Here is a 112,607-nt window from a genome sequence, read left to right as displayed (position 1 = left end):
GCTCGTGCACCCGGGCCTCCGGGAACCGCTCCGCGAGCAACGGCCGCGGATCCGGCCTCCCGAGCCCCGCGCCGGAGCTCGGATTCACGACGATGAACGCGCCGGCGCCCCGAGGGAGCACCGGGAGATCGATCGTCTCGGCGGTCGGCGCGGGCGCCGCCGACCGCCGAGCGGATCGCAGCAGTCGCGTGGCTGTCTTGAGAAGCAGCGCGGCGCCTGCGCCGATCGCCGCGCCTCCTGCGACGTCCGAGAACCAGTGCGCGCCGGTGTGGAGGCGCGAGTAGCCGACCCCCGCCGCGAGCGGAGCCAGCGCGGCGCCGGCCGACGGCGACTCCAGTGCGACACCGGCGGCGAACGCCACGGCGCTCGCGGTGTGCCCGGACGGGAACGACGGCGAGGTCGGCGACCGGTCGAGCCGGCGGGAGACGGGGATCGAGGTGAGCGCGGGCCGGTCGCCTCCGACCAGGGTCTTGCCCACGACGTTGGCCACCAGGCTGGCGAGGCCGAGGGACGCGACGCCGCGCAGGGCCGCCTTGGGCTTGCCGAGCGCCACGAGCACGGCCGCGACCGCGAACCACAGCTTGCCGTGGTCGGCGGCGCCGCTGAGGAGCCGCCAGAACCCGTCGGCACGCGGGCCGGTCGTGCGGTGGTTGATGCGGCGCGCGACCGCTTCGTCGGCACGGACCACCGTGCCGGGCAGGGCGAACAGGGACCGGCGGCGACGGGACGCAGACATGCCTTCACCGTACCCGCCCCGTGTGCGGCGCCCGCTGCCGTCGGGCGGTAGGATCTTCGACGTGAGCACGCACACGATCGCCGACCCCCACCACACCGCCTCCGACGATGTCGTCGTCGACGACGAGCACGGCGGTCTCGTCCGCAGCCTGAGCGCGACGCTCCCGCCGATGGTGGGCAACGCGATCGCGACCCTCATCGTGCTGATCAGCCTGGTCATCGGCGTCATCAGCCTCGTCTACACGTGGACCGGCAACGCCGACGAGTTCCTCCCGCTGTTCCAGGTGTCGGTCGCCGCCACGGTCGTGTCGCTCAACGCGCTCTACGCCCGCCGCACCTTCAGCTACGTCATCACCCTGATCGGCGCCATCCTCTGGCTCTGGGTCTCCGTCACGCCGTTCGTGCCGTTCTGGCAGGTCGTGCTGCAGGCGGTCACCGTGACCATCATGGCCTTCGGCGTCGTCTTCTCGCTGGCGGCCGTCTCGCTCAGCAAGAAGCCCCGGTTCTGAGCACCGAGCAGGCCCCGGGCACGAAGGAGCCCGACGATACACGGCTGTCGCATACGCGGCACTTCGTCGACCTCAGCCCGCTGAGGGAGTCGCCGGCATTCGCCCGGCTCTGGGCCGGAGGCGCCATCTCGGGCATCGGCGGCCAGATGACGGTCGTGGCCGTCGGCCTCCACATCTACGACCTCACCCACTCGACCCTCGCGGTCTCGCTGGTCGCGCTCTTCGCGCTCGTCCCGATGATCGTGTTCGGACTCTACGGCGGCGTGCTCGCGGACGCCTTCGACCGGCGCACCGTCGCGCTCGTCACCGCGATCGTTGCCTGGGCCTCCACCGCCGGCATCGCGGTCTTCGCCTGGATGCACATCCAGGTCGTCTGGCCGCTGTACCTGCTCACGACGATCAACGCGGTGGCGACGGTCATGATCGGCGCCACCCGGCAGGCGATCACGCCGCGCCTCCTGCCACCCCGATTGCTTCCGGCGGCGAGCGCGCTCGGCGGTATCAGCATGGGCGTCATGGTCACCGTCGGTCCCGCGATGGCGGGCCTCCTCGTCGCGAGCGTCGGCATCCCGTGGACGTACACCGTCGACGTCATCCTGTTCACAGCGGCGTTCCTCGGCATCTTCACCCTGCCGTCGATCGTGCCGGAGGGCGAGCGGCAGAGCGCCGGATTCTCGTCGGTGCTGCAGGGGCTGCGCTTCCTGAAGTCCGCACCCAACCTCTCCATGACGTTCGTGCTCGACCTCATCGCGATGACGTTCGGCCAGCCCCGCGCCCTGTTCCCCGCGGTCGGCGCGCTGCTGATCGGCGGAGGCCCGGTCACCGTCGGCATCCTGACCGCCGCCGGCGCGGTCGGCACCCTGGTCTCGAGCGTGTTCTCCGGCCGCCTCGGGCACGTGCGCTGGCAGGGCCGTGCGGTCGAGCGGGCGATCCTGGTCTACGGCGCATCCATCCTCGGCTTCGGTATCGTGCTCGCCGTGGTCGCGTTCAGCGGCACGGCAGGAGGCGGCGCCTCGTTCGCCGAGGCGAACCTCCCTGCGCTGATCGCGGCGACGGTGCTGCTCGCGGCGTCCGGTGCGGCGGACAACGTCAGCTCGATCTTCCGGATGACCATCCTCCAGGCCTCCGCGCCCGACGTCATGCGCGGGCGGCTGCAGGGCGTGTTCACCGTCGTCGTGACGGGAGGCCCGCGCCTCGGCGACCTCTACATCGGCGTGCTCGCACTCACCGGCGCGCTGTGGTTCCCGCCGCTGCTCGGCGGCCTCCTGATCGTGGTGCTCGTCGCCACGGTCGTGCGCGTCCAGCGCGGCTTCCGCCAGTACGACGCGCTCGCGCCCACGCCCTGAACCCGGGCACTCCGGGCTCTGCGCTCAGCGGGTGCGGATGCGGCGGGCCAGGCGCGGGTAGTCGATGACGAGTCCGTCCTCGTCGACGCCCAGGTCAGCCGTGAAGCCGCTGCCGACGCTGCGATAGCGCACGATCGCGCGCCCGGCCTCCGGGTCGAACGGGTGTGCCGCGCTGTATGCCTGCCGGCTGGCGACGACCTCCAGCGAGGGCAGGTCCACCCACGCCATCGTCAGTTCGGTCTCCTCCAGACCCTGCAGTGCGCCCAGCCGCAGGATCGGCATCGTGTTGGTCACCGGGCACAGCGCCAGGTCGCAGTCCAGGGCACCACCGAGGCCCGACGGATCCGCGATCCCCGGAGCAGCCATGGGCTCCTCGTGGTAGCGGTCGTCGCCGTGCGTGTACGACTCCGACTCCCACCGGCCGTGCCCGTCGCGGGTGAGGACCAGCCAGCGCGTGAAGCCGCGCCCGTCGACGGCGACCGACAGCCGGGAGGTCACCCAGTCCGGCCCGGTCTCCAATGCCCAGCTCGTGACGTAGTCCGTCGTGCGGGAGGTGCCGAGCGCATCCAATCGGTCGGGCGCGAAGGTGACGACCGCCGCCTCCAAGCGCTCCGGATCCTCGTCGCCGACCCACTCCACGTGCCGCACCGCTCCGCGCATCGTGCTCGCCTCCGCCCGCTCCGCATCGGGGACTCTCCGCCCGTTCAGCACGATACGCTCCACTCCGCGGGCGGCGACAGCGGTTCCGCTGCTCAGGCCGCAGCCGTGGTCACCGGCAACGGCATCGGGGCGGCGGGTCCGTCGTACCGCGACGACGGGCGGAGGATCTTGCCGTCGGCCGCCTGCTCCAGGATGTGCGCCGTCCAGCCGACGACACGCGCGACCGCGAACGTCGGCGTGAACAGCGAGCGCGGGATCCCGCACAGCTCCATCACGACACCGGCGTAGAACTCGACGTTGGTGTGCAGCTCGCGCCCGGGCTTGAGCTCGGCGAGCAACTGCTGCACGCGCTCCTCCACCCGCACCGCGAACGCCACCCGGTCGCCGCCGAACCCCTCCGCCACGTCGCGCAGCAGCCGTGAGCGCGGATCCTCCGTGCGGTACACGGCGTGACCGAAGCCCATCACGCGGCCACCGCCGCGGACGGTCGCCGTGATCCACTCGTCGATGCGGTCGGGGGTGCCGATCGCGTCGAGCGTGTCGAGCGCGCGGCTCGGCGCTCCCCCGTGCAGCGGGCCCGCGAGCGCCCCGAGCGCGCCGTCGACGGCCGCCGCGACATCGGCGCCGGTCGACGCGATGACGCGCGCCGTGAACGTGGAGGCGTTGAAGCCGTGGTCGATGGCCGCGGTCAGGTAGGCGCTCAACGCGTGCTCGTGGGCGGCGTCCGGCACGCGGCCCGTGACCAGTCGGAGGTAGTCGGCCACGTGTCCGAGGTCGTCGCGCGGCTCGGGAGGCGTGCCGCCGGTCTCGTAGGCGTGGAGGGACGCCAGGAGCACCGGGGTGACGGCGGCGACGCGGATCGCGTCCCGGACGCGCCCCTCGGGGTCCTCGTCGTACACCGGCCGCATCCGGTCGTGCGCGGCGACGGCGGCGAGCGCCATCCGCAGGCCGGCGAGGGCGTCGCCATCCGCCGTCAGCCGGGCGATCGACGGCAGCAGCTCGGCGACCTCGGCGGGGACTCGTCGCGCGCCCGCGATGCGCTCCCGGAACGCCGCCAGCTCGCCGGGAGACGGGAGTTCGCCGAACAGCAGCAGGTACCAGGCGTCCTCGAAGCTGCGCTCCCGCGCGAGATCGATCGCGGAGTACTGGCGGTAGTGGTAGAACCCCTCCTGCCCGCGCACGTCGCCCAGGGCGGTGTGCGCGGCGACGACGTTGGTCAGTCCGCGGGGGACGTCGATGAGGGTGTCGTTCATGCGGTCCATGCCAGTAGTGTGGACGTGGATTGTACGAACGTCAACGTTGATCGGATCAATATGGCTGCCTCTGCCAGCGCACCGGACTTCTCGAACGGCTCGAGCCTCCCCCGGCTCAGCGCGGAGCAGACCGCCGAGCGTCTCGGAGTCAAAGTGGAGACGCTGTACGCCTATGTGGCGCGCGGGCTCCTCGGCCGCGCCCGCACCGCGACGGGGTCGTCGTTCGACCCGTTGGAGGTCGAGGCGTTCGCCGCCGCCCGCCGACGCAAGGCGCCGGCCTCCCCCGCGCGATCGGAGGGACGTCCGCTCATGGTCATCGACACCGACTTCGCGCTCATCGACGACGGCGAGCTCTACTACCGGGGTCGACCGGCCGCCGACCTGGCCGGCGAGCCGTTCGAGGTGGTGGCGCGCTGGGCGCTCACCGGCCGCTGGGAGCCGTCGGCGCACTTCGCCGCCGGCCCCGGGCTGGACGCCGCCCGACGTGTGGCGGAGGCCCTCCCGCCGGGCGCCGGCGACCGCGACCGTCAGCTCGTGGCGGTGACGGCGCTGGCCGCCGCCGACCCGCTGCGCACCTCCCTCGACCCGGAGGCCGTGGCGGGGGCGGCCGAACGGCTCATCGCGGGCATGGTCGAGGTGCTGCCGGTGCTCTCGCCTCCGGTGGCGCCGAGTCTGGCGGCGGAGCTCTGGTCGCGCCTGTCGCCTCGGCCCCCGACGGTTCCGTTGCTGCGCACGCTCGATGCGGCGCTCGTGCTTCTTCTCGACCACGACCTCGCCGTGTCGACGCTCGCCGCACGAGCCGCGGCGTCCGCGCGGGCGACGCCGTACGCCGTCGTCGTCGCGGGCCTCGGCGCCCTCGACTCGCCGCTGCACGGCAACGCGAGCCGCGCCGCCCAGCGGATGCTCGCGCGCGTCGCCGCGGGCGAGGAGCCTGCCCGCGTCGTCGCCGACGCCGTGGTGGACGGGCGTGGCCCCGTGCCCGGGTTCGGCCAGCCGCTCTACCCCGCCGGCGACCCGCGCGCGCGGATCCTGTTGGGCATGCTCGCCGACGACCCCGAAGGAGCGATCGTGGTGGAGGCCGTGGAGTCGCTGGCCGCGCTCCTCCACGACCGCACGGGCACCGCCCCGAACTCGGACCTCGCCCTCGCCGCGCTCTCTCTCGCCGGCGGGATGGCCGACGACGCAGGCGAGGTGATCTTCGCCACCGCTCGCACAGCCGGGTGGATCGTGCACGCTCTCGCGGAGTACCGCGAGCGCCCGCTCCGCCTCCGGCCCGTCGGCCGCTACACGCCCTCCCCGCCAGCCCCGCCCGCCGGGTAGCCGCCGCGTAGCCGCCGGTGCGGGCTCAGCGGCGGAGCGCTTTGCGGGCCAGAGCGTTGCCGAGGAACTGCGCGAGCTGCACCAGCACGACGATGGTGAGGACGGCGACCCAGGTCACGACCCAGTTGTAGCGCTGGTAGCCGTACGAGATCGCGAAGTCGCCGAGGCCCCCGCCGCCCAGACTGCCGGCGACGGCCGAGAGGTCCACGATCGCGACGAACACGAAGGTGTAGCCGAGGATCAGCGGCCCGAGCGCCTCCGGGATCAACAGCGTCGAGATGATCCGCCACGGGCTCGACCCCATCGCCCGCGCGGCCTCGATCACTCCGGGGTCGATCGTCACCAGGTTCTGCTCGACGATCCGTGAGATCGCGAACGTCGCCGCGATCGTCATCGGGAAGATCGCCGCCGGAGTGCCGAGGAACGTCCCGAGCACCGCCTGTGTCAGCGGGGCGACCGCCGTCATGAAGATGATGAACGGGATCGGCCGGATGAAGTTGACCAGCACGTTCAGCACCGCCGACAGGGCGCGGTTCTGCAGCAGTCCGCCCGGTCGCGTCGTGTACAGCAGCACGCCGAGCGCCAGCCCGAGCACGCCGCCGAGCACGAGCGTCGCGACGACCATCCACAACGTCTGGCCGATGGAGGTCAGATACACCGGCCACAGGGTCGACCAGTCGGTCATGCCGCCACCTCCTCGACCTCGGTGACCGTGCGGAGGTCGGCGATCAGCGCGTCCACGGCGTCCGGCTCGCCGAGCAGCTCGAGGGTGAGGCTGCCGAACGACTTGCCCTGCAGCGCGGAGATGCCGCCGTAGACGATCTCGAAGCGCACGCCGTGGCGGCCGACGGCGTCGGAGAGCACAGCGCCGAGTCGGCCGTCGTCGTGGATGCGGGCCGAGACGATCCGGCCGGAGTGCTTGCCGCGCAGGCGCTCGACGTCGGCCTCCCCCGGCTGGTTGCGCAGAACCGTGCCGACGAAGCGCTGCGAGGTGGGCGTCTGCGGGTTCGAGAACACCTCGAAGACGCTCCCGGTCTCGATCACCCGGCCTGCATCGAGGACCGCGACGCGGTCGGCGATCGAACGCACGACCTCCATCTCGTGCGTGATGACGACGATGGTGACGCCGAGCTCGTCGTTGACCCGCTTCAGCAGGGCCAGCACGTCGGAGGTGGTCTCCGGGTCGAGGGCGCTGGTGGCTTCGTCGGCGAGGAGGATGGCGGGGTTCGTCGCGAGAGCCCGGGCGATCCCCACGCGCTGCTTCTGGCCTCCCGAGAGCTGGTCGGGGTACGCCCACGCCTTCTCCGTCAGCCCGACGAACGCGAGGAGCTCGGCGACGCGCTGCTTGCGCCTGTCGGCCGGCCAGCCCGCGACCTTGAGCGGATAGGCGATGTTCGCGAAGACCGTGCGCGACCGGAACAGGTTGAACTGCTGGAAGATCATTCCGATGCCTGCGCGCACGCCGCGCAGCTCGCGCTCGCGCAGCGTGGTCAGGTCGCGGCCGTCCACGATCACCGAGCCGGAGGTCGGGTGCTCGAGCGCGTTGATGAGCCGCAGCAGCGTGCTCTTGCCCGCGCCCGAGTAGCCGATGATGCCGAAGATCTCGCCGCGTTCGATCGTCAGGTCGATGTTCTCGACAGCGGCGACCGCGGCGTCACCCGAGCGGAAGCTCTTGGTGACGCCGCGGAACTCGATGAGGGAGCTCACGTTCCTACTTCGCCGCCTCGATCGTCTTCTCGAGCGAGTGCAGGATCCCGATGAGGTCGGCCTGGGGCTTCTGGACGATCACGGCGGTGTTCTTCGAGTCCGCCAGCACCGCGTCCTGCACGGCCTTGGTGTGGTACAGCTCGGCGACCTTCAGGTAGGTCGTGTTGGCCTTGTCCTTGTCGCGGGCGACGAAGGCGTTGATGTACGGCTCGGCCGTCGCGCTCTTCGGGTCGTCCTGGAAGAGGGCGGACTTGGGGTCGAGGCCGGCCGTGAGCGCGAAGTTGTTGTTCACGATCGCGGCGGCCGCCGAGTCCAGCGCGGGCGCGGTCTGCGCGGCGTCGACCGGGATGACGGAGACCTTCGACTCGGAGGCGACGATGTCGGCCGGGGTCGCGAGCGTGTTCCCGCCGTCCTTCAGCTTCAGGAGGCCGGCCTTCTGGAGGACGAGCAGCGCGCGCGCCTGGTTGGTCGGGTCGTTGGGGATCGCGATCTGCGAGCCCTGCGGGATGGCGCCGACCGAGGTGTACTTCTTCGAGTACAGCGGCAGCGGAACGACCAGCGTCGAGGCGATCGGGACCAGGTTCTGCTTGGACTGCACGTTGTAGTTCGCGAGGAACTGCAGGTGCTGGAACAGGTTGAGGTCGAGCTGTCCGTCGGCGAGCGCCGGATTGGCCTGCGTGTAGTCGCGGAAGCCGACGACCTGGATGTCGATGCCCTCCTCGGCCGCCTTCTTCTTCAGGATCGGCCAGTACGGCGCGGCCTGCTCTGTCGTCCCGATCCGGACCGTGACGGTCTTTCCGGCCGCGCCGGCAGACCCCGCGTTGCCGGCGTTCACGGCCGCGAACACGACACCGATGACGGCCACGATCGCGACGATCGCGATGCCGACGATCCACGGCGTCTTGGAGCGCTTCGGGTTCTCGGGAAGGGCGGGAACGGTCCCGGGCGGGGTGGCGTCGGACATGGCTGTGCCTCTCTTGTGAAGGGGTGGGATGTGCCGGCGGACGGTTGGCGGCACATCGAGCCTCCCAAGAGCGCACGTGACGGTCAAAACCCGTTCCGAAATGTGACGGGGACTTCGCGCGGATCGGGTTTCCCTCCGGGGACGAACTCCAGCTGCTCAGCCCACCCGTCGACCCCGGAACAGAGCGTTACGCGTTCTGCGGCTGCGCCGTCGACTGCAGGATGCGCACCATGTTGCCCGACGGGTCACGGAAGGCGCAGTCGCGCGGACCCCAGGGCTGGTCCTTGGGCTCCTGCAGGACCTCCGCGCCGCTCGCGCGGACGCGCTCGAAGACCGCGTCGAGGTCGTCCTCGGTGCGGAACACGACGTTGGTGAGCACGCCCTTCGCGACGAGCTCCTGGATGGCGTCGCCGTCCGACTGCGAACGGCCGGCGTACGGGTCGGACAGCACGATCTCGGTGCCCTCCCGCCCGGCGACACCGAGGGTGATCCAGTGGTGGCCGCCCGACGCGACGTCGTTGAGCACGTCGAGGCCCAGCGCGTCACGATAGAACGCGAGGGACTCCTCGGGGTCGGTGACGGTGATGTGCGAGTACTGAAGCGAAATGGTCATGCGACCACTCTAGGAACCGCGTCCCCGCGGCGCTTCTCCATTCCTGCTCGGTGTCGGCCTGTTCGATCTCGGGGCGCCGCTCAGCCCGCGATCGGCCTCGATCGCACCGGCCGGGTGCGCTGCTTGGCGATGCAGTTCGGCATCGCCATCACCGCCGGGTGCTCGCGCGTGCGGTAGCTCGTCGGAGACTCGCCCACGATCTCGGCGAACTTGGAGCTGAACGACCCGAGGGAGGTACAGCCGACGGCCATGCACGCCTCGGTGACGGTCATCCCCTCGCGCAGCAACGACATGGCCCGCTCGATGCGCCGGGTCATCAGGTAGCTGTAGGGCGTCTCGCCGTATACCGCGCGGAACCGCCGGGAGAAATGCGAGGGCGACATGAACGCGGAGGCCGCCATCGTCGGCACGTCGAGCGGCTCGGCGTACTGGCGATCGATCAGATCGCGCGCTCGTCGCAGGATGACGAGCTCCTCCAGTTCTTCCGGTGACACGCCTCCACGGTAACGCGCGGCCAGGCCGCTCACCAGTCGCCGGCTCACCCGGCGCCGCTCGCGTTCAGTCGCGCCATCCCGTTCCGTCCTGTTCCACGAGCCGGATGAACGCGCTCAGCTCGCTCACCCCGGCCGGCGTGGTCGGCAGGAACTCGGTCAGCTCCGGCGAGTGGACGAGGTACGCGGCCCACTTCGCTCGGGAGATCGCGACGTTGAGCCGGTTCTTCGACAGCAGGAACGACATGCCCCGCGGAACGTCGGCCGCGGACGACGCGGCGAGGCTGACGATCGCGATCGCGGCCTCCTGCCCTTGGAACTTGTCGACCGTGCCGACGCGCACGTCGGGGTACCCTGCCGCGTCGAGCGCCTCGCGAACCTCGGCCAGCTGCGCGTTGTACGGGGTTACGACGATCACGTCGTCCTGCGCGAGCGGCGAGTCGTCGCGGTCAGCCGCCGGGTCCGTCCACGAGCGCTCGATCAGGTCGCGCACGAGGGCGACGACGGCCTCGGCCTCCTGCGGCGACGCCGTGGCGTTGCCGATGTGCGCGACAGGCACCGCGTGGAGGCCGGGGACGACCCCGGTCAGCTCGCGGTCCGCCGCGCCCGGGTGCGCGTGCAGCCGCCCCTCGTACGACAGCGCGGACACGGCCCGGGCGAGAGCGGGGTGGAGGCGCCGGCTCTCGGCGAGGAAGTACCCGAACTCCGCCGGGAGCACGTCGTGCCCGTCGCTCACCCAGCCGAGGGCGGAGCCGTCGACCGGCTCGGGATGGCTCCCCTGGCTCACCTGCGGCAGCTGCTGCGGGTCGCCGAGCAGCAGCAGGTTGCGGGCCGCCACGCCGACGGCGATGGTCGAGGCCAGCGAGAACTGGCCGGCCTCGTCGACGACGAGCAGGTCGAGGCTCTCGCGCGGGAAGCGCGCCGGGTTGGCGAAGTCCCACGCTGTGCCGCCGAGGACGAAGCCGCTCGCCTCGCGCTCCGCGGCGAATTCGAGCTGGCCGTTCCTGCGCAGCGGCGTGAACCGGGGCGACTCGGCGGAGCTGCTCGGCACCTTGCCGACGAGCGCGGCGTCGAGTCCGGTCGCGACGACGCGGTCGAGGAGGTTCTCGACGACGGCGTGCGATTGTGCGACGACGCCGATGCGCCAGCCGTGGTCGGCGACCAGGCGCGCGATCACGTGCGCGCCGAGATACGACTTGCCGGTTCCGGGAGGTCCCTGGACAGCCAGGTACGACGCGTCGAGGTCGAGGAGGCTGGCGGTGACGGCCGCGATCCGGCCGCTGCCGTCCTCCGGTCCCTCCGGGGCGAGGAGGCCGGAGCGGGTGCGCGGTGGAGTCCGCCGCAGCAGATCGACCGTCGCGTTCGTCGGCCAGCGCCCGGCCTGCAGTGCGGTGACCAGGGTCGTCCCCCATTCCCGGATGGCCTCCGCGAGCGGACGCGTGTTGGGAGGGGCGGCCGGGGTCAGCGCGGTCGGGAGGTGGTGGTACGCGGCGACGTCCTCCGGGAGCGTCTCGCGCACGAGCACCGAGCCGTCGTCGGCGACGTCGATGACGGCGACGGTTCGTACCGTGCGCGCGCCCGGCTGAGCCCGTAGGAGCCGGAACGGGCCCGGGTACTCGTAGAGCAGGTACGGTCCGGAGTTCTCGCTGACGCGCACCGCGCTGCCCGCACCCCACTGGCCCGAGAGCAGGAGCTCGCGTCGCTCGACGCGCTGACCTTCGTCGAGGTACCAGTCACGCACCACCCGGGCGGACTCGACGACCAGCACGTCACGGGTGTCCGCCCACTCCTCCACCGGCTGTATCAGCCGTGAGAAGTGGCTCTGCCAGAAGCTCTTCTGCTCGCGCCGGTGGAAGTCGATCGCGGCGGCCGCGAGCGCGACGGCCTCTCGGTCGGGGGTGCGGTGCGGGTCGAGCGGGTCGCCCGCATAAGCCAGGAGGCCTGCGCGGAGCGGGGAGGCCTCGGGAGCGACTTCGGGCTCCTCGAGCGGAGCCGCGCCGATCGGGACCCCGTTCTCTTCCGCCCGGGCGAGCAGCCAGTCTCGCAGACGCAGCGTCGAGACGCAGTCGTACCGGTTGTAGTCGCCGAGCGCATCGAGCAGCGGCTGCGCTTCGTCCATTCGGCCCAGCGCGATGAGGTCGCGGGCGTTGGCGTACTCGGTGATCGAGTCGGCGCCGTTCGTCACCTCGCTCTGCCGCAGCTCGGAGCCCATGTAGAGCGGCTCGAGCTTCTTGATCGAATACGAGCGCGACCCCACCCGGACGGACTTGCGCACCAGCGGGTACAAATCGACCATCACGGAGTCCCGCAGCAGGGCGTCGACCTCCTCTTCGCCGACCCCGTGCCGGGCCGCGAGCGACAGCAGATGGGTCTGCTCGTAGGCCGCGTAGTGGTAGATGTGCATGCCGGGGAAGGCTGCGCGCCGTTCCCGGACGAACGCGAGGAACCGCTCGAGCGCGACGCGCTCCTCGGCGAAGTCATGGGCCCAGAACGCGGTGAACCGGGCGTCCTGATCGACCAGCCCGAACAGGTAGTCCAGATTCCAGCGCTCGCCCGCGCCCTCCGTGTAGAGCGGGTCGCCCTCGAAGTCGAAGAAGATGTCGCCGGGATCGGGCTCGGGCAGCACCGCGAGCACCGGGGCGTTGAAGACGCGGATCGGCGGCGGCGCGCCCTCGACGGCCTCCAGCTGCAGCCGCGCCTGTTCGCGCAGCCCGGTCAGCGTGCCCTCGGGGATGCCCTCGATCTGGCCGGCGGAGGCGGCCAGCGCGTCGATCGTCGTGATGCCGGCCGCGAACAGTCGCTCCCGCTGCGTCACGCGCATTCCCGCGACGAGCAGTACATCGCGGGCGGCCTGCACCTCCGCGTCGCACGTGTCGCAGCGGCCGCAGACGGTGAAGCGCGGGTCGCCCCACGCCACGGGACCGGGGTCGGCGATGATCTCCAGGAGGCGAGCGCGCCTCTTGCGATAGACCGGCTCGATGTCGGACAGGCGGTGCTCGCTCACCGACCCGTCGCCGAGCAGCAGCTCGACGGCGCCGTCGACCTCCACCCCGGTGCGGCGCAACTGCTCCGCGTAGGCGGCGAGCTGGAGCAGGGCGGTGACGCGGGCGCTGCGTGCCAGCTTGGAGTCTTGCACGCGGTACCGGCCGTCGGGCAGGCGCACCACGAAGTCGGCGAACCCGACGAACGAGCCGTCGAAGAACGTGGCCTGGAAGACCACCTCGCTGGCCCGCTCGAAGGCGCGCGCCGTGTCGGCGACCGCCTCCGCCAGCGAATCGGCCGTGAGCGATTCCGGCCGGGCGATCTCGGCGACCGCCGCCCCGAACCGCTCGCGGTAGCGCTCCAGGATGTGGTGCTCGTGCTCGTCGCCCAGCCGGGACGAGCGCACGTACATGGGATCGTCGACCTCTTCGGTCTTCTCGATCCTCCCCAGCTTGACGTCGAGCGAGCGGAGGAAGGCGAACTCGCACTTCGACGCCTCGGTCAGGTCACTGGCGCTGGTGACGATCACACCGTCGAGTAGGAACACACCGCAACGCTATCGGCGTCCGCCGACATCCGCGGGCGGGCGGCTCAGCCCTTGGCCGCCGCCTTCATCGCCCGCTTGTGTTCGCGGACCCGGGTGAGCGAGTCGGCGTCGACGATGTCGGCCACGGAGCGGTAGCCCTCCAGGCCGTAGTCGCCCGCGGCCTCCCGCCAGCCGGGGACGTCCAGCCCCTTCTGCTTGCCCAGCAGCGCGAGGAAGATCTTCGCCTTCTGCTCGCCGAACCCGGGCAGCGCCTTCAACCGTCGCAGCACCTCGGCGCCGTCCGGGTCGCCCTGCGTCCAGATCGCCGCGGTGTCGCCTCCCCAGTCGCTGACGATCGCGGACGCCAGCGACTGCAGCCGCCCGGCCATCGAACCCGGGAACCGGTGCACGGAGGGCGTCTGCTTCATCACCTCGACGAGCTTGTCCGGGTCCAGCCCGGCGATGCCGGCCGGGTCGAGCGATCCGAGCCGGTTGCGGAGCTTGGCGGGGCCGGCGAACGCGGTCTCCATCGCGATCTGCTGATCGAGCAGCATCCCGACGAGGAGAGCGAACGGGGACTGGTCGAGGAGGGCGTCCGCTTCGGCGTCGCCGGTGATCGAGAGAGGCATGCCCTCATGCTCCCATCCGCGTCACGCGACGAGCAACAGCACTCCCGCGACAGCGGACAGCACCGCGAGCAGCAGAGCGACGCCGAGGAGGACGGCGTGCACCACCAGGAACGGGGTCGCGCGTCCCGCGGCGTCCCTCGCGCGGCTGTCGGTGCGCACCCGGGCGAAGAAGCGCGGCCAGGCGAACACGTTGAACAGCGCGTTGAGGAACAGGACGACGGCGGCGAAAACGGTCATGATGCCTCCAGCGTAGGCGGAACCGCGCGCCCGAACCGTTCGGCGATCAGCCCGACCAGGGCGCGGGCCGCCGCTCCGGGGCGCGGATGCGCGATGACGCTGAGGCGCCACTCGATCGCCGGGTTCAGCGGCCGGGTGACCGCGCCCGGGGTGGGGATGACGGTCAGCGTCGGGAGGGCGGCCACACCCAGACCCGCGGCGACGAACCGCGGGATCTCGCCCAGGTCGGACACCTCCGTCGCGATCTGCCTCGTCAGCCCGGCCGACGTCAGTGCGCGATCGAGGGTGACGCGGTTGCCGAAGCCCTCGCGCGCATCCACCCAGCGCTCGGCGGCGAGGGCCTCCAGCGGCAACGCGCCATCTCCGGCGGCGAGGGGGTGGCCCTCCGGCAGAACCGCGACGAACGGCACCTCGGCGAGCGTCAGCTCGATCACGCCGGGCGCGGAGTCGGGCAGGCCGAGGAACGCCACGTCGATCCGGCCCTGCCGGACGTCGTCGGCGAGTCCCGTCGACCCGCTGGGCGACGGCCCGAGCCGCAGATCGACGCCGGGATGCCGCCTGCGGAACTCGCCCATGATGCCCGGGAGGTCGATCGAGGTCAGGTTCGTGAAGATTCCCACGCGCACGGCACCGCGCAGCGCGCCCTCCCCGACCACGAGGTCGCGCAGCCGCTCGATCGACTGGAGGCCCGTGCGCGCCTCGGCGAGCGCGGCCTCCCCGACGCCGGTGAGGCGGACGCCGTGGGCGTCGCGCTCGAAGAGGCGTCCGCCGAGCTCGCGCTCCAGTGCGGCGACGCCGGCGGAGACGGTGGACTGGGCCGCGAACAGGCGCGCCGCGGCCCGCGTGAAGTTGAGCTCTTCGGCGACCGCGACGAAGTATTCGAGCTGGCGGGTGTCCATCCCGTCATCGTACAGCGACAATCGCTCGCTCCGATTGTCAGCATCATGAACATTCGTTGGACACGATCACACTCGAGTCGGATCATCGAAACATGTCCATCAACGCCCCCGCCTCCACCACCACCACCCGCGAACGCTCGGCCTGGCGCCTGCGCCACGGCGCGGGATTCTGGGTGATCGCTGCAGCCTTCCTCGCGGTCATGGCGTTCTCGACGATCCCGACGCCGCTCTACGCGCTGTACCAGCAGCGCGACGGATTTCCGACCTGGGTGATCACGGTCGTGTTCGCGGCCTACGCGGTCGGGGTCATCGCGAGCCTGTTCCTGATCGGCCACCTCAGCGACTGGGCGGGCCGGCGCCGGATGGTCCTTGTCGCGATCCTCCTGGAGATCGTCGCCGCGGCGCTGTTCCTGGTCTGGAACGACGTCAGCGGTCTTCTGCTCGCCCGCCTGATCTCGGGCGTCGGCGTCGGCGCCCTCACCGCGAGCGCGACCGCGCACCTGAGCGAGCTCCGTTCCGTGGCGAAGCCCGAGGAGGGTCCGCGCCTGGCCGGAACCGTCTCCACGGTGGTCAACACCGGCGGTCTCGCGCTCGGTCCGCTGATCGGCGGACTGTTCGCGCAGTTCCTGCCCGCCCCGCTGCTGCTCCCCTATGCCGTGTTCCTCGTCGTGCTCGCCGTCGCCGCCGTGGCGGTCGCGCTGGTGCCGGAGACCGTCGAGCGCGCCGAGGAGCGGCCTCCGTACCGCCCGCAGCGCATCTCGCTCCCCGCTGCATCGCGCGGTGCGTTCTCGGCCGCGGCGGTCGCCGCGTTCGCGGGGTTCGCGGTGTTCGGGCTCTTCACGTCGCTGGCGCCCAGCGTCCTCGCCGGCACCTTCCACGTCGCCTCGCACCTCGTGGCCGGCGCCGTGCCGTTCTCGGTGTTCGCCGCCTCCGCCGTCTCGCAGATCGTGTTCGCGCGCGTCCGCACCCGGCCGCAGCTGATCCTCGCGATCGTGCTGGTCGCGCTCGGGCTGGCCGGCCTGGCCGTCGGGGTGCTCGGCGGCTCGCTGCCCGCGTTCATCGTCGCCGGCATCGTCGCCGGAGCCGGAGTCGGGCTGCTCTTCCGCGCCGCCATCCTGGTCGCCGGCTCGCTCGCCGCGCCGCAACGCCGGGGCGAGGTGCTGGCGGCGATCTTCCTGGTCGCCTACGTCGGGCTGGCGCTCCCGGTGCTGCTCGTCGGCGTCGCGCTCATCCTCTGGCCGCTGGTGCCCGTGCTCGTCGGCTTCGTCGCGATCGTCGCAGTGCTGTCTGTGCTCGCCGGCCTCCGGATGCTGCGCACCGCGTGAGCCGGCCGTGCCGAGGCGCTCGTCAGGAGGCGGTCGCGAGTTGCACGCGCAGGGAGTCCACGCGCGTGGCGATGGCGTCGTCGGCAGCCCAGCGCTGTGCCAGCCGGGACAGGATGGCGTTCAGCTCCTCGGCGGTCAGCCCGCTCGCCAGCGTCAACCGCACGACGAGCTCTTCCGCGGCCAGACGACAGCCGGGATCGCCCGCCAGCAGCTCGACGTCGAGCACGCCCAGCTCCGAGCCGACCGACGTGCGGAAGGCGTCGGCGACCACCGGGTCGCGGTCGCTGGGCAGCCACGCCTGGCCCTGAGCCAGCGCCCACACCGCGGGGCGCCGGAGGACGAACTCGGTCTCGGAGGTCGGGTCGAGTACGAGCAGTTCGGTCTCCTCCGAGGCGGCGGCCAGCGCCGCTCGCGGCCCCGCGGCCGGAACCGGCCGGGCTGCGGGGTTCCACGCCTGCATCGCCGTCACCGACGAGAACACCGGGAGCACCCGTCGCCCGTCGGGCGCGGCGACCGTGACGATCGAGAGCTCCTGGGTCTTGTCGACGGCGAGCCCGGCATCGGTGGTGCCCTCGTCGCCGAGCTCGGCCACCAACGGGATCAGCAGCCGCACGCCGCGGACGGCCTCCACCACGGCCTCCGCCCCGACCTCGCCCGCCCGGAACGCGGCGAGGGCGCCGAGCAGTTCGGGAGGCGCGGAGCCGTCGTCGTCGCCGAACGGGTTCTCGTCGAATTCGCGGCCTTCCCAGGCCTGACCGGCGGAGTCGCCGTGCGACGGGGTGAAGCCCGCGAGGGCGGCAGCGAACCCGGCCAGCCGGTCGGCGCCGGTCTCGGTCGGCTGCTGCCGGAGGCCGGCTTCACGGTCGGCCTCGCGGTCGTGCGCGCCCTCCGGCGGCTCAGTCGCCGGCGACATCCAGCGCCTCGGGAAGCGTGAATGCGCCGGAGTAGAGCGCCTTTCCGACGATCGCGCCTTCCAGGCCCAGCGGGACGAGCTCGCGCAGCGCCGCGATGTCGTCGAGACTCGAGATGCCTCCGGAGGCCACGACGGGACGCTCGGTGCGCTCCATCACCTCGCGGAGCAGGTCGAGGTTCGGGCCTTTGAGCGTGCCGTCCTTGGTCACGTCGGTCACGACGTAGCGGGCGCAGCCGGCCTCCTCGAGACGGGCCAGCACCTCCCACAGGTCGCCGCCGTCGCGCGTCCAGCCGCGGGCCGCCAGAGTCGTGCCGCGCACGTCCAGGCCGACGGCGATCGCCTCGCCGTAGCGTCCGATGGCGCTCGCCGCCCACTCCGGGTTCTCGAGCGCGGCGGTGCCGAGGTTCACCCGGGTGGCGCCGATCTCCAGCGCCTGCTCCAGCGACTCGTCGTCGCGGATGCCGCCGGAGAGTTCGATGCGCACGCCCTTGGTCTGACGGATCACCTTCTTCAGGAGGTCGCGGTTGCTCCCCCGGCCGAAGGCCGCGTCGAGGTCGACCAGGTGGATCCACTCCGCACCGGCGTCGGCCCACTCGGCCGCCGCGTCGACCGGGTCGCCGTAGCTGGTCTCGCTGCCGGCCTCGCCCTGGGTCAGGCGCACCGCCTTGCCGTCCGCCACGTCGACGGCGGGCAGCAGTTCGAGCTTGGGCGTGTTGGTGAATTCGCTCATGTCGATGTCTTTCTCGAGTGGGGCTTCGATCGGGTCCGCGCGGCGGACCGGGTGGGTTTCGCTAGAGCGAGCCGATCCAGTTGCGGAGGAGCCGGAGGCCGGCGCTGCCGGACTTCTCGGGGTGGAACTGGGTCGCGGTGAGCGGGCCGTTCTCGACGGCGGCGACGAACCGCGAGCCGTGCTCGGCCCAGGTCACGCGGGGCTTCGGGAACGGTCCCGTGGCCTCCAGGGTCCACTCCTGCGCCGCGTACGAGTGCACGAAATAGAAGCGCTCGTCGCGGATGCCGTCGAACAGCACGGAGTCCTCCGGCGCCTCGACCGTGTTCCAGCCCATGTGCGGAACGATGTCGGCACGGATCAGGTCGACCGTGCCCGGCCATTCGCCGAGCCCTTCGCTCTCGATCCCGTGCTCGAGGCCGCGCTCGAACAGCACCTGCATGCCGACGCAGATGCCGAGTACCGGGCGACCGCCCGCGAGCCGGCGGTCGATCACTTCGTCGCCATGCGAGCGGCGCAGCGCGTCGGCCACGGCGGCGAAGGCGCCGACGCCGGGAACGAGCAGGCCGTCGGCCTCCTGCGCCCGGCGGCGGTTGCCGGTGAGCTCCACGTTCGCGCCCGCGGCCTCCAGGGCCTTGACGGCCGAGTGCACGTTGCCCGTGCCGTAGTCGAAGACGACGACGTCCGGTGCGCTCACAGCGCGCCCTTGGTCGACGGGATGCCCGACACCAGCGGGTCCAGCGCCTTCGCCTGGCGGAAGGCCCGGGCGAAGGCCTTGAACTCGGCCTCGGCGATGTGGTGCGGGTCGCGGCCGCCGACCACGGTGACGTGCAGTGTGATGCCCGCGTTGAACGCGATGGCCTCGAAGACGTGGCGCACCATCGACCCGGTGAAGTGGCCGCCGATCAGGTGGAACTCGAAGCCGGCGGGCTCGCCGCCGTGCACCAGGTAGGGGCGGCCGGAGATGTCGACGACGGCCTGCACGAGCGCCTCGTCGAGGGGCACCAGGGCGTCGCCGTACCGCGAGATGCCGGCCTTGTCGCCGAGGGCCTCCCGGATCGCCTGCCCGAGCACGATGCCGACGTCTTCGACCGTGTGGTGCACGTCGATGTCGGTGTCGCCGCTCGCGCGGACCCGGAGGTCGGTGAGCGAGTGCTTGGCGAACGCGGTCAGCAGGTGGTCGTAGAAGGGGACCGACGTCTGGATGTCGGACGCACCGGTGCCGTCGATGTCGAGGCTCAGCTCGATGCTCGACTCGCTGGTGGCACGCTGGAGCTGGGCGGCTCGGTTCGTCATGACTGCGAGTTTACTGGGGAGGCGGCGGTGGCACGGCTCGTGCCGGGACGGCCGAGCGCACGCAGGGCCTCCAGGAACGCCGTCGTCTCGGTCTCGGTGCCGGCCGTCACGCGCAGGTGGTGCGGGATTCCGACGTCTCGGATGAGCACCCCGCGTTCGAGCAGGGCCTCGAAGACGGCGTGCGGGTCGTCGACTCCGCCGAAGAGCACGAAGTTGCTGCCGCTGCGGTGCGGCAGGTACCCGAGCTCGGCGAGCTCGACGACCAGCCGGTCTCGCTGGGTGCGGATCTCGCCGACCATCGCCAGCATCTCGTCCGCGTGCGCGAGCGCGCCGAGGGCGGCCGCCTGCGTGATCGCGGACAGGTGGTACGGCAGGCGCACCAGGCGGAGGGCGTCGACGACGGCGGGGTCGGCGGCGAGGTATCCGACGCGCGCGCCGGCGAACGCGAACGCCTTGCTCATCGTTCGCGAGATGAGCAGGCGCGGGCGGCCGCGGAGCAGGGTGAGCGCCGTCTGCTCCCCGTCGGGGAGGAACTCGGCGTAGGCCTCGTCGACGACCACGATGCCCGAGGCGGCGTCGTAGACCGCCTCGATCGTCGCGAGGTCGAGCGGTGTGCCTGTCGGGTTGTTCGGTGAGCAGAGGATGACGATGTCGGGGTCGTGCTCGCGCACGGCCGCGACAGCCGTCTGCGGCGACAGCTCGAATTCGGCGTCGCGAGTGGCGGCGATCCAGGAGGTACCGGTGCCGGAGGCGAGCAGCGGGTACATCGAGTAGGTGGGGGCGAAACCGAGAAGGCTGCGTCCGGGACCGCCGAAGGCCTGGAGGATGTGCTGCAGCACCTCGTTCGACCCGTTGGCCGCCCAGATCTGCTCGGCGACGAGTCCGTGACCGAGGTACTCGGCGAACGCCTGGCGCAGCTCCGTGAACTCCCGATCGGGATACCGGTTGACGCCTGTGATGGCGACGGCCACGCGCGCGACGATGTCGGCCGCGACGTCCTCCGGGACCGGATGCGTGTTCTCGTTCACGTTCAACGCGACGGGCACGACTTTCTGGGGCGCACCGTACGGGGTGCGACCGCGCAGGTCGTCACGGATCGGAAGATCGGAGAGAGAGGTCACGCCTTCAATGGTAGTCAGGGTCGAAGCGGTGCTTCACCGTATGACGACGCCACCAATGCTCGGGCCGGCGTCACTTGTCGTACTGGGTCGGGACCGCGAGCTGCTGCCCCGGCGTCACGACCGCGGACTCGAGTCCGTTGAGCGAGACGAGGTCGGCGATGACGTCGCGCGGGTCGGCGTTGGGCGCCAGGCGCTCGGCGACCGACCAGAGCGAGTCGCCGGACTGAACGGTGACGTAGTGGAAGGTCACGTGCGCCTGCTCGCCGGTGGCCGCGGCGCCTCCGCCGTTGAGGGCGAAGACGAGAGCGCCGATCACGATCGGGAGGGCGACGAGTGCCATGAGGACGGCACGCCCGCGACGCGTGAGGCGGAGCCGGACGCGCGGTGCGACAGGACCGTCAGTGGCGACGCTCAGGGACGCGCGGTTCAGGGGTGCGCTGTTCAGGGACGCGGTGCTCATGACTGCTGTGCTCATGATCGTGACCTCCTCGGGGCTTCGTCGAAGCTCTGTTCCGAATATATCTTCGAATGTTCGAAACCGCAATCGGCGATCCGGAGGGAATTCCCGCATGAATTTCGAGACACACTCGAACACATGTTTGTCGGGCCGCCGTATCGTGGATACAGTTTCGATTGTCTGGGGGAAAGCCAACCAGGCACCACCGACATTCGGTTCCGACCGGGTGCGTGGACGGTCACGAAGGGACGAGCGTGTCGAACGAGAACCAGGCTCCGCGCACGCGGCGCCGAAAGAACCTCAGCGAGAAGCAGCTCGCCATCCTCGACGTGATCCAGCGGTCGGTGAGCCAGCGCGGCTATCCGCCGAGCATGCGCGAGATCGGCGACGCCGTCGGCCTCTCCTCGCTGTCGTCCGTCACGCACCAGCTGAACCAGCTCGAGCTGAGCGGCTACCTGCGCCGCGACCCGAACCGTCCGCGCGCGCTGGAGATCCTGATCGACCTCCCCTCGGCCCCCACCCCTGACTTCGAGAACCAGACGCCGGTCGGCGACGCCGCCATGGTCCCGCTCGTCGGGCGCATCGCCGCCGGTGTCCCGATCACCGCGGAGCAGCAGGTCGAGGAGGTCTTCCCCCTCCCCCGGCAGCTGGTGGGCAACGGCGAGCTCTTCATGCTGAAGGTCATCGGAGAGTCGATGATCGACGCCGCCATCTGCGACGGCGACTGGGTCGTGATCCGTTCCCAGAACACGGCCGAGAACGGCGACATCGTCGCGGCCATGCTCGACGACGAGGCCACGGTCAAGGTGTTCCGCCAGCGCGACGGCCACACCTGGCTGCTCCCCCGCAACTCCAACTTCGAGCCGATCCTGGGCGACTACTCCCAGATCCTCGGCAAGGTCGTCGCGGTCCTCCGCGCGGTCTAGGGGTCACGACTCGCCGTCTCCGGCACGAGGAGGCGGCGTGTTGCGTCCCCCGGAGGTCGCCGCTCACGCCCAGCCGAGCTCCTGGAGGCGGGCGTCGTCGAGGCCGAAGTAGTGGCCGATCTCGTGCACCAGCGTGATGCGCACGCGTGCGCGGAGCTGCTCGACCGTTTCGCAGCTCGCCTCGAGGTTGTTGCGGAACAGCGTGATGCGGTCGGGCAGCTCTCCGAACCCGTAGACGCCGCGCCGGGTCAGCGGATGCCCGGTATACAGCCCGTACAGCCGTGGACGCGCCCCGGCCGGCTGGTCCGCGATCAGGATCGCGACATTCTCCAGCGGGCGCACCATGTCCTCCGGCAAGCCGTCGAACACCTCGTCGACCAACCGATCGAACTCGTCGTCCGCCATGCGCACCATGCGCCCATCATCTCCGAACGCACGACGTCGCGCCGCCCCGTCCGCCGAGAGCGGAACGGGGCGGCACGACGCGGAGCCGGGGTCAGGCCGTGACGCCCGCACGCTCCCGCACATCGCGGGTGGCCGCGAGGATGTTGCGCAGCGACGCGACCGTCTCGTCGTAGCCACGGGTCTTCAGGCCGCAGTCCGGGTTCACCCAGAGCTGGCGGCCCGGGATCGCGCTGAGCGCCGTCTCCAGCAGCTCCGTCACCTCCGCGACCGACGGCACGCGCGGCGAGTGGATGTCGTAGACACCCGGGCCGATGCCGTGCTCGAAGCCGGAGCGCTGGATGTCGTGCACGACCTCCATGCGGCTGCGCGCCGCCTCGATGCTGGTCACGTCGGCGTCGAGGTTGCGGATCGCGTCGATCACCACGCCGAACTCCGAGTAGCAGAGGTGCGTGTGGATCTGGGTCGCGTCGGCGACGCCGGAGGTCGCGAGCCGGAACGACCCGACCGACCACTCGAGGTAGTCGTGCTGGGCCGCGCGCTTGAGCGGCAGCAGCTCGCGCAGCGCCGGCTCGTCCACCTGCACGACGCGGATGCCAGCGGCCTCCAGGTCGGCGATCTCGTCGCGTAGGGCGAGCGCGACCTGCCGGGCGGTCTCGCCGAGCGGCTGGTCGTCGCGCACGAACGACCAGGCGAGGATCGTGACCGGGCCGGTCAGCATGCCTTTGACGGGCTTGTCGGTCAGCGTCTGCGTGTACGTCGACCAGTCGACCGTGATCGGCTTCGGGCGGGAGACGTCGCCCCAGAGGATAGACGGGCGCGTGCAGCGCGAACCGTACGACTGCACCCAGCCGTTCTGCGTCACGGCGAACCCGTCGAGGTTCTCGGCGAAGTACTGCACCATGTCGTTGCGCTCGGGCTCGCCGTGCACGATGACGTCGAGGCCGATCTCCTCCTGGAGGTCGACGACGCGCTTGATCTCCGCCTGCATGCGGGCCAGGTAGTCGGTCTCGGTGATGACGCCCTTGGCGAACTGGGCGCGCGAGCGCCGGATGTCCGCGGTCTGCGGGAACGATCCGATGGTCGTCGTCGGCAAGAAGGGCAGCTGCAGCGCCTCGTCCTGCGCCGCGAGGCGGCCCGCGTAGTCGCCGCGGCGGAAGTCGGCGCGCGTCAGCGCAGCCTCGCGCGCCCGGACGGCCTCCACGCGTACGCCCGGTGCGGCCGCGCGGTCGGCGAGCGCGGCGGTGGCGGCGCTCAGCTCCTCCTGGATCTCTTCGTGTCCGTCGACGAGTCCGCGCGCCAGCACGGCGACCTGGCCGACCTTCTGGTCGGCGAACGCCAGCCACGACTTCAGCCGGGCGTCGAGCTCGGGCTCGTCGTCGACATCGTGCGGCACATGCAGCAGCGAGGTAGAGGTCGACACGGCCACGTCGGGGCTGAGCGACAGCAACGCCGTCAGCGTGCCGAAGGCGGCCTCCAGGTCGCCTCGCCAGATGTTGTGGCCGTCGATCACGCCGCCGACCAGCGTCTTGCCGGTCAGGGCGGACGCGGTGGCGGCGTCGAGCCCGGACGGGACGGTCCCGCGCACCAGGTCGAGGGAGATCGCCTCGACGGGCGAGACCGCGAGCACCGGGAGGGCGTCGTCGAGGCTGCCGTAGGGCGCCGCGACGAAGATCGCCGGACGCTCGGAAGCCGCGCCCAGCTCCGCGTACGCGGCACGCGTGGCCTCGAGCACTTCGGTGCGCTCCTCGTCGATGCTCTCGGAGACGAGAGCGGGCTCGTCGAGCTGCACCCACGGCGCACCCGCTGCCGCGAGCCGTGCCAGCAGCTCGCGGTAGACCGGGAGGAGGTCGGCCAGCCGCGAGAGCGGACGGAAGCCCTCCGGCGCCTCGTCGCTCGCCTTGCTCAGCAGCAGGAAGGTCACCGGCCCGACGATCACCGGACGGGTGACGAAGCCGGAGGCGCGGGCCTCCTCGAATTCGCGCACGATGCGGTCGGAGGCGAGCCGGAACGCCGTCTCGGGGCCGATCTCGGGAACCAGGTAGTGGTAGTTGGAGTCGAACCACTTGGTCATCTCCAGCGGCGCCTTCTCGCCCTCGCCGCGGGCGATGGTGAAGTAGCCGGCCAGATCGACCGAACCGTCGGCCCCGGCGAGATCCGCGAAGCGCGACGGGATCGCGCCGACGGTCACCGCGGCGTCGAGCACCTGGTCGTAGTAGCTGAAGCTCTCCGGGATCGCGGCGTCGTCGCGGCCGAGGCCCAGCGCGGCGAGGCGTTCGCGGGTCGCCGCGCGCAGCCCGGCCGCGGTCGCCTCCAGCTCGTCGGCGGTCAGGTCGCCGGCCCAGAAGCTCTCCACGGCCTTCTTGAGCTCGCGGCGACGGCCGATCCGCGGGTAGCCGATGATGGTCCCCACCGGGAAGGCGGAGCGTGCGGTGGTGGTGTCGGTCATGCGTGTTCGCTTTCCTTGGAGGTGGATGCGGGGGTGGATGCGGGGGTGGTTGCAGGTGAGGGTGCGGCCGGCAGGAGGCCGATCCTGTCGAGGACCGACAGCACCGCCGCGTGCTGGTTGAAGGTGTAGAGGTGGATTCCGGGTGCGCCGCCGTCGAGGAGGCGCTGCGCCAGCCGCGTCGCCCAGGCGATGCCGATCTCGCGCTGGCCGTCCTCGTCGGGCTCGACCTCGAGCTGGATGGCGAGGTCGCTCGGGAGGTCCTCGCCGCTCAGCTCGAGCATGCGCGCGAGGCGCGCGGGCGAGGTGACGGGCATGATCCCGGGCAGGATCGGGAAGGTCACGCCGGCCTCCTTCGCGCGTTGCGCGAACGAGAGGTAGTCCTCGGCGTGGAAGAACAGCTGGGTGATGCCGAGGTTGGCGCCCGCGGCCTGCTTGGCGAGCAGCGCGTCGATGTCCTGCGACACCGAGTGCGACGACGGGTGCCCGTTCGGGAACGCGGCAACCGCGATCTGCACGTGCTCCCGGTGGTTCAGGACGGTGCGGGCGGGGAGGCCGGGCACCGGCAGCTCGCCGTACGGAACGCGCTCGGCCTGCACGCGGTGGATGAGCTGCACCAGCTCGGCGGAGCTGCGGATGTCGCCCAGGCCGTCCTCGCCGGGTGCGAGGTCGGCGGGAGGGTCGCCGCGCACGGCGAGGAAACGGCGGACGCCCGCGTCGAGGAACTCGCGGATCAGCCGGTTGGCCTCCACGTGCGACGACCCGACGCAGGTGAGGTGCGCCATCGGGCTCACGTCGGTGTTCTCGAGGATGTAGCGCACGACCTCCAGCGAGGACGCACGCGACGATCCCCCCGCGCCGTAGGTCACGGAGATGAAGTCGGGGCGCGCGGCCGCCAGCAGGTCGATCGTCGATGGCAATGCGGCGGCGGCGCGGTCGGAGCGCGGCGGATACAGCTCGAAGGAGAACCGCGCGTCGGTACAGTCCATGGTTCCTCAGGTGTCGATCAGCTTCTCGGACACCCCGCGCCGGCCGGCAGCGGACGCTGCAGGAGGATACGGGGCGGGCGGGTGCCGGGCTCGGCTGTCGCACCACGTCAGCGGTCGCCCGCTTCGGTTGTGCAGTCACGGTAGCAACGCAGAAGGCCGGGCGGAAGCCTCCGCGTCATGCAATGACACAGAGCGTCCGCCCGGCCTTGGTCGCCTCGTGGGAGGGGCTGCCCGGTGCTACACCTCGAACGGCTCGAACACCGCCTGGTACTCCGGCATGATCCGCGCGCGCACGCGGGTCCCGTCCTCCACGTACTCGGTGGCGAGGACGCGCCCGCGCTCGTGGAGCGCCGAGATCAGGTCGCCGCGGTCGTAAGGAACGACCAGCTCGACCTCCACCGACGGGTCCGGCAGCAGGCGCGCGATCGCCGCGAGCACCTCGTCGATGCCCTCGCCGGTGCGCGCCGAGGCGAAGATCGCACCGGGTTCGAGTCCGCGCAGCACCAGCCGGTCGTCGGCCGGGATGAGGTCGGACTTGTTGAAGACGACGATCTCCGGGATCTCCCGGGCGCCGACCTCCCCGATCACGTCGCGGACGGTCGCCAGCTGCGACGCGGGGTCGGGGTGCGAGCCGTCGACCACGTGCAGGATGACGTCGGAGTCCGCGACCTCCTCCAGCGTGGAGCGGAAGGCCTCGACCAGCTGGTGCGGCAGGTTGCGCACGAAGCCGACGGTGTCGGCGAGCGTGTACAACCGGCCGTCGGCCGTGACGCTGCGGCGCACGGTCGCGTCGAGCGTCGCGAAGAGGGCGTTCTCGACGAGCACGCCCGCCTTCGTCACCCGGTTCAGGAGGCTCGACTTGCCGGCGTTGGTGTACCCCGCGATCGCGACCGACGGCACGGAGTTGCGGTTGCGGTTCGCGCGCTTCGCCTCGCGCGCCGGCTTGAACCCGGCGATCTGCTTGCGCAGCTTGGCCATGCGCGAGTGGATGCGACGGCGATCGAGCTCGATCTTCGTCTCACCCGGTCCGCGCGATCCCATGCCGGCCCCGGCGCCTCCTACCTGGCCACCGGCCTGGCGGGACATCGACTCGCCCCAGCCACGGAGGCGCGGGAGCAGGTACTCGAGCTGCGCGAGCTCCACCTGCGCCTTGCCCTCACGGCTCTTCGCGTGCTGGCTGAAGATGTCGAGGATCACGGCCGTGCGGTCGATCACCTTGACCTTCACCACATCCTCCAGCGCACGCCGCTGGCTGGGCGCCAGCTCGGTGTCGGCGATCACGGTGTCGGCGCCGAGCGCGCGGACGACGCCCGCGAGCTCCTCGGCCTTGCCGCGGCCGAGGTAGGTGCTCGGGTCCGGGTGCGGCCTCCGCTGCAGGAGGCCGTCGAGCACGGCGGCGCCCGCCGTCTCGGCCAGGGCCGCGAGCTCGCGCAGCGAGTTCTCGGCGTCTTGCAGGGTGCCCTGCGAGTACACGCCGATCAGCACCACGTTCTCGAGGCGCAGCTGCCGGTACTCGACCTCCGTGACGTCCTCGAGCTCGGTCGAGAGGCCGGAGACGCGTCGCAGCGCCGCCCGTTCCTCGCGGTCGAACTGCTCGCCGTCGTGGTTGCCGCCGTCGGTGTGGTCGTCCTGGAGCGCCTGGGCGCCCCGGCCGAAGAGCGTCACCGACGCCTTGTCCTGCTCGGTCGCGAGCACCCGCGCGACGACATCGTCAGTGGTCTGCTCGTCGAATTCTGTTCGTTCAGTCATACATGTCCCCTGATCCGGGTCGGGTCAACCCTAGCTCGTCGTGCTGCTGTGTTTGTCTGTCGGTCCGCGTCCTGTACGGTCCTCTTATGGCCAGCGGAGATCACTATTTTTCCCCGGCGCCCGAAAGTGAACTGAACCTGCGGCCGTTCACCGCGCGCCTGGTGGGGCAGACGTACGAACTGGTGACGGCGAACGGGATCTTCAGCCCCGAGCGCATCGACATGGGTACGCGAGTGCTCCTCGACCATGTCCCCTCTGCGCCGCCCGGAGGTCAGCTTCTCGACCTCGGTTGCGGCTGGGGGCCCCTGGCTCTCACACTTGCTCTCGAATCCCCTCATGCGACCGTCTGGGCGGTCGACGTCAATACCCGAGCCCTCGACGTGGTGCGCAGGAACGCGCAGAAACTCGGTCTCACCAATGTAAACCCTGTGACCCCGGATGATGTTCCCGAGTCCGTGGAATTCACCACGATCTGGTCCAATCCACCGATCCGTGTAGGCAAGAACGAGCTCCACGACATCCTGCAGCGCTGGTTGCCGCGCCTGGAGCCGGGCTCGGACGCCTGGCTCGTCGTGCAGCGCAACCTCGGCAGCGACTCGCTGCAGCGGTGGATCCAGGCGACGATGCCCGAGCTGACGACGACCCGCCAGGCGATCTCGAAGGGGTACCGCGTGCTGCGGAGCCGCCGGCCGGCCGAAAAGGCCCGCGCCGAGTAGACCGGCTCCGAGTAGACCGGCTCAGGCGAGGTCGAGCGTGCCCGTGTAGACGAGTTCGGCCGGCCCCGAGAGGGCGACGTGCTCGCCGTCCTCGGTCGGGAACATGCGCACGCCGACCGTGCCGCCCGGCACCTCCACCCGCCACTGGTCGGGTGCGCCCTCGCCCGCCCAGTACCGCACCGCCAGGGCGGCCGCCGCTGCGCCCGTGCCGCAGGACAGCGTCTCGCCGCTCCCCCGCTCGTGCACGCGCATGCGGATGCGTCCGATGCCGTCGCTGACCAGCGGCTCGCGCGGCACCACGAACTCGACGTTCGCGCCGTGCTCGGGCTCCGGCTCGATGTGCGGGATGTAGGTCAGGTCGGCGGCCTCCAGCTCGGACTCGTCGGCGACCGCGACGACCACGTGCGGGTTGCCGAGGTCGAGCCCGAGTCCGGGGCGGGCGACCGGGAGCTCCTTGGCACGCACCAGCGGCTCGCCGCCGTCGAGAGACCAGCGCCCGAGGTCGACCTGGAAGCCCGTGAGGTTGCGCTGCACATCGCGCACGCCGGAGCGCGTGCCGATCGGGAGCGTGTCGCCGTCGGCGAGCTCGGCGAGCCCGGACTCGAGGAGGTAGCGGACATACACGCGGATGCCGTTGCCGCACATCTCGGCGATGGAGCCGTCGGCGTTGTAGTAGTCCATGAACCACTCGGCGCCGTCGTCTTCGGCGAGGGCCTCCGCCCCCTCGGGGAGGTGCGTGGAGCGCACGGCCCGGATGACGCCGTCGGCGCCGATGCCGAAGTGGCGGTCGCAGATCGCGGCGATCTGCGATGCCGAGAGGGGCAGGCGGCCGTCCGGGTCGGAGTAGAGCACGAAGTCGTTGCCGGTCCCCTGACCCTTGGTGAAATGGAGCGTCGCCATCCTCACAGCTTATCGAGTGCGGCGCGGGTGAGCTGCGGGTCGTCGTAGTCCAGCCAGTGGAGGTCGTCGTAGCGCTTGAACCAGCTCACCTGCCGCCGGGCGTACCGTCGGGTGAGCTGCTGCGTCGCCGCGATCGCCTCCGGCCGGTTCATCTCGCCCTTCACCTCGGCGAGGGCCTGCGCGTAGCCGATCGCGCGGCGCGCGGTCACCCCGCGCTCGAGCCCGAGGGGGATCAGCGCGCGCACCTCGTCGATCAGCCCGTCGCGCCACATCCGTTCGACGCGCTCGTCCAGGCGTCGCACCAGCTCGTCGCGTCGCGCCGCGAGTCCGAGCAGGACCGTCGGCCGCCAGAACCGCGGGGTCTCCGGCAGTGAGCCGCTGACGGGCCTGCCGGTGAGCTCGGCGACCTCGAGGGCGCGCACGATGCGCCGACCGTTCGCCGACCCGATGCGCTGCGCCGCCTCCGGGTCGAGCTCGGCCAGACGCCGGAAGAGCATGCCAGGACCCTGTGCGGCGAGCTCGGCCTCCAGCCGCGCCCGCAGTTCGGGGTCGGTCGCGGGAAACCGGAAGTCGAAGAGCACGCTCGACACGTAGAGCCCGGACCCGCCGACCAGGATGGGTGTGGCCCCGCGCGCCAGGATGTCGGCGATGGTCCTCCGCGCCTCCGGCTGATAGCGGGCGACGGTGGCCTCGTCGGTGACGTCGAGCACGTCGAAGAGGTGGTGCGGCACACCGCGCCACTCGGAGGGCGGGAGCTTCGCGGTGCCGATGTCCATCCCGCGGTAGAGCTGCATGGCGTCGGCGTTGACCACCTCGGCCGCGATCCCGCGCTCCCCCAGAGCCTGGGCGAGGGACAGCGAGAGTTCGGTCTTGCCCGTTCCGGTCGCGCCGACGATCGCGACGATGGCGGGCGACGAGCCCTCTGGATCGGCGGCGGGCGCTCCTCCTGGGTCGGCGGCGCTCAGCGCTGGCCGTCCGACGGGTCGTAGATCGGCATGGTGCCGACGCCCGGCGACGTGAGCGGCTCGCGGACGCGCAGCGTCGGCAGCCCGAGGGAGACCGGGCCGGCGCCCGCGCCCGCGGATGCAGTTCCGTCGTGGGCGGGCACCGCGCACGACTCCGCCTCGGCGCGGTCCCAGGCGTCGCCGGCGCGTGTGCGGCGGATCGACAGGGGGGCACCGTCGGCGCTGTCGGCGATCAGATAGTGCGGAGCCGCCTGCGTGACCCGGACCATGACGACGTCGCCGGGTCGAGGGGTCTCCGAGCCGGCGGGAAGTTCGAAGTGCACGAGCCGGCTGTCGCGCGCACGCCCGCTCAGTCGATGCGTGTCGGCGTCCTTGCGGCCTTCGCCGTTGGCCACGAGCAGCTCGACCTCGCGGCCGACGAGACGCTCGTTCTCCTCGAGCGAGATGCGCTCCTGGAGGGCGATGAGACGGTCGTAGCGATCCTGCACGACCTCCTTCGGCACCTGGTCCTCCATCGTGGCGGCCGGCGTGCCCGGGCGGATCGAGTACTGGAACGTGAAGGCCGACGCGAAGCGCGCCTTCTCGACGACGCGCATCGTCTCCTGGAAGTCCTCCTCGGTCTCGCCGGGGAAGCCCACGATGATGTCCGTGCTGATCGCGGCGTCCGGCAGCTTGGCTCGCACCCGGTCGAGGATGCCGAGGAACTTCTCGGAGCGGTACGAGCGGCGCATCGACCGCAGGATCCGGTCGGAGCCGGACTGCAGCGGCATGTGGAGCTGGGGCATGACGTTCGGTGTCTCGGCCATCGCGTCGATGACGTCGTCGGTGAACGCCGCCGGGTGCGGGCTCGTGAACCGGATGCGCTCCAGCCCCTCGATCTCGCCGGCCGCGCGCAGCAGCTTGCTGAACGCCTGGCGGTCGCCGAACTCGACACCGTAGGAGTTGACGTTCTGGCCGAGGAGCGTCACCTCGATGGCGCCGTCGTCGACGAGGGCGCCGATCTCGCCCAGGATGTCGCCGGGGCGGCGGTCTTTCTCCTTACCGCGAAGCGAGGGGACGATGCAGAACGTGCAGGTGTTGTTACAGCCCACCGAGATGGAGACCCAGCCGGAGTACGACGAATCGCGCTTGGTGGGCAGCGTCGAGGGGAAGGTCTCGAGCGCCTCGAGGATCTCGATCTCTGCCGCGTCGTTGTGACGCGCGCGTTCGAGGAGGCCGGGCAGCGAACCCATGTTGTGCGTTCCGAAGACCACGTCGACCCAGGGCGCCTTCTCGAGGATGACGTTCTTGTCCTTCTGGGCGAGGCAGCCGCCGACGGCGATCTGCATTCCGGCGTGCCGGCGCTTGACGCCGGCGAGGTGGCCGAGGTTGCCGTAGAGCTTGTTGTCCGCGTTCTCGCGCACGGCGCAGGTGTTGATGACGACGACGTCCGCCTCCGCCCCGTCGGCGGGGACGTAGCCCGCGGCCTCCAATGAACCGCTGAGGCGTTCGGAGTCGTGCACGTTCATCTGGCAGCCGAAGGTGCGCACCTCGTACGTGCGGGCGCGCCCGTCCTCGGTCAGCGCTGCCGGGGACGGCGAGAAGGTGCGGGGGTGCTCGACAGTGCTCATAATGCGTACGATTCTACGTTCGACCGGGACCGGGACCGGAATCGAACGGCCGGCACGGGGAGGTCGTCTACTGGAATCGGACGCCGCCGCGTCGCCCGCGTGTCGCGAATGCGGCGTCCATCGCCTGCCGGACGACCGAGGAGTCGTACCCCTTGCGCGCGAGGAAGCCGTGCAAACGCCTGCGCGTCGTCTCGTCGTCGTAGGAGGACAGCTGACCGATCCGCTTGACGGCCAGCTCGGTGGCGCGTTCCAGCTCGTCTTCGTCCGCGATGTCGGCCAGCGCCTCCTCGATCAGCTCCGGCGCGATGTGCCGTCGCTTCAGGTCGAGCTCGATCGCCGAGCGCCCGAGACCCTTGCGGCTGTGCTGCGTGAACGCCAGGGTCGCCGCGAGCGCCGCGTCGTCGATCACGCCCATCGCCTCGAGCCGGTCGAGCTCTGGCGCGAACACCTCGGGCTCGATCTCGCGTTTGGTCAGCAGCTGCTCGAGCTCCCACCGCGACATGCCGCGACGTGCGAGCTGACGGATGGTGAGCGCCGACGTCTTGCGGGTCAGCCGCTCGGCCTCTTCGTCCTCGACCTCGCTCGGCGCCTCCGGCGCACGCGCCGGTTCGGCCGCCCAGGTGTTGTTCCACTGCTCGGAGGTCTCGGCCCCCGGCAGCTCGGCCAGAGGCCTCGTGACGGGCGGCGCCGAGGTCTCTCGCCGCCGCTCCGGTGACCCCGCTGCGCGGCGCAGCGGGGTCACCGGGGCGAGGTGCTCACTCGCGAGCTGTTCACTCGCTCCCGAATCACCACCCGGGTGCGGTTCGGAGGGGAACCTCACGACCATGACGTCGGCCTCCTCGGCAGTGTCGGACGTTCAGCGTCGATGACGACTCACGCGCCCTTGCGGGCCTGCAGCTTCTCCTCCAGGGAGTCGACGGTCGCTGCGGGGGTCTCCACGGCGTTCGGGTCGGCGATGACGCCCAGCTTGATCAGGATCTTGTTCTCGATCTCGGCTGCGATGTCGGGGTTCGCGATGAGGAAGTTACGCGAGTTCTCCTTGCCCTGACCGAGCTGGTCGCCCTCGTACGTGTACCAGGCGCCCGACTTCTTGACGAGGCCGTGCTCCACTCCGAAGTCGAGCAGGCTGCCCTCGCGAGAGATGCCCACGCCGTAGAGGATGTCGAACTCGGCCTGCTTGAAGGGCGGCGCCATCTTGTTCTTGACGACCTTGACGCGCGTACGGTTTCCGACCGCGTCGGTGCCGTCTTTCAGCGTCTCGATGCGACGGATGTCGAGGCGGACCGAGGCGTAGAACTTGAGCGCCTTTCCACCGGCGGTGGTCTCGGGGCTTCCGAAGAAGACGCCGACCTTCTCGCGCAGCTGGTTGATGAAGATCATCGTGGTGTTCGTGGTGCTCAGGGCACCGGTCAGCTTGCGGAGGGCCTGCGACATGAGTCGGGCCTGGAGACCGACGTGCGCGTCGCCCATCTCGCCCTCGATCTCGGCGCGGGGCACGAGTGCGGCGACCGAGTCGATCACGATCAGGTCGATCGAGCCGGAGCGGACCAGCATGTCGGCGATCTCGAGCGCCTGCTCACCGGTGTCGGGCTGCGACACGAGGAGCGCGTCGATGTCGACGCCGAGCTTGCGCGCGTACTCCGGGTCGAGCGCGTGCTCGGCGTCGATGAACGCGGCGATGCCGCCGGCCCGCTGGGCGTTCGCGATGGCGTGGAGCGTCAGCGTGGTCTTACCGGAGGACTCCGGACCATAGATCTCGACGATGCGGCCACGCGGGAGCCCGCCGATGCCCAGAGCGACATCGAGTGCGATCGACCCGGTGGGGACGACCTCGACAGGGGCGCGTTCGTCGCTGCCCAGTCGCATGACCGAGCCCTTGCCGAACTGACGATCGATCTGGGCGAGTGCGGTTTCGAGAGCCTTCTCGCGGTCGGCGGGTGATGGCATTTCGGTTCTCCTTCGTGGGCTTCGCTACGAGTTCGACTGTAAGGTCGACCGCCGACACTCCAGGCGCCGACCGTGGGATTCGTGGACAACTCGTTTTCGATTGCCGCTGTGAAGGAGTTTACTCAGATCCGAACATATCTTCGAGCGATTCGAACCGGCGTGTCGCTAGCGTTTCGGCGCCGGCTTGCCCGCGCCGTACCAGTGCGACTGCGGCACTCCGGTCTCCCGGCACAGCGCGAGCCACACCTCGCGGGGCGGGATGCCGGCGTTCAGAGCCTCCTGCGCCGTGCGCCCGCCGAGCTCGGCGAGGACGAGATCGGTCAGCAGCGCCTGCCCATAGCCGGAGCCGAACTCGTCGACGACGGCACGCTGGAACTCGCTCAGCTTCATGGATTCACCTTAAACGAGTGACGCCCCGCATCGTGCGGGGCGCCCTCGGGACTGTCGATTGGTTGTTTCAGCGGGCGACGAGGTTCGCGTCGAGCGCGGAGACGAAGTCGTCCGGGATGGTGTCGGGGATGACGGGCTCGAGCCCCTCGAGAACCGCGATGCGGTCTCCGACCTCACGCATGATGACCGAGACCGGCGTCTCGAGAGCGTCGGCCACCGACGCGAGGATCTCGCTCGAAGCCTCTTTCTGGCCCCGCTCGACCTCGCTCAGATAACCGAGGGCGACACTCGCCTTGCTCGCGACCTGTCGCAGTGTGCGGCCCTTCTGCAGGCGGAAGTCCCTGAGCACGTCGCCGATTTCCTGACGTACAAGAATCATTTCGGAGCCTCCTTCTTCTACCCTGCCGACGAATCGAATGGATGCCAACTGTACCGCATCCATGTCGGTCACGATATCCACGACGACTGGGCTTTTGTTGTGAATGCAATCACCTGTAACGAGACTGCAACATGGCGTATTCCCGGGCGTCGAGCGGGCGGAATCAGCCGCCTCCGGAGGGGGCCGAGCGCTCCACGATCCCGAGTTCGGCGGCGAGTTCGATGACCGCTCGCGCGACCGTCTGCGCTCGGATCGACTGCCGGTCGCCGGTGAGCAGCAGCTCGACGGCGCGCACTCCCGACGCCGACGCGATCCCGACATAGACCGTGCCGACTGTGCGGCCGCCCTGCGGGTCGGGCCCGGCGACACCCGTCGTCGACACGCCGAGGTCGGCCGCACGCCCGCCGACGGTCAGCTGCCTCCGCGCGCCTTCGGCCAGCTGGCGGGCGACCTCCGGGTGCACGGGGCCCTCCCGCTCGAGGAGGTCGGCCTCCACCCCGAGCAGGGTGTGCTTGAGCTCGGTGGCATAGACGATCGCGCCGCCGAGGACGACGGCGGAGGCGCCGGGAACGCGCGTGAGCTCGGCCGTGAGGGCGCCTCCCGTGAGCGACTCGGCCGTGGCCAGCGTCAGGCCGTGTTCGGCCAGCGTGCGCACGACGCGGAAGGTCAGGTCGGCCGCCGCGACGTCGTCAGGCCCCGGCACGGTTGGCCCGCCTCCCCCGGTAGGCCTGCCAGAGGTAGTCGATGCCGGTGACCACGGTGAGGATGACGGCGGCGGTCATCAGGATGCCGTTGACCCAGAAGATCCAGTCGCCGAAGATCGTCCACAGCGGGAAGAGCGCGAAGGAGATCGCCACGGACTGGACGATCGTCTTGATCTTGCCGCCCCGCGATGCGGCGATCACGCCCTGCCGGATGACGACGAAGCGGTAGACGGTGATCCCGATCTCGCGCACCAGGATGACGATGGTGACCCACCACGGCAGCTCGCCCAGGATCGACAGCGACACCAGGGCTCCCCCGGTCAGTACCTTGTCGGCGATCGGGTCGAGCAGCTTGCCGAGGTCGGTGACGAGGTTGTTGCGGCGGGCGATGGCGCCGTCCACGCCGTCGGTCGCGATCGCGATCACGAACAGCACGGCGGCCGTCCAGCGCAGCGGGCCGTCGGCGCCGCCGTCTGCGAGCAGCATCCAGATGAACAGCGGCGCCAGGAGGATGCGCACCACCGTGATGAGGTTCGGCACGTTCCAATTGCTCGCGCGGTTGGCGCTGCCGCCCGCCGCGGCAGGCGGGGGCGCGTCGGGTACCGACATCGCGGTCACTCCCTGCCGGTCAGCTTCCAGGCGTCCTCGTCCGAGTCGCCGTCCACCTCAGGATAGCCCTCGGTCATCTCCGCGACAGGGTCGGCCCCGTAGCGGTCGCCGTGGTCGTCGGCGCCCATCGCGACCGCAGGGGCGCCGGCAGGGGCGGCGGCGGGCCGCGACGGCGGCTCCTCTCCGCGCAGCCGGGCGAGGACCTGCGGCAGCTGCTCGGCCGTGGCGAGCACGTCGCGCGCCTTGGAGCCCTCGGACGGGCCGACGATCTCGCGCGACTCCAGCAGGTCCATGAGCCGGCCGGCCTTGGCGAAGCCGACGCGGAGCTTGCGCTGCAGCATCGAGGTCGAGCCGAACTGCGAGGACACCACCAGTTCGGCCGCCGCGAGCAGCAGCTCGAGGTCGTCGCCGATGTCGGAGTCGATCTGCTTCTTCTCCGCGCTCGCGGTGACGTCTTGGCGGTATTCCGGCCGGGCCTGCCGCGTCACATGCTCGACGACCTTCTGGATCTCCTCTTCGTTGACCCAGGCGCCCTGCACGCGCAGGGCCTTGGAGGCGCCCATCGGCAGGAAGAGCCCGTCGCCCTGGCCGATCAGCTTGTCGGCGCCCGGCTGGTCGAGGATGACGCGGGAGTCGGTGACGCTCGTGACGGCGAACGCCAGCCGCGACGGCACGTTGGCCTTGATGAGGCCGGTGACCACGTCGACCGAGGGTCGCTGCGTGGCCAGCACGAGGTGGATTCCGGAGGCGCGGGCCAGCTGGGTGATGCGCACGATGGAGTCTTCGACGTCGCGCGGGGCGACCATCATCAGGTCGGCCAGCTCGTCGACGACGACGAGGAGGTACGGGTAGGGCTTCAGCTTGCGCTCGCTGCCCTCCGGAAGCACGATCTCGTTGTTGACGACGGCCTTGTTGAAGTCGTCGATGTGACGGAAGCCGAAGCTCGCGAGGTCGTCGTAGCGCATGTCCATCTCTTTGACGACCCACTGGAGGGCCTCGGCGGCCTTCTTGGGGCTCGTGATGATGGGCGTGATGAGGTGCGGGACTCCGCCGTAGATCGTGAGTTCGACGCGCTTCGGGTCGATGAGCACCATGCGCACGTCGGAGGGCTTCGCCCGCATCAGCAGGCTCGTGATCATCGAGTTGACGAAGCTGGACTTGCCCGAGCCGGTCGAGCCCGCCACCAGGAGGTGGGGCATCTTGGCCAGGTTGGCGACGACGAAGCCGCCGCCAACGTCTTTGCCGACGCCGATGGTCATGGGGTGGGTGCTCTTGGCCGCCGCGGGCGAGCGGAGGATGTCGCCGAGTGAGACGATCTCGCGGTCGCTGTTGGGGATCTCGACGCCGATCGCGCTCTTGCCCGGGATGGGCGAGAGGATGCGGACCTCGTTGCTCGCCACCGCGTACGAGAGGTTCTTGCTCAGCGCCGTGACGCGCTCCACCTTGACGCCGGGGCCGAGCTCGATCTCGTACTGCGTCACCGTCGGGCCGCGCGAGTAGCCGGTCACCTTGGCGTCGACTCCGAACTGGGTGAGCACCTCGGTGATGGCGGCGACGATCTCCTCATTCGCGCTGGAGCGGATCTTGGCCGGCGTACCCGCCGCGAGCATCGAGGCGGACGGGAGGTTGTACGGCGCGGTCGGCTGCGGGGTGTCGTCTGCCGACACGGTGTCGTCGAAGTCGTCCGCTCCGGCCTGGAAGCCCGGGAGGACGGCGGGAGCCGTGGGCACGGCCGCGGCGGTCGGCGGCGCTTCGCCGGTGAACGCCTGCAGGGCGGTCTCGGCGTTCGCGAGCTCTCCCAGCACCTCGGTGTTGTAGTGATCGCTCGCCGGGTCGGGCTCCAGCGGGGTAGCGAACTCGCCCTTGCCGCGCGCCGGTGCACCGAAGACCTCGGTGAGGTCGGCGGGTGCCTCGTAGTCGGGGTCCTCTTCGCGCTGCGACTTGTTGCGTCGCCACCAGGGCAGGTTGGTCTCGTGCGTGTCGTCGTCGTCGTCGATGCCGTCGATGCCGTCGAGCTCGACCTGCTTGGTCTTCGCCTCTTTGGCGGCCTCCCTGGCCTCCTGGCGCTCCTCGTCGGTGGCCAGCTGGGCGCCGAACAGGTACGCGTAGAGCTCACGGATGCGCGACGGCAGCTTGTTGGGCGGCGTCTTGGTGATGATGAAGAGGCTGAGGATGAGCAGCACGATGATCACCGCACCCGCGCCGACGGGCGTGATCAGCCACGACAGCGGGGCCGCGATCAGCCACCCCAGCACGCCGCCGGCCTGGGCGAGGGAGGCCATGCCGTCGCTCGGCGACGGGTGGTGGCTGAACAGGTGGCAGAGGCCGGACACCATCAGGAGCAGCAGCCCCAGGCCGATGCCGATGCGCGTGTTGTCGTGGACCGACGAGGGATGCCGGAACAGCCAGGCGGCGAAGACCACCATCACGACGGGGAGCGCGAAGGCGACGCGGCCGAACAGGCCGCCGAAAGTCCAGGCGTCGAGAGTGCGGGCGACCTGGTCGTTGATCAGGAACCACTCGACCACGGCCCCGGCGATCGCCAGGAGCACGAGGAAGAACGGGAAGCCGTCGCGGCGCTCCTCTTTGGCGAGCTTCTCGGGCCCGAGAGCCCGGAACAGGCCGCCGGTGAGGTGGGCGAGCCCCATCCAGGCGCGCACGAGAGGGCTCTGCGCGTCTGCAGCGGCCGGGTAGGCGACCGTCTTCTGGGCAGCGGTCTTGGCGGCCGGCTTGCGCGCGCTCGAGCCGTCGCGCCCGGAGTTCCGGGACCGCGACGTCGACTTGGTGCTCGTAGCCATAGGCTCAACGGTACTTCGCACTCCCGTCACGGGGCCGTCGCACGCGCCTGCAACGGGGAAAATCGCGCCACGGCGCAGACTGTGCAGGAGCCGTGCTCAGCGGACCGCGCGCACCATCGTGTCGGCGGTGAGCCGCGACTCGACCGTCACGTAGCCCTCGCTCACGTACAGGCGCTGGGCGAAGTTCCGGCGGTCGACGCTCAGGCTCAGGCGCGCGGCGCCGGATGCGGCAGCCGCGCGGCCGATCTCCTGGAGCAGAGCACGGCCGACCCCCCTGGCACGCCACTGCGTGTTCACGCCGAGCGTGAGCTCGGGGACACCGACCGCGACGAACCCGCTGCCCGGCGCGTCGGCCGGGAACAGGCGCGCCCAGCAGGCGCCGACCGCCGAGCCGTGCGCGTCCTCCGCCACGCACCCGAAGTCCCCCGGCCGCTTCCAGCCGGCGATGTAGCGCATCACGTGAGGATCTTCCAGTACGGCGACGCGCGTCCGCACCCGCGGCGAGTTGCCGTTGGCGGCCTCCACGAGCATGGCGGCGAGGATGCGCGCGTCATCGCCGTTCGCCGGGCGGATGCGGAACGCGCTCATGGGTGCACGTTACTCGCCGGGGTGTTTCGCGCGGGTTACGTCCGGCCGCGACCGACGCGCGATCAGGCTTCGATGACCAACGGGACGATCATCGGGCGGCGACGGTAGCTCGTGTTGACCCAGCGGCCGACGGTGCGTCGGACGATCTGCGACAGTGCGTGCGAGTCGCGGACGCCGTTGTGCGCGGCATCCGTGAGCGCCGCAGCGATCTTGGGCTTGACGTCGTCGAACACCGCGTCGTCCTCCGCGAAACCGCGGGCATGGATCTCGGGACCGGTGACGATCTTGCCGCTCGCGGCCTCCACCACGACGATGATCGAGATGAAGCCCTCCTCGCCGAGGATCCGGCGATCCTTGAGGTCGGCATCCGTGATCTCGCCCACGCTCGAGCCGTCGACGTAGACGAAGCCGAGATCAAGCTGGCCGACGATGCGGGCGACGCCGTCACGGAGATCGATGACCGAGCCGTCTTCGGCGACGATCGTGTTCTCCTCCGGCACGCCGGTGTCCATCGCGAGCCGCGCGTTGGCGACGAGGTGGCGGTACTCCCCGTGCACCGGCATCACGTTCCTGGGCTTCAGGATGTTGTAGCAGTAGAGCAGTTCGCCCGCGGCGGCGTGGCCAGAGACGTGCACCTTGGCATTGCCCTTGTGCACGACGTTGGCGCCGAGCTTGGTGAGCCCGTCGATGACGCGGTACACCGCGTTCTCGTTGCCCGGGATGAGGCTGGAGGCGAGGATGACGGTGTCGCCGGGCCCCACCTCGATCTGGTGGTCGAGGTTCGCCATGCGGGCCAGGACGGCCATCGGCTCGCCCTGCGAACCGGTCGACATGTAGACGATCTCGTCGTCGGGCAGGTCGGCGGCCTTCTTGTAGTCGATGAGCACGCCTTCCGGCACCTTGAGGTAGCCGAGCTCGGCGGCGATGGTCATGTTGCGCACCATCGACCGGCCGAGCAGCGCGACGCGGCGGCCGTTGGCGGCCGCGGCGTCGAGGACCTGCTGCACGCGGTGCACGTGGCTCGAGAAGCTGGCGACGATGACGCGGCGCGGCGCTCGCGCGATCACGGCGTCGAGCACCGGGCCGATCGACCGCTCCAGCGGCGTGAACCCGGGAACGTCGGCGTTGGTGGAGTCGGCCATGAAGAGGTCGACGCCCTTCTCGCCCAGCCGCGCGAACGCGCGCAGATCGGTGATCCGGTCGTCGAGCGGAAGCTGGTCCATCTTGAAGTCGCCGGTGTGCAGCACGGTGCCGGCCGGCGTGGTGATGGCGACGGCGAGCGCGTCGGGGATGGAGTGGTTGACCGCGACGAACTCCAGATCGAACGGGCCGAGCTGCTCCGTGCGGCCCTCCTTCACCGTGAGCGTGTACGGCTGGATGCGGTGCTCCTTGAGCTTGGCCTCCACCAGCGCCAGCGTCAGGCCCGAGCCGATCAGCGGGATGTCGGAACGCAGCTTGAGCAGGTAGGGCACGGCGCCGATGTGGTCTTCGTGGCCGTGGGTCAGCACGACGCCGAGGATGTCGTCGAGGCGGTCGCGGACCGGTGCGAAGTCGGGCAGGATCAGGTCGACTCCCGGCTGGTCCTGCTCGGGGAAGAGCACGCCGCAGTCGACGATCAGGAGCTTGCCTTCGTATTCGAAGACGGTCATGTTCCGGCCGATCTCGCCGAGACCGCCGGTCGGGATGATCCGGAGCGTTCCGGGTTCGAGTGCGGGCGGTTCGGACACGAGGTTGGGCATCTGCCCTCCAATTTCAGTTTTCGACGTGCGTCCGGGCTCGTGCCCGGGGTGGATCCGGCCGCTGTGCGGCCCTAGCGTGTGGTCCCGGCGATCTTGGGCAGCGCGCCGCCCGCGGCGGCGTTGCGATCGGGCCGGAAGTTGGAGAAGTCGACACCGGGAATGTCGCGGACGAGGTCGAGCTCGTCTTCGATCTGGGCCGCCTCCCACTCCTCCGGACCGACCAGCGGGAGTCGGACCCGCGGGCTCGAGATGCGGCCGAGGCCGTGGAGGATGTATTTGGCCGCGACGGTGCCGGGGACGTGCGTCATCACGGCGCGGACCAGCGGCTCGAGCTTCTGGTGCGCGGCGGTGGCGGTGGCCAAGTCGCCCGCGTTCACCGCGTCGACGATCTGACGGTAAGGCGTGGCGGCGATGTTGGCGGTGACGCCGATGAGGCCCGTCGCGCCGATGGCGAGGTGCGGCAGCACGTTGGCGTCGTCGCCCGAGAAGTACATCAGGTCGGTCTGGTTGAGCACCCGGCTGACCTCGCTGAAGTCGCCCTTGGCGTCTTTGATCGCGAGCACGTTCGGGTGCTTGGCGATGCGCAGGATGGTCTCGTACTTGATCGGGATGCCCGTGCGGCCCGGGATGTCGTAGAGGATGACCGGGAGGTCGGTGGAGTCCGCGATCATGCGGAAGTGCGTCAGGACGCCCGCCTGGGTGGGCTTGTTGTAGTACGGGGTGACGATCATCACGCCGTCGGCGCCGGCCTTCTCGCTCTGCTTGTAGAGCTGGATGGCGTGGGCGGTCTCGTTCGAGCCGCCGCCGGTGATGATCTTGGCCCGGCCTCCCGAGACCTCTTTGCCGACCTCGACGAGGCGCAGCTTCTCGGGATCGGTGAGGGTCGAGGTCTCCCCCGTCGTGCCCGTGACGACGATGCCGTCGGCTCCCGCCACGATGACGTCGTCGATGTGCTTCTCCACGCCGGCCCAGTCGACTTCGCCGTCGGCGGTGAAGGGCGTGACCAGGGCGACGAGCACCTGGCCGAACGGGTTCTGGGGAGCAGCCATGGACTCAAGGCTATCGGGTCGAGCCATCCGATCGCCTCCCCCTGCGGCCGCCTTCCCTCCTCCTCGTACCGCGGTGTCGTCATCTTCGGTCACATTGACTGCGCCGCCGTCGGGTGCGCGCGTAACGTCGCCCGCACTATGACCGCTCCGGCTGCAGCCCTCACCGTCCTCGCGCTGGTCGCGCTCGCGACGGCGCTCGGGCTGGTGTGGAGGACGCGCACCGGCCGGGTCCGCGCGACCGACGGCGACGCGCACCTCGCCGCCGCCGACGTCGGCGCGACCGAGCTGGGCGCCCGCGCGACGCTCGTCCAGTTCTCCACCGCGTTCTGCGCGCAGTGCCCGGCGACGGCGCGTGTGCTCGACGGGATCGCCGCCGCCCACGACGGGGTCGATCACCTCGACGTCGACCTGACCGTGCGACCGGAGCTCGCCCGCCGGTTCGACGTGCTGCAGACGCCGACCACCCTGCTGCTCGACGGTCACGGACGCGTCCGCGGCCGGATCTCCGGCGCCGCGCGCCCCGCCGATGTCCGCACCGCCCTCGACCGCATACTCACGGAGTGACCATGTCTGAGAACCCGAACCCGAACCCGAACCCTCAGCCGTCCGCCCCGACCGCGCATCCGGGGATCGACCCGCGCTCCCCGCGTTTCGGAGCGGGCATCACCGCCCTCCTTCTGCTGGTGGACATCTTCCTCGCACTCATCGGCGCGACGATCGCAGCGGCCCTCCTGCTGCTCGTGATCGCGCTGCTCTTCGCGTGGGGCGCGTTCGCCGGCGTGCGGCGGCATCCGTGCGGCGTGCTCTACCGCGTCGCCGTGCGGCCGCGACTGCAGGCTCCCACCGAGCTGGAGGACCCGGCCCCGCCCACGTTCGCGCAGGGTGTCGGCCTGGTGGTCACCGGTCTCGGCCTCCTGCTCCTCGCCGTCGGCGTGATGGCGGCCCTGCCGATCGCCGCGGCCCTCGCGTTCGTGGCGGCCTTCCTCAACGCGGTGTTCGGGTACTGCCTCGGCTGCCAGATCTACCTCCTGCTCGTGCGGGCCGGCGTCATCCGGAGGCCCGCAGTCGCGGCCTGAGCGCGCGAAACCGGGAATCCTCCGAAACTCCCCTGGACGTGTCGGAGCCCGACAGTAGTCTGGGCTCACCGCCGCCGTCCCGACCCCGGGAACCCGCGCGCGACGGCAGAAGGAGAATGAGGTCTCATGGCAGTAACCAGCGAATCCACTACCGTCTGGACCGGCGATCTGAAGTCGGGCTCCGGCACGGTCTCCCTCGATTCGTCGGGCGCCGCGACGCTCGCGGTGAACTGGAAGGCCCGCTCGGAGGGCGGCGCGGAGACCTCCACTCCGGAGGAGCAGCTCGGCGCCGCGCACTCGGCCTGCTTCTCGATGGCGTTCTCGAACGTCCTCGCGGCGTTCGGCACCCCGCCCGAGAGCATCCGCACCACCGCCGCGGTCACCTTCGACCCGTCCCAGGGCATCACCGGCAGCCACCTCCTCGTCGAGGCGACCGTGCCCGGGCTCACCGACGGCGACTTCCAGCGCCTGGCCGACGAGGCGAAGCGCACCTGCCCGGTCTCCCGGGCGCTGGTCGGCATCCCGATCACGATCGAAGCAACGCTGGCCTGACCGATGCGGGTGCTCGTCGCGGGCGCGTCCGGCCTGATCGGCACGGAACTGGTCGGCCGGCTCCGGGCGGAGGGCCACGACGTCCTCCGCCTGGTCCGGCGCGAGCCGCAGAGCTCGGACGAGCGCTCGTGGGCGCCGTCGGCACGCACGATCGACATCGGCCTCCTCGACGAGGCCGACGCCGTCGTGAACCTGTCCGGGGCGTCGCTCAACCGTCTGCCGTGGACGAAGGCCCACCGGCGGCGCATCCTCGCGTCCCGGCTGGAGGCGACAGGAACGCTGGCCGATGCGATGCGCCAGTCGGCCTCCCCTCCTGCGGTCTTCGTCAGCGGCTCGGCGGTCGGCTACTACGGCGACCGGCCGGGCCAGACCCTCACCGAGAGCTCGGCGAAGGGCAGCGGCTTCCTGTCGGACGTCGTCGATGCCTGGGAGACGGCGGCCCACCTGGCGCCGCACGAGACGCGCGTCGTCACGGTGCGCACCGGCGTGGTCATCGGGCGCGGGGGCGCGATGGCCCCGCTGATGCCGCTCGCCAAGGCCGGGCTCGTCGGCCCGATCGCGGGAGGGCGCCAGCACTGGCCGTGGGTCAGCCTCCGCGACGAAGCAGCCGCGATCGCTCACCTGCTCACGTCGACGCTGTCGGGCCCGGTGAACGTCGTGGGCCCGGAGCCGGCGACGGCCGGCGAGGTGCTACGCGCACTCGCGACGGCGGTCCACCGGCCGTACGGCCTCCCGTTGCCGCGCCCTGTCGTGTCGCTGGGGCTCGGCGAAGCGGGCCGGGAGCTGCTGCTCGCCGATCAGCGCGTGCTGCCGCAGCGCCTGCTCGACGACGGGTTCGTGTTCCAGGACGCGACCGTGCAGGACGCGATGGCTCAGCTGGTCACCGCCCGGGCCGAGTGACCGCGCACGTCAGCTAGCGCGCGGCGCGGCCCGCCCGCTGCTCGCCCTGGTAGAGCCGGATGGCCTGCCGCAGCGCCTCGCGAGCGCGTCGGCGGTCGCCGCTCGCATCGTAGGCCAGCCCCAGCCGGAACCAGGCGCGCCAGCTCTCGGGTGCAGCCTCCACTTCGGCCTTGTACTGCGGGAAGTCGGCGTCGGCCGCGTCGCGCAGCGGGCGACCACTGGCGCGCTGCGGAAGGCTCTCGACGGGAAGCGTGCCCTCGGCGGCCATGAGCTTGACGAGCTTCTCGGTGCGGGCGCCGAAGAGCAGCTCGCGGCCGATGGCCCATGCCGCGATGAACGGCAGCACGATGAGGGCGACCCCCATCGCGATGCCGACCCCCGAGCCCGAGGCGATCAGCAGCACGGCGCGCTGCACGACCAGCACCAGGTAGACCACGAGGATCAGCGCCATCAGGAGCGCTGCGAGACGGTTGCGCATCGGTGCCGCTACACCTCGCGCACGGTCGGCCGCGGCGGTTCGCCGTCGGGCTCAGCGATACCGAGGTCGATCAGCTTGTCGAGGCCGACGACCACACCCGTCGTCGTCGCGGCCGCGCGCAGTGCGAGCAGGATGCCCGCCTCGTACGCCTCGGAGCCGACCGTGTCGTGCCGGATGGTGAGGGTCTCGCCCGCACCGCCGAAGATCACCTGCTGCTCGGCGACGACGCCGCGCATCCGGAGGCTGTGGATGGGCACGCTCGCCACCTGCTGACCGCGCGCACGCTGGTCGGTGTGCGGCGCGTCCACCGGCCCGCGCTGCAGCCGCGCCGCGCCGATGAGCTCCGCGGTGCGGACGGCCGTGCCGGACGGCGAATCCACCTTGCCCGCACCGTGCGCCTCGATGATCTCGATGGAGTCGTAGAAGCGCGCCGCAACGGTCGCGAAAGCGGTGCCGAGCGCCGAGCCCAGCGAGAAGTTGGGGATGACGACCGCTCCGCTGCCCTCGTGCTCGGCCACCCGGCGCTCCAGCTCGAGGATGCGGTCGGCCGACCAGCCGGAGGTGCCGACGAGGACCTTGAGGCCGTGGTCGACGGCGAACGCGACGATCCCGGGGCTCACCTGCGGGAGCGTCATGTCTACCAGCACGTCCGCGTCGAGCATCGTCTCCAGCGGTGAGCGCGAGTCGAGAGCCGCCACGAGCTCCAGGTCGTCGGCCGCCTCGATCAGGCGCACCGCCACGGATCCCAGCTTGCCGGTCGCTCCGGCGACGGCCACGCGAACAGTCACCCGTCCACCCTACCCGCCGCGCGGATCCGCGCCGAATGGCGCGGAGGCCGGCGCTACGCTGGAGCGATGGTGTCCTTTGCCGATGTCTCCGTCACCGATGCGACCGCTCACCGGATGCTCGCCGACTACTTCGCCGAGAGGGCCGAGACCTTCCCCGCGTCGCAGGGCGCCTACCGCACCACGTTCCCCGACCCTGGGCAGTTCATCCCGCCGACCGGCGTCTTCCTGCTCGCCTACGACGACGGCGAGGCCGGGTGCGGCGGAATCCGCGAGCTGAGCGTCCCGCTCTCCGACCTGGAGGACGGCGCCCAGATCGTGCGTTACGAGATCAAGCACCTCTGGGTGTCCCCTGCGCATCGCGGCCAGGGCATCGGCCGCGCCATCCTCGCGGAGCTGGAGCACCGCGCCCGTGGCTTCGGGGCGACGGAGATCGTGCTCGACACCAACGCGAGCCTGGAGGCGGCGGGCAACCTCTATCGCTCGCACGGCTACGAGAGCATCCAGCCGTACAACGAGAACCCGAACGCGACAGACTGGTTCCGCAAGCGGCTCGGCTGAGCGGCCGACGCCTCCGGACAGGGCGGCGCTCAGACCGGCTGCAGCTCCGGCAGGCCGGTGCGCAGCTCGACCGGCAGGTGACCCAGGTCGTTGTGCACCACGAGAACCGGTGGCTTCGCCGAGCGCACCCGGATGATGGTCAGGCCGCAGTTGGCCTGGTTGAGCCCCAGCCAGCGCCAGGCCGGGGCGTCGAAGACGTGTCGCACGAACCAGCCGATGACGAAGTTGTGCGTGACGAGGAGGTCGTGCCTGTCGCCCATCGCCGGCGTGAGGAACTCGTGGACCGCGTCCTCCATCTGGGCGCGGCCGGCCTCGATCTCGGCCTCCGTTACCGGGCCGAAGAACGACTCGAACGCCTTGGGCATGTCGGGCGTCGGCCCGGAGGGGATGCAGTCGAACAGCAGGCTCGACGGCTCCGGCTCGAGGGAGGGCAGCCGCTCGGCGATGATCGAGGCGGTCTGCTCGGCGCGCACGAGCGGCGAGTGGTACAGCCCCGTGAACGGCACGCCGCTCAGGCGGTCGGCGATGAGCTGCGCCTGCCGCTTGCCGCGGGGCGACAGCGGACCATCGGGGAGGCCGTGCTCGGCATCCTGCTGCTCGCCGTGACGCACGAGGTAGAGGTAATGAGGCACGGGGTAGACCTTTCGATGGAACGGGTGGGAATGGCCGGATCAGGAGACCAGGCCGGCGAAGACGTCATCGTCGACGCCTCCGACCGCAGAGACGGAGACCGGGCGTTGCGCCAGATCGCGGGCGAGCTCCTGCACGCCGTCGGCGGTGACGAGATGCAGCCGACGGAGGCTCTCGTCGAGGTCGGCGAACTCCCCCAGGCTGATCTCGGCGCGACCGAGCCGCGACATACGCGTGTCGGAGTCTTCGAGGGCGAGGGCGGCGCCGCCGGAGAGTTGCCCCACCGCACGTCGGAGCTCCTCCGGGGTGACGCCGCCGTCGGCGAGGCGGTGCAGCTCGGCGAGCATCAGCTCGGCGACCTGGCGGGCTTTCGCCGGGGCGCAGCCCGCGAACAGGCCGTACACGCCGGCGTCGGAGTAGGAGCCGGAGAACGAGTAGACCGCGTAGGCAAGGCCGCGCTTCTCGCGGACCTCCTGGAACAGCCGGCTCGACATCCCGCCGCCGAGGATCGAGTTGAGCACGCTCATCGTCGTGCGGCGTTCGTCGGTCGCCACGATTCCCGGGAGGCCGATGATGAGGTTGGCCTGCTCGATCGGGCGCTGCACCGTCACCACGCCCGCAGAGCGGCGCACCACCGCCGGAGTCGTGGAGCGACGGTCGACGGGAGCGGCCTCCTCGTCCGGGTTCCAGCCGGCTGCGTCGAGCGCGCGCTGTACCCCGGCCACCAGGACATCGTGGTCGACGGCACCGGCCGCCGTGATCACGAGGTCGCGGGGGCGGTAGTTGGCGCGGTAGTGGTTCCAGACGGCGTCGCGGGTGGCGGCGCGGATCGTCTCCGGCCGGCCTCCGATCGGGCGCCCGAGCGGGTGATCGCCGAGCACGGCGGTGAACAGGCGCTCGTTGGCGACGTCGGCGGGGTCGTCCTCCGCCATCGAGAGCTCCTCGAGGATCACTCCGCGCTCGTTCTCGAACTCGGTCGGGTCGAGCACCGACGACGTGAGCATGTCGCCGATGACCTCGACCGCCATCGGGAGGTCGCGATCCTGCACCTTGGCGTAGTAGCAGGTGTACTCCTTGGCCGTCATCGCGTTGTGCTCGCCGCCGACGGAATCGAAGGAGACGGCGATGTCGAGTGCGGTGCGCGTGCGGGTGCCCTTGAACAGCAGGTGCTCGAGGAAGTGCGTGGAGCCCAGGCTGCCGGGCACGGCCTCCGTCTCGTCGCGAGAACCGACGGCCACCCAGTAGCCCAGGGTGGCGCTCCGAGAACCCGGCACGTGCTCGCTGAGGATCCGCACTCCGTTGGTGAGGATGGTGCGGCGGACCAGCGCGTCGCCCGACGCCGCGAATGCGAGATCGGCCAGACCGAGCGGGAGGTCGACTGCGCTGTTCATCCCCTCCACCCTACGCCAGCGTCCTCGCGAAAGCGGAGACTGGGAATATGAGGACAAACAGACTGGTCTGTCTAGGGCTATACTGGTCTCACCACCCTGACCGGTCGTCCCCCCTTGGACCGGTCGGGTGGGTCTCGCACCACCAGAGTGGAGGCCACGCCTCCTTGTTGAGAGGAGACGACCGGATGGTCGTTAGTGCCCGCGCGACCATCCGGCCGCCCGCGCCGTCGAAGATCAAGATCCTCGCCACCGCGGACGAGCTCTTCTATCAGGAGGGCATCCACACGGTCGGCGTCGACAGGATCATCGCGGGCGCCCGCGTGACCAAGGCGACGTTCTACAAACACTTCCGTTCCAAGGACCTGCTGATCATCGCCTACGTCGAAGGCCGCGACCGCCAGGTGCGCGACTGGTTCGCCGAACAGGAGCGCGAGGCCGACGACCCGAAGTCGATCGCGCGAGCCCTGGTCGACTCCATCAACGCTGAGGCTGTCCAGCCGGGGTTCCGCGGCGACCCGTTCATCAACGCCGCCGCCCAGTTCGCCGACGAAACCCACCCGGTGCGGGTCGCCGTGACCGCGCACCGCGACTGGTACGCCAAGCACATCGAGGCGCTGTTCCGCCAGATCGGGCACCCCCGGCCCGGCGATGCGGCGGACGACCTGATCCTCGCGCGCGACGGCGCGCTGGCGGGCGGCTACGTGGGCGACCCGATCGCCGCGGGCGCCGCCCTGCACCGCGCGCTCGACCGCATCCTCGCGGAGGCGTAGCCGCGGTCGCGCGGAGAACGCGACGAACGCGAAGAGCGGAGGCGATCCGGCTGACCCGAGGCCGGATCTCCTCCGTTCTTTGCTTTCCGGGTGCGCTTGCGCCGCAGCTCCTCCGTCAGCCGCACTCGGCACCGACTGACGCAAGCGAAGGAGATCCGGCGCGACACGCCCGGGAATAGCAGTCGACGGAGGAGATGCAGGGGCCTTTCGGCCGGGAAGTCCTCCGCTGGCGACGCCGGAGGCGGGCGCGACTACGGTCTACTACTCGGAGACGCGGTCGAGTTCGAGCATCTGGGCGCGCGTGAGGCGGATGCCGGCGGCGGCCATCAGGCCGTCGACCTGCTCCGGGCGGCTCGCGCTCGCGACCGGGGCGACGATCGTGCGCTTGGCGAGCAGCCAGGCGATGGACACGCTCGCGACCGACACTCTGTGCTCGGCGGCGATGCGGTCGAGCACGGCCAGCACGCGCATGCCCCGGCGGTTGACGTACGCGGAGGCCCGGACACTGCGCGCGTCGGCGCTCAGGTCGGACTTGGAGCGGTACTTGCCCGTCAGGAAGCCGTTGGCCAGCGCGTAGTACGGCATCACGGCGAGCCCCTGGGCCGCCGCGACGATGCGCAGTGCGCTCTCGAACTCGGCCCGGTGCATCAGGTTGTACTGGGTCTGGATCGCGACGAACTTGGGCAGGCCGGAGGAGGCCATGATGCGCGCCTCGATCAGCCGGTCCGCGCTGAAGTTGGAGGCCGCCAGGTAGCGGACCTTGCCCGACTCGATGAGCCACTCGGCGGTCGCCAGGCTGTCCTCCATCGGGACCTCGGGGTCGTCGTCGTGGAAGTAGAGCAGGTCGATGTGGTCGGTCTGCAGGCGCTCGAGGGAGGCCTCCACGGCGCGGACGACGCTGACGGAGCCGAGACCCGGGTTCTCGTGGTGGCGGCCGACCTTGGTCGCGACGACCAGACCGTCGCGGTTGCCGCGCTCGCGCATCCACTTGCCGATCAGGACCTCGCTGCGACCGCCGACGTAGCTGTCGGCGGTGTCGATGAAGTTGCCTCCGAGCGCGGCGAAGCGGTCGAGGATCGCCAGAGAGGTGTCGCCGTCGGCCGTCCAGCCGAACACGCTGGCGCCGAGCGACAGCGGGTAGACCGCGAGATCGCTCTCGCCGATGCGGCGCGGCGCGATGATCGACAGCGGGGCGGTGCGCTCGAGGCGGACGTCGATGTCGAGAGGGCCGCCCGTGTCGGTCGAGGGCTCCGACGACCCACGCTCCGGCTCGGGAGCGGACTGGCGCGGAGCAGTGGTCGCAGGCGCAGCCGTCACCGACGGAATCGCTGCCGACTCAGCGACCTCGTCGGCGTCGGAGGCGGACCGCGCGGCCGAACCCGGCGTGCGAAGGCCGACGGTCTCGAGCAGACGCAGGGGAAGAAGCTGTGGCATCTCATCCCCCTTCCCGTCGTTCGAGCGGACCATCACGCTGGAACCCGATTCGTGGCCTCGAATCGATTCGAGCCTGCTCTGCTCTGGAACGTTAAGGGCAGAGTACGGCATGCCACCGACACCGCACGACCAAACCGGTGAACGGCGCCATAATCGTTCATCACAGTTTCATCACGGCGTTCAGGAGGACCGTCGGAGCACCGCCCTGGCGTGCGCGACGACCGGTCCGTCGACCATCCGGCCGCGGTGCCGGAACACTCCCCCGCCCGCCGTTTCGGCCGCCGCGAGCAGCTCCACAGCCTCCCGGAGCTGCTCGTCGCTCGGCCGGTACGCGCGCCGCACGGTCTCCACCTGCGAGGGGTGGATGCACGCGGTCGCGGCGAATCCCACCGCCACGGCGTCCTCCGCCTCGGAGGCGAGGCCTGCCAGATCGCCGATGTCGAGGTGCACGGTGTCGATCGCCGACCGTCCGGCGGCGCCGGCCGCGAGCAGCACCTCCGACCGCGCGTGCAGCGCGACATCGCGATAGCGGCCATCGGCGTGCCGGCTGGAGGTGCCCCCGAGCGACGCGACGAGGTCCTCCGCGCCCCACATCAGCGCGACGACGCCGTCGGCGACGGCGAGCTCGCCCGCGGCGCGAACGCCGGCAGCGGTCTCGCAGAGCGCGATCACCTCCAGCCCGCCGAGTGCGGCGAGGTCGGCGACGCGCTCGGCCTTCGGCAGCATCACGGCGCTGTAGGGCGTGAGCGCGAGCGCAGCGAGATCGGCCGCCTGGTCGTCCGTTCCCGACGGGTTGACCCGGACGATCACCCGGGCCGGGTCGAGGTCGGAGGCGGCGATCGCCTCCCGTGCGACGCTGCGGCGCGACGGGTCGACGGCATCCTCGAGGTCGAGGATCACCGCGTCGGCGCGCTCCAGGGCCTTGTCGTACCTGTCGGGTCGATCGGCCGGGCAGAACAGCAGGGCCGCGCCCCACGGGAAGACCGCCTGCCCTGTCATACGTCGGCCGTCCCGAGGTGCGCGTCTTCGCACCACACCATCACCTGACGGGTGGCGGTGGCGACGACCACGCCGTCCTGGTTGCGCCCGGTGTGCTCGAGCGTGACGATGCCCTGGCCGGGCCGGGAGGCCGACAGCCGTTTGGCGATGACGGTGGTCTCCGAGTAGAGCGTGTCGCCGTGGTACAGCGGGTGCGGGAACGCGACCTCCGAGAACCCGAGGTTGGCCACGATCGTGCCCTGCGTCAGCTGGGCGACGGAGGCGCCCACGATCGTCGCGAGGGTCCACATCGAGTTCATCAGCCGCTCGCCGAACGGCTGCCGCGCCGACCAGGCAGCGTCGAGATGCAGTGCCTGCGTGTTCATCGTGAGCGTGGTGAAGAGCACGTTGTCGGCCTCGGTCACGGTGCGGCCCGGCCGGTGGAGGTAGCGGGTCTCCAGCTCGAACTCCTCGTAGTAGAGCCCGCGCTGTTCGACCTCCCTCACGACGCCGCCTCCTGTAGCTCGACCGTCAGCGGCGCACCCGTCGCTGCCACGACCTCCTCGACCGTGACACCCGGCGCGGTCTCGCGGAGCACGAGGCCGTCCGCCGCCACATCGATGACGGCGAGGTCGGTGATGATGCGGTCGACGCAGCCGGTTCCGGTCAGCGGCAGCGTGCACTCCGCGAGGATCTTGGGGCGGCCCTCGCGGTCGACGTGCTCCATCATCACGATGAGCCGCTTGGCGCCGAAGACGAGGTCCATCGCCCCGCCCATCCCCTTGACCATCTTTCCCGGGATCATCCAGTTGGCGAGGTCGCCGGAGGCCGAGACCTCCATGGCTCCGAGCACCGCGACGTCCACGTGGCCGCCACGGACCATGCCGAACGACAGCGACGAGTCGAAGTAGGCGGCGCCGCGCTCGACGGTGACGGTCTCCTTGCCCGCGTTGATCAGGTCGGGATCGACATCGGCGTCGGCCGGGTAGGGGCCGACCCCCAGTACCCCGTTCTCGGAGTGCAGGATGACCTCCACGCCCTCCGGGATGTAGTTGGGGATCAGCGTCGGCATGCCGATGCCGAGGTTGACGTACTGCCCGTTCTCGAGCTCGCGCGCGACGCGCGCGGCGAGCTCGGTGCGCGTGAGGCTCATCGGTCGCTCCGTTCGCTCGCGGGGGCCGCGGTCGCCGGCACAGACACCGTGCGGCGCTCGATCCGCTTCTCGACGTCGGGCGCGTGGACGACGCGCTGCACGAAGATCCCGGGGAGGTGCACTTCGCCCGGCGCGAGCTCGCCGGGCTCGACCAGCTCCTCCACCTCGGCGATCGTGATGCCGCCCGCCATCGCGGCGAGCGGGTTGAAGTTCATGGCGGCCGCGTGGAACACCAGGTTGCCGTGCCGGTCGCCCTTGGCAGCGTGCACCAGGGCGAAGTCCGGGCGCAGCGAGCGCTCCAGCACGTAGGACGCGCCGTCGAAGTCGCGCACCTCCTTCGGCTCGCTCGCGACGGCGACGGAGCCGTCGGCGTTGTAGCGCCGAGGGAGGCCGCCGAGCGCGATCTGGGTGCCGACTCCGGCGGGCGTGTAGAACGCCGGGATGCCCGCTCCGCCCGCGCGCAGCTTCTCGGCGAGCGTGCCTTGCGGGGTGAGCTCGACCTCCAGCTCGCCGGAGAGGAACTGCCGGGCGAACTCCTTGTTCTCTCCGACGTACGAGCTGACCATCTTGCGGATCCGGTGTTCGGCGAGCAGCAGGCCGAGGCCCCAGTCGTCGACGCCGCAGTTGTTGCTGACCACCTCGAGGTCGGTCGTGCCGGCCTCCAGCAGGGCTTGGATGAGCGCGCTCGGGATGCCGCACAGCCCGAAGCCGCCCACGGCGAGGCTGCTGCCGCTCGGGATGTCCGCCACCGCCTCCGCCGCACTCGCCACCGTCTTGTCGATCATCCGTCCTCCTCCACGTCGAGTCGCTGCGCGTCCAGGCTAGGCGTCGAAGCCGAGGGCCCGCGAGATGATCATGAGCTGCACCTCGCTCGTGCCCTCGCCGATCTCGAGGATCTTCGAGTCGCGGTAGTGCCGGGCGACCGGGTTCTCGTTGAGGAAGCCGTAGCCGCCGAAGATCTGGGTCGCGTCGCGCGCGTTGTCCATGGCGGCCTCGCTGCCGATCAGCTTGGCGATGGAGGCCTCCATCTTGAACGGCACGCCGGCGATCAGTTTGAACGCGGCGTCGTAGTAGGCCAGTCGGGCCGCGTGCACCCGGGCCTGCATACGCGCGATCTTGAAGGCGATGTGCTGGTTGGATCCGATCGAGCGGCCGAAGACGTTGCGGCTCTTCGCGTAGCGCACCGCCTCCTCGAGGCAGCCCTGGGCGGCGCCGGTGCACAGCGCGGCGAACGCCACCCTGCCCTCGTCCAGCGTCGTGAGGAAGTTCGCGTAGCCGCGGCCGCGCTCGCCCAGGAGGTTGGCCTCCGGGACGCGCACGTCGGTGAGCGTGAGCGGGTGCGTGTCGGAGGTGTGCCAGCCGACCTTGTCGTAGACCGGCTCGGCGACGAAGCCGGGCGTCCCGCTGGGGACGATGATCGCCGACAGCTCCTTCTTGATCGAGCCGTCGGCGCGACGGTCCTCGCCGGTGACGGCGGTGATCGTCACGAGCTTGGTGATATCCGAACCGGAGTTGGTGATGAACTGCTTGGTGCCGTTGATGACCCATTCGCCGTCGCGCAGCACGGCCGTGGTCTTGGTGCCGGAGGCGTCGGAGCCCGCATCGGCCTCCGTCAGGCCGAACCCGGCGAGCGCCTCGCCGCGGGCCAGCATCGGCAGCCACTGCTGCTTCTGCTCCTCGTTGCCGCTGCGGTAGATCGGCATCGCGCCGAGCCCGACGCCGGCCTCCAGCGTCACGCCGATCGACTGGTCGACACGACCGAGCTGCTCAACCGCGAGGCAGAGCGAGAAGTAGTCCTTGCCCTGGCCGCCGTACTCGACGGGGAACGGCAGACCGAACAGGCCCATACGACCCATCTCGGCGATGATGCCGTACGGGAGGCTGCGCTTGGTGTCGTACTCGTATGCGGCCGGCGCGACGACGGTGTCGGCGAAGTCGCGCACCTCGTCGCGGAGGCGGCGCTGCTCGTCGGTGAGCTCGAAGCCGGCGACGTCGAGTTCGGGACGGGACATCTGCATGGTCATGGGAGGTTCCTGTCTGTTGTGGTGACGATCCCTGCCGCGGCGGGTTCGCCGCGGAACGAGGTGGCCGATTCTGTCGGCTCGGTGGTGTCCGCCGGGGTCGGCGGGACGTTCTGCGCTGTCGCGTTGACGCCGTCGTCGACCGCGTCGACGACATCGACGACGGCGACGAGCTGGTCCAGCTTGACGAGGTCGCCCGGCGCGACGGACACCGTCACGGTGCCCGCGATCGGGGCGACGAGCCGGTGCTCCATCTTCATGGCCTCCACGACGGCCACGGTGTCGCCGGCCGCGACCACGGCTCCGGAGGCGACGGGGACGGCGACGACGGTGCCAGGCATCGGCGAGCGGACCTCGGGGTGCGCGGCGGCCTCGCCGCGTTCCCGGGCGGCGAGCGCCGCGGCGACCCGTTCCGCCGGCGTCCGCAGCCGCAGTGCGCGCGAGCGGCCGGCGGTCGCGAGCCAGATGGTGGCGCCGTCGCGCGCGGCATCGAAGCGGGTGACGACGCCGTCGAGGTCGAGGGCGACGCTCTCCGGCTCACCGGCCGCGCCGGGCCGCACGGAGATCCGCGCGACGTGCTCGGTCGCGTCGCCGTCGGCTCCGCGCACGACGACCCGGTCGTCGAGCACCTCGACGGTCGTGCCGTCCACGTCGTGACGCGCGGGCCGTGGCGACCCGAGTCGCCAACCACTCGGCGCTCCCCACAGTGCGCCGACGCCCGACGGCGCGGCGGCCTCCCGGTCGCGGTGAGCCAGCAGTGCGGCCGCCACGAGCTCGGCGGTGGAGGCCGGGGCCGGCTCCAGGGCGGAGAACCGCCGGTCGATCAGCGTGGTGTCCATCGAGCCGGCGCGCACGTCGGTGTCGGCGAGGAGGTCGCGCAGCCAGGCGATGTTGTTCACGACGCCGAGCACGGCGGTGTCGGCGAGAGCCCGGTCGAGTCGTGCGAGGGCGCCCGCGCGGTCGGGCGCCCACGCGATCACCTTGGCGAGCATGGGGTCGTAGTCGGTGACGACGCGCGTCCCGGCGGCCAGGCCGCTGTCGACGCGGATCCCTTCGCCGGTGGGCTCGTGGAGCGCGAGCACGGTGCCGTCGCCGGGCAGGAACTCCCGCTCGGGGTTCTCGGCGTAGACCCGGGCCTCCACGGCGTGGCCGGCGAGGCGCACGTCCTCCTGCGCGAAGCCGAGCGGCTCGCCCGCCGCCACGCGCAGCTGCCACTCGACGAGGTCGACCCCGGTGACCAGCTCGGTGACGGGATGCTCCACCTGCAGCCGGGTGTTCATCTCCATGAAGAAGAACTCGCCGGGGCGCTCCGCCGAGACGAGGAACTCGACGGTCCCGGCGCCGACGTAGCCGACACCCGCGGCGACCCGGCAGGCGGCCTCGCCGATCCGGGCGCGGGTCTCGGCGTCGAGCAGCGGCGAAGGCGCCTCCTCCACCACCTTCTGGTGGCGGCGCTGCAGTGAGCACTCGCGCTCCCCCAGGTGCACGACCGCGCCGTGGCGGTCGGCGATCACCTGCACCTCGATGTGCCGGGGCGAGGAGACGAGACGCTCCAGGAAGAGCGTGTCGTCTCCGAAGGCCGATGCGGCGACCCTGCGGGCGGCGCGCAGGGCCTCCGGCAGCTCCGCGGAGTCGTGGACCGCCCGCATGCCCTTGCCTCCGCCGCCCGCGGACGGCTTCACCAGCACGGGATAGCCCACGCGCTCGGCGGCGGCGATCAGCTCGTCGTCGCTGAGGCCGGGCTCGGCGATGCCGGGAATGGTGGGCACACCGGCGCGCGCGACCTCGTTCTTGGCGGAGATCTTGTCGCCCATGACCTCCAGCGCGTGCACGCCGGGGCCCACGAACACGATGCCGGCCGCTTCGCACGCCTCGGCGAGCGCCGCGTTCTCGGAAAGGAACCCGTAACCGGGGTGCACGGCCGCGGCGCCGGTGCGCCGGGCCGCGTCGACGATCGCGTCGACCGACAGGTAGCTGTCGCGGGCGGGCGCAGGACCGATCCTGACGGCCGAGTCGGCGAGGCGCACGTGCGAGGCGTCGCGGTCGGCGTCGCTGAAGACCGCGATCGAGCGGATGCCGAGGCGGTTCAGCGTGCGGATGACGCGACAGGCGATCTCGCCGCGGTTGGCGACCAGCACGGCCGGGAACGGGACGCTGCTGGTGGTCGTGGTGCGGGTGGTATCGGTCATCGCCATCACATCCGGAAGAGGCCGAAGGCCGTGTCGGGGAGCGGTGCGCGCGAGCACACGTCCAGTGCGAGGCCGAGCACCGTGCGGGTCTCGGCGGGGTCGATGACGCCGTCGTCCCACAGCCGGGCGGTGGAGTAGTACGGGTTGCCCTGGTCTTCGTACTGCGCGGCGATCGGCGCCTTGAAGGCGGCTTCGTCCTCCGTGCTCCACTCCTCGCCGCGGCCCTCGAGCTGGTCGCGCTTGACCGTCGCGAGCACGCTCGCGGCCTGCGCTCCGCCCATGACGGAGATCCGGGAGGCCGGCCACATCCAGAGGAAGCGCGGCGAGTAGGCGCGGCCGCACATCGAGTAGTTCCCCGCGCCGAACGAGCCACCGATCACGACCGTCAGCTTCGGCACCCGGGTGGTGGCGACGGCGGTCACCATCTTCGCGCCGTTCTTGGCGATGCCGCCCGCCTCGTAGTCGCGTCCGACCATGAACCCGGAGATGTTCTGCAGGAACACCAGCGGGATTCCTCGCTGGTCGCACAGCTCGATGAAGTGCGCCCCCTTGAGCGCGGACTCGCTGAACAGCACACCGTTGTTGGCGACGATGCCGACCGGATGGCCGTGGAGGTGCGCGAAGCCGGTGACCAGCGTCGTGCCGTACTCGGGCTTGAACTCGCTGAACTCGCCGGCGTCCACCAGGCGCTCGATGACTTCGTGCACGTCGTACGGCGCCTGCACGTCGACGGGGACGACATTGTAGAGCTCTTCGGCATCGCCGAGCGGGGCGCGCGCTGGGAGGACCTCCCAGGCGGGAGCCGCAGGCTGCGGCAGGGTGGCGACGATCTCGCGCACGATGGCGAGCGCGTGCGCGTCGTCTTCGGCCAGGTGGTCCACGACTCCGGAGGTGCGCGCATGTAGGTCTCCTCCGCCGAGCTCCTCCGCGGTCACGACCTCCCCGATCGCGGCCTTCACGAGCGGCGGCCCGCCGAGGAAGATCGTGCCCTGGTTGCGCACGATCACGGTCTCGTCGCTCATGGCGGGGACGTACGCGCCTCCCGCGGTGCACGAGCCCAGCACAGCGGCGATCTGAGGGACCTTCGCGGCCGACAGCCGCGACTGGTTGTAGAAGATCCGGCCGAAGTGGTCGCGGTCGGGGAACACCTCGTCCTGCATCGGCAGGAAAGCGCCTCCGGAGTCGACGAGGTAGATGCACGGGAGGCGGTTCTCGAGTGCGATCTCCTGCGCGCGCAGGTGCTTCTTCACCGTCATCGGGTAATAGGTGCCGCCCTTCACCGTGGCGTCGTTGCACACGATCATCACGTGACGGCCCTCGACGAGGCCGATCCCGGCGATGACGCCGGCGGCGGGGCTCTCGTCGTCGTACATCCCGGTCGCGGCGAGCGGGGCGATCTCGAGGAACGGGCTGCCTTCGTCGAGCAGGGTGTCGATCCGGTCGCGCGGGAGGAGCTTGCCTCGGGCCACATGGCGCTCGCGTGCGCGCTCGGGGCCGCCGGCCGCGGCGACACGCAGGCGCTCGCGGAGGTCGGCCACCAGGGCTCGCTGAGCGGCGTCGCCGGCTCCGGAGGCCGAGCCGGCAGTCGGGGCCTCGGTGGGTGCCGTGCTCAGCGTCATGGTTCTCCCGCGTCTTCGTCGACATGAGTTAGTGGTTACTAACTCGAATTTAGGTTAGTGTTCATTAACCCGAATGTCCAGCCCCGCCTCCCGGGGGAACCCTGCGAAAGCGACCGACATGACCGAGACCGCTCCGGCAGACGCGCTCGCGCGCCCCACGCAGCGCAGCCAGGCCAAGGCCGATCGACGGGCCGCACTGCTCGCCGCCGCGGCCGGGATGTTCGCGGAGCGCGGCTTCAACGGCGTCTCGATCGAAGACCTCGGGTCGGCGGCCGGGGTCAGCGGCCCCGCGGTCTACCGGCATTTCGCGTCCAAGCAGGCCGTGCTCGCGGCCCTCCTCGTCGGCGTCAGCGAGAACCTCCTCGACGGTGGCGCCGCGGTCGAGCAGCAGGCGCCGGACGCAGCGGGCGCCCTCCGCGGGCTGATCGCCTTCCACGTCGACTTCGCGCTCGCCGAGGCCGACACGATCCGCGTCCAGGACCGCGACCTCGACGCCCTCACCGCCGAGGACCGCCGCGCCGTGCGCACCCTGCAGCGCCGCTACATCGAGCTCTGGATGCGCGTGCTCGGCGACCTCCACCCGTCGCTCGGCGCCGATGAACTGCGGGTCAGGGTGCAGGCCACCTTCGGGCTCATCAACTCCACGCCGCACTCCGCGCGCGCCGCCGCGTCGCACAGCACGGACGCCTCCGTCCGCCCGGTGCTGGAGCGGATGGCCTGGGCCGCGCTCACGTCGCGCTGACGCGGGACGCCCAGCACCCACTCGGCTGCGTCATCCGCGTGGGTTAGAGTCCGAGGAAGCGCGACGGACTCGACGTGAGGAGCTTTGGTGGGCGACGACACTCCCCGGCTGAGGCTGCATCATCGTGTGCTGCGGACGCTGGGCATCACGCTCGCCGTGCTGCTGGTGCTCGGGGTGCTCGCCGGAGGCCTCGGCGTCTGGACGGTCATGCGCTCGTTCCCGCAGACCTCCGGCGCGCTGAAGGTGCCGGGGCTCGATTCCGCGGTCACGGTCGTGCGCGACTCCGCGGGAGTGCCGCAGATCACCGCGCGCACGGCCGACGACCTCTTCCGGGCACAGGGCTACGTGCACGCGCAGGACCGGTTCTGGGAGATGGACTTCCGCCGCCACGTCACCGCGGGGAGGCTGTCCGAGCTGTTCGGGGCGAGCCAGGTGCCCACCGACACCTTCATCCGCACGCTCGGCTGGCGCCGGGTCGCCGAACAGGAGGTCAAGCTGCTCGACCCGACCTCCCTGCGGTACTACCAGGACTACGCCGACGGCGTGAACGCGTACCTCGCCGCCCACTCCGGTGCCGAGCTCTCGCTCGAGTACGCCGTCCTCGGCATCCAGAACCCCGGCTACCACCCCGAGAAGTGGACGCCGGCGGACTCGGTCGCGTGGCTGAAGGCGATGGCCTGGGACCTCCGCTCCAACCTGGAGGACGAGATCGACCGCGCGCTGCTGGCGACGAAGCTGAAGCCCGAGCAGGTCGCCGAGCTTCACCCCGGCTACGCGTACGACCAGCACCCCGCCATCACGGCGCTCGGCGGAGGCTCACCGGGAACCGTGACGCCGGACGCCGCGCCGGCCGGGTCCACGGCGTCGGCCTCGGGGTCGGCGACCGCCGACGACGACGCGACGGCCGCGCTCGCCGCCGCGGTGCCGGCCGACGCCTACCGCGACCGTCTGCAACAGGTGGCCGCGAGCCTGGATGCGCTCCCCCAGCTGATGGGACCCGCAGGCGACGACATCGGCTCCAACTCGTGGGTCGTCTCCGGTGCCCACACGGCCACGGGCAAGCCGCTGCTCGCCAACGACCCACACCTCGGGTCGGTGATGCCGTCGGTCTGGTACCAGGTCGGCCTGCACTGCGCGACGGTCGGCCCGAAGTGCCCGTTCGACGTCGCCGGTTTCAGCTTCTCCGGGCTCCCCGGCGTCATCATCGGCCACAACTCCCGCATCGCCTGGGGATTCACGAACCTCGGGCCCGACGTCGCCGACCTCTTTGTCGAGAAGGTCACCGGCGACAGCTACGAGTACGACGGCAAGCAGGAGCCGCTGACCATCCGGCACGAGACGATCACGGTCGCGGGAGGCCCGAATGTGCGCATCACCGTGCGCTCGACGCGCCACGGGCCGCTCGTCACCGACCTCAGCGACGGCTACGCCGCCATCGCGAAAGACCAGGCGGGCAGGCTCGGGGTGCCCGCCCAGCAGTTCCAGCTGTCGCTGGAGTGGACGGCGCTCACACCCGGGCCGACGGCGAACGCCATCTTCGAGTTCGACACCGCGCACGACTGGGCGAGCTTCCGCGCGGCGGCCGCCTCGTTCCAGGTGCCGTCGCAGAATCTGCTCTACGCCGACGTCGACGGCAACATCGGCTACCAGGCGCCCGGGCTGATCCCCGTTCGCGCGAGCGGCGACGGCACCGTGCCGGTGCCGGGCTGGACCAGCCAGTACGGCTGGGTCGGCACCATCCCCTACGACGAGCTGCCGAACGTGCTCAACCCTCCGAGCGGCTACATCGTGACCGCGAACAACGCCGCGGTCGGACCCGCCTTCCCTGCGATGATCACCAAGGACTGGGACCACGGCTACCGCGCCAACCAGATCGAGGTGCGGCTGAAGAAGCTGCTCGACACGGGCACGAAGCTGACGTCGAAGGACATGTCGGCCATCCAGGCGGACACGTACGACGCGAACGCGGCGGCGCTTGTCCCCATCCTCCGTGCGGTCGGCGCGAACGCCGACCCGACCTCCGGGGCCGCCCGCGCCGCCGCGCTGCTGCGCGGCTGGGACTACCACGACGACGCCGACAGCGCAGCGGCGGCGTACTTCGCGGTGTTCTGGAAGAACCTCCTCGCCGATGCTTTCGCGCGCAAGCTGCCGGACTCCGCTCCACCGACGGGAGGCGACCGTTGGTTCGCGGTCGTCGATGCCCTGGCGAAGCAGCCCGACTCGGCCTGGTGGGCCGACAGCAAGCTCGGCACGTCCGATCGCGACGAAATGTTCGCGTACGCCGCCGATCAGGCCTGGAAGGAGGCGCAGAGCCGGCTCGGCGGGGACGCGAAGACCTGGCGGTGGGACAGCCTCCACACCCTGGAGCTGACCAACGCCTCGTTCGGGTCGTCGGGCGTCGCGCCGATCGAATGGCTGTTCAACCGCGGGCCGTATCCGGTCGGAGGAGGGTCGAGCATCGTGGACGCGACCGGCTGGGACGCCTCCGTCGGCTACCAGGTCGACCGGGTGCCGTCGATGCGGATGGTCGTCGATCTCGCCGACTTCGACCGCAGCACTTGGATCAACCTGACCGGAGCCTCCGGGCACGCGTTCGACCCGCACTACGCCGACCAGGCGCCGCTCTGGGCGACCGGCAAGACGCGGCCCTGGCCGTTCTCACCGAAAGCGGTGAAGGCCGCAGCCGATCAGACGCTCACCCTGACTCCGTGAGCCGGGGCGACGGGGTCAGCGGCCGGCAGGCCAGCTGCGCTCGGCGTCGCCGACGTACAGCTGCTGCGGGCGCCCGATCTTGGTGCTCGGGTCCTGCGTCATCTCGCGCCAGTGGGCGATCCAGCCCGGGACGCGGCCGATCGCGAACAGCACGGTGAACATGCGCGTCGGGAAGCCCATCGCCTTGTAGATCACGCCGGTGTAGAAGTCGACGTTCGGGTAGAGGCGGCGGTCGACGAAGTACTGGTCGGCGAGCGCGACCTCCTCGAGCTCCTTCGCGATGTCGAGCAGCGGGTCGTGCACACCGAGCGCGGCGAGCACTTCGTCGGCCGACTGCTTCACCAGCTTGGCGCGCGGGTCGAAGTTCTTGTAGACGCGGTGCCCGAAGCCCATCAGCTTGACGCCGGACTCCTTGTTCTTCACGCGCTCGACGAACTTCTGCACACTCTCGCCGGAGTCGCGGATGCCCGCGAGCATCTGCAGGACGGCCTCGTTCGCACCGCCGTGGAGCGGGCCGTAGAGGGCGTTGATGCCGGCGGAGACCGACGCGAAGAGGTTCGCCTGGGTGGAGCCGACGAGCCGCACGGTCGAGGTGGAGGCGTTCTGCTCGTGGTCCTCGTGCAGGATGAGCAGACGCTCCAGCGCGCGCGAGAGCACCGGGTTCACCTCGTACGGCTCGGCCATGGTGCCGAAGTTGAGCCGCAGGAAGTTGTCCACGAAGCTCAGCGAGTTGTCGGGGTAGAGGAACGCCTGGCCGATGCTCTTCTTGTGCGCGTACGCCGCGATCACGGGGAGCTTGGCGAGAAGGCGGACGGTCGAGAGCTCGACCTGCTCCGGGTCGTGCACGCTGAGCGAGTCCTGGTAGAAGGTCGACAGGGCCGAGACGGCGCTGGAGAGCACCGACATCGGGTGCGCGTCATGCGGCAGGGCGTCGAAGAAGCGACGAAGGTCTTCGTGCAGGAGGGTGTGACGGCGGATGCGCTCGTCGAAGTCGGCGAGCTCGGCCGGCGTGGGCAGCTCCCCGTGGATGAGCAGCCAGGCCACCTCGAGGAAGGTCGAGTGCTCCGCTACCTGCTCGATCGGGTAGCCACGGTAGCGCAGGATGCCCGCGTCGCCGTCGATGTACGTGATGGCCGAGCGGGTCGCAGCCGTGTTGACGAATCCGTAGTCGAGGCTGGTCAGCCCGGTCTGCTTGGTCAGGCTCGAGAGGTCGATGCTCGACGCGCCCTGCGTGCTCGGCAGGATCGGGAACTCGGCGACTCCACCCGGGTAGCGCAGCTGCGCGACGGCGGCCTCGCCGGCGGGGCCGCGCTGCTCCGCCTGCGGCTGGTCCGTTCCAGCCTGCTCGGTGCCGGCCTGATCGGTTCCGGCCTGATCGGTGCCGAGTCCGCTCACAACGCCTCCTGGTGGGGTCTTCGGGATGCTTCGCGCGCCGTTCGTGTCAGCGTCACTGAGAAGCCGTGCTGGTACAGCCTAGCCAACCCGCGCGACAACTGTCGCATCGCGCAAAGGAGGCGATCGATGGTTAGAGGGTCTCTCCAAACGCCCGCAGTCGGGAGGCCGCGGTCGCGATCCGCTCGTCGGTCGCGGTCAGCGAGAGGCGCACGTGCTCGGGGTAGTAGTCGCCGTAGAAGACGCCGGGGCCGGCGATGATGCCGAGGTCGGCGAGCCGGCCGATGCTCTCCCAGGCGTCGCGCCCCTCGGTCGCCCACAGGTAGAGCCCGGCCTCGCTGCGGTCGATCCGGAAGCCGGCGGCCTCCAGCGCGGGCTTCAGGAGCTCGCGGCGGGCTCGGTAGCGCTCGCGCTGCTGCGCGACGTGTGCGTCGTCGCCCAGGGCGACGACCATGGCGGCCTGCAACGGGGAGGGCAGCATAAGTCCCGCGTGCTTGCGCACGGTGGTGAGACGGGCGATCAGGCGCGGGTCGCCGGCGACGAACGCGGCGCGGTACCCGGCGAGATTGGACTGCTTGCTCAGCGAGTAGACAGCGAGCACGTCGGAGCGGTCGTCGCCGATCACGCGGGGGTCGAGGACGCTCGGGATGGGCTCGTCGTCCCACGGGCGGTCCCAGCCGAGCTCCGCGTAGCACTCGTCGCTCGCGACCACCGCGCCGAGCTCGCGGGCGTGGGCGACCGCGGAGGCCAGCTCGTCTACCGACAGCACCCGTCCGTCCGGGTTGCCCGGGCTGTTCAGCCAGACCAGGCGCGTGTTCGCCGGCCAGTCGGCCGGGTCGTCGCTCGCGACGGCCTCCGCGCCGGCGAAAGCGGCGCCGATCGCGTAGGTGGGGTAGGCCGCTCGCGGATGCACGACGGCGTCCCCCTCCCCCAGACCGAGGAAGAACGGGAGGAAGGCGACGAGCTCCTTGGAGCCGATCGTGGGAAGCACGTCCTCGCGGGTGAGCCCCGGAACGCCGCGGCGACGGTCGAACCAGGAGGCGATGGCCTCCCGCAGCGCAGGCGTGCCGACGGTCTGCGGGTAGGCGTGGGCGTCGGTCGCGTCGGCCAGAGCACGGCGGATCAGGTCGGGGGTCGGGTCGACGGGCGACCCGATCGACAGGTCGACGACTCCGGAGGCGTCACCGGACGAACCGTCGCCCGGCACGGCCTCCCTGGCGCGCGCCGCGAAGGGCGCCATCAGGTCCCAGGGGTACTCGGGAAGCTCTCCGAGCGCCACGTCAGTGCGCCTGCGGCGGCAGCGCAGCGATGACCGGGTGATCCTTGGCGATCACGCCGACCTTGGCCGCGCCGCCGGGCGAGCCGATGTCGTCGAAGAACTCCACGTTGGCCTTGTAGTAGTCGGCCCACTCCTCGGGGAGGTCGTCTTCGTAGTAGATCGCCTCCACCGGGCAGACCGGCTCGCAGGCCCCGCAGTCGACGCATTCGTCCGGGTGGATGTACAGCGAGCGTTCGCCCTCGTAGATGCAGTCGACGGGGCATTCGTCGATGCAGGCGCGGTCTTTCACATCGACACACGGGAGGGCGATGACGTAGGTCACTGTGCTTCGGATTCCCTTCGCGAAACGGGAGGCTGTCTCTCTAGCTTAGGACGTCCGCGCCTCGACGGCGGCGGCCTCCCTGCGACGACCGCGCAGGTCGGGCCACGAGACGACGACGGCGGCGATGAGAATGGGGCCGACGAGCCAGATCTGGCCGATCATGTTGTTCGGGATCAGCACCGAACCTCCCGGACTCTGCTGCGTGAACAGCAGGATCACGGCGATCGCCCCCAGAGCCGCGCAGAGGGCCGGCCAGCGCGAGTCACCGAGCAGGCGCAGCCCCACGAGCAGGGCCGTGTAGCAGACGAGGGAGCCGATCAGGCCGAGCGGGATCGGCACTCCCCAGGTGACGGTGATCTGGTGCGCGACGGTGCCGATACCGCCGACGACCGCGCCGGCGAGCACGAGGAGCACGGCGTTGACGATCCGGCTGGGCATCTTCGAATCCTAGCTGGACACGGTCGGCGGAGGTGATCTAGAGTCGAGCGAGTAAGGTTAGCCTTACCAACCTCCCCCACCTCCGTCCGAAGGTCCTCTGTGCTCGCGAACTACCTGATCGGCCTCCGCGAAGGCCTCGAAATGGCGCTCATCGTCACCATCCTCGTCGCCTACGTGGTGAAGGTCGGCCGACGGGACGTCCTCTCGAAACTCTGGATCGGCGTGGGCATCGCCCTGGTCGTCCCGCTCGGGATCGGGGCGCTGCTGACCTGGGGGCCGTACGGGCTCAGCTTCGAGGCGCAGGAGATCGTCGGCGGCACCCTGTCGCTCGTCGCCGTCGGGTTCGTCACCTGGATGATCTTCTGGATGGGCAAGACGGCGCGCAGCATGAAGTCGACGCTGCAGGGCAGGCTCGACTCCGTGCTCGTCGGCGCCGGGTGGGGCGTCGTCATCCTTGCGATGCTCAGCGTGGGCCGCGAGGGCATCGAGACGGCCCTGTTCGTCTGGGCGACGGTCGCCAGCATCGGCGGCGGCTGGGAGCCCGTCATCGGCGCGATCCTCGGCCTGATCACCGCAGCGGTCCTCGGTTTCCTGCTCTATCGCGGGATGGTCCGCATCAACCTCGGCACGTTCTTCACTTGGACCGGCGCGTTCCTCGTTATCGTCGCGGGCGGAGTGCTCGCGTACGGCATCGGCGATCTGCAGGAGGCCGGCGTGATCCCCGGCGCAGGCATCCACGCCTACGACATCAGCGCCGTGATCCCGGCGTCGAGCTGGTACGGGACCGCGCTCGCCGGCATCCTCAACTTCAACCCGTCGCCCACCTGGTTCCAGGTGATCGCCTGGGTCGGCTACATCGTCGTGGTCGGGTACTTCTATCTGCGTCAGCACCGGTCCACCCACAGGGCAGCCGCGACGCCGGCGAAACCGGCGGCCGCGCAGGTCCCGCAGGCGCACGTCGCCTCCTGATCCACCCCGCACTCCCTCCCGAACCTCACCAGAGCAGAAAGCACAGCACCCCCATGCCCCGACTCCGTCACCTCGGCACGACCGCCGGCCTCCTCGCTGGTACCGCCGCCCTGGCGCTCGCCCTCACCGGCTGCGTGCCGAACAAGGCCTCCGCCGACGCCGAGGCCATCCAGGTCACGCTCACCGACAGCTCCTGCACGGTGAAGACGGCGACCGCGCCCGCGGGCCCGATCACGTTCCAGGTGACGAACAGCGGCTCGGACGTCAACGAGTTCGAGGTTCTCGCGCAGGACAAGCTCCGCATCGCGGGCGAGAAGGAGAACATCGGTCCGGGCACCACGGTGAATTACGTGGTCCAGCTGGCCGAGGGCAGCTACTTCACCGCCTGCAAGAAGGGTATGGTCGGCAATCCCACCTCGCTCGCGAAGTTCTCGGTGACCAAGGGGTCCGCCGACACCAAGACCGCGAGCGAGAGCAAGCAGGTCGCGCAGGCGGTGACCAACTACGTCAGCTACGTCAAGGATCAGACCGGGCAGCTGCTCACCGCCACGAAGACGTTCGCCGCCGCCTACGAGGCCGGCGACGACGCGGCCGCACGCACGCAGTACCCCGTCGCGCGCTCCTTCTATGAGCGCATCGAGCCGACCGCTGAGCAGTTCGGCGACATCGACCCCGCTCTCGACCTCCGCGAGGCCGACCTCGAGCAGGGTCAGACCTGGACCGGCTGGCACCGCATCGAGAAGGACCTCTGGGCTCCCGCCGGGTTCACGCCGTCCGACACCATGGGCCGCAAGGCCCTCGGCGACCAGCTCGTGGCCGACACGCAGAAGCTCTACGACCTGGTCTACGCCAAGGACTTCACGCTGACCCTCGACCAGATCTCCAACGGCGCCAGCGGCCTGATGGAGGAGGTCTCGCGCAGCAAGATCACCGGCGAGGAGGAGACGTTCTCGCACACCGATCTGTGGGACTTCAAGGCCAACGTCGAGGGCGCGGAGGTCGCCTACGGCAACGTCCGGGCGATCCTGCTCCAGAAGGGCAGCACGGGCACGACGACCGCCAAGAAGCTCGACAGCGAGTTCGCGACGATCGACACCCTGCTCGCGCAGTACGCGTCCGGCGACGGCTACGTCGCATACACCCAGCTGACGACCGCGCAGGTGAAGGAGCTCTCGGACTCCGTCAACGCCTTGAGCGAGCCGCTCAGCCAGCTCACCTCGATCCTGGTCAAGTAGGAGCCGGATGAGCGAGGAGAAGTCGGCCGGCCTGTCCCGGCGCGGGATGCTCGGCCTCGCCGGCGCCGCCGTCGGGGCCGGCATCGTCGGGTTCGGGGCCGGAGCGGCCGTGGGCCACGCGGTCGGCAGCTCCCCCTCCGACGCGACCTATCCCTTCTACGGGGCCAACCAGGCCGGGATCGTCACCCCGGCGCAGGACCGCCTGCATTTCGCGGCATTCGACGTCGCCCCGGGTCTCGACCGCGAGGGCCTCATCGAGCTGCTGCGCGACTGGACGGTGGCGGCCGCGCGGATGACGCAGGGCGAGGCGGCCGGCACGTACGGCCCGGCGTCCGGGCCATCCGACGCTCCGCCCGACGACACCGGGGAGGCGCTCGACCTCCCCCCGGGCGGTCTCACGCTGACGTTCGGGTTCGGCCCGACGCTCTTCCGGGCCGCCGACGGAACCGACCGGTTCGGGATCGCGGGCAAGCGGCCCGCCGCCCTGGTCGACCTCCCGCACTTCCCCGGCGATGCCCTCATCGACGCCCTCACCGGTGGCGACCTCTGCGTGCAGGCGTGCAGCGAGGACCCCCAGGTCGCCGTGCACGCCATCCGCAACCTGTCGCGCATCGCGTTCGGCCGTGCGGCCATCCGCTGGTCGCAGCTGGGCTTCGGGCGCACCTCCTCGACCTCCCGCAGCCAGGCGACGCCGCGCAACCTGTTCGGATTCAAGGACGGCACGGCCAACATCAAGGCGGAGGACTCCACCATCGTCGACGACCAGGTCTGGGCGGCGGCATCCGACGGGTCGTCATGGATGCACGGCGGTTCGTACCTCGTCGCCCGCAAGATCCGCATGGTCATCGAGACCTGGGACCGTCAGCAGCTGGGCGAGCAGGAGCGCATCATCGGCCGCGACAAGGGCGAGGGCGCACCGCTGTCGGGCGGGACGGAGTTCACGGAGCCGAACTTCCTCGCGCTGTCGCCGGCCGGCGGCACCAAGATCGACCCGGACTCGCACGTGCGCCTCGCGCACCCCTCGATGAACGACGGCGCGCAGCTGCTTCGGCGCGGCTACAACTTCGTCGACGGCAACGACGACCTGGGCAGACTGAACGCGGGCCTCTTCTTCATCGCCTTCCAGCGCGACCCGCGCACGCAGTTCATCCCGATCCAGAACCGGCTGGCGAAGAACGACCTGATGAACGAATACCTCAAGCACGTCGGCTCGGCGATCTTCGCCGTGCCGCCGGGAGTACGCGAGGGGTCGTACGTCGGGGCGGGGCTGTTCGCGTAGCGATTACTGCTACGGCGTCGGCGTCGGCGTGGGTGAATCGACGGCGGCGCGAGACACCGAATAGTTGGCGACCCAGCCGTTGCTGCCGGCGTCGGTGACCACGACGAGGACGCCGTACTGGTCGTTCGCGAACGTGCCCGTGCCTCCGCCGTCGGGGCCCTGCGCACCGAACTGGCCGCTGAAACCGGCGTCGGTCAGCTGCTTCTGGATGTCCGCGTAGGCCTTCGCGTCGGGCACCTTGACCGTCACGTTCCAGACCTTGCCGTGACCGCTGCCGACGCTCGCTCCGAAGACGACCGCGCCCGAGAACAGCGGGACGGAAGACGGGAAGTCGGCGGGGACCTTGTTCCCGCCGATGTCCACGTTGCCGCCGGTGACGTTCTTCACGACCGTCTGGAAGCTGCAGCCCGCGAGAGCCGGCGCGACCCCCAGCACCAGGAGGGCCGCGACCGGGACCGCGAGCAGACGCGAGCGTCTCATGGTTCGATTATGCGCCGAGGCGACGCTCAGGCGTCCTGTCGCTTCAGGCGGGCGGCCGCACGACCGCGGGCGGTGGCGTCGAGCTCGACCTTGCGGATGCGCACGGCCTCCGGGGTGACCTCGACGCACTCGTCCTCGCGGGCGAACTCCAGGCACTCCTCGAGGGTGAGCTGACGCGACGGCGTCATCGACTCGAACGTGTCGGCCGTGGAGGAGCGCATGTTGGTGAGCTTCTTCTCCTTGGTGATGTTCACGTCCATGTCGTCGGCGCGCGAGTTCTCGCCGATGACCATGCCCTCGTAGACCTCCTCGGTGGGGTTCACGAAGAAGGTCATGCGCTCCTGCAGCGCGATGATGGCGAACGGGGTGACGACGCCGGAGCGATCGGCCACGATCGAGCCGTTGCTGCGGGTGACGATCTGGCCGGCCCACTCGTCGTAGCCGTGCGAGATCGCGTTGGCGATGCCGGTGCCGCGGCTGATCGTCAGGAACTCCGTGCGGAAGCCGATCAGGCCGCGCGAGGGGACGATGAACTCCATGCGCACCCAGCCGGTGCCGTGGTTCGCCATGTTCTCCATGCGGCCCTTGCGCGCCGCGAGCAGCTGGGTGATCGCACCGAGGTACTCCTCCGGCACGTCGATCGTCAGGTGCTCGAACGGCTCGAACGTCTTGCCGTCGACCTTCTTGGTGACCACCTGCGGCTTGCCGACGGTCAGCTCGTAGCCCTCGCGGCGCATTTGCTCGACCAGGATGGCCAGGGCCAGCTCGCCGCGGCCCTGCACCTCCCACGCGTCGGGGCGGCCGATGTCGAGGACGCGCAGCGACACGTTTCCGATGAGCTCGCGGTCAAGGCGGTCCTTGACCATGCGGGCAGTGAGCTTGTGGCCCTTGACCTTGCCGACCAGCGGCGAGGTGTTGGTGCCGATCGTCATCGAGATCGCGGGGTCGTCCACGTGGATGAGCGGAAGCGGGCGGATGTCGTCCGGGTCGGCGAGCGTGTCGCCGATCATGATGTCGGCGAAACCCGCCACCGCGACGATGTCGCCGGGGCCGGCGCTCTCGGCCGGGTACCGGTCGAGCGCCTTGGTGATCATCAGCTCGGTCACGCGCACATTGTGCACGTCGCCGTCGTGACGCACCCAGGCGACGGTCTGGCCCTTCTTGAGCGTGCCGTTGAAGATGCGGAGCAGCGCGAGGCGGCCGAGGAACGGCGACGCGTCGAGGTTCGTGACGTGCGCCTGGAGCGGGGCCTCCGGGTCGTAGGTCGGAGCCGGGATGTGCTCGAGGATGGCTTCGAAGAGCGGCTCGAGGTCGCCGTTGTCGGGCAGGGAGCCGTTCTCGGGCTGGTTGAGGCTGGCAGCGCCGTTACGTCCGGACGCATAGACGACGGGGACGTCGAGGATGGCGTCGAGGTCGAGGTCGGGCACGTCGTCGGCGAGGTCGCTCGCGAGACCCAGCAGCAGATCCTGGCTCTCGTGCACGACGGCCTCGATGCGGGCGTCGGGACGGTCGGTCTTGTTGACCAGCAGGATGACGGGGAGCTTGGCCTCCAGCGCCTTGCGCAGCACGAACCGGGTCTGCGGCAGCGGGCCCTCGGACGCGTCGACCAGGAGCACGACGCCGTCGACCATCGACAGGCCGCGCTCGACCTCACCGCCGAAGTCGGCGTGGCCGGGGGTGTCGATCACGTTGATCGTGATGGGGCCGTTCGGGGCGTGCTTGCCCTTGTACGAGATCGCCGTGTTCTTGGCGAGGATCGTGATGCCCTTCTCGCGCTCCAGCTCGTTGGAGTCCATGGCACGGTCTTCGACGTGCTCGTGGTCGCCGAACGAGTTGGTCTGCCGCAGCATGGCGTCGACCAGCGTGGTCTTGCCGTGGTCGACGTGGGCGACGATCGCGACGTTGCGCAGATCGTCGCGGTGGGCGACGGCGTTCTCGGACATGCGTGAAGGCTCGACTCTCGTCAGAAAGAAATGGGGAACGGTCCATTCTATCCCAGCGCGAGCGTGCAACCGTCGCCATGCGGAACGCCCCCCGTTCCGCGGATGTTCACAGAACGGAGGGCGTTCGTCGCTTTCGGCTCTACAGCCCCTGGGCCACCGGCGGCTCCGGCTCCTGGGGCAGGCCCTCGTTGACCGGCACGACCTCGTCGGAGCCTGCGGCGAGCAGCTCCAGTCGCAGCGCGCGGCGGGCGCGCTGCTGCTCCGGGTCGGGCAGCGGCACGGCGGCGAGGAGGCGCTGCGTGTAGGCCTCCTTCGGGTAGCGCAGGATCTCGTCGCGCGTGCCGACCTCCACCAGGTTGCCGTGGTGCATCACCGCGATGCGGTCGGCCAGCACGTCGATGACGGCGAGATCGTGCGTGATGAAGAGGCACGCGAAGTTCATCTCTTTCTGGAGCTGCTGCATCAGCTCCAGAACGCGGGCCTGCACCGAGACGTCGAGCGCGCTCGTCGGCTCGTCGGCGATCAGCACCTGCGGCTTCAGCGACAGCGCGCGGGCGATGCCGACGCGCTGCTTCTGTCCGCCGGAGAGCTCGTGCGGGAACCGGCTGCGGTAGGCGCGCGGCAGCTCGACGCTGTCGAGGAGGCGGTCGACCTCCGTGGCGAGTGCCTGACCCTTGAGGCCCTTCGCCAGGCGCAGCGGCTCGCCGATGGAGTCGGCGATCTGGAGGCGCGGGTTCAGCGACGACGACGGGTCCTGGAACACGATGCCGACGTTGCGGTGCAGCTTGCGGATCTCATCGCGACCCGCGTTGCTGATGTCTTGCCCGGCGACGACGAGCTTGCCCGAGTGGATCGGGAGCAGGCCGATGGCGGCACGGCCGAGCGTGGTCTTGCCGGAGCCCGACTCTCCCACCAGGCCGACGACCTCGCCCTCGTGGATGGTCAGGTCGATGTCGGTCGCGGCCCGGAAGGCCGGCACGCGGCCGTGCTTCGGGTACTCGATGGCGACTTTCTCGAAGTCGACCACGACCTTCCGCTTGTCCATCTCGGCCTTCTCGTGAGCGGCTACGGCGATCCGCTCGTTGACGCGGATGCGCTCGGCGTATTCGGCGTCGGGGTTCTCCGTGCCGGCGGCGAGCGCGGCGGTCGTGTCGATCTCCTCGTCCTCGCGCTGGCCCAGGTGCGGCACGGCTTTGAGGAGGGCGATCGTGTACGGGTGCTGCGGGGCGTCGAAGACCTCCTTGACCGTCCCGGACTCCACGATGTCGCCCTTGCGCATCACGACGATGTTGTCGGCCAGGTCGGCGACGACGCCCATGTCGTGGGTGATCAGCAGGATCGCGCTGTCGAGGCGGTCGCGGAGGCTGCGGATCAACTCCAGGATCTCGGCCTGCACGGTCACATCGAGTGCGGTGGTCGGCTCGTCGGCGATGAGCAGCTTCGGGTCGCACGAGATCGACTGCGCGATCATGGCGCGCTGACGCTGGCCACCCGAGAGCTGGTGCGGGTACGAGTTGAACGCCTTCACCGGGTCGGGAAGCTCGACCATGGCGAGCAGTTCGAGTGCCCGCTCCTTGGCTTCGTGCGGCGACATCCCGAAGTGGATGCGCAGCGTCTCGATGATCTGCGACCCGACCGTGTACACGGGGTTGAGCGCCGTCATCGGCTCCTGGAAGATCACCGCGACCTGGCGTCCGCGCACGCGGCGCATCTGCGGCGGGGTGAGCCCGGTGAGCTCGCGGCCCTCGAGCTTGATCGAACCCTGCACGCGGGAGTTCTGCGGCAGGAGGTCGAGGATCGCCATCGAGCTCGCGCTCTTGCCGGAGCCGGACTCGCCGACGATGGCGAGCACCTCCCCCGCCTTGATCGAGTAGTTCAGCTTCTTGGCCGCGGGCACCCAGACGTTGTCGACGCCGAAATCGACGGACAGGTCGGTGACCTCGAGCACGGGGGCGCCGACGACGACCCCGGCCCCACCGGTGGTGTTCTCGGTCATGATTCGTGGTTCCTTTCGGGGGCGCGCTCGGGCGAGGCGGAGACGGTGCGGGATGAGAGCATGGAGCCATGCCCTACGTCTCCCCCGCCGAGCGCGAGGTTTTCGTGTCCCGGTTCAACCGGGTCCTTGCCGTGCTGATCTGGGCGGCCGCGGCCGCCCTGATCGTCGGCCTTCTGGTGAGCGTGCACGATGTGCGCCTGCTCTACGTGGTGCCGTGCGCGCTGTTCGCCTTCATAGGCTGGGCGCTGCTCTGGCGTCCGCGCCTGACGATCGCCGACGACGGCATCGAGGTGGTCAACGTCACGCGCACCATCCGCATCCCGTGGCAGGCGCTCATCCACGTGGACACCAAGTACGCCCTCACGCTGTACACGCCCGGCCGCGCGTTCCCGGTCTGGTCCGCGCCCGCTCCCGGCACGGCGCGCACGCTGCGCGCCACCCGCCAGGAGACCAAGGGCCGCGTCGGCAAGCCGGCCGTCGCCGACAGCGTGCGCCGCCCGGGCGACCTGCTCTCGACCGAGTCGGGCGCCGCGGCCGAGGTGGTGCGCCGCCGCTGGACGCAGCTGCAGCAGAGCGGGGCCGTCGACAGCGGTCTCGCGGACGAGACGCCCGTGACGATCCGCTGGCACCTCGCCACGCTGGCGGTGCTGATCGTGCTCGTCGCCGGCACGCTCGCTGCGCTGCTGGCGGCCTGACGCCGGAGAACCGGCGGCCACCACCAGCAGCGCAGCGCGGGCGGATGTCACAGCACGTCCTCCGCGAGGGCCGCGCCCGTGCGGGGTCCGGACTGACCGTCCTCGCCGGGCTCCGGCTCCTCCTCGCGCATCTTGCGGAGGTTGAACCGGCGGTGGCGCGGGTCGAACGCGTCGCGCAGACCGTCACCGACGAAGTTGACCAGCAGCGCCAGGATCACGATGAACGAACCGGGCCACCAGAACAGCCACGGACGGGTCTGGAACGCCGACTCGTTCGAGCTGATCAGCAGACCGAGCGAGACGTCCGGCGGACGGATGCCGTAGCCGAGGAACGACAGCGCGGTCTCGAGCAGGATGGCCGAGGCCATGATCAGCGTCGAGGCGACGATGACGACGCCGATGGCGTTCGGCAGGATGTGCTTGAAGATGATCCGCGTGTCCGAGGCGCCGGCGACGCGGGCCGCCTCCACGAACTCCCGCTCGCGGAGCGAGAGGAACTCGCCGCGCACCAGACGTGCGATGCCCATCCACGAGAAGAAGCCCAGCATCAGGGCGAGGAAGAACGCGCCGAGGCCGCCGAACATGTGACCGACGACGGAGCCGATGACCAGCGCCGGGATCACGATGAAGACGTCGGTGATGCGCATGAGGATCGCGTCGACCACACCGCGGAAGTAGCCCGCGATGGCGCCGACGACGACACCGACCACGCTCGCGATGAGACCGAGCACGACCATCACCAGCACCGAGTTCTGGATGCCGCGCATCGTGAGGGCGAAGTAGTCCTTGCCGATGCGGTCCTGGCCGAAGGGGTGCTCCCAGGTGGGAGCGCCCTGCGAGACCTGGTCGTTCAGCTCGACGTAGTTGTACTTCCACCAGCCGTGGATCGGCCCGATGCCGATCGCGGAGATGGAGAACAGCACGATCAGGATGAACAGGATCGCGCTGCCGACGGCGACCTTGTTCGAGCGGAATCGCTTCCAAATGAGCTTGCCCTGGCTGACGGGCGGAGCGCTCGGCTCCCGCAGTTCATCGGCGATCATGGGTTCGGTCGTGGACATCAGCGGACCCTCACTCTCGGGTCGAGTGCGGCGTAGGACAGATCCGCGAGGAAGTTGAACAGGATCGCCATGATCGCGATGACGAGGAAGTACGCCATCACCGGGTTCAGATCGCCGCGCTGCAGGCCGGCGTTGAACAGGGAGCCCATGCCCGGGATCGCGAACACCTTCTCGGTGATGATCGCACCACCGAGAAGCGCGCCGACGTCGAAGGCGACGAGCGTGGTGATCGGGATCAGCATGTTGCGGAACGCGTGGCGGACCACGACCGTGCGCTCCGGGAGGCCCTTCGCGCGCGCGGTGCGGATGAAGTCCTGGCCGAGCACCTCGAGCATGCCGGCGCGCGAGTAGCGCGTGTAGGACGCGAACGAGATCAGCAGCAGGGCGATGGTCGGAAGCGCCAGGTGCGTGAAGGTGTCGAGACCGTTCACCCACATGTCGCCTTCGAGACCAGGAGTCGACGAGCCGACGGTCGCGATCGGGCGGCCGTTGGTGTCCTGGAAGTACGTCGGCCAGGCCTGCATGAACCGGTCGACGACGATCAGGAAGCCCGACACGATCGTGACGATCACCGCGACGCGCATGTTCTGGCCGCGGTCGTAGCCTCCCACGAACCAGCCGATGGCGAGGCTCACGATGATCGCGACGATCGCCAGGATGATGATCGTGGACGGCGTGGAGATGTCGAACAGCCACTGCAGCCCGAAGTAGCAGACCAGCGCCACAGCACCCGCGATGCTCGCGGAGATCAGGGCGCGGCGGTTCTGCAGTCCCGCGGTCAGCGCGGTCGCGCCGATCACGGTGGCGGCGATCAGGATGATCATCACGACGGGACCGAGGCCCGGGTGCAGGAACCAGTTGGTCACGCTCATCAGCAGCAGGACGCCGGCCGTCGCGACGCCGGAGACGACGAAGGTGATGCCGCGCCGTCGCATGTCGCCGCCGATGAGCGATTGCCAGATGAGTCCGGCCACCAACCCGATCAGGACGGCCACCCACCAGGGGATCGTCGGATTCGCCAGGAAGTTGTTGAAGCCGATGGCCACGAACTCCTTGAGGAGCACGGCCACGAGGAATGCCGGGAGCGAGTACAGGAAGAAGCTGAGGAACGTGACGACGTTGTCGAGTCCGCTGTACTGCCGCAGGGCGGTCACGATGCCGATGGTGACACCGAGGAGGATCGCGAGGATGAGCGCGACGGTGACCAGCTGAACGGTCGAGGTGAGCGCCTGCGGGAGGATGTCCACCACCTTCGCGTTCGAGATGGTCGATCCCAGGTCGCACGAATTGGCGAACGGGATGAGGCACTTGGCCGCACCTCCGAGCCAGAGCAGCCACCGCAACGGCGGGGCGATGTCGAGCTGGAGGAGCTGAATGCGCGCATTGATGAGCTGCGTCTTGTTGGGGGAATTGCTGCTTCGCAGATCCTGGAGCGGGTCGGCGCTGTACGCGACCAGCATGTACATCAGGAACGAAGCGGCGATGATGATGAGCACTGAGACCAGGAGTCGTCTCAGGATGAAACTCGCCATAGGTTCAAAACCTTCACTGACAGGGCGCGCCACGAACGGGTTGATCGGCGGAGCGGGGGGCTCGCCTGGCGCGATTTCGAGGTAACGGTCGGATCACGACCGCCGACTACATGATAACGGGGCGTCGACTCGAAGCCGACGCCCCGTCGCAGGAGAGTGCCCGGGGATCCCCCGGGCACTCTCACTGTCGAGCGTTACTTCGCGGTCGAGGACTTGACGGTCCACTCCCAGAAGTTCCAGAACGGGCCGTTCTGGTTGCCCATGTACTTCACGCCGTCGACGCGAGCGTTGACACCGAAGACACCCGGCAGCTGGAACAGCGGCAGACCGTAGCCCTGCGAGAAGGCGGTCTTGTCGATGTTCTTCTCCAGCGAGACGAGCTTGCTGGTGTCGAGCGTGGTCTGGGTGGCCAGAGCGTCGCTGTTCGCGGCCGAGAAGCGGTTGTAGTTACCGCCACCGTTGGTGGTGAACAGCTGCGGGATCTGAGCCGTGCCGGCACCCGGGCTGATCCAGCCGAAGAGCGACGCGTCGTAGTTACCGCCCGGGAGGAGCTTGCTCCAGTCCGGCGAGCCGGCGTCGACAACCTTGAAGCCGGCCTTGGCGGCCGACGACGAGATCGCCTGGAACTCGTCGACACGGTTCGGGTTGTTCGTGTTGTACAGGATTCGAACGGTCGGGGTGGCACCGGCGAGCAGCGCCTTGGCGCCCGCGATGTCGACCTTGTCGTACTTGCTCGAACCGTTGTTCTTCACGGAGTCGCCGTACTGGGGCTGCTGGTTCGGCAGCCAGATCTGCGAGTTGAGGACCTTGGCCTTCGGGTTCACCGGGGTGACGATCGAGTCGAGGATCTGCTGACGCGGGATCGTCATGAGGAACGCCTCACGGACCTTCGGGTCGGCGAAGACCTGCGAACCGAAGTTCAGGTCGAGGTGGTCGTACGACGCCTGGTCGCCGGTCAGGACCTTCGCGCTCGTCTGCTTGAGGGCAGTGAGCGTGTCAGCCGAGGCCTGCGGGTTGATGACGTCGACCTCACCGTTCTGGAGAGCGGTGACCTGGGCGTTGGCGTCCGGGATGATGCGGAACACGATCTTGTCGACGCTCGGCTTGAGGCCGCCGTCGTAGTACTTGTTCTGCGACATCGTCAGCGACTGGCCGGGGGTCCACGACGAGACGACGAACGGGCCGGAGGAGACCAGCAGGTCCTTGTCGGTCGGGAACGCGGTCACGTCGTAGCCGGTGTTGACGAAGTCGGCGGCCTTCTTCAGGGTCGCGTTGGCGGCGACCGGAGCGTCAGGGTTGCCCTTCGGCAGCGTCTTCAGCAGCTTGGTCAGGTCGGCGGCCGACGAAAGGCCCGCCTTCTTGGCCACGATGTGAGCGGGCTGCGCGATCGGGTTGACGAGCTCCCAGTCCACGTACGGCGTGGCGTACTTCAGCGTGATCGACGTGTTGTTGTCGCCCACGGTCGGGAACGCGGTCGAGTCGATGCCCGCCGTCGAACCCGCGATGGAGAAGTACTGGGTTCCGCTGGTCACGTTGCCCTGGTCGTCGAACTTCGCCGAGTCGTAGTAACCGGAGGCGATGGCCCAAGCGAAGACCATGTCGTCGGCGGTGACGGGCTGCCCATCGGACCACTTGTCGTTCTTGTTCAGGGTGTACTTGACGGTCAGCGGGTCGTCCGAGATCTTCTTGAACGTGCCGAACTTGTCGTCGTGAACGATCTTGTAGTTGTTGTCGATGTACTGGAAACCAGTACCGTACGACCCGTCGAGGTAGCCGACCTGGCCGTTGGTGTCCAGGTTGCCCTGCGGGGTCTGCGAGTTGAACGAGGTGAAGTCGTTCACGACAGCGACCGTCACGGTGCCGCCCTTGGCCGCGGACGAGGTGCCCGTGCTGCCGGACGTGGTGCAGGCCGACAACGCGAGCGCGGCAACGCCGGCGACGGCGACGGCGCTGACCGCGTACCTGACCTTTCTTCCCTTGATGTGCAATGTTCCTCCTGTGCGAAGTGTGCGACGGCACGGGCATGCGAGAGCACCCGAACCCCGCGGGATAAGAACAACCTAGGTAGCGTTGACTGGGAATGCAAAATGAGGCAGGAAAACGTTACACAGTGGTAACTCAGTCGGTGGATCGTTGCGCGGGGCCCCTCCGAACGGCGCACTCGCAGCGTGAAACGCAAGAAATCGCGCGCTTCGCGCATACGCGCGGGCACATACGCGCATATACAACGTGTGGCCGCCCTCGTCGAGAGCCTGGCAGGATGCACATATGAGCAGTGAGTCGCCCGCGGCCGCCCCGACGGCGGACGACGCGGTCACCTGGCGCGGCGAGGTCCCCGTCGAACGCAGCAGCCGACCGCGCCTCTGGTGGGAGGTCGCGATCGTCCTCGGCCTCTCGCTCGGCCAGTCGGCCGTGTACTCCATCGTCACGATCATCGACCGCTCCACGCAGAGCACCCCCCTCGCAGACCAGACCGCGCAGGTGAACCCTTCGCAGTCGAGCCGCCCGGTCTTCGACTTCCTCTACCAGTTCCTGGGCAACGCGTTCCCGCTGTTCGCGGTCGCGCTGGTGATCTTCCTGCTCTGGCAGCCGCGGCGAAGCGGCTTCCGTCGCATCGGGTTCGATTTGCGCCGGCCGGCCCGCGACCTCGGCGGCGGCGGCCTCCTCTTCCTGGTGATCGGCATCCCCGGCATCCTCTTCTACGCGCTCGGCCGGCTGCTCGGGCTCACCGTGCAGGTGCAGGCCTCGCCGCTCGACACCTACTGGTGGACGGTGCCCATCCTGATCTTCGCCGCGATCCGCGCGGGGCTGCAGGAGGAGGTGATCATCGTCGGCTACCTCTTCACGCGCCTGCGCCAGCTCGGCTGGTCGAAGTGGACGATCATCCTGTCCGCCGCGCTGCTCCGCGGGAGCTACCACCTCTATCAGGGCTTCGGCCCCTTCGTCGGCAACGCCATCATGGGCGTGGTCTTCGGCTGGTGCTACACCCGCTGGGGTCGCGTGATGCCCCTCGTGGTCGCCCACGTCATCATCGACATCGTCTCGTTCGTCGGCTACCCGCTCGCCGTCGCCCTCTGGCCCCACATCTTCGCGTAGTGCAGAACCGCCGAATACGCAGATCGTCTGCGCACTCGGCGGTTCTCGGCGCACCCGGCCGTTGCGTACTAGGCGAACGCCTCGGGAGGCGGGCAGGCGCAGAACAGGTTGCGGTCGCCGTAGGCCTGGTCGATGCGGCGCACCGGAGGCCAATACTTGTTGCGCACCAGGGTCGGCACGGGATAAACCGCCTGCTCGCGCGTGTACGCGTGGTCCCAGGTGGAGGACGCGACGGACTCCGCGGTGTGCGGGGCCCCGCGCAGCGGGTTGTCGTCGGCCGGCCACTCCCCCGCCGCCACCGCGTCGGCCTCCGCCTTGATCGCGATCATCGCCGTGACGAAACGGTCGAGCTCGGGCAGGTCTTCGCTCTCCGTCGGCTCGACCATGAGCGTGCCCGCCACCGGGAACGACATCGTCGGCGCGTGGAACCCGAAGTCGATCAGCCGCTTGGCGACGTCGTCGACGGTGACGCCGGTGCGCTCGGTGAGCGGGCGGACGTCGAGGATGCACTCGTGCGCGACCAGGCCGTTGTCGCCCGCGTAGAGCACGGGGAAGTGCTCCCGCAGCCGGGCTGCGACGTAGTTGGCCGCGAGCACGGCCGCGCCGGTGGCGTCGGTCAGGCCCTGGGCGCCCATCATCCGCACGTAGGCCCAGCTGATCGGGAGGATGCTCGGGCTGCCGTACGGGGCCGCCGAGACCGGGCCTCCGCCGTGCACGATCCGCTCGCTCGCGCCCTCGCCGCCGGCGAGCACGTGCGTCGCATCCTGCGCGAGCGGGTGCCCGGGCAGGAACGGCGCCAGGTGCGCCTTGGCAGCCACCGGGCCGACGCCCGGCCCACCGCCGCCGTGCGGGATGCAGAACGTCTTGTGGAGGTTCAGGTGACTGACGTCGCCCCCGAAGTCGCCGAAGCGCGCGTAGCCGAGGAGGGCGTTGAGGTTGGCGCCGTCGACGTAGACCTGGCCTCCCGCCTCGTGCACGGCCGCGGTGATGGCGACGACCTCGTGCTCGTAGACGCCGTGCGTCGACGGGTAGGTGATCATCAGGGCCGCGAGGGTGTCGGCGTTGGCCGCGATCTTGGCGCGCAGGTCGTCGAGATCGACGTTGCCGAGGTCGTCGGTCGCGACGACGACGACGCTCATCCCCGCCAGGACCGCCGAGGCGGCGTTCGTGCCGTGCGCGGACTGCGGGATGAGGCACACAGTACGCTGGTCGTCGCCGCGCGAGCGGTGGTAGCCGCGGATCGCGAGGAGGCCCGCGAGCTCGCCCTGGCTGCCGGCGTTCGGCTGCAGCGAGACGGTGTCGTAGCCGGTCACGTCGGCGAGCCAGGCCTCGAGCTGGTCGATCAGCTCGAGCGAGCCCGCGACGTCCGCGGCGGGCGCGAACGGGTGGAGGGCCGCGAACTCCGGCCAGGTGACGGCCTCCATCTCGGTCGCGGCGTTGAGCTTCATCGTGCACGAGCCGAGCGGGATCATGCCGCGGTCGAGCGCGTAGTCGCGGTCCTGCAGCTGGCGCAGGTAGCGCATCAGCGCCGTCTCCGAGTGGTGCGTGGAGAACACCGGGTGCGTGAGGAACGCGGAGGTGCGGGCGAGAGCCGGGTCGAACGACGGCTCTGAGCCGAACTCGAGGGCGGGCTCGCCCTCGACGGTGCCGCCGAGCACCTCGATCAGATCGCCGAGCGGGAAGACGCCGTCGCGCAGGTCGGCCGCCGACTCCTCGTCGAAGCTGAGCGAGACGAGTCCCGCGTCGACAGCGTGCAGGAGCAGTCCGCGCTCGTGGGCGCGCTCGACCACGGTGGCCGCGTCGTCCACCTCGACCACGAGGGTGTCGAAGAACGACCGCGAGCGGACCTCCACGCCCGCCGTGCGCAGCGCAGCGGCGACCGCGACCGCGGACAGGTGCACATGCCGTCCGATCGAACGGAGGCCGGCGGGGCCGTGGTAGACCGCGTACATCGCGGCCATGACCGCCAGCAGCACCTGCGCGGTGCAGATGTTGGAGGTCGCCTTCTCGCGGCGGATGTGCTGCTCGCGGGTCTGCAGGGTGAGCCGGTACGCGGGCTTGCCGATCGCGTCCTGCGAGACGCCGACCAGGCGGCCGGGGAGCTGGCGCTCCAGGCCCTTGCGGACGGCCATGTAGCCGGCGTGGGGTCCGCCGAAGCCCATCGGGACGCCGAAGCGCTGGCTGGTGCCGACCGCGACGTCGGCGCCGAGCTCGCCCGGCGAGGTCAGCTGCGTGAGCGCGAGCAGGTCGGCGGCGGCGACGACGACCGCACCGGCGGCCTTCGCGGACGCGATGACGGCGGACGGGTCCCAGACCCGGCCGGAGGCGCCGGGGTACTGCACGAACAGGCCGAAGGCCTCGTGCAGTTCCGGCGCGTCGGCCGGCGTGGAGGCGAGGTCGAGCACGACGAGCTGGATGCCCACGGCCTCCGCGCGGTTGCGCAGCAGCGCTAGCGTCTGCGGGAAGGTGTCCGCGTCGACGACGAACGTCGACCCCGCAGCCTTGGAGGCCCGGCGCGCCAGCAGCATCCCCTCGACGACGGCGGTGCCCTCGTCGAGCATCGACGCGTTGGCGGTGTCGAGGCCGGTCAGGTCGGAGACCATCGTCTGGAAGTTGATGAGCGCCTCCAGGCGGCCCTGCGAGATCTCCGGCTGGTACGGCGTGTATGCGGTGTACCAGCCCGGGTTCTCGAGCACGTTGCGCTTGATCACGGCCGGCGTGATGGTGCCGTAGTAGCCGAGCCCGATCAGGCTGCGGTTCACCGTGTTGCGCGCGGCGAGCGCGCGCAGCTCGCGCAGGGCGGCCCGCTCGCTGATCGGAGCGGGCAGCGCGGAAACGCGGGAGGCGTCCACGCGGATGGAGTCCGGCACGGCGGCGGAGACGAGGGCCTCCACCGAGTCGTAGCCGAGGGCGGACAGCATGGACTGCTGCGCGTCCCCGTCGGTGCCGATGTGACGCGTCTGGAACAGGTCGCTCATGTGTCGCGGAAGCCTTACTCGCCCGTGAGGGCCTTGTACTCGTCGTAGGAGAGGAGGCCGTCGGGGAGGGCGTTGAAGGTCACCTTGATGAGCCAGCCCTCGCCGAACGGGTCGCTGTTGACCAGCTCGGGCGCGTCGACGACGGCCTGGTTGGCCTCGGCGACGGTGCCGTCGACCGGCGCGAAGAGCTCGCCGACCGACTTGGTCGACTCGATCTCGCCGACCACGCGGCCGGCCGCGACGTCGCTGCCCTCGGCCGGGAGCTCCACGAAGACGACATCGCCCAGCTTCTCGGCGGCGTAGCCCGTGATGCCGACGGTCGCGGTGTCGCCGTCGACGAGGAGCCACTCGTGCTCGGCGGTGTACTTCAGGTCCTGCTCTGCGGCCATGGTCAGCCGTCCTTTCTGGGGGAGGTTGGCTTTCTGCTGTAGAAGGGGAGGGCGGTGACGGTGAACGGGAGGCTGCTGCCGCGCACGTCGACGTGCAGCTCGGTGCCGGGGCGGGCGAAGCGCGGCGCGACGTATGCCATGGCGATCGGCACGCCGATCGTGGGCGAGAGAGCGCCGGAGGTCACGACCCCGACCTCCTCCTCGCCACCGTCGGGGGCGGGCGCCAGCACCGGGTAGCCCGCGCGCGCGGCGCGCTTGCCCTGGCCCATCAGGCCGACGAGCACGCGCGCCTCGGCGTCCGGCCCCTCCTCGCTGGCGGCGCGGCCGACGAAGTCGGTGTCTTTGGCGAGGTTGACCACACGGCCGAGGCCGGCCTGGGCGGGCATGGTGTCGCGGCCGAGCTCATGACCGTACAGCGGCATCCCGGCCTCGAGTCGGAGGGTGTCGCGGCTGGCGAGACCCGCGGGGACCAGCCCCTGCGCGGCTCCCGCCTCCAGCAGGGCGTCCCAGAGCGCGCGGGCGTTGTCGGGAGCGGTGTACAGCTCGAAGCCGTCCTCGCCGGTGTACCCGGTGCGGGCGACCAGCACCGGGTGGGTCTCGAACTCGGCCGGGACGCTCCAGTAGTACTTGAGGTCGGTGACGCGCTGCGCGAAGTCGTCGCCCTCGATGTGGAAGCCGGGCGTCGCCAGCAGGATGCTCAGGGAGGCGGGGCCCTGCACCGCGATCAGCGCGATGTCGTCGCTCTCGTCGTAGACCTCCACGTCGAACGGGGCGGTGCGATCGCGCAGCTCCTCGGCGACGGACTCCCGGTTGGAGGCGTTCGCGACGACCATGTAGCGGTCGTCGCCTGTGCGGTAGACGACGAGGTCGTCGAGGATGCCGCCGGCGCGCGACAGCAGCATGCTGTACTTCGCCTGGTCGAGCGCGAGCGACGACAGCTTGCCGGCGAGCGCGTAGTCGAGCGCCGGGCCGGCCTCCGGGCCGATGAGCACGATCTCGCCCATGTGCGAGAGGTCGAACAATCCCGCGGCGCTGCGGACGGCGTGGTGCTCGGCCAGATCGCTGGAGTAGCGGACCGGCATCTGCCAGCCGGCGAAGTCGGTGAAGGATGCGCCCGCCGCGGTGTGGGCGTCGTGCAGGGGCGACGTGCGCTCCGTTGCGCTGGTCTGCGCCGTCGTATCGGCCTGGCTGTCCTGTGAGCTCATGAGTTCTCCGTTCGCCGGCCGTCGCCGGAGGGATGAACGGCAGCGCGACGTGCGCTGACGTGTGAAGAACTCCCCCTCTGTCATCCGGCCTGAGAGTTTCACCGCGACCGTGGATGTCGCGGCTTTCACCGTGGGCGAGACCAGCGCGTGCGCACTGCCCTGCTTTTCAGAGTGGCCAGTCCGATGCGGTACACGTACCTGAGAGATTGTCGGGGAGGATTGCTCCTTCGGTGCCGCGCGTTTCGCGCGACTCTCCCGCATCGACCTGATTGGCCCGGTATTCAGTTGACCCGGCCAGCATATCCGCATCCGTGCCCTCCCGCGCGCGCTCGCGTGCGACGGGCCCGGTTTGCTGTTCTGGTCAGAATGACACTAAGATGGCGGACAACTTATGGTCATGGTGACCTTTAGTCCGACGGGAGGCCCGTGATGGCCGCACACGAACACGCGAGCGCGATGCTCGCCGTGTCGACGGTCATCTTCGCCCTGCGCACCGACGAGGAGACGGGAGGCGAGCCCCAGGTCTGGCTGCCGCTGGTGCGACGCATCCGCGACCCCTACGAAGGACGCTGGGCGCTCCCCGGAGGCCCGCTCCGGGTCGGCGAAGACCTGGCCTACGCGGCGGCGCGGACGCTGGGCGACACGACGGGACTGACCCCGCGCTACCTGGAGCAGCTCTACACGTTCGGCGACGCCGTGCGCTCCCCCGGCGCCGCCGACAGCGACGAGCGCGTGGTCTCGATCGTCTACTGGGCGCTGGTCGGCAGTGCGGAGGCCGAGCAGGCGGCCGCGGGCGAGAACGTCGGCTGGTTCGCCGCAGACGACCTCCCGCAGCTGGCCTTCGACCACAACGTCATCGTCGAGTACGCGCTCTGGCGGCTGCGCACGAAGATGGAGTACTCCCGCATCGCGCACGCCTTCCTCGGCGAGCGCTTCACCCTGGCGCAGCTGCGCGAAGTGCACGAGGCCGTACTCGGCCGGCCCCTCGACCCGGCCAACTTCCGGCGCACGATCGAGGCCTCCGGCGCGGTCGTCCCGACCGGCGACTACCTGATGGGGACGCGCCACCGGCCTCCGCGGCTCTACCGCTACAACGACTCGATCGACCTGGCCGACGCGGGTCCGCTCCCCCGGCAGCAGCCTCCGTACGCATCTCATCAGCCCCTCGAGCCACGTCCCACTCCGGAAAGCGAGCAGTCATGACCATCGCATCGGTCGACACCACCATCCAGCTCATCGCGAGCGGGAGCCTCGACGGCGCCACCTGCGCCCCCGAACTCGCCGACGGGCCGTGGCTGTTCGACTCCGCTCCGCCGTCGTACGGCCCGGGCGCATCGCAGGAGGACCCGATCCCGGCGGACGCCCCGCGTCAGGGCGAACTGCCGGACGAGTACCGCACCGCCTCCAAGGAGGAGCTCGCCGAGCGGATCCGTGCGGCGAAGGCGACCCTCGGCGACCGCGTCGCGGTGATGGGCCACTTCTACCAGCGCGACGAGGTCGTGCAGTACGCGGACTTCATCGGCGACTCCTTCCAGCTCGCCAACGCGGCGAAGGCCCGGCCGGAGGCCGAGACGATCGTCTTCTGCGGCGTGCATTTCATGGCCGAGACGGCCGACATCGTGTCGCGGCCGGAGCAGAAGGTCATCCTCCCGAACCTGGCCGCCGGCTGCTCGATGGCCGACATGGCCGACCTCGACTCGGTGCAGGACTGCTGGGAGGCGCTGGAGGAGCTGTACGGCACCGAGCCCGATGCCGACGGGCGGGTGCCCGTCATCCCGGTCACCTACATGAACTCGTCGGCGGCGCTCAAGGCATTCTGCGGCGAGCACGGCGGCATCGTGTGCACCTCCTCCAACGCCGCCACAGTTCTCGAGTGGGCCTTCCAGCGCGGACAGCGCGTGCTGTTCTTCCCCGACCAGCACCTCGGCCGCAACACCGCCAAGGCGATGGGCGTCCCGCTGGAGCGGATGCCGCTCTGGAACCCGCGCAAGCCGCTCGGAGGCAACGACGAGGCGACCCTCGGCGACGCCCAGGTGATCCTGTGGCACGGCTTCTGCTCGGTGCACAAGCGCTTCACGGTCGGCCAGATCGAGCACGCCCGCGCCGAGTTCCCCGGCGTGCGCGTGATCGTGCATCCCGAGTGCCCGATGGACGTCGTCGACGCCGCTGACGAGTACGGCTCGACGGACTACATCGTGAAGGCCATCCAGGCCGCGCCCGCCGGCTCGACCTTCGCCATCGGCACCGAGATCAACCTGGTGCAGCGCCTCGCGGCCGAGTACCCGCAGCACACGATCTTCTGCCTCGACTCGGTCGTGTGCCCGTGCTCGACCATGTACCGCATCCACCCCGGCTACCTGGCCTGGGTGCTGGAGGGCCTGGTCCGCGGCGAAGTGCTCAACCAGGTGCGCGTCGCCGACGACGTCGCCGAGCCCGCCCGGGTCGCGCTCGAGCGCATGCTCGCGGCGCGGCCGGACACGACGATGGCGGCCTGACGTGGCCCGCGTCGTCGTGGTCGGGAGCGGCATCGCCGGTCTCGTCGCCGCGTTGCGCGCGGCGGAGCGTCATGAGGTGACGATCGTCACCAAGGGCACGGTGGCCGAGGGCAGCACCCGCTATGCGCAGGGCGGCATCGCCGCGGCGGTGTTCTCGGATGACAGCGTCGCCTCCCACGTGGCCGACACGCTGCGCGCCGGCGCCGGACTGAACGTGCTCGCCGCCGTGGAGGCCCTCTGCGGCGACGGCCCGCAGCGGGTGCGCGAGCTGATCGCGCTCGGCGTCGCGTTCGACCGCGACGGCACGGGCCTCGCGCGCGGGCTGGAGGCCGCCCACTCGAGCGCGCGCGTTCTGCACGCCGGGGGCGACGCGACCGGCGCGGAGATCGAGCGCGCGCTCGCCCACGCGATCCGCGGTGCTGGCATCCGCGTGGTGACGGACGCCTTCCTCCGCGACGTGATGGTGTCGGACGGCGCGGTCTCCGGGGTCGCCCTCCAGCTCGCCGACGGCACGGAGACCGTGCTCGATGCGGACGCGGTGATCCTCGCGACCGGTGGCTGGGGACAGCTGTACGCGCACACGACGAACCCGTCGATCGCGACGGGCGACGGCGTCGCCGCGGCGTGGCGCGCGGGAGCGCTGCTCGCCGATCTCGAGTTCACGCAGTTCCACCCGACAGCGCTGCGCCTGCCCTTCGGCGACGGAGGATCGCGCACGTTCCTGGTGTCGGAGGCGGTTCGCGGGGAGGGCGCCGTGCTGCGCAACGCGAAAGGCGAGCGGTTCATGCTCGACGCGCACCCGGACGCCGAGCTCGCCCCGCGCGACGTCGTCGCCCGGGCGATCGCCGTCGAGATGGCGGCGCAGGACGGCCTCCCCGTCGTGCTGGATGCGACGGCGCTCGGCGCGGACTTCCTCGCCCGGCGCTTCCCGACGATCGACGCGGCCTGCCGCGCGGCGGGCATCGACTGGTCACGAGAGCCGGTGCCGGTGACGCCCGCGGCGCACTACGCCATGGGCGGCGTCGCGACCGACGTGCACGGGCGCACGAGCGTGCCGGGCCTCTACGCGGTCGGCGAGATCGCCTGCACCGGAGCGCACGGGGCGAACCGCTTGGCCTCCAACTCGCTGCTGGAGGGCCTGGTGTTCGCGCACCGCGCCGCCGATGCGATCGACACGCCCTGGGCGGACGCGCCGGCGTGGACCGAGGGGCCGACGGTCTCCGCGGAGTCCATGCCGCCGGCGGCATCCGATTCCGACGTGCCGTTCGACCGCGCTCGCCTCCAGCAGGTGCTCTGGGCGGGCGCAGGCCTCCACCGCGACCGCACCGGACTCGAGCGCGCCGCACGCGCACTCGCCGCGATGCGCCTCCCGGAGCCCGGAGAGGACGCGAACCTGCTCCAGCTCGGGCGGCTCGTCGTCGCCGCCGCACTGTCGCGCGAGGAATCCCGCGGCGCCCACTTCCGCTCCGACTTCCCGCTCCCGGCGGACGCCGCACCGCATCACACGGTGCTCGCGCCGCTGCCCGCTCCCACCGAGGTGACCGTTCCATGCTGACCCGCCAGACCATCGACCACGTCGTCGGAGCCGCTCTCGTGGAGGACGCCCCGTGGGGCGACCTGACCAGCGAGTTGCTCATTCCGGAAACGGCATACGCGACGGCGCGGCTCTCCGCGCGCGAGCCGGGCACGTTCTCGGGAGGCGCCGTCTTCGCTGCCGCGATGACGCTCACCGACCCGTCCATCCGGGTGGAGCTCGCCGTGGCGGACGGCGACGCGTTCGAAGCCGGGGACACGCTCGCGACCGTCACGGGCCCCGCGCGCTTCGTGCTGCAGGGCGAGCGCGTCGCGCTCAACTTCGTGCAGCGGATGAGCGGCATCGCGACGCTCACCAGCGCCTTCGTGCGGGAGGTGGCGCACACCTCCGCCCGCATCGTCGACACCCGCAAGACCACCCCTGGCCTGCGCGCGTTCGAGCGCCACGCGGTCCGCAGCGGCGGCGGGTACAACCACCGCTACTCACTGTCGGACGCCGTGATGGCGAAGGACAACCACCTCGCCGTGCTCACTGCTCAGACCGGGCTCTCGGTCACCGACGCGCTGCGGGCGGTGCGCTCCCGGATGTCGCACACCACGCACCTGGAGGTCGAGGTCGACCGCATCGACCAGATCGAGCCCGTGCTGGCCGCGGGCGTCGACACGATCATGCTCGACAACTTCACCCTCGACCAGCTGCGGGAGGGCGTCGCCATCGTCGGCGGCCGCGCGATCGTGGAGGCCAGCGGAAACGTCACCCTCTCCACCGTGCGCGAGATCGCCGAGACCGGGGTGGACGTGATCTCGTCGGGGGCGCTCACGCACAGCGTCCGCTCCCTCGACCTCGGGCTCGACGTGGTGGTCGACGCGCCGTGAGCGGGCAGCAGCCATGACCGGCCTCTACCTCGACGCCGCCGCGACCTCCGCGGTGCGGCGCGAGGTGCTGGAGGCGATGTGGCCGTATCTGACCGGCGACTTCGGCAACCCGTCGAGTCGGCACTCGGTCGGCGAGTCGGCAGCGCGCGCCCTGGCGGACGCCCGCGCGGCGGTCGCCGCCTGGCTGGGCTGCCGGGCCTCGGAGGTGGTCTTCACCTCCGGAGGCACGGAGGCCGACAACCTCGCGATCAAGGGCATCGCGCTCGGCGCGCCGCGCGGGCGGCACATCGTCACGACGCCGATCGAGCACGAGGCGGTGCTCGCCTCCGTCGACTACCTGGCCCGCCTGCACGGCTTCGAGGTCACCCTCGTGCCCGTGGGGCGGGACGGGCGGGTGTCCCCCGCCGACTTCGCCTCCGCACTGCGCCCCGACACGACGCTGGCGAGCGTGATGCTCGCCAACAACGAGGTCGGCACCCTCCAGCCGGTGCGCGAGCTGGCGGCTCTGGCGCACGAGCACGGCGTCCCGTTCCATACCGACGCCGTGCAGGCCGCGGGCTGGCTCCCGCTCGACGTGCGCGAGCTCGGCGTCGACGCGCTGAGCGTCTCCGGCCACAAGATCGGCGCCCCCAAGGGCATCGGCGCGCTGTTCGCGCGTGGCCGGCTCCCGCTCGAGCCCGTGCTGCACGGCGGCGGGCAGGAGCGCGGCCGCCGATCGGGCACCGAGAACGTCGCGGGCGCCGTCGCACTGGCGACCGCAGCGCGCCTGGCCATGCGCGACCAGGAGGTCAACGCCCTCCGTGCCGCGGCAGCGCGCGACCGGTTCGCCGCGGCGGTCGTCGGCGCGACGCCCGGCGCGCAGCTGACCGGGCACCCGACCGAGCGGCTGCCGAGCACGGCCTCCTTCGTCTTCCCCGGCACCAACGGCGAGACCGTGCTGCTCGAACTGGAGCGCCGCGGCATCGTGTCCTCCAGCGGCTCGGCCTGCGCCGCGGGCAGCGAGGACGCCTCGCACGTGCTCCTCGCCCTCGGCTACGACGAGGACGTTGCGCGCACGGCCGTGCGGTTCTCGTGGGGCGCCGACGTGTCGGAGGCCGACCTCCTGGCCGTCGCCCCCGCCGTCGCCGAGGCGGTGCGGGAGGTATCCGACCTCGCGAGCTGAGCCGGTGAGCGCCGACCCGTTCTATTCCCGGTTACGCGGAGAGTGAACGGCGAGCGAGTTCACCTGTTCGAAACCCACGATGTCGGTCGTCATGGATAGTGTGAACCGGTGACTGAGAAGACCTCACCTGCGCCCGCCGACGCCTCCGACGCCGCCGCGCTCGATGAGTCCCGGGGGAATCAGGGCAACGGGCTGAACTCGACCGACCGCGTAGCGGAGCGGCCGAGCATCGCGCCGCGCGACCAGCGCGTGATCTGGCTGCTGCTCGCCGCCACGTTCGTCGTGATCCTCAACGAGACGATCATGAGCGTCGCCATCCCGAAGCTGATGGACGACCTCCACATCGACGCGCTCGCCGCCCAGTGGCTCTCGACCGCCTTCATGCTCACGATGGCGGTCGTCATCCCGATGACGGGCTTCCTGCTGCAGCGCTTCACGACCCGGCAGGTGTTCGTCGCCGCCATGTCGCTGTTCTCGCTCGGCACCCTGGTGGCCGCTCTCGCGCCGGGATTCGGGGTGCTCGTCGTCGCCCGCGTCATCCAGGCGTGCGGAACGGCGATGATGCTGCCGTTGCTGATGACCACGCTGATGACCCTCGTGCCGCCCGCTCTGCGCGGCCGCACCATGGGCAACGTCTCGATCGTGATCTCGGTGGCGCCGGCGGTCGGCCCGACCATCTCCGGCGTCATCCTCAACTTCCTCGCCTGGCGCTGGATCTTCCTCATCGTCCTGCCGATCGCCCTGGTGATGCTGCTGATCGGCATCCGCTTCGTCGAGAACGTGACCGAGACCCAGAAGAGCCGCATCGACGTGCTCTCGGTGATCCTCGCGGCGTTCGGGTTCGGCGGCCTGGTCTACGGACTGACGGTGAGCGGTGAGACGGGGGCCGCTGCCTCCGGCAACCAGCTGATGCTCTGGGGATCGCTCGGGGTCGGAGTCGTCTCCCTCGCGGCCTTCATCACGAGGCAGCTCCTCCTGCAGCGAAAGGATCGTGCGCTCCTCGACTTGCGCACCTTCCGCAGCCCGATCTTCACCGTCGCGATCGTCCTGATGGCGATCACGACGGCCTCCCTGTTCGGCGTGATCATCGTGCTGCCGCTGTACCTGCAGCACGTGCTGCACCTCGACGTGCTCGGAACCGGCCTCCTGCTGCTGCCGGGCGGTCTGGTGATGGGGCTCGCAGCGCCGTTCGTCGGGCGGCTCTACGACCGCTTCGGCCCGCGCGTGCTCGTCGTGCCCGGCGCCATCCTGGTCAGCCTCGTGATGTGGTCGCTCACCATGGTGACCCAGACCACGCCGGTCTACCTGGTGCTGATCGCCCACATCACGTTGAGCCTCGGGCTGGCGCTCATGTTCACACCGCTGTTCACCGCCGGTCTCGGCGCGGTTCCGCCGCACCTCTACTCGCACGGCAGCGCAATCCTCGGAACGGTCCAGCAGGTCGGCGGCGCCGCGGGCACCGCGCTCCTGGTGGCGGTGCTGTCGGCGCAGACGGCCGCTCTCGCCGCGGGCGGAGCGACGCTCGACGCGGCGACCGCGGGCGGCATCCGTGCGGCGTTCCTCGCGGCGGCCATCATCTCTGTCTTCGGGGTCGTCGGCTCCTTCTTCATCGCGAAGCCGGCCGACGCGCCGTCGGAGGCGGCGTTCGCGCACTGACGCCGGGAGGTCGAACTGGGGGAGAAATCCCCTGGCACCCGCTGTCGCGCGGTGGGACGATGTCTCGCGACGATGGGGAACCGTGCGTGTGAGGAGGAGGCCATGACCGTCATCCAGACCGTCGACCCCGGTGAGGCGACCGGAGCCGTTGCGGAGATCTACGCGAAAGACGAGCGCGATCTCGGCTACGTGGCCGAGTACACCCGCGTGATGGCCTCGAACCCGGAGGCCTACCAGGCGTGGGAGCAGCTGATCCGGGCCATCGTGTCGCAGCTCGGGGTGCGCCGCTTCGAACTGGTCACCCTCGCCGCCGCCGAGGGCACGCACTCCCAGCACTGCCGGCTCGCGCACGGCCGCAAGACGCTCGCCGTCATGGACGCCGACACGGTGGAGGCCATCGCCCGCGACTACCGCAACGCCGGCCTCAGCGACGCCGAGGTGGCCATGATGGAGTACGCCGAGCGCATCAGCACCGACGCGGCCTCCATGACGGAGGCCGACGCTCTGCGGCTGCGCGAGCTCGGATTCACCGACCGCGAGATCGTCGACATCACCCTCGCCGCCGCGGCCCGCAACTACTTCAGCCGTGCGATCCAGGCTCTCGGTGTCTCGGTGGAGGTTCCTCCCGGCATCAGCGACAGCCTCCGCACCGCTCTGCTGGCGCCGCTGTGAGCGCCGAGGACGTCGCACCGGCAGATCCCGCACCGATCGAGCGCAGCATCGTCCAGGACGTGGTGCTCGCCACTCCGCGCCCGGTCGGTCGCATCCAGACCCGCCGCATCACGATGCAGCCGAACGTGGCGGGCGGCCTGCACCTCCACAACGGGCCGGTCGTCGGCTCGATCGAACGCGGCTCGGCGATCTACCAGGTCGAGGGAGGCGTGGAGCGCACCCTCGAGGTCGGCGACACCTTCTACGAAGAGGAGGGCACCCGGATCGCCCGGTTCGACGCCGGCCCCGACGGCGTCGTGTTCCTCGCGCACTTCCCCGTGGCGACGCACGAGGAGCCGACGCTCACGATGCTCTGATCCGTCCGATCCCGCAGGAGGCCCCCATGGTGTTCGTCGTCAAACGCGTCTATGACGCGCCCGCGGTCGAAGACGGCTTCAGAGTGCTCGTCGACCGCCTGTGGCCGCGCGGGCTGACGAAGGAGAAGGCGCGCGTCGACCTGTGGCTCAAGGAGGTCGCTCCATCGACGGAGCTGCGGCGCTGGTTCCACCACGAGGCTCCCCTGTTCGACGAGTTCACGGCGCGCTATGAAGCCGAGCTCGACGCGAACCCCGGGGCCGTCGACCAGCTGCGGGAGCTCGGTCGAACCCATCCCGTCGTCACGCTGCTGGTCGGTGCGCGCGATCCCGAACTGAATCAGGGGGCGGTGCTCGAGAGGTATCTCGAGCACCGCCCCCGGTGACGGCAACCACAGCCGTCGGCGTCGGCCGCGCCCGGTTCAGACGGCCGGCGCCAGCTCCTCGCGCTCCGCGGCGCGCGTGTCGGCCTCCGACTCGTCGACGAGGAACCAGGTGTACGCCGGGATGGTCAGGAACGTCGGGAACTCCTCCGCGAGGGACACCTCGCGCAGCAGTTCGGCGGCGTCGTCGAAGCGCTCCTCGAGGCCCGCGCTGCGCGCGGCGGCGCTGAGCCGCGCACGCTCCTCCTCCAGCACGCCCGCGACGAGCGCCCGGTCGACGGTCGTCCCCTCATCGGTGACGGCGCGGTTCTCGATCCACTGCCGCAGCAGCGAGCGCGAGATCTCGGCGGTCGCCGCGTCCTCCATCAGCCCGTCGATCGCGACGGCGCCCGTGCCCCGCAGCCAGGCCTCGATGTACCGCAGCGCGACCGAGACGTTCGACCGCACCCCGGCATCGGTCACCGAGCCGCCCGCCGAGCGGATGTCGAGCAGGTCGTCCGCGGTGACGTGGACGTCGTCGCGCAGCCGCCCGAGCTGGTTCGGCCGGTCGCCCAGCACCGCGTCGAACTCCGCCAGGGCCGTCGGGATGAGGTCGGGGTGAGCGACCCAGGTGCCGTCGAAGCCGTCGCCGGCCTCCCGGCGCTTGTCGTCGGCGACCTGCGCGAGGGCGCGCTCGGTGGCCTCCGCGTCGCGGCGGTTGGGGATGAACGCGCTCATCCCGCCGATGGCGTGCGCGCCGCGCTTGTGGCACGTCGCCACGAGCAGCTCGGTATAGGCGCGCATGAACGGGACGGTCATCGTGATCCCGCGCCGGTCGCCGAACGCGAACCGCCGTCCGCGGCCGAGGAACGTCTTGATGATCGAGAAGATGTAGTCCCAGCGCCCGGCGTTCAGGCCGGCGCAGTGGTCGCGCAGCTCGTAGAGGATCTCCTCCATCTCGAACGCGGCGGGGATGGTCTCGATGAGGACCGTCGCCCGCACGGTGCCGACCGGCATCCCGATGCGCTGCTGGGCGAACACGAAGATGTCGTTCCAGAGCCGGGCCTCCAGGTGCGACTCCAGCTTCGGGAGGTAGAAGTACGGACCGCGGCCCGACGCGACCAGCTCGGCCGCGTTGTGCCAGAAGTACAGCCCGAAGTCGGTGAGCGAGGCGCTCGCCGGCGCCGTGCGGCCCGCGCGGTCGGTGAACGCCAGGTGCTTCTCGACCAGGTGCCAGCCCCGCGGGCGCATCACGATCGTGGGTGTGTGCTCGTGGGGAGTGGTCACCCGGTAGTCCTTGCCTTCCGGGCTGGTGAAGGCGAGGCGGCCGCGGGCGGCGTCGCGCAGGGTGCGCTGACCGCCGACGATGTTGCCCCACGTCGGGCTGGTGGCGTCCTCCAGATCGGCGAGCCAGACCCGTGCGCCCGAGTTGAGGGCGTTGATCGCCATCTTGGGGTCGGTCGGGCCGGTGATCTCGACGCGGCGGTCCTCCAGACCGGGGCCGGCGCCGGCGACCCGCCAGGCCGGGTCCTCCCGGATGGCCTCCGTGGTGCTGAGGAACTTCGGGTCGCGGCCGTTGCCGGCCTCCGATCGCCGGCGCTGGCGCTCCAGCAGGAGCTCCTGGCGGCGGGCGGCGAACGCCTGGTGCAGGTGGTCGACGACGGCGAGGGCCTCCGGGGTGAGGATGTCGTCGGTCCCGTCGACGCGGGGCCCGGTGATCTCGATCATGGTCGTGTCCTTGTCTCTCGGTCCGCGGCGTGCGCGGATCAGAACTGGTGCTGTTCGGTGGAACCGACGAGGGCGAGAGTTGCGCTGTCGGGGTTGAGCGCGGTCGCGATGCGGTCGAAGTAGCCGGTGCCGACCTCCCGCTGGTGGCGGGTGGCGGTGTAGCCGGAGCTCTCGGAGGCGAATTCGGCCTCCTGGAGGTCCACGTACGCGCTCATCTGCCGGTCGGCGTAGTCCTTGGCGAGCGTGAACATGGAGTAGTTGAGGGCGTGGAAGCCCGCAAGGGTGATGAACTGGAAGGCGTAGCCCATCGCCGCCAGCTCGCGCTGGAACCGGGCGATGGTCTCGTCGTCGAGGTGCTTGCGCCAGTTGAACGACGGCGAGCAGTTGTAGGCCAGCTTCTTGCCGGGGAACTCGGCGTGCACGGCCTCGGCGAACCGGCGCGCGAGCTCGAGGTCGGGCTCGGCCGACTCCACCCAGAGGAGGTCGGCGTACGGCGCGTAGGCCAGGCCGCGCGCGATGACCGGGTCGATGCCGTTCCGCACTTCGTAGAAGCCCTCCGCGGTGCGGGTGCCGGTGAGGAACGGGCGGTCGCGCTCGTCGTGGTCGCTGGTGAGCAAGGTGGCGGCGAGCGAGTCGGTGCGGGCGATGACGATCGTCGGCACGCCGGCCACGTCGGCCGCGAGCCTCGCGGCGTTGAGCGTGCGGATGTGCTGGCCGGTCGGGATGAGCACCTTGCCGCCCATGTGGCCGCACTTCTTCTCGCTGGCGAGCTGGTCCTCCCAGTGCACACCCGCCGCGCCCGCCTGGATCATGCCGTGCATCAGCTCGTAGGCGTTGAGCGGGCCGCCGAACCCGGCCTCGGCGTCGGCGACGATCGGGGCCATCCAGTCGGAGACCGGGCCCTCGGTGCCCTCGACCTGGCCGGCACGCAGCAGCGCGTTGTTGATGCGGCGCACTACCGCGGGCACCGAGTTGGCCGGGTAGAGGCTCTGGTCGGGGTAGGTCTGACCCGAGAGGTTGGCGTCGGCGGCGACCTGCCAGCCGGAGAGGTAGATGGCCTCCAGGCCCGCTCGCACCTGCTGCACCGCCTGGTTGCCGGTGAGGGCGCCGAGCGCGGAGACCCACTGGCCGTCGGGGCCGGTGCCGTCGCGTTGGATGAGCTCCCAGAGCCGCTCGGCTCCGCGGCGGGCGAGGGTCTGCTCCTCACGGACCGGGCCGCGCAGCGCCACGACGTCCTCGGCCGTGTAGTCGCGGCGGATGCCGGACCAGCGGGGGTCGGCGTCCCACTCGAGCCGGAGCTCGGCAGCGGTCTGCGTGGTGTCGCCGGGGCGGGCTGAGCTGTTCATGGGGACCTCCATCGGTCGGATCGGATGACACGATCGTGCCCGCCCCGCACCAGCAGCGGAGAAGATCCGTCGACAGAAATTCCCGGGTTCTTCTGTTTGCCAGAACTCCGGGCGGGTGTCACGATGGCCTGCATGACCGACACCGCTGTCACGGTCGACGACGAGGCGACCGCGACCGACGCACTCACCCTCGGCCGCCGCGTGCGCGCCTACCGGCTCGAACGGGCTATGACCCTGGAGGCCCTGGCCGCGGCGATCGACCGCGCGCCCTCCCAGGTCTCGGCGATCGAGAACGGCAACCGCGAGCCTCGACTCGCCCAGCTGCGCCTGATCGCCGCGGCCCTCGGGGTCACCGTGGACGACCTCCTCGCGCCCGATGCGCCCGACGAGCGCGCGGCCCTCGAGATCGCCGTCGAGCGTGCCCAGCGCGGCCCGGTGTTCGCGGCTCTCGGCATCGATCCGGTGCGGGTGTCGAAGTCGGTGCCGGATGCGACGCTGCGGGCGATCCTCGCGCTGCACCAGGAGGTCGGGCGGCTGCACCGCGAGCGGGCGGCGACCCCCGAGGAGGCACGCCGCGCCAACGCGCAGCTGCGCGCCACGATGCGGGCCCGCGACAACTACTTCGCGGACCTGGAGGCCATCGCGGCCGACCTGCTGGGTGCCGTCGGGCACACCGGCGGACCGGTCTCGCACCAGACGGTCGCCGACATGGCCGACCGCCTCGGATTCTCGCTCCACTACGTCGGCGATCTGCCGCACTCCACCCGCTCGGTGACCGACAAGCGCAACGGACGCATCTACCTGCCGACCGAGCAGTCGGCCTCCCGCGACTCCCGCTCCCCCATCCTGCAGGCGTTCGCCTCGCAGCTGCTCGGCCACGACGAGCCGCGAAATTACGCCGACTTTCTGCGCCAGCGGGTGGAGACCAACTACCTGACCGCCGCGCTGCTGCTGCCCGAGAAGGACGCCGTCGCGTTCCTCACCGAGGCGAAGAACTTCCGGCGCATCTCGATGGAGGACCTGCGCGACGCCTTCGCGGTGTCGTACGAGACGGCCTGCCACCGCTTCACCAACCTCGCGACCGCGCGGCTCGGCATCCCGGTGCACTTCATGAAGGTGCACGAGTCGGGCACGATCATCAAGGCGTACGAGAACGACTCGGTCGCGTTCCCGTCGGACGCGCTGGGCGCGATCGAGGGCACGCCGGTCTGCCGCAGTTGGACGGCGCGGACGGTATTCGACGTCGCCGACCGGTTCAGCCCGTACTACCAGTACACCGACACTCCGCGCGGCACCTTCTGGTGCACCTCCCGCATCGAGAAGGCCAAGGAGGGCGACTACTCGGTGAGCGTCGGCGTGCCGTTCGCGCACGTGAAGTGGTTCCGAGGCCGGGAGACGACGCACCGCGCCGTGTCGCGCTGCCCCGACGAGTCGTGCTGCCGCCGCCCGTCGGGCGCCCTGGCCGACCGCTGGGAGGGCATGGCGTGGCCGGCGGCCCGCACGCCCACGTCACTGCTGGCCGCGCTGCCGACCGGCACGTTCCCCGGAGTGGACTCGACCGAGGTCTACGACTTCCTCGAGCGTCACGCGCCCGCAGCCTGAGCGCCGAGGGCCGACTACTCGAGGACGAGCTCCCGTACGGCGACGCCGTAGGGGTCGAGCCTCAGCTCGCCGGCGGGCTCGCCCGTCAGCGTGCGCAGCTCCCCCGCCACGTGCGGCCGCACGGTGACCGCCGTCGCATGCTGCGAGACGAACACGACGAATCGGCGGCCGTCGCCGTGCACCAGCGTGTCGGCGAACACGCGCGGGTCGTCGATGCGCACGTCGCGCTCCACGTCGGCGAGGTCGGCGAGCGCTGCGTACAGCCTCCAGGTGTCCTCCGGGTTCACCCGCGCCCGTGCGGACGCGAAGAACTCGATCGGGTAGGTGCAGAGCACCGCGCGGCCCGCGCCGTGCTCTTTCACCACGATCGCGGGGCGGCCGTGGGCGTCGACCGCCACGACGGAGCCGGAGGTCGCCCGCACCGGGAGGAAGGTCCGGCCGTTCTCGTTTCCCGCGGCAGGGAACGACAGCGTCGTTCCGGCGGGGAGGCCGGCGAAGTCCGCCACGAAGCGCACGGTCGCGACCTCGTCGGTCACCGGCTCGGCGAGGCCGTACGAGGAAGCCGTCCGGACGCCGAAGAGCGCCTCGGTGTTGGCCCACCACGGCCCGCGCTGCACGCCGCTGTCGCCGTGCGAGAACGAGGCGTACACGGTCGCGCCGCCGCGGGCGAGCTCCTCCAGTTGCAGCCAGGAGGTGGCGCAGAGCTGCTTGACCGACGGCAGCAGGTAGAGGCCGTAGCCGGCGGGGATGCCGCCGTCCTCGCGCTCGCGGACCACCGCGACCGGGATGTGCGCCTCGTGGGCGGCGAGGTACGACTGCTCGCCGGTGACCACGATGTGCGCGCGCTCGTCCTCCTGCGTGAACGGGTAGTCGGCCTCCAGGTGCGACGGCACCACGATGGCGGCATCGACCGGGGTGCGCTGCACGTTCGGGAGGTCGATCGCGGCGAGGTCGGCGGCGAACCGGGCGAGCTCGCGCAGCGGCGGCTTGGGGGCGCCGGTGCGGTCGGTGATGCCGAAGTGCATCTCGAACGGATGGTGCGAGTACGGACGCTGGTCGGCCAGGTCGTCGTAGTCGGTGTTGTTCCAGGCGATCCACCCGGTCGCGCCGGCGAGCAGTGTCGTGTAGACCAGCTGCCGGTAGTACGACGCGGCGCCCTCGTCGGAGACGAAGTCGCTGGTGAGGCCGAACTCCTCCATGATCACCGGGAGGCCGCCGACGCCCGCCAGCTCGGCGATGTAGGCCGCCTTGAGGTGCTGCCGCGTCTGGTCGGTCTCCATCCGGTACACGTGCGGGCCGACGAAATCGGTGAAGCGCGCGAGGTCGCGCACCGAGAAGCCGTTGTCGTGGCCGGTGGTCTCGATGCCCCACGCGCCGTCGCCGACGGAGACCGGCTGAGTGCCGCCTCCCGCCCGGACGGCGTCGACCAGCAAGGACGCCCATGCGTCGACGATCGGGCGCGGCGCCTCCCCTCCGTAGATCGGCATCTCATTCGTCAGAAGCCAGCCGGCGACGGCGGGATGCGCGGCGAACCGCGCCGTCAGCTCCCGCACGTACCAGGCCTGGCGCCCGACGAACCAGACATCGCTGTACAGGTCGCGGCCCTCCCGCCACGACGGGTCCCAGTTCTCGCCCGACATGTGCCCGACCAGGAAGGTCGGCACGGTCGTCATCCCGATCTCGGTGTGCGCATCGAGGAAGTCGGCGAAGTTGGCCAGGCACTGCTCGTCGAGCGTGTCGGGAGTCGGGTGGAAGTCGGGCCAGTAGAAGAACGACCGCGTCATGGTGAGCCCGTGGTCGGCGAGGACGCGCAGCTCATCGCGCAGGATCGCGGGGTCGTAGCGCTTCCACATGAGCGGACCTCCGGTGCGCGACCAGAAGTTCGCTCCGAGCCAGACCACGGGGGCGTCGTCGACCCTGAGCACCGGGGATGGACGATCCATGCTTCCTTCCGGTTTCCGCGACGTCACTTGACCGCGCCGGCGGTCAGCCCAGCGACGAAGTTGCGCTGCAGCAGCAGGAACGCGACCACGATCGGGATCGAAACCACGAGGGAGGCCGCCATGATCTGGTTCCAGTACACGTTCGTCTGCGTCGAGTAGAGCTGGAGGCCGACCGCCAGCGTCCGGTTCTCGTCCGTGGTCATCACGGATGCGAACAGCACCTCGCCCCAGCTGGTCATGAAGGAGTAGATCGCGACGGCGATCAGCCCCGGCCGGGCCGCGGGCAGGATGACGTGCCAGAGCGCGCCCATCGCACCGGAACCGTCGACCTTCGCCGCCTCGTCGAGCTCGCGCGGGATGCCGTCGAAATAGCCGGCGAGCATCCAGATCGAGAACGGCAGCACGAACGTGAAGTACGTGATGATGAGTCCCCAGCGGGTGCCGACGAGCTGGATGCCGGTCGCCTGGTTGATGTTCACGAAGATCAGGAACAGCGGGAGCAGGAACAGCACGCCGGGGAACATCTGCGTGGAGAGCACCGTCGTCGTGAAAACGTTCCGGCCCTTGAACCGGTAGCGCGACACGGCGTACGCGGCGAAGACCGCGATCACGAGGCTGATCAGCGTCGCCCCGCTCGACACGATGAGGCTGTTGACGAAGTACGAGGCCAGCGGGACGGTCGTCCACATGTCGATGAACGGCTGGAAGGTGATCGTCTGCGGCCACCAGGTGAAGGCGCCCTGCACCTCCGAGAGCGGCTTCATCGACGAGGTCACCATGACGTACAGCGGCACCACGGTGAAGATCGTCAAGACGGCGACGACGACCCAGCGGAAGACTTGGGAAGAGCGGGTTTCACGCATCGCGGTTCCTCCGGTTGACGGCGATCAGGTAGATGCCCGTGACCACGAGCAGGAACAGCAGCAGGAGCACGCTCATGGCGGCGCCGGAGCCGAAGTTCCAGGTCAGGAACGAGGCGTTGTAGATGTGGAACGAGATCAGGTCCCCCGCCGCCGGCTGGGCGGTGCTTCCGAAGAGCACGTACGGGGTGTTGAAGTCGTTGAACGTCCAGAGGAACATCACGAGCAGCAGCACCGAGTTCACCGGGCGCAGCATCGGCAGGGTGATCGAGCGCCATTGCCGGAACGGCTTGGCTCCGTCGACGGCCGAGGCCTCGTAGACCTCGGAAGGGACCGACTGCAGACCTGCCATCAGCATGAGGAAGGCGAACGGCCACAGCCTCCAGATAGCGACGATGACGATCGCCCAGAACGCGTTGCCGCCGATCAGCCAGAACGGCTTGTCGCCCGGCAGCCCCAGGTTGTCGAAGAGGAAGTGGTTGATCGCGCCCGTGTCCTTCTGGAACATGAACTTCCACGTGATGATGCCGGCGTAGAGCGGCAGCGCGTACGGCACGAGGAAGAGCGTGCGGAAGAGCGCGCGCCCGCGGAACCGGCCCTGGAGCGCAACCGCCGCGGCCATCCCGAACACCCAGGAGAGCCCGACGACCAGGATGGTGAAGCCGACGGTGACGAAGAACGAATGCAGCAGACCGGCACCCACCGAGCCGTTGAAGTCGAGCGCGACCTGGTAGTTCTTGAGGCCGACGAACGGCGCTTCGCTCCAGTTCGCGATGAAGAACTTGGTGAGCTGCAGGAAGCTGATCCAGATGCCGGTGAGCATCGGCACGACGTGGATGAGCAGCTCGAACACGATGGCGGGTGCGAGCAGGATGAACGGGAGCCACCACCCCTTGGGGCGCTTCCGTTTCGGGGCGGGCGGCGCCGGAGCCGGCTTCTGCGCGGCTTCGGGCCCTCGGACGTCTGTCGTCGTCGACATGGGTCTCCTTCAGGTGGTACGTGCTCGCCGGGCGGGATGTGTCCCGCCCGGCGAGCGTGTCATTCAGAGCGTCAGCCGCCGATCGACTGCTTGACCTGGTCTTGCGCGTTCTGCAGCGCCGACTTGATGTCGGAGTCGGAGACCGTGCCGCCCGTGGCGATCTTGGCGAACATGTCGTTCATCGCCTTGCCGACGGTGTTCTCGAACTGGTCCTCGGCCGGCACCAGCGGCAGCGGCTTGGACATCTCGTTGTAGATCTTCTGGAAGGTGGCCGCCTCGTCAGCGTTGTCGGTGAAGGTCGGCTTGACCCCGTTGAGCACCGGGAGGGTCGCGTACGGCTTGGCCAGCTTGCTCTGGGTGGACTCGCTGGTCATGTACTTGACGAACTCGAGCGCCGCGTCCTTGTTCTTCGTGTTCTTGAAGATCGACAGGTTGATGCCGGCGACGTGGCTGGCGACCGGCTTGCCGCCCTCGGGAGACGGGAACGGCACGACACCGTACGCGTCGGACTTCATCCCGTTGGCGTTGATCGACGAGTCGGCGTTGTTCTGGCTGAGGATCATCGCGACCTTGCCGGTGGCGAAGTCGTTGACCGCCTGCACGCCGTTGTCGTACTGCGCGTTGGAGGTGTTCACGACCTTGTCGGTCTGCATCAGGTCGAGGTAGCGCTTGATGCCGTCGACGTTCGCCGAGGAGGTGAAGGTCGGGTTGCCCTTGCTGTCGAACCACTCGCCGCCGTTCTGCGCCGAGTTGATGAACGCGAAGTGCGCGTTCTCGGTGTAGCTTCCGGCCGCGAGCGAGAACCCGTACTGGGTGCCGTTGGTCAGCTTCTTGGCGTCGGTGACCAGCTCCTCCCAGTTGGTTGGCGCCTGCACACCGGCGTCGGAGAACATCTTCTTGTTGTAGTACAGGCCGTAGGCCAGACCGTAGAGCGGGACGCTGGTGGGCGTCTTGCCTGCCGCGCCGCCGGTGTCGAGGGCGGTCTTGACGAATTTGTCGCTGCCTCCGATCGACTTCATCTCGCTGTCGCCGAACGGCAGGAAGGCGCCGGTCGCCTGCAGGGACGCGGCCCACGTGTTGCCGATGTTCAGCACATCGGGGCCCTGGCCGGAGGTGACGGCGGTCTGGATGCGCGTCTGCAGGTCGTTCCAGCCGATGACCTCGAGCTTGACCTTCACGCCGGTCTTCTTGGTGAAGTCGTCCAGAACCGGGGTGAGCACCTGCTTGTCGTTGTCGAGGCTGGTCCCCTGGTTGCTGGCCCAGTAGGTGATGGTCGACCCGCTGGCCGACGATGTCGAACCGCTGCTGCTGCAGCCCGCCGCCACGAGCGAGATCGTGGCCGCCAGCGCTGCCGCGGCGATGACGCGTTTCCTCATTGTGACTCCTTCGTCTCTTGATGGGCGCTCGGCCGCTCCCGTCCCCGGGGAGCGCGCGTGACGCCACGGTGACTATAACTGAACCGGTTCAGTAATTCCAAGAGTTGACGTCCTGGGAATCGGGTGTATATCGGATTCGTCTTCTCACGCCCGCGCCGGGACGCTCGTCGACCGCACGATCAGCTCGGACGGGCGTGCTCTCCGCGTCGGCGTCTCGACTCCCGCGAGCTCGTCGAGGAGCATCCGGGTGGAGCGCCGCCCCTGCTCCTCGGGGAATCGCGCCAGCGCGGTGAGCGGGCGGGAGGCGATCCGGCACACCAGCGAGTCGTCCCAGCTGACCAGGGCGACGTCGTCCCTGCCGCGTCGCGACAGCGCGGCCTGGGCGCCGAGCGCGAGCAGATCGTTGGAGGTCACGATGGCCGACAGCTCCGGGTCGCCGGCGTGGGCCGCGGCGATCCGCTCACCGGCCTCCATCGAGTAGTCCGACGGCTCCGACGCGGCCTGGATGCCGAGGCCCGACGCGAAGCGGGCGATCGCCCTGGCACGATCGCGTTCGTGCTCGAACTCGCTCGGGCCCTGGATGTGCAGGATGCGGCGGTGCCCCAGCCCGTGCAGGTGATCGACCAGCAGCCCCGCGTCGCCGGAAGCGTCGTAGAGCAGCACCCGGCCGGGCGCGATCTCCTCGTCGTTGCCGTGCAGCACGAACGCCAGGCCGAGTTCGTCGAGCAGCGCGGGGCGCTGGTCTCCGATCGCGATGTCGAACAGCATGACGCCGTCGACGCGCCGCTCGGCGCTCCAGCGCCGGTACGCGGCGAGATCCTGCCCGTTCGACGGGCCGACCATGCGCAGCAGCAGGGACTGGCCGCTCTCGGCGAGTTCGGCCTCCACCCCCGCCAGCAGGCTCATGTAGTACGGCTCGGTGCCGAGCAGGCCGGGATCACGGCGCAGCACGATCCCGATCGCGTCGGACCGCGCACGCGAGAGCGCCCTGGCGCTCGAGCTCGGATGCCAGCCGAGCTCGTCGGCGAGGTCGAGCACGCGTCGACGGGTGTCGTCGCTCACCCCGGGCTGGCCGTTGAGGGCGTACGACACCGAGGCCTTGGACAGCCCGAGCCGGTCGGCGAGGCCGCCGATCGTCACTCGTGTCGCTGACACCATCGACCGCTCCCTTCGCACGCCGGACGGGCCAAGAGTACATCGGACTGAAGCGGTTCAGTGCACCGGACGGCGCCGGACGGTTTGCGTGGAGTCGTCCCGGATTCCCGACGAACGGCCGGGCCGCGACCCGCGAGAATGGCCGGAACCCATCTGCAGAGAGGTCTCCCGTGTCCAGCACCGTGTTCGAACGTCAGCGTCCCGACGCCTCCGTCGTCGCCCATGCGCTCGCTCCCGCGCGGCAGGAGGTGTTCTGGATCGAGGACGCCCCCGGCGACCCCTACCCGCGACTGAAGGGCGACATCGGTTGCGACCTCGCGGTCGTGGGCGGAGGCTACACGGGCCTGTGGACCGCACTGCTCGCCAAGCGCGAGAACCCCGACGCGCGCGTCGTGCTGCTCGAGGGCCGGCGCATCGGCTGGGCGGCCTCCGGCCGCAACGGCGGGTTCTGCGAGGCCAGCCTCACCCACGGCGACGAGAACGGGCGCAGCCGGTTCGCGGGCGAGTTCGACCGGCTCCAAGAGCTGGGGATGGCGAACCTGGACGAGATCGAGGCGACGATCGCCGAGCTCGGGCTCGACGCCGATTTCGAACGCAACGGCGCCATCGACCTCGCCACCGAGCCGCACCAGGTCGAGTGGCTGCGGGAGGCCGCGCAGGGCCCTGACACCCGCTTCCTCGACGCGGAGGCCGTGCAGGCCGAGGTGCACTCCCCCACCTATCTCGCCGGCCTCCTGCGCACCAGGGACTCGGCGCTGGTCCACCCGGCCAAGCTGGCACGCGCCCTGGCCCGGGCCTGTGAGGCGGCGGGCGTCGAGATCTTCGAGCGCTCCCCCGTCGAAGGCATCGGCGACGGCACCACGCTGTACACGCCGGAGGGCGTGCTCCGGTCGAAGCGCACCGCGCTCGCCACCAACGTGTTCCCGAGCCTGCTCAAGCGCAACCGCCTCGCCACGGTGCCGGTGTACGACTACGTGCTGATGACCGAACCGCTCTCGGCCGAGCAGCTGGCGTCGATCGGCTGGTCGGGCCGGCAAGGGCTCGGCGACTCGGCCAACCAGTTCCACTACTACCGGCTGACCCGCGACAACCGCATCCTGTTCGGCGGCTACGACGCGATCTACCACTTCGGAGGCCGGGTCCGCGAGCGCTACGAGAACCGCCCGGAGACCTTCGGGAGGCTCGCGAGCCACTTCTTCACGACGTTCCCGCAACTCGAGGGCCTGACCTTCACGCACCGCTGGGCCGGCGCGATCGACACCTGCAGCCGGTTCTGCGCGTTCTTCGGAACCGCCCGCGGCGGCACGGTCGCGTACGCCACGGGATACACCGGCCTGGGCGTCGCCGCCACGCACTTCGGCGCCCAGGTGATGCTCGACCTGCTGGCCGGCCGCTCGACGGAGCGCACCGAGCTGGCGATGGTCCGCAGCCGCCCGCTGCCGTTCCCTCCCGAGCCGGCGGCCGCGATCGGCATCAACCTGACCCGCTGGTCGCTCGACCGCGCCGACCACCGCGAGGGCGAGCGCAATCTCTTCCTCCGGACCCTCGACGCCGTCGGGCTCGGCTTCGACTCCTGAGCGACCCGGCATCGGCGCCGGGCTCGCCTCCTCCCCTGTCAGAAAGGACGGTGCTGTGACCGCAGCCTCCTCGCCCCCTTCGTCCACCCTGTCCGAGCAGGACGGCTCCGTCCGCCTGCACGGCGTGACCAAGCGCTTCGGCGAGGCCACGGCCGTCGACGGAATCGACCTGGAGGTGCGCAGCGGCGAGTTCCTCTCGCTGCTCGGCCCTTCGGGATGCGGCAAGACGACCCTCCTGCGCATGATCGCGGGCTTCGAGCAGCCGGACGCCGGCGACATCCTGGTCGGGGGCGCGAGCGTTCTCCGCACGCCGCCGCACAAGCGGCCGGTGAACACCGTGTTCCAGTCGTACGCGCTGTTCCCGCACATGACCGTTGCAGAGAACGTCGCCTACGGACTCCGCCAGAAGCGCGTGCCGCGGGCCGAGCTCGCGCAGCGGGTGCGCGACGCGCTGGAGCTCTCGCGCATGGGCTCGTTCGCCGACCGCAGCCCGCAGAAGCTCTCGGGCGGCCAGCAGCAGCGTGTCGCTCTCGCGCGAGCGCTGGTCAACCGGCCGCGCGTCCTGCTCCTCGACGAGCCGATGTCGGCCCTCGATCGCAAGCTCCGCGAGGAGATGCAGATCGAGCTGAAGCTGCTCCAGCGCCAGCTGGGCATCACGTTCGTCTTCGTGACCCACGATCAGCAGGAGGCCCTGTCGATGAGCGACAGGATCGTCGTGATGCAGGGCGGCCGGATCGAGCAGCTCGGAGGCACCGAGGAGATCTACACGAACCCGGCGACGGCGTTCGTCGCCGGCTTCATCGGCAAGCAGAACTTCATCGACGCGGTCGTGCAGCCCGACGGCGCCCTGCTGGCCGCCGACGGCGCGGTGACCGGCGGTCACCCCGAGGCGTTCGCCCGTCACGACACCCGCCCCGGGGCCCGTGTGCGCGCGGCCGTCCGCGCCGAGGCGATCGCGGTCACGGCGTCGCGACCGACGGGCTCCGCCGTCGCGGGCACGCTCGCCGGCATCTCGTTCCTCGGCGACGCGATCCAGTACGTCGTCGTCACCGACTCCGGACTCGAGCTGATCTCCCGGGTCGCACCCTCGCGCGCCGAGCAGCTCGCGACGGGCGATCGGGTGTGGTGCGGCTGGGACGACGACGCGCTGCACGTCTTCGCAGCGCCCGAGCCAGACGAGGAGGCCGCGTAGATGGCCGCATCCACCGCGCGCGCCGACGTCGTCGCGCTGATCCCCCGCGCCTCCACCGCGCGGATCAGCCGCCGGGCGCTGCTCGGCGGGTTCGCGCTCGGCGCTGCCGGCCTGGCGCTGAGCGCCTGCAGCCGGCAGACCGGGTTCGGAGCCTCCGCCCGTCCGGACGGCGTGGTCGAGAGCCAGCTGAACATCTACAGCTGGGGCGACTACGACGACCCGGGCAACATCAGCGCGTTCCAGAAGGCGTCCGGCGTCACGGTGCAGCTCGACTCGTACGGATCGAACGAGGAGATGATCGCCAAGCTCGGTGCCACCCGCGGCACGAGCGGCTACGACATCGTCGTGCCGACCGGCAACTACGTGCCGATGATGGCCGCCAGCGGCCTGCTGCAGAAGCTCGACCACTCGCGGCTGAAGAACCTGGGCAACCTGGAGGCCGCCTACACGAACCAGTCGTGGGACCGCGGCAACGTCTACACGGTCTGCAAAGACTGGGGCACGACCGGGTACGCGTACGACACGAACGTCATCTCGCGCCCGATGACCTCCTGGGCCGACTTCCTCGACGCCGCGCAGAAGGAGGCGAGCCGCAACGTCGCCGTACTGGAGGACCCGTGGGAGGTCACCAGCATGTACTTCGCGGCCAACGGCATCGACCCGAACACCACCGACAAGGCGCACCTCGACGCCGCCGAGAAGTACCTCGTCGGCACCCTCGCGCCGCACGTCAAGGCGTTCAACTCCACGGCGGTGACCTCCGGCATCCCCGAGGGCACCTTCGCCCTCATCCAGGCGTTCAACGGCGATGCCCGGCAGGGGATGCTGGCGAGCGGCAAGATCCCGAAGAACTGGAAGTTCGTCTACCCGACGCCCACCGCGAACCTGTGGATGGACACCTGGGCGATCGCGACCGGCGCCCAGCATCCCGACGCCGCCTACGCGTTCATCGACGCGATCCTCGAGCCGGACGCCTCCTACAAGGAGGTCGACTACATCGGCTATTCGACGGGCGTGAAGGGCCTCCGCGAGCGCGCCGAGAAGGAGCAGTTCGACCTGCCGGAGCTGGTGTTCCCGTCCGACGAGGTCATCGCCCGGCTGACCCCGGCCGAGCTCAACGACGCGGCCGAACGGCTGGTTCAGATCGTCAACCGGATGATGGCGAAGGCGGGATCATGACGGCGACAGCGCAGACCACGACCCTCGGCGGCGCGCGCGAGCGCTCACGCCGCCCGGGTGGACGCACGAGGATGTCCGGGACGACCGTCGCCGGCTTCCCCACCTGGGCGTTCGTGCTCTTCTTCTTCATCGTGCCGCTCGCCCTGGTGCTCTGGTACAGCTTCGGCTACAAGCCCGACCTCTTCTCGGCGCACGCGAACGACCGGCTGTCGTTCGACCGGTACGGGGAGGCCCTGGACGCGACCTTCCTCGGCACGTTCCTGAACACCCTGCGCATCGGGCTGGTCGGCACGGCCATCTGCCTGGTCATCGCGGTGCCGTTCGCCTACTGGCTCGCGGTCAAGCTGAAACCGCAGTACCGAGCCCTGGCGCTTGCGCTGGTGCTGGTGCCGTTCTGGACGAACTTCCTCGTGCGCACGCTCGGCTGGCAGATCGTGCTCTCGCCCCAGGGGTTCCTCTCGCAGCTCCTGCAGAGCACCGGCCTCCTGCACGGCAAGCTCGACGTGCTCTACACGCAGGCGGCGGTGCAGCTCGGCGTCGTCTACAACTACCTGCCGCTGATGATCCTGCCGCTCTACGTGGCGATGGACCGCGCCGGCCGCCCGCTACGGGAGGCCAGCGCCGACCTCGGCGCGAACCGGGTGCGCACGTTCCTGCAGGTGACCCTGCCGCTGGCCGCGCCGGGGATCGCCTCGGGCTGTCTGCTGGTGTTCATCCCGCTGATGGGCGACTACGTCACGGCGTCGGTGCTCGGCGGGGCTCAGGGCAACATGGTCGGCCAGCTGGTCGCGAGCCAGTTCAACACCGCGCAGAACTGGGCGCTCGGTTCCGCGATGGCCGTGCTGCTGATGCTGTTCATCGCCGCCGCGGTCGTCATCGTCGGCGGGCTGGCCCTGCTGATCCGTCTCGTGGTGCGCCGATCGCGCCGCGTCGACCTGGGAGGTGCCGCATGACCGGGACGACGATCGAGCGCCCGGCGCCGCGGCGCCGACGCCGCGACGGCGTCGCGATCGGGCTGACCGTGTGGGGCGTGCTGGTCTTCGCCTTCCTGTTCCTGCCGATCCTGGTGATGCTCGTCTACTCCTTCAACACCGGGCGGCTACTCGCCACCTGGCAGGGCTTCGGCTTCGACGCCTACGCGAACGCCTGGGCGAATCCCGTCATCCGGGCGTCGGTGGTCACCTCGCTGCAGGCCGCGGTCGGCGCCGCGGTGGTCTCGACCCTCCTCGGCACGCTGGGCGGCCTCGCGCTCGCCCGCGCGGCCCGGAAGGCTCCGTGGGTGCTCTGGGCGACCCTGCTGCTGACGATCACCCTGTTCACGCCCGAGATCGTCGATGCGATCTCGATGCTCCCGTGGTTCGTCAGCCTGGGCACCGACTTCGGGATCGGAGTGTTCAGCAACGGCATGGTTCGCCTGATCGTGTCGCACGCCGTCCTCTCGGTGGCCGTCGTCACGTTCATCGTGCGCGCCCGGATGCAGGGCATGGACGAGTCGCTGGAGGAGGCCGCCGCCGACCTCTACGCTCCGCCGCTCAAGCGCTTCTGGCAGATCACCCTCCCGGTGGCGAGCCCGGCGATCTGGGCGGGAGCGCTGATGTCGTTCACGCTGAGCCTCGACAACACGATCGTGTCGAGCTTCGTGCAGGTGCCGGGCGCGACGCCGTGGCCGGTGTACATCTTCAGCTCGCTGCGCGTCGGGCTCCGCCCGGAGATCGCCGCGGTCTCGGCGGTGATGTTCGTGCTCACCCTCGTGGCGCTCGCGGTCGTGGCCCTGGTGCTGCGAAAGAGCGGAGCCTCCACCGAAGAGATGGCGAAGACGTTGGCGAGCGCATGAGCGCCGCGCAGGACGAAGCGAGGAGGACGATGGACATCCTGAACGAGACCACGACCGTGCCGGCGCTGGGCCTGCCGCTCCGGCCCGTCGAAGGCGACGAGCTGACCGGCCTGGCCGAGCTCGGGCGCTTCGGCGGGCTGGAGGTCGGCGTGTGGCAGATGGCGCCGGGCACGGCCTCCGATGTGGAGGCCGACGAGCTGTTCGTGGTGATCGCGGGCCGGGCCGTCGTCGACTTCCCCGACACAGGGCGCCGGCTCGAGCTCGGCGTCGGCGACGTGGCCCGGCTGACCGCCGGCGACCGCACGGTCTGGACGGTGCATGAGACCCTGCGGAAGGTCTACCTGACGCCGTGACCTCCGCGGCGGGTGGAGGGCCGGCTCAGCCCCGCACCCGCCGGGCCAGCACCGCAGCGTGCAAGGCGCCGATGGTCTCGCCGTCGTCCAGATCGAGGCTCAGCAGGTCTTCGATGAGCGCGAGCCGCTGGTAGAAGACCGAGCGCGAGAGATGGCTCGCCGCCGCCGCGCGGGTCCGGTTTCCCGGGTGGCTCAAGTACGCCCGCAGCACCTCCACGAGATCGCCGTCGTTGGCGAGGTCGTACTCGATCAGCGGGCGCAGCATCCGCTCGGCGTACTCCTGGAGGCGGGGGTCGTCGCCGAAGGCGGTGACCAGGCGCAGCAGCGGGCGGCTCTCGGCGCGCTGCACGACGGCGTGGCGGCCGCGTCCGCCGGCGCCGCGCCCGCTCAGCTCGACAGCCTCCTCGACCGACGAGAGCAGCCCAGGGATGCCCCGCGCGTCCGACCCGACGCCGACGACAGCGGCGTCCCCGCTCGCGAGCGCATCGGCGACAGCGTCCGCCGCGGGGCGTCCCGTGCGCGCCGACACCGCCACCACCAGCAGACCGGGCGACGACGGGTGCGCCGCCGCGATGGCCTGGGCGCCGGCGGCCGTCGCGGCCTCCACGGCCCGAGCGACCGCGTCGCGCTCGAGGCGTCCGGAGCGACTGCGGACGACGACGCCCGCGAGGGCGCGCCCGGCGACCGGGAACCCGGCGGCCTCGAACCGTGCGGCCATCCCGCCGTCGCGCGCGAACCGACGACCGAGGAGCGCCGTGAGCAGGGCGTCGTGGCTGCGCCGGATCCACTCGTCGTCGTCGCGGTCGGCGAGGCGGCTGAGAGCGAGCGCCACGGCCGCCTGCTCGAGCACGCTCGACCGGCCGGCGGGGTGCGGTTCGCCGGGCAGCGCGACGAGGTGCCCCCAGCGCATCCCGCGCGCCTCCACCGGCGTCATCGTCCAGCCGGGCTCGCCCGCGCCGCGGTGGGCCGCCCGGGAGCGCTGCTCCCAGCGTTCCAGCTCGGCTTCGCCGTCGCCCACGTTCTCGGCGACGAGCACCTGGTGGCCGGTGCCCTCCAGGACGACCGGGCAGGCGAGCGCGCGTGCCGCCTGCGCGACGATGAAATCGGCGGGGCTGCCGCGCAGGCTCAGGCCGGTGAAGAGCTCGCGGATCTCGTCGCGTGCCCGCAACGCGACCGTCTGGTCGTCGATGATGCGGGCGTGCACCGCCTCGGTGATGGCGACGAACCGCGCCTCGCGGTGCAGCACGACGAACGGGAGGCCGGCGGCGCGGAACTCCTCGACAAGCGGCGCGGGAGCGACCGGTGTGCGGTCGCCCAGCTCCAGCACGAGGCCCGCGATCTCGGCCTCCGCGAGCTCGCGGCCGAGGCTGCGCAGCCCGCGGGCGTCGCGCGGCCAGCCGAGGCCCGTCGCGAGCAGCAGTTCGCCGCCGGAGACGAGCCGGGCGACGTCCACCGTCTCGGCGACGTGCACCCAGCGCACCAGGACGTCGAGGCCGCCCTCGCCGGCCAGCACCTCGGGAAGGGCGTCCGCCATCGGGTCCATCCGGAGGATCTCCCGGACCGTCGGGAGGAGCATCCGCTCGCCTCCCGGACGAAATGTACTGTCTTGCCCGAACGCCCGACGATCTGGCATCACCGATCGCTCCTCCGCTCTGTGATCATGGGGATTGCAAGCCTACTTCCCCGTCGGGCATTCCGTCCGGCTCTGCACTTCCAGGAGGACCCCGTGGCCCTGATCCGCCACTTCGTGAACGGCGAGGAGGCCGGCGAGCCGGCACGCCTCGGACCGGTCTTCGATCCCGCAACCGGCATCCGCCAGCACGACGTCGCGCTGGCCAGCGCCGCCGAGACCGAGGCAGCGATCGCCGCGGCGAAGGCCGCCTTGCCGGGGTGGCGCGCCACGAGCCTCACCAAGCGCGCCGACGTGCTCTTCCGGCTCCGCCACCTCCTCACCGAGCGCCGCAGCGAGCTGGCCGCCATCGTGACGAGCGAGCACGGCAAGGTGCTCTCCGACGCCGCGGGCGAGATCGGCCGCGGGCTCGAGAACGTCGAGTTCGCCTCAGGCCTGATCGACAAGCTCAAGGGCGAGTACAGCGAGCAGGTCTCCACCGGCATCGACGTGCACAGCGTCAAGCAGCCGGTCGGCGTCGTCGCGTGCATCACCCCGTTCAACTTCCCGGTGATGGTCCCGCTGTGGATGGTCGCGAGCGCCATCGCCTGCGGCAACACGGTCGTGCTGAAGCCGAGCGAGAAGGATCCGTCGGCCTCCGTCTACCTCGCCAAGCTCTTCGCCGAGGCCGGACTCCCCGCGGGCGTGCTCAACGTCGTCCACGGCGACAAGGAGGCCGTCGACACGCTGCTCGACTCCCCCGACGTCGCGGCCGTCTCGTTCGTCGGCTCGACGCCGATCGCGCGGTCGATCTACCAGCGCGCCAGCGCGAACGGCAAGCGGGTGCAGGCCCTGGGCGGCGCCAAGAA

The 112,607-nt window shown here is 70.5% G+C and carries 104 protein-coding genes and 1 riboswitch (2 of these 105 running past the window's edge); of the genes, 36 read left to right on the top strand and 68 right to left on the bottom strand.

All coding sequences use genetic code 11. From position 1 onward, the window contains the following. On the bottom strand, nt 1-736 hold the 5' end (the start) of the coding sequence (locus ASF88_RS06015; RefSeq protein WP_082518770.1) for a bifunctional phosphatase PAP2/diacylglycerol kinase family protein. Its footprint begins 827 nt before the window's first position; 736 of the gene's 1,563 nt are visible here — the first part of the coding sequence; the start codon lies at nt 734-736; its stop codon lies off the left edge, out of view. Between the two features lie 61 nt (nt 737-797). Between ASF88_RS06015 and ASF88_RS06010 the strand changes: the two genes are divergently transcribed. Both ASF88_RS06010 and ASF88_RS06005 read left to right on the top strand, forming a co-directional pair. Beyond that, nucleotides 798-1,244, top strand: coding sequence for a hypothetical protein (locus ASF88_RS06010; protein WP_055915504.1), 447 nt, complete (start codon nt 798-800; stop codon nt 1,242-1,244). A gap of 44 nt (nt 1,245-1,288) precedes the next feature. Beyond that, nucleotides 1,289-2,590 (top strand): MFS transporter, encoded by a 1,302-nt coding sequence (locus ASF88_RS06005; protein ID WP_200935255.1) that lies wholly within the window; start codon nt 1,289-1,291, stop codon nt 2,588-2,590. Nucleotides 2,591-2,614: 24 nt separating this feature from the next. Here ASF88_RS06005 and ASF88_RS06000 read toward each other — a convergent pair whose 3' ends face one another. Both ASF88_RS06000 and ASF88_RS05995 read right to left on the bottom strand, forming a co-directional pair. Next, a complete protein-coding gene (locus ASF88_RS06000) occupies nt 2,615-3,301 on the bottom strand; it encodes a putative glycolipid-binding domain-containing protein (protein ID WP_235493298.1) in 687 nt (228 codons plus the stop codon). Nucleotides 3,302-3,342: 41 nt separating this feature from the next. Continuing rightward, nucleotides 3,343-4,512, bottom strand: a complete 1,170-nt coding sequence (locus ASF88_RS05995; protein WP_055915500.1) for a citrate/2-methylcitrate synthase — start codon at nt 4,510-4,512, stop codon at nt 3,343-3,345. A 51-nt stretch (nt 4,513-4,563) separates the two neighbouring features. Between ASF88_RS05995 and ASF88_RS05990 the strand changes: the two genes are divergently transcribed. Further along, entirely contained in the window at nt 4,564-5,823 is a 1,260-nt protein-coding gene (locus ASF88_RS05990; protein WP_055915498.1) for a citrate/2-methylcitrate synthase, read from the top strand. Between the two features lie 25 nt (nt 5,824-5,848). Here ASF88_RS05990 and ASF88_RS05985 read toward each other — a convergent pair whose 3' ends face one another. From ASF88_RS05985 to ASF88_RS05945, 9 genes are all read right to left on the bottom strand, one after another. Beyond that, nucleotides 5,849-6,508, bottom strand: coding sequence for a methionine ABC transporter permease (locus tag ASF88_RS05985; RefSeq protein WP_055915497.1), 660 nt, complete (start codon nt 6,506-6,508; stop codon nt 5,849-5,851). Then, complete coding sequence (locus ASF88_RS05980; protein WP_055915495.1) at nt 6,505-7,530, bottom strand: methionine ABC transporter ATP-binding protein; 1,026 nt, start codon at nt 7,528-7,530, stop codon at nt 6,505-6,507. The genes ASF88_RS05985 and ASF88_RS05980 overlap by 4 nt, the downstream gene beginning before the upstream one ends. A 4-nt stretch (nt 7,531-7,534) precedes the next feature. After that, nucleotides 7,535-8,494 carry a MetQ/NlpA family ABC transporter substrate-binding protein gene (locus ASF88_RS05975; protein ID WP_055915493.1) on the bottom strand — a complete coding sequence of 320 codons (960 nt, stop codon included), beginning with the start codon at nt 8,492-8,494 and terminating at the stop codon, nt 7,535-7,537. 187 nt (nt 8,495-8,681) lie between these two features. After that, the gene (locus ASF88_RS05970) at nt 8,682-9,107 is read right to left on the bottom strand and encodes a VOC family protein (protein WP_055915492.1); all 426 of its coding nucleotides are present in this window, start codon (nt 9,105-9,107) and stop codon (nt 8,682-8,684) included. Nucleotides 9,108-9,187: 80 nt separating this feature from the next. Beyond that, a complete protein-coding gene (locus tag ASF88_RS05965) occupies nt 9,188-9,601 on the bottom strand; it encodes a helix-turn-helix transcriptional regulator (protein WP_055915490.1) in 414 nt (137 codons plus the stop codon). 64 nt (nt 9,602-9,665) lie between these two features. Then, the gene (locus ASF88_RS05960; RefSeq protein ID WP_055915488.1) at nt 9,666-13,127 is read right to left on the bottom strand and encodes a TM0106 family RecB-like putative nuclease; all 3,462 of its coding nucleotides are present in this window, start codon (nt 13,125-13,127) and stop codon (nt 9,666-9,668) included. A 44-nt stretch (nt 13,128-13,171) separates the two neighbouring features. After that, complete coding sequence (locus ASF88_RS05955) at nt 13,172-13,735, bottom strand: HhH-GPD-type base excision DNA repair protein (protein WP_055915486.1); 564 nt, start codon at nt 13,733-13,735, stop codon at nt 13,172-13,174. Nucleotides 13,736-13,756: 21 nt separating this feature from the next. Then, the gene (locus ASF88_RS05950) at nt 13,757-13,972 is read right to left on the bottom strand and encodes an SCO4848 family membrane protein (RefSeq protein WP_055915484.1); all 216 of its coding nucleotides are present in this window, start codon (nt 13,970-13,972) and stop codon (nt 13,757-13,759) included. Continuing rightward, a complete protein-coding gene (locus tag ASF88_RS05945) occupies nt 13,969-14,871 on the bottom strand; it encodes a LysR family transcriptional regulator (protein ID WP_055915482.1) in 903 nt (300 codons plus the stop codon). The genes ASF88_RS05950 and ASF88_RS05945 overlap by 4 nt, the downstream gene beginning before the upstream one ends. Before the next feature lie 92 nt (nt 14,872-14,963). Between ASF88_RS05945 and ASF88_RS05940 the strand changes: the two genes are divergently transcribed. Next, the gene (locus ASF88_RS05940) at nt 14,964-16,196 is read left to right on the top strand and encodes an MFS transporter (protein WP_055915480.1); all 1,233 of its coding nucleotides are present in this window, start codon (nt 14,964-14,966) and stop codon (nt 16,194-16,196) included. Nucleotides 16,197-16,218: 22 nt separating this feature from the next. Here the strand turns inward: ASF88_RS05940 and ASF88_RS05935 are convergent, their stop codons facing one another. The 6 genes from ASF88_RS05935 to ASF88_RS05910 all read right to left on the bottom strand — a co-directional run bounded on the left by ASF88_RS05935 (nt 16,219) and on the right by ASF88_RS05910 (nt 20,728). Further along, nucleotides 16,219-17,109 carry an SseB family protein gene (locus ASF88_RS05935; protein WP_082518769.1) on the bottom strand — a complete coding sequence of 297 codons (891 nt, stop codon included), beginning with the start codon at nt 17,107-17,109 and terminating at the stop codon, nt 16,219-16,221. Further along, nucleotides 17,093-17,839 carry a bifunctional 1-(5-phosphoribosyl)-5-((5-phosphoribosylamino)methylideneamino)imidazole-4-carboxamide isomerase/phosphoribosylanthranilate isomerase PriA gene (priA, locus tag ASF88_RS05930; RefSeq protein ID WP_055915478.1) on the bottom strand — a complete coding sequence of 249 codons (747 nt, stop codon included), beginning with the start codon at nt 17,837-17,839 and terminating at the stop codon, nt 17,093-17,095. Before priA ends, ASF88_RS05935 begins: the two co-directional genes overlap by 17 nt. Before the next feature lie 61 nt (nt 17,840-17,900). Then, nucleotides 17,901-18,533 carry an imidazole glycerol phosphate synthase subunit HisH gene (gene hisH, locus ASF88_RS05925; RefSeq protein ID WP_055915476.1) on the bottom strand — a complete coding sequence of 211 codons (633 nt, stop codon included), beginning with the start codon at nt 18,531-18,533 and terminating at the stop codon, nt 17,901-17,903. Next, nucleotides 18,530-19,132 carry an imidazoleglycerol-phosphate dehydratase HisB gene (gene hisB / locus ASF88_RS05920; RefSeq protein WP_055915474.1) on the bottom strand — a complete coding sequence of 201 codons (603 nt, stop codon included), beginning with the start codon at nt 19,130-19,132 and terminating at the stop codon, nt 18,530-18,532. The genes hisH and hisB overlap by 4 nt, the downstream gene beginning before the upstream one ends. After that, on the bottom strand, nt 19,129-20,253 hold the full coding sequence (locus ASF88_RS05915; protein WP_055915472.1) for a histidinol-phosphate transaminase: 1,125 nt from the start codon (nt 20,251-20,253) through the stop codon (nt 19,129-19,131). The genes hisB and ASF88_RS05915 overlap by 4 nt, the downstream gene beginning before the upstream one ends. A 70-nt stretch (nt 20,254-20,323) precedes the next feature. After that, complete coding sequence (locus ASF88_RS05910) at nt 20,324-20,728, bottom strand: LysM peptidoglycan-binding domain-containing protein (RefSeq protein ID WP_235493296.1); 405 nt, start codon at nt 20,726-20,728, stop codon at nt 20,324-20,326. 236 nt (nt 20,729-20,964) lie between these two features. Here ASF88_RS05910 and lexA point away from each other — a divergent pair, with 236 nt between their 5' ends. Continuing rightward, nucleotides 20,965-21,636: a transcriptional repressor LexA gene (gene lexA, locus ASF88_RS05905; protein ID WP_055915470.1), complete on the top strand. Its 672-nt coding sequence runs from the start codon at nt 20,965-20,967 to the stop codon at nt 21,634-21,636. A gap of 63 nt (nt 21,637-21,699) precedes the next feature. Here lexA and ASF88_RS05900 read toward each other — a convergent pair whose 3' ends face one another. From ASF88_RS05900 to hflX, 4 genes are all read right to left on the bottom strand, one after another. Then, nucleotides 21,700-22,050 (bottom strand): metallopeptidase family protein, encoded by a 351-nt coding sequence (locus ASF88_RS05900; protein WP_055915468.1) that lies wholly within the window; start codon nt 22,048-22,050, stop codon nt 21,700-21,702. 82 nt (nt 22,051-22,132) lie between these two features. After that, a complete protein-coding gene (gene metE, locus ASF88_RS05895) occupies nt 22,133-24,487 on the bottom strand; it encodes a 5-methyltetrahydropteroyltriglutamate--homocysteine S-methyltransferase (RefSeq protein WP_055915466.1) in 2,355 nt (784 codons plus the stop codon). After that, a complete protein-coding gene (locus ASF88_RS05890) occupies nt 24,484-25,473 on the bottom strand; it encodes a methylenetetrahydrofolate reductase (RefSeq protein WP_055915464.1) in 990 nt (329 codons plus the stop codon). Before ASF88_RS05890 ends, metE begins: the two co-directional genes overlap by 4 nt. 237 nt (nt 25,474-25,710) lie before the next feature. Further along, the gene (gene hflX, locus ASF88_RS05885) at nt 25,711-27,222 is read right to left on the bottom strand and encodes a GTPase HflX (protein WP_055915462.1); all 1,512 of its coding nucleotides are present in this window, start codon (nt 27,220-27,222) and stop codon (nt 25,711-25,713) included. 86 nt (nt 27,223-27,308) lie between these two features. On the opposite strand from hflX, the gene ASF88_RS05880 reads away from it, so the two are divergent. Continuing rightward, nucleotides 27,309-27,938 carry a class I SAM-dependent methyltransferase gene (locus tag ASF88_RS05880; protein WP_200935233.1) on the top strand — a complete coding sequence of 210 codons (630 nt, stop codon included), beginning with the start codon at nt 27,309-27,311 and terminating at the stop codon, nt 27,936-27,938. Between the two features lie 21 nt (nt 27,939-27,959). On the opposite strand, the gene dapF is transcribed toward ASF88_RS05880, so the two are convergent. The 13 genes from dapF to dapA all read right to left on the bottom strand — a co-directional run bounded on the left by dapF (nt 27,960) and on the right by dapA (nt 41,616). Next, on the bottom strand, nt 27,960-28,838 hold the full coding sequence (dapF, locus tag ASF88_RS05875) for a diaminopimelate epimerase (RefSeq protein ID WP_055915460.1): 879 nt from the start codon (nt 28,836-28,838) through the stop codon (nt 27,960-27,962). A 2-nt stretch (nt 28,839-28,840) separates the two neighbouring features. Beyond that, nucleotides 28,841-29,743, bottom strand: coding sequence for a tRNA (adenosine(37)-N6)-dimethylallyltransferase MiaA (gene miaA / locus ASF88_RS05870; RefSeq protein ID WP_055916733.1), 903 nt, complete (start codon nt 29,741-29,743; stop codon nt 28,841-28,843). Between the two features lie 56 nt (nt 29,744-29,799). Next, the gene (gene miaB, locus ASF88_RS05865; RefSeq protein ID WP_055915458.1) at nt 29,800-31,413 is read right to left on the bottom strand and encodes a tRNA (N6-isopentenyl adenosine(37)-C2)-methylthiotransferase MiaB; all 1,614 of its coding nucleotides are present in this window, start codon (nt 31,411-31,413) and stop codon (nt 29,800-29,802) included. 67 nt (nt 31,414-31,480) lie between these two features. Next, a complete protein-coding gene (locus tag ASF88_RS05860; RefSeq protein WP_235493294.1) occupies nt 31,481-32,239 on the bottom strand; it encodes a regulatory protein RecX in 759 nt (252 codons plus the stop codon). A 47-nt stretch (nt 32,240-32,286) separates the two neighbouring features. After that, nucleotides 32,287-33,360: a recombinase RecA gene (gene recA, locus ASF88_RS05855; protein WP_055915455.1), complete on the bottom strand. Its 1,074-nt coding sequence runs from the start codon at nt 33,358-33,360 to the stop codon at nt 32,287-32,289. 165 nt (nt 33,361-33,525) lie between these two features. After that, on the bottom strand, nt 33,526-33,750 hold the full coding sequence (locus tag ASF88_RS05850) for a DUF3046 domain-containing protein (RefSeq protein WP_055915453.1): 225 nt from the start codon (nt 33,748-33,750) through the stop codon (nt 33,526-33,528). Between the two features lie 67 nt (nt 33,751-33,817). After that, nucleotides 33,818-34,129 (bottom strand): helix-turn-helix domain-containing protein, encoded by a 312-nt coding sequence (locus ASF88_RS05845; protein WP_055915450.1) that lies wholly within the window; start codon nt 34,127-34,129, stop codon nt 33,818-33,820. Between the two features lie 163 nt (nt 34,130-34,292). Further along, on the bottom strand, nt 34,293-34,832 hold the full coding sequence (locus ASF88_RS05840; RefSeq protein ID WP_055915448.1) for a CinA family protein: 540 nt from the start codon (nt 34,830-34,832) through the stop codon (nt 34,293-34,295). Beyond that, nucleotides 34,819-35,442 carry a CDP-diacylglycerol--glycerol-3-phosphate 3-phosphatidyltransferase gene (pgsA, locus tag ASF88_RS05835; RefSeq protein WP_055916730.1) on the bottom strand — a complete coding sequence of 208 codons (624 nt, stop codon included), beginning with the start codon at nt 35,440-35,442 and terminating at the stop codon, nt 34,819-34,821. The genes ASF88_RS05840 and pgsA overlap by 14 nt, the downstream gene beginning before the upstream one ends. A gap of 5 nt (nt 35,443-35,447) precedes the next feature. After that, the gene (locus tag ASF88_RS05830; RefSeq protein WP_055915446.1) at nt 35,448-38,240 is read right to left on the bottom strand and encodes an FtsK/SpoIIIE family DNA translocase; all 2,793 of its coding nucleotides are present in this window, start codon (nt 38,238-38,240) and stop codon (nt 35,448-35,450) included. A 96-nt stretch (nt 38,241-38,336) separates the two neighbouring features. Further along, nucleotides 38,337-38,828, bottom strand: a complete 492-nt coding sequence (locus ASF88_RS05825) for a GNAT family N-acetyltransferase (RefSeq protein WP_055915444.1) — start codon at nt 38,826-38,828, stop codon at nt 38,337-38,339. Between the two features lie 62 nt (nt 38,829-38,890). Next, nucleotides 38,891-40,567: a ribonuclease J gene (locus ASF88_RS05820; RefSeq protein ID WP_055915442.1), complete on the bottom strand. Its 1,677-nt coding sequence runs from the start codon at nt 40,565-40,567 to the stop codon at nt 38,891-38,893. A gap of 71 nt (nt 40,568-40,638) precedes the next feature. After that, nucleotides 40,639-41,616: a 4-hydroxy-tetrahydrodipicolinate synthase gene (dapA, locus tag ASF88_RS05815; protein WP_055915440.1), complete on the bottom strand. Its 978-nt coding sequence runs from the start codon at nt 41,614-41,616 to the stop codon at nt 40,639-40,641. 138 nt (nt 41,617-41,754) lie between these two features. On the opposite strand from dapA, the gene ASF88_RS05810 reads away from it, so the two are divergent. From ASF88_RS05810 to ASF88_RS05795, 4 genes are all read left to right on the top strand, one after another. Continuing rightward, nucleotides 41,755-42,180: a thioredoxin family protein gene (locus ASF88_RS05810; protein WP_055915439.1), complete on the top strand. Its 426-nt coding sequence runs from the start codon at nt 41,755-41,757 to the stop codon at nt 42,178-42,180. 2 nt (nt 42,181-42,182) lie between these two features. Further along, nucleotides 42,183-42,692: a DUF4395 domain-containing protein gene (locus tag ASF88_RS05805; protein WP_055915437.1), complete on the top strand. Its 510-nt coding sequence runs from the start codon at nt 42,183-42,185 to the stop codon at nt 42,690-42,692. A gap of 126 nt (nt 42,693-42,818) precedes the next feature. Continuing rightward, on the top strand, nt 42,819-43,244 hold the full coding sequence (locus tag ASF88_RS05800) for an OsmC family peroxiredoxin (protein WP_055915435.1): 426 nt from the start codon (nt 42,819-42,821) through the stop codon (nt 43,242-43,244). Nucleotides 43,245-43,247: 3 nt separating this feature from the next. After that, the gene (locus ASF88_RS05795; RefSeq protein ID WP_055915433.1) at nt 43,248-44,144 is read left to right on the top strand and encodes a TIGR01777 family oxidoreductase; all 897 of its coding nucleotides are present in this window, start codon (nt 43,248-43,250) and stop codon (nt 44,142-44,144) included. Nucleotides 44,145-44,157: 13 nt separating this feature from the next. Here the strand turns inward: ASF88_RS05795 and ASF88_RS05790 are convergent, their stop codons facing one another. Then, complete coding sequence (locus tag ASF88_RS05790) at nt 44,158-44,622, bottom strand: tetratricopeptide repeat protein (RefSeq protein ID WP_055915431.1); 465 nt, start codon at nt 44,620-44,622, stop codon at nt 44,158-44,160. Between the two features lie 8 nt (nt 44,623-44,630). Further along, nucleotides 44,631-45,410 (bottom strand): 4-hydroxy-tetrahydrodipicolinate reductase, encoded by a 780-nt coding sequence (gene dapB / locus ASF88_RS05785; protein WP_055915429.1) that lies wholly within the window; start codon nt 45,408-45,410, stop codon nt 44,631-44,633. Between the two features lie 66 nt (nt 45,411-45,476). Between dapB and ASF88_RS05780 the strand changes: the two genes are divergently transcribed. Then, nucleotides 45,477-45,968: a GNAT family N-acetyltransferase gene (locus ASF88_RS05780; protein WP_055915427.1), complete on the top strand. Its 492-nt coding sequence runs from the start codon at nt 45,477-45,479 to the stop codon at nt 45,966-45,968. Between the two features lie 29 nt (nt 45,969-45,997). Here the strand turns inward: ASF88_RS05780 and ASF88_RS05775 are convergent, their stop codons facing one another. Both ASF88_RS05775 and ASF88_RS05770 read right to left on the bottom strand, forming a co-directional pair. Beyond that, nucleotides 45,998-46,600, bottom strand: a complete 603-nt coding sequence (locus ASF88_RS05775) for a histidine phosphatase family protein (RefSeq protein WP_055915424.1) — start codon at nt 46,598-46,600, stop codon at nt 45,998-46,000. A 39-nt stretch (nt 46,601-46,639) separates the two neighbouring features. After that, nucleotides 46,640-47,989 (bottom strand): M16 family metallopeptidase, encoded by a 1,350-nt coding sequence (locus ASF88_RS05770; RefSeq protein WP_055915422.1) that lies wholly within the window; start codon nt 47,987-47,989, stop codon nt 46,640-46,642. A gap of 185 nt (nt 47,990-48,174) precedes the next feature. Here ASF88_RS05770 and ASF88_RS05765 point away from each other — a divergent pair, with 185 nt between their 5' ends. Then, nucleotides 48,175-48,759, top strand: a complete 585-nt coding sequence (locus ASF88_RS05765; RefSeq protein WP_055915418.1) for a TetR/AcrR family transcriptional regulator — start codon at nt 48,175-48,177, stop codon at nt 48,757-48,759. A 261-nt stretch (nt 48,760-49,020) separates the two neighbouring features. Here the strand turns inward: ASF88_RS05765 and ASF88_RS05760 are convergent, their stop codons facing one another. The 8 genes from ASF88_RS05760 to ASF88_RS05725 form a co-directional block, all read right to left on the bottom strand. Next, the gene (locus ASF88_RS05760) at nt 49,021-50,193 is read right to left on the bottom strand and encodes an aldo/keto reductase (RefSeq protein WP_055916728.1); all 1,173 of its coding nucleotides are present in this window, start codon (nt 50,191-50,193) and stop codon (nt 49,021-49,023) included. A 180-nt stretch (nt 50,194-50,373) separates the two neighbouring features. Continuing rightward, the gene (locus ASF88_RS05755; protein WP_055915416.1) at nt 50,374-51,192 is read right to left on the bottom strand and encodes an HpcH/HpaI aldolase/citrate lyase family protein; all 819 of its coding nucleotides are present in this window, start codon (nt 51,190-51,192) and stop codon (nt 50,374-50,376) included. Beyond that, nucleotides 51,189-51,677, bottom strand: coding sequence for a MaoC family dehydratase (locus ASF88_RS05750; protein ID WP_055915413.1), 489 nt, complete (start codon nt 51,675-51,677; stop codon nt 51,189-51,191). Before ASF88_RS05750 ends, ASF88_RS05755 begins: the two co-directional genes overlap by 4 nt. After that, entirely contained in the window at nt 51,674-52,324 is a 651-nt protein-coding gene (locus ASF88_RS05745; RefSeq protein ID WP_055915409.1) for a CoA transferase subunit B, read from the bottom strand. The genes ASF88_RS05750 and ASF88_RS05745 overlap by 4 nt, the downstream gene beginning before the upstream one ends. Next, on the bottom strand, nt 52,321-53,109 hold the full coding sequence (locus tag ASF88_RS05740; protein ID WP_055915405.1) for a CoA transferase subunit A: 789 nt from the start codon (nt 53,107-53,109) through the stop codon (nt 52,321-52,323). The genes ASF88_RS05745 and ASF88_RS05740 overlap by 4 nt, the downstream gene beginning before the upstream one ends. A 36-nt stretch (nt 53,110-53,145) precedes the next feature. Next, the gene (locus tag ASF88_RS05735) at nt 53,146-54,348 is read right to left on the bottom strand and encodes an acyl-CoA dehydrogenase family protein (protein WP_055915402.1); all 1,203 of its coding nucleotides are present in this window, start codon (nt 54,346-54,348) and stop codon (nt 53,146-53,148) included. Beyond that, nucleotides 54,345-56,534, bottom strand: a complete 2,190-nt coding sequence (locus ASF88_RS05730; protein WP_157498247.1) for an acetyl/propionyl/methylcrotonyl-CoA carboxylase subunit alpha — start codon at nt 56,532-56,534, stop codon at nt 54,345-54,347. The genes ASF88_RS05735 and ASF88_RS05730 overlap by 4 nt, the downstream gene beginning before the upstream one ends. A 5-nt stretch (nt 56,535-56,539) precedes the next feature. Next, the gene (locus tag ASF88_RS05725) at nt 56,540-58,153 is read right to left on the bottom strand and encodes a carboxyl transferase domain-containing protein (RefSeq protein WP_157498246.1); all 1,614 of its coding nucleotides are present in this window, start codon (nt 58,151-58,153) and stop codon (nt 56,540-56,542) included. A gap of 118 nt (nt 58,154-58,271) precedes the next feature. Between ASF88_RS05725 and ASF88_RS05720 the strand changes: the two genes are divergently transcribed. Together ASF88_RS05720 and ASF88_RS05715 are read left to right on the top strand one after the other, a co-directional pair. Further along, nucleotides 58,272-58,895 (top strand): SACE_7040 family transcriptional regulator, encoded by a 624-nt coding sequence (locus ASF88_RS05720; RefSeq protein WP_055915395.1) that lies wholly within the window; start codon nt 58,272-58,274, stop codon nt 58,893-58,895. Between the two features lie 87 nt (nt 58,896-58,982). Continuing rightward, the gene (locus ASF88_RS05715; RefSeq protein ID WP_055915392.1) at nt 58,983-61,607 is read left to right on the top strand and encodes a penicillin acylase family protein; all 2,625 of its coding nucleotides are present in this window, start codon (nt 58,983-58,985) and stop codon (nt 61,605-61,607) included. 15 nt (nt 61,608-61,622) lie between these two features. On the opposite strand, the gene ASF88_RS05710 is transcribed toward ASF88_RS05715, so the two are convergent. The 4 genes from ASF88_RS05710 to ASF88_RS05695 form a co-directional block, all read right to left on the bottom strand. Beyond that, the gene (locus tag ASF88_RS05710; protein WP_055916724.1) at nt 61,623-62,885 is read right to left on the bottom strand and encodes a citrate synthase; all 1,263 of its coding nucleotides are present in this window, start codon (nt 62,883-62,885) and stop codon (nt 61,623-61,625) included. Between the two features lie 247 nt (nt 62,886-63,132). Then, complete coding sequence (gene dapC / locus ASF88_RS05705; RefSeq protein WP_055915389.1) at nt 63,133-64,278, bottom strand: succinyldiaminopimelate transaminase; 1,146 nt, start codon at nt 64,276-64,278, stop codon at nt 63,133-63,135. Nucleotide 64,279: 1 nt separating this feature from the next. Continuing rightward, nucleotides 64,280-64,600, bottom strand: coding sequence for a ferredoxin (gene fdxA, locus ASF88_RS05700; RefSeq protein ID WP_021762463.1), 321 nt, complete (start codon nt 64,598-64,600; stop codon nt 64,280-64,282). Nucleotides 64,601-64,645: 45 nt separating this feature from the next. Next, nucleotides 64,646-65,038, bottom strand: coding sequence for a DUF6113 family protein (locus ASF88_RS05695; protein WP_055915386.1), 393 nt, complete (start codon nt 65,036-65,038; stop codon nt 64,646-64,648). A gap of 99 nt (nt 65,039-65,137) precedes the next feature. On the opposite strand from ASF88_RS05695, the gene efeU reads away from it, so the two are divergent. The 3 genes from efeU to efeB are packed head-to-tail and all read left to right on the top strand — an operon-like array spanning nt 65,138 to nt 68,521. Next, nucleotides 65,138-66,007: an iron uptake transporter permease EfeU gene (efeU, locus tag ASF88_RS05690; protein ID WP_055915383.1), complete on the top strand. Its 870-nt coding sequence runs from the start codon at nt 65,138-65,140 to the stop codon at nt 66,005-66,007. A 53-nt stretch (nt 66,008-66,060) separates the two neighbouring features. Next, nucleotides 66,061-67,242 (top strand): iron uptake system protein EfeO, encoded by a 1,182-nt coding sequence (efeO, locus tag ASF88_RS05685; protein WP_055915380.1) that lies wholly within the window; start codon nt 66,061-66,063, stop codon nt 67,240-67,242. A gap of 7 nt (nt 67,243-67,249) precedes the next feature. Beyond that, complete coding sequence (gene efeB / locus ASF88_RS05680; protein WP_055915377.1) at nt 67,250-68,521, top strand: iron uptake transporter deferrochelatase/peroxidase subunit; 1,272 nt, start codon at nt 67,250-67,252, stop codon at nt 68,519-68,521. 9 nt (nt 68,522-68,530) lie between these two features. Here efeB and ASF88_RS05675 read toward each other — a convergent pair whose 3' ends face one another. The 3 genes from ASF88_RS05675 to ASF88_RS05665 all read right to left on the bottom strand — a co-directional run bounded on the left by ASF88_RS05675 (nt 68,531) and on the right by ASF88_RS05665 (nt 72,940). Then, complete coding sequence (locus tag ASF88_RS05675) at nt 68,531-69,001, bottom strand: hypothetical protein (RefSeq protein ID WP_055915375.1); 471 nt, start codon at nt 68,999-69,001, stop codon at nt 68,531-68,533. 26 nt (nt 69,002-69,027) lie between these two features. Further along, nucleotides 69,028-70,944 carry a translational GTPase TypA gene (gene typA, locus ASF88_RS05670; RefSeq protein WP_055915372.1) on the bottom strand — a complete coding sequence of 639 codons (1,917 nt, stop codon included), beginning with the start codon at nt 70,942-70,944 and terminating at the stop codon, nt 69,028-69,030. A gap of 139 nt (nt 70,945-71,083) precedes the next feature. Next, nucleotides 71,084-72,940, bottom strand: a complete 1,857-nt coding sequence (locus ASF88_RS05665; protein ID WP_055915369.1) for a dipeptide ABC transporter ATP-binding protein — start codon at nt 72,938-72,940, stop codon at nt 71,084-71,086. A 68-nt stretch (nt 72,941-73,008) separates the two neighbouring features. Between ASF88_RS05665 and ASF88_RS05660 the strand changes: the two genes are divergently transcribed. Then, the gene (locus ASF88_RS05660) at nt 73,009-73,635 is read left to right on the top strand and encodes a PH domain-containing protein (protein ID WP_055915366.1); all 627 of its coding nucleotides are present in this window, start codon (nt 73,009-73,011) and stop codon (nt 73,633-73,635) included. 47 nt (nt 73,636-73,682) lie between these two features. Here ASF88_RS05660 and ASF88_RS05655 read toward each other — a convergent pair whose 3' ends face one another. The 3 genes from ASF88_RS05655 to ASF88_RS05645 all read right to left on the bottom strand — a co-directional run bounded on the left by ASF88_RS05655 (nt 73,683) and on the right by ASF88_RS05645 (nt 78,216). After that, a complete protein-coding gene (locus ASF88_RS05655; protein ID WP_055915365.1) occupies nt 73,683-74,696 on the bottom strand; it encodes an ABC transporter permease in 1,014 nt (337 codons plus the stop codon). Further along, the gene (locus ASF88_RS05650) at nt 74,696-76,228 is read right to left on the bottom strand and encodes an ABC transporter permease (RefSeq protein WP_055915362.1); all 1,533 of its coding nucleotides are present in this window, start codon (nt 76,226-76,228) and stop codon (nt 74,696-74,698) included. Before ASF88_RS05650 ends, ASF88_RS05655 begins: the two co-directional genes overlap by 1 nt. A 194-nt stretch (nt 76,229-76,422) precedes the next feature. After that, nucleotides 76,423-78,216 carry an ABC transporter family substrate-binding protein gene (locus ASF88_RS05645; protein ID WP_055915359.1) on the bottom strand — a complete coding sequence of 598 codons (1,794 nt, stop codon included), beginning with the start codon at nt 78,214-78,216 and terminating at the stop codon, nt 76,423-76,425. 280 nt (nt 78,217-78,496) lie between these two features. On the opposite strand from ASF88_RS05645, the gene ASF88_RS05640 reads away from it, so the two are divergent. Continuing rightward, nucleotides 78,497-79,324, top strand: coding sequence for a CPBP family intramembrane glutamic endopeptidase (locus ASF88_RS05640; protein ID WP_055915356.1), 828 nt, complete (start codon nt 78,497-78,499; stop codon nt 79,322-79,324). 68 nt (nt 79,325-79,392) lie between these two features. Here the strand turns inward: ASF88_RS05640 and gcvP are convergent, their stop codons facing one another. From gcvP to gcvT, 3 genes are read right to left on the bottom strand one after another with little or no spacing between them, the layout of a single operon-like run. Beyond that, a complete protein-coding gene (gcvP, locus tag ASF88_RS05635) occupies nt 79,393-82,302 on the bottom strand; it encodes an aminomethyl-transferring glycine dehydrogenase (protein WP_055915353.1) in 2,910 nt (969 codons plus the stop codon). A 14-nt stretch (nt 82,303-82,316) separates the two neighbouring features. Then, the gene (gcvH, locus tag ASF88_RS05630) at nt 82,317-82,691 is read right to left on the bottom strand and encodes a glycine cleavage system protein GcvH (RefSeq protein WP_055915351.1); all 375 of its coding nucleotides are present in this window, start codon (nt 82,689-82,691) and stop codon (nt 82,317-82,319) included. 2 nt (nt 82,692-82,693) lie between these two features. Beyond that, the gene (gene gcvT / locus ASF88_RS05625) at nt 82,694-83,896 is read right to left on the bottom strand and encodes a glycine cleavage system aminomethyltransferase GcvT (RefSeq protein WP_055915349.1); all 1,203 of its coding nucleotides are present in this window, start codon (nt 83,894-83,896) and stop codon (nt 82,694-82,696) included. A 176-nt stretch (nt 83,897-84,072) separates the two neighbouring features. Next, a riboswitch (glycine riboswitch) is annotated at nt 84,073-84,164 on the bottom strand. Nucleotides 84,165-84,325: 161 nt separating this feature from the next. Here gcvT and ASF88_RS05620 point away from each other — a divergent pair. The 9 genes from ASF88_RS05620 to ASF88_RS05580 all read left to right on the top strand — a co-directional run bounded on the left by ASF88_RS05620 (nt 84,326) and on the right by ASF88_RS05580 (nt 93,029). Next, complete coding sequence (locus tag ASF88_RS05620) at nt 84,326-85,099, top strand: NUDIX hydrolase (protein ID WP_200935232.1); 774 nt, start codon at nt 84,326-84,328, stop codon at nt 85,097-85,099. Then, nucleotides 85,096-86,391: a quinolinate synthase NadA gene (gene nadA / locus ASF88_RS05615; protein WP_055915343.1), complete on the top strand. Its 1,296-nt coding sequence runs from the start codon at nt 85,096-85,098 to the stop codon at nt 86,389-86,391. Before ASF88_RS05620 ends, nadA begins: the two co-directional genes overlap by 4 nt. Nucleotide 86,392: 1 nt before the next feature. Continuing rightward, on the top strand, nt 86,393-87,946 hold the full coding sequence (gene nadB / locus ASF88_RS05610; protein WP_055915339.1) for an L-aspartate oxidase: 1,554 nt from the start codon (nt 86,393-86,395) through the stop codon (nt 87,944-87,946). Further along, the gene (gene nadC / locus ASF88_RS05605; RefSeq protein ID WP_055915334.1) at nt 87,940-88,800 is read left to right on the top strand and encodes a carboxylating nicotinate-nucleotide diphosphorylase; all 861 of its coding nucleotides are present in this window, start codon (nt 87,940-87,942) and stop codon (nt 88,798-88,800) included. Before nadB ends, nadC begins: the two co-directional genes overlap by 7 nt. A 13-nt stretch (nt 88,801-88,813) precedes the next feature. Next, a complete protein-coding gene (locus ASF88_RS05600; RefSeq protein ID WP_055915332.1) occupies nt 88,814-89,962 on the top strand; it encodes a cysteine desulfurase family protein in 1,149 nt (382 codons plus the stop codon). A gap of 192 nt (nt 89,963-90,154) precedes the next feature. Then, a complete protein-coding gene (locus tag ASF88_RS05595) occupies nt 90,155-91,618 on the top strand; it encodes an MDR family MFS transporter (RefSeq protein WP_055916722.1) in 1,464 nt (487 codons plus the stop codon). Between the two features lie 102 nt (nt 91,619-91,720). Next, complete coding sequence (locus tag ASF88_RS05590; protein WP_055915330.1) at nt 91,721-92,290, top strand: peroxidase-related enzyme; 570 nt, start codon at nt 91,721-91,723, stop codon at nt 92,288-92,290. Continuing rightward, nucleotides 92,287-92,646 (top strand): hypothetical protein, encoded by a 360-nt coding sequence (locus ASF88_RS05585; protein WP_055915327.1) that lies wholly within the window; start codon nt 92,287-92,289, stop codon nt 92,644-92,646. Before ASF88_RS05590 ends, ASF88_RS05585 begins: the two co-directional genes overlap by 4 nt. A gap of 26 nt (nt 92,647-92,672) precedes the next feature. Continuing rightward, nucleotides 92,673-93,029: a DUF488 domain-containing protein gene (locus ASF88_RS05580; RefSeq protein WP_055915321.1), complete on the top strand. Its 357-nt coding sequence runs from the start codon at nt 92,673-92,675 to the stop codon at nt 93,027-93,029. A gap of 36 nt (nt 93,030-93,065) precedes the next feature. Here the strand turns inward: ASF88_RS05580 and aceB are convergent, their stop codons facing one another. Both aceB and aceA read right to left on the bottom strand, forming a co-directional pair. Beyond that, nucleotides 93,066-94,733 carry a malate synthase A gene (gene aceB, locus ASF88_RS05575; protein WP_055915318.1) on the bottom strand — a complete coding sequence of 556 codons (1,668 nt, stop codon included), beginning with the start codon at nt 94,731-94,733 and terminating at the stop codon, nt 93,066-93,068. A gap of 38 nt (nt 94,734-94,771) precedes the next feature. Beyond that, the gene (gene aceA, locus ASF88_RS05570) at nt 94,772-96,079 is read right to left on the bottom strand and encodes an isocitrate lyase (RefSeq protein ID WP_157498245.1); all 1,308 of its coding nucleotides are present in this window, start codon (nt 96,077-96,079) and stop codon (nt 94,772-94,774) included. Between the two features lie 132 nt (nt 96,080-96,211). Here aceA and ASF88_RS05565 point away from each other — a divergent pair, with 132 nt between their 5' ends. Continuing rightward, the gene (locus tag ASF88_RS05565; RefSeq protein WP_200935231.1) at nt 96,212-97,681 is read left to right on the top strand and encodes a helix-turn-helix transcriptional regulator; all 1,470 of its coding nucleotides are present in this window, start codon (nt 96,212-96,214) and stop codon (nt 97,679-97,681) included. Between the two features lie 14 nt (nt 97,682-97,695). Here ASF88_RS05565 and ASF88_RS05560 read toward each other — a convergent pair whose 3' ends face one another. The 5 genes from ASF88_RS05560 to ASF88_RS05540 all read right to left on the bottom strand — a co-directional run bounded on the left by ASF88_RS05560 (nt 97,696) and on the right by ASF88_RS05540 (nt 103,997). Further along, nucleotides 97,696-99,624 (bottom strand): cellulase family glycosylhydrolase, encoded by a 1,929-nt coding sequence (locus tag ASF88_RS05560; protein ID WP_055915306.1) that lies wholly within the window; start codon nt 99,622-99,624, stop codon nt 97,696-97,698. 23 nt (nt 99,625-99,647) lie between these two features. Further along, nucleotides 99,648-100,487, bottom strand: coding sequence for a carbohydrate ABC transporter permease (locus ASF88_RS05555; RefSeq protein ID WP_055915303.1), 840 nt, complete (start codon nt 100,485-100,487; stop codon nt 99,648-99,650). Next, complete coding sequence (locus tag ASF88_RS05550) at nt 100,480-101,463, bottom strand: carbohydrate ABC transporter permease (RefSeq protein WP_055915299.1); 984 nt, start codon at nt 101,461-101,463, stop codon at nt 100,480-100,482. Before ASF88_RS05550 ends, ASF88_RS05555 begins: the two co-directional genes overlap by 8 nt. Before the next feature lie 71 nt (nt 101,464-101,534). Further along, nucleotides 101,535-102,839 carry an ABC transporter substrate-binding protein gene (locus ASF88_RS05545; RefSeq protein ID WP_055915295.1) on the bottom strand — a complete coding sequence of 435 codons (1,305 nt, stop codon included), beginning with the start codon at nt 102,837-102,839 and terminating at the stop codon, nt 101,535-101,537. Nucleotides 102,840-102,983: 144 nt separating this feature from the next. Next, entirely contained in the window at nt 102,984-103,997 is a 1,014-nt protein-coding gene (locus tag ASF88_RS05540; RefSeq protein ID WP_055915293.1) for a LacI family DNA-binding transcriptional regulator, read from the bottom strand. A gap of 167 nt (nt 103,998-104,164) precedes the next feature. Between ASF88_RS05540 and ASF88_RS05535 the strand changes: the two genes are divergently transcribed. From ASF88_RS05535 to ASF88_RS05510, 6 genes are read left to right on the top strand one after another with little or no spacing between them, the layout of a single operon-like run. After that, nucleotides 104,165-105,571, top strand: a complete 1,407-nt coding sequence (locus ASF88_RS05535; protein WP_055915290.1) for an NAD(P)/FAD-dependent oxidoreductase — start codon at nt 104,165-104,167, stop codon at nt 105,569-105,571. Nucleotides 105,572-105,626: 55 nt separating this feature from the next. Further along, nucleotides 105,627-106,763 carry an ABC transporter ATP-binding protein gene (locus ASF88_RS05530; RefSeq protein ID WP_055915287.1) on the top strand — a complete coding sequence of 379 codons (1,137 nt, stop codon included), beginning with the start codon at nt 105,627-105,629 and terminating at the stop codon, nt 106,761-106,763. After that, nucleotides 106,764-107,942 carry a polyamine ABC transporter substrate-binding protein gene (locus tag ASF88_RS05525; protein ID WP_055915285.1) on the top strand — a complete coding sequence of 393 codons (1,179 nt, stop codon included), beginning with the start codon at nt 106,764-106,766 and terminating at the stop codon, nt 107,940-107,942. Then, entirely contained in the window at nt 107,939-108,895 is a 957-nt protein-coding gene (locus ASF88_RS05520) for an ABC transporter permease (protein ID WP_082518767.1), read from the top strand. Before ASF88_RS05525 ends, ASF88_RS05520 begins: the two co-directional genes overlap by 4 nt. Further along, nucleotides 108,892-109,776 carry an ABC transporter permease gene (locus ASF88_RS05515; RefSeq protein WP_055915279.1) on the top strand — a complete coding sequence of 295 codons (885 nt, stop codon included), beginning with the start codon at nt 108,892-108,894 and terminating at the stop codon, nt 109,774-109,776. The genes ASF88_RS05520 and ASF88_RS05515 overlap by 4 nt, the downstream gene beginning before the upstream one ends. 29 nt (nt 109,777-109,805) lie before the next feature. Further along, nucleotides 109,806-110,129, top strand: a complete 324-nt coding sequence (locus ASF88_RS05510; RefSeq protein ID WP_055915276.1) for a cupin domain-containing protein — start codon at nt 109,806-109,808, stop codon at nt 110,127-110,129. Between the two features lie 25 nt (nt 110,130-110,154). On the opposite strand, the gene ASF88_RS05505 is transcribed toward ASF88_RS05510, so the two are convergent. Next, on the bottom strand, nt 110,155-111,705 hold the full coding sequence (locus ASF88_RS05505; RefSeq protein ID WP_055915273.1) for a PucR family transcriptional regulator: 1,551 nt from the start codon (nt 111,703-111,705) through the stop codon (nt 110,155-110,157). Between the two features lie 150 nt (nt 111,706-111,855). Here ASF88_RS05505 and ASF88_RS05500 point away from each other — a divergent pair, with 150 nt between their 5' ends. Continuing rightward, nucleotides 111,856-112,607 carry the 5' portion of a CoA-acylating methylmalonate-semialdehyde dehydrogenase gene (locus ASF88_RS05500; protein ID WP_055915268.1) on the top strand. 733 nt of this gene lie beyond the right edge of the window, so the window shows 752 of its 1,485 coding nt (coding positions 1-752); it begins with the start codon at nt 111,856-111,858; its stop codon lies beyond the right edge, outside the window.

It is taken from the genome of Leifsonia sp. Leaf336 (assembly GCF_001423695.1).
Lineage (GTDB): Bacteria > Actinomycetota > Actinomycetes > Actinomycetales > Microbacteriaceae > Leifsonia.
Note: the sequence above shows the minus strand (reverse complement) of the source record. Positions and strands in the feature narration are given on the sequence as shown.

What these genes read in the sequence shown, in the direction of transcription:
- ASF88_RS05995 (WP_055915500.1), bottom strand. Translation starts at nt 4,512, where the DNA reads ATGGACCGCATGAACGACACCCTCATCGACGTCCCCCGCGGACTGACC.
- ASF88_RS05990 (WP_055915498.1), top strand. Translation starts at nt 4,564, where the DNA reads ATGGCTGCCTCTGCCAGCGCACCGGACTTCTCGAACGGCTCGAGCCTC.
- ASF88_RS05985 (WP_055915497.1), bottom strand. Translation starts at nt 6,508, where the DNA reads ATGACCGACTGGTCGACCCTGTGGCCGGTGTATCTGACCTCCATCGGC.
- ASF88_RS05975 (WP_055915493.1), bottom strand. Translation starts at nt 8,494, where the DNA reads ATGTCCGACGCCACCCCGCCCGGGACCGTTCCCGCCCTTCCCGAGAAC.
- ASF88_RS05970 (WP_055915492.1), bottom strand. Translation starts at nt 9,107, where the DNA reads ATGACCATTTCGCTTCAGTACTCGCACATCACCGTCACCGACCCCGAG.
- ASF88_RS05955 (WP_055915486.1), bottom strand. Translation starts at nt 13,735, where the DNA reads ATGCCTCTCTCGATCACCGGCGACGCCGAAGCGGACGCCCTCCTCGAC.
- ASF88_RS05950 (WP_055915484.1), bottom strand. Translation starts at nt 13,972, where the DNA reads ATGACCGTTTTCGCCGCCGTCGTCCTGTTCCTCAACGCGCTGTTCAAC.
- ASF88_RS05945 (WP_055915482.1), bottom strand. Translation starts at nt 14,871, where the DNA reads ATGGACACCCGCCAGCTCGAATACTTCGTCGCGGTCGCCGAAGAGCTC.
- ASF88_RS05940 (WP_055915480.1), top strand. Translation starts at nt 14,964, where the DNA reads ATGTCCATCAACGCCCCCGCCTCCACCACCACCACCCGCGAACGCTCG.
- ASF88_RS05935 (WP_082518769.1), bottom strand. Translation starts at nt 17,109, where the DNA reads ATGTCGCCGGCGACTGAGCCGCCGGAGGGCGCGCACGACCGCGAGGCC.
- priA (WP_055915478.1), bottom strand. Translation starts at nt 17,839, where the DNA reads ATGAGCGAATTCACCAACACGCCCAAGCTCGAACTGCTGCCCGCCGTC.
- hisB (WP_055915474.1), bottom strand. Translation starts at nt 19,132, where the DNA reads ATGACGAACCGAGCCGCCCAGCTCCAGCGTGCCACCAGCGAGTCGAGC.
- ASF88_RS05910 (WP_235493296.1), bottom strand. Translation starts at nt 20,728, where the DNA reads ATGAGCACAGCAGTCATGAGCACCGCGTCCCTGAACAGCGCACCCCTG.
- ASF88_RS05900 (WP_055915468.1), bottom strand. Translation starts at nt 22,050, where the DNA reads ATGGTGCGCATGGCGGACGACGAGTTCGATCGGTTGGTCGACGAGGTG.
- metE (WP_055915466.1), bottom strand. Translation starts at nt 24,487, where the DNA reads ATGACCGACACCACCACCGCACGCTCCGCCTTCCCGGTGGGGACCATC.
- ASF88_RS05890 (WP_055915464.1), bottom strand. Translation starts at nt 25,473, where the DNA reads ATGGACTGTACCGACGCGCGGTTCTCCTTCGAGCTGTATCCGCCGCGC.
- hflX (WP_055915462.1), bottom strand. Translation starts at nt 27,222, where the DNA reads ATGACTGAACGAACAGAATTCGACGAGCAGACCACTGACGATGTCGTC.
- ASF88_RS05880 (WP_200935233.1), top strand. Translation starts at nt 27,309, where the DNA reads ATGGCCAGCGGAGATCACTATTTTTCCCCGGCGCCCGAAAGTGAACTG.
- dapF (WP_055915460.1), bottom strand. Translation starts at nt 28,838, where the DNA reads ATGGCGACGCTCCATTTCACCAAGGGTCAGGGGACCGGCAACGACTTC.
- miaB (WP_055915458.1), bottom strand. Translation starts at nt 31,413, where the DNA reads ATGAGCACTGTCGAGCACCCCCGCACCTTCTCGCCGTCCCCGGCAGCG.
- ASF88_RS05860 (WP_235493294.1), bottom strand. Translation starts at nt 32,239, where the DNA reads ATGGTCGTGAGGTTCCCCTCCGAACCGCACCCGGGTGGTGATTCGGGA.
- recA (WP_055915455.1), bottom strand. Translation starts at nt 33,360, where the DNA reads ATGCCATCACCCGCCGACCGCGAGAAGGCTCTCGAAACCGCACTCGCC.
- ASF88_RS05850 (WP_055915453.1), bottom strand. Translation starts at nt 33,750, where the DNA reads ATGAAGCTGAGCGAGTTCCAGCGTGCCGTCGTCGACGAGTTCGGCTCC.
- ASF88_RS05845 (WP_055915450.1), bottom strand. Translation starts at nt 34,129, where the DNA reads ATGATTCTTGTACGTCAGGAAATCGGCGACGTGCTCAGGGACTTCCGC.
- pgsA (WP_055916730.1), bottom strand. Translation starts at nt 35,442, where the DNA reads ATGTCGGTACCCGACGCGCCCCCGCCTGCCGCGGCGGGCGGCAGCGCC.
- ASF88_RS05830 (WP_055915446.1), bottom strand. Translation starts at nt 38,240, where the DNA reads ATGGCTACGAGCACCAAGTCGACGTCGCGGTCCCGGAACTCCGGGCGC.
- ASF88_RS05825 (WP_055915444.1), bottom strand. Translation starts at nt 38,828, where the DNA reads ATGAGCGCGTTCCGCATCCGCCCGGCGAACGGCGATGACGCGCGCATC.
- ASF88_RS05820 (WP_055915442.1), bottom strand. Translation starts at nt 40,567, where the DNA reads ATGCCCAACCTCGTGTCCGAACCGCCCGCACTCGAACCCGGAACGCTC.
- dapA (WP_055915440.1), bottom strand. Translation starts at nt 41,616, where the DNA reads ATGGCTGCTCCCCAGAACCCGTTCGGCCAGGTGCTCGTCGCCCTGGTC.
- ASF88_RS05810 (WP_055915439.1), top strand. Translation starts at nt 41,755, where the DNA reads ATGACCGCTCCGGCTGCAGCCCTCACCGTCCTCGCGCTGGTCGCGCTC.
- ASF88_RS05805 (WP_055915437.1), top strand. Translation starts at nt 42,183, where the DNA reads ATGTCTGAGAACCCGAACCCGAACCCGAACCCTCAGCCGTCCGCCCCG.
- ASF88_RS05800 (WP_055915435.1), top strand. Translation starts at nt 42,819, where the DNA reads ATGGCAGTAACCAGCGAATCCACTACCGTCTGGACCGGCGATCTGAAG.
- ASF88_RS05795 (WP_055915433.1), top strand. Translation starts at nt 43,248, where the DNA reads ATGCGGGTGCTCGTCGCGGGCGCGTCCGGCCTGATCGGCACGGAACTG.
- ASF88_RS05790 (WP_055915431.1), bottom strand. Translation starts at nt 44,622, where the DNA reads ATGCGCAACCGTCTCGCAGCGCTCCTGATGGCGCTGATCCTCGTGGTC.
- ASF88_RS05780 (WP_055915427.1), top strand. Translation starts at nt 45,477, where the DNA reads ATGGTGTCCTTTGCCGATGTCTCCGTCACCGATGCGACCGCTCACCGG.
- ASF88_RS05770 (WP_055915422.1), bottom strand. Translation starts at nt 47,989, where the DNA reads ATGAACAGCGCAGTCGACCTCCCGCTCGGTCTGGCCGATCTCGCATTC.
- ASF88_RS05765 (WP_055915418.1), top strand. Translation starts at nt 48,175, where the DNA reads ATGGTCGTTAGTGCCCGCGCGACCATCCGGCCGCCCGCGCCGTCGAAG.
- ASF88_RS05760 (WP_055916728.1), bottom strand. Translation starts at nt 50,193, where the DNA reads ATGCCACAGCTTCTTCCCCTGCGTCTGCTCGAGACCGTCGGCCTTCGC.
- ASF88_RS05755 (WP_055915416.1), bottom strand. Translation starts at nt 51,192, where the DNA reads ATGACAGGGCAGGCGGTCTTCCCGTGGGGCGCGGCCCTGCTGTTCTGC.
- ASF88_RS05745 (WP_055915409.1), bottom strand. Translation starts at nt 52,324, where the DNA reads ATGAGCCTCACGCGCACCGAGCTCGCCGCGCGCGTCGCGCGCGAGCTC.
- ASF88_RS05740 (WP_055915405.1), bottom strand. Translation starts at nt 53,109, where the DNA reads ATGATCGACAAGACGGTGGCGAGTGCGGCGGAGGCGGTGGCGGACATC.
- ASF88_RS05735 (WP_055915402.1), bottom strand. Translation starts at nt 54,348, where the DNA reads ATGACCATGCAGATGTCCCGTCCCGAACTCGACGTCGCCGGCTTCGAG.
- ASF88_RS05730 (WP_157498247.1), bottom strand. Translation starts at nt 56,534, where the DNA reads ATGACCGATACCACCCGCACCACGACCACCAGCAGCGTCCCGTTCCCG.
- ASF88_RS05725 (WP_157498246.1), bottom strand. Translation starts at nt 58,153, where the DNA reads ATGACGCTGAGCACGGCACCCACCGAGGCCCCGACTGCCGGCTCGGCC.
- ASF88_RS05720 (WP_055915395.1), top strand. Translation starts at nt 58,272, where the DNA reads ATGACCGAGACCGCTCCGGCAGACGCGCTCGCGCGCCCCACGCAGCGC.
- ASF88_RS05695 (WP_055915386.1), bottom strand. Translation starts at nt 65,038, where the DNA reads ATGCCCAGCCGGATCGTCAACGCCGTGCTCCTCGTGCTCGCCGGCGCG.
- efeO (WP_055915380.1), top strand. Translation starts at nt 66,061, where the DNA reads ATGCCCCGACTCCGTCACCTCGGCACGACCGCCGGCCTCCTCGCTGGT.
- efeB (WP_055915377.1), top strand. Translation starts at nt 67,250, where the DNA reads ATGAGCGAGGAGAAGTCGGCCGGCCTGTCCCGGCGCGGGATGCTCGGC.
- ASF88_RS05675 (WP_055915375.1), bottom strand. Translation starts at nt 69,001, where the DNA reads ATGAGACGCTCGCGTCTGCTCGCGGTCCCGGTCGCGGCCCTCCTGGTG.
- typA (WP_055915372.1), bottom strand. Translation starts at nt 70,944, where the DNA reads ATGTCCGAGAACGCCGTCGCCCACCGCGACGATCTGCGCAACGTCGCG.
- ASF88_RS05665 (WP_055915369.1), bottom strand. Translation starts at nt 72,940, where the DNA reads ATGACCGAGAACACCACCGGTGGGGCCGGGGTCGTCGTCGGCGCCCCC.
- ASF88_RS05660 (WP_055915366.1), top strand. Translation starts at nt 73,009, where the DNA reads ATGCCCTACGTCTCCCCCGCCGAGCGCGAGGTTTTCGTGTCCCGGTTC.
- ASF88_RS05655 (WP_055915365.1), bottom strand. Translation starts at nt 74,696, where the DNA reads ATGTCCACGACCGAACCCATGATCGCCGATGAACTGCGGGAGCCGAGC.
- ASF88_RS05650 (WP_055915362.1), bottom strand. Translation starts at nt 76,228, where the DNA reads ATGGCGAGTTTCATCCTGAGACGACTCCTGGTCTCAGTGCTCATCATC.
- ASF88_RS05640 (WP_055915356.1), top strand. Translation starts at nt 78,497, where the DNA reads ATGAGCAGTGAGTCGCCCGCGGCCGCCCCGACGGCGGACGACGCGGTC.
- gcvP (WP_055915353.1), bottom strand. Translation starts at nt 82,302, where the DNA reads ATGAGCGACCTGTTCCAGACGCGTCACATCGGCACCGACGGGGACGCG.
- gcvH (WP_055915351.1), bottom strand. Translation starts at nt 82,691, where the DNA reads ATGGCCGCAGAGCAGGACCTGAAGTACACCGCCGAGCACGAGTGGCTC.
- gcvT (WP_055915349.1), bottom strand. Translation starts at nt 83,896, where the DNA reads ATGAGCTCACAGGACAGCCAGGCCGATACGACGGCGCAGACCAGCGCA.
- ASF88_RS05620 (WP_200935232.1), top strand. Translation starts at nt 84,326, where the DNA reads ATGGCCGCACACGAACACGCGAGCGCGATGCTCGCCGTGTCGACGGTC.
- nadA (WP_055915343.1), top strand. Translation starts at nt 85,096, where the DNA reads ATGACCATCGCATCGGTCGACACCACCATCCAGCTCATCGCGAGCGGG.
- nadC (WP_055915334.1), top strand. Translation starts at nt 87,940, where the DNA reads ATGCTGACCCGCCAGACCATCGACCACGTCGTCGGAGCCGCTCTCGTG.
- ASF88_RS05600 (WP_055915332.1), top strand. Translation starts at nt 88,814, where the DNA reads ATGACCGGCCTCTACCTCGACGCCGCCGCGACCTCCGCGGTGCGGCGC.
- ASF88_RS05590 (WP_055915330.1), top strand. Translation starts at nt 91,721, where the DNA reads ATGACCGTCATCCAGACCGTCGACCCCGGTGAGGCGACCGGAGCCGTT.
- ASF88_RS05580 (WP_055915321.1), top strand. Translation starts at nt 92,673, where the DNA reads ATGGTGTTCGTCGTCAAACGCGTCTATGACGCGCCCGCGGTCGAAGAC.
- aceB (WP_055915318.1), bottom strand. Translation starts at nt 94,733, where the DNA reads ATGATCGAGATCACCGGGCCCCGCGTCGACGGGACCGACGACATCCTC.
- aceA (WP_157498245.1), bottom strand. Translation starts at nt 96,079, where the DNA reads ATGAACAGCTCAGCCCGCCCCGGCGACACCACGCAGACCGCTGCCGAG.
- ASF88_RS05565 (WP_200935231.1), top strand. Translation starts at nt 96,212, where the DNA reads ATGACCGACACCGCTGTCACGGTCGACGACGAGGCGACCGCGACCGAC.
- ASF88_RS05560 (WP_055915306.1), bottom strand. Translation starts at nt 99,624, where the DNA reads ATGGATCGTCCATCCCCGGTGCTCAGGGTCGACGACGCCCCCGTGGTC.
- ASF88_RS05555 (WP_055915303.1), bottom strand. Translation starts at nt 100,487, where the DNA reads ATGCGTGAAACCCGCTCTTCCCAAGTCTTCCGCTGGGTCGTCGTCGCC.
- ASF88_RS05550 (WP_055915299.1), bottom strand. Translation starts at nt 101,463, where the DNA reads ATGTCGACGACGACAGACGTCCGAGGGCCCGAAGCCGCGCAGAAGCCG.
- ASF88_RS05545 (WP_055915295.1), bottom strand. Translation starts at nt 102,839, where the DNA reads ATGAGGAAACGCGTCATCGCCGCGGCAGCGCTGGCGGCCACGATCTCG.
- ASF88_RS05540 (WP_055915293.1), bottom strand. Translation starts at nt 103,997, where the DNA reads ATGGTGTCAGCGACACGAGTGACGATCGGCGGCCTCGCCGACCGGCTC.
- ASF88_RS05525 (WP_055915285.1), top strand. Translation starts at nt 106,764, where the DNA reads ATGGCCGCATCCACCGCGCGCGCCGACGTCGTCGCGCTGATCCCCCGC.
- ASF88_RS05520 (WP_082518767.1), top strand. Translation starts at nt 107,939, where the DNA reads ATGACGGCGACAGCGCAGACCACGACCCTCGGCGGCGCGCGCGAGCGC.
- ASF88_RS05515 (WP_055915279.1), top strand. Translation starts at nt 108,892, where the DNA reads ATGACCGGGACGACGATCGAGCGCCCGGCGCCGCGGCGCCGACGCCGC.
- ASF88_RS05510 (WP_055915276.1), top strand. Translation starts at nt 109,806, where the DNA reads ATGGACATCCTGAACGAGACCACGACCGTGCCGGCGCTGGGCCTGCCG.
- ASF88_RS05505 (WP_055915273.1), bottom strand. Translation starts at nt 111,705, where the DNA reads ATGCTCCTCCCGACGGTCCGGGAGATCCTCCGGATGGACCCGATGGCG.